The 114814-nt window shown below is 65.4% G+C and carries 105 protein-coding genes (2 of these 105 running past the window's edge); 57 read left to right on the forward strand and 48 right to left on the reverse strand.

The window, feature by feature from the left end; all coding sequences use genetic code 11:
• Positions 1-427, forward strand: the 3' portion of a protein-coding gene (locus IDT60_RS07340) for a MerR family transcriptional regulator (RefSeq protein ID WP_164200902.1). 170 nt of this gene lie to the left of the window's left edge; only the last 427 of its 597 coding nucleotides appear in the window; its start codon lies beyond the left edge, outside the window; its stop codon occupies positions 425-427.
• A gap of 94 nt (positions 428-521) precedes the next feature.
• Here IDT60_RS07340 and IDT60_RS07345 read toward each other — a convergent pair whose 3' ends face one another.
• Complete coding sequence (locus IDT60_RS07345; protein WP_164200900.1) at positions 522-1343, reverse strand: ParA family protein; 822 nt, start codon at positions 1341-1343, stop codon at positions 522-524.
• 302 nt (positions 1344-1645) lie between these two features.
• On the opposite strand from IDT60_RS07345, the gene IDT60_RS07350 reads away from it, so the two are divergent.
• On the forward strand, positions 1646-5047 hold the full coding sequence (locus tag IDT60_RS07350) for a pyruvate carboxylase (RefSeq protein ID WP_191081418.1): 3402 nt from the start codon (positions 1646-1648) through the stop codon (positions 5045-5047).
• An 83-nt stretch (positions 5048-5130) separates the two neighbouring features.
• On the opposite strand, the gene IDT60_RS07355 is transcribed toward IDT60_RS07350, so the two are convergent.
• Complete coding sequence (locus tag IDT60_RS07355) at positions 5131-6939, reverse strand: long-chain fatty acid--CoA ligase (protein ID WP_164200896.1); 1809 nt, start codon at positions 6937-6939, stop codon at positions 5131-5133.
• Positions 6940-7116: 177 nt separating this feature from the next.
• Here IDT60_RS07355 and IDT60_RS07360 point away from each other — a divergent pair, with 177 nt between their 5' ends.
• Positions 7117-8208: an ROK family glucokinase gene (locus IDT60_RS07360; protein WP_164200894.1), complete on the forward strand. Its 1092-nt coding sequence runs from the start codon at positions 7117-7119 to the stop codon at positions 8206-8208.
• A 60-nt stretch (positions 8209-8268) separates the two neighbouring features.
• Here the strand turns inward: IDT60_RS07360 and IDT60_RS07365 are convergent, their stop codons facing one another.
• The 3 genes from IDT60_RS07365 to IDT60_RS07375 are packed head-to-tail and all read right to left on the reverse strand — an operon-like array spanning position 8269 to position 10440.
• Entirely contained in the window at positions 8269-8838 is a 570-nt protein-coding gene (locus IDT60_RS07365) for a hypothetical protein (RefSeq protein ID WP_191081419.1), read from the reverse strand.
• On the reverse strand, positions 8825-9625 hold the full coding sequence (locus IDT60_RS07370; RefSeq protein WP_191081420.1) for a carboxylesterase: 801 nt from the start codon (positions 9623-9625) through the stop codon (positions 8825-8827). Before IDT60_RS07370 ends, IDT60_RS07365 begins: the two co-directional genes overlap by 14 nt.
• Positions 9622-10440: a carboxylesterase gene (locus tag IDT60_RS07375; protein WP_191081421.1), complete on the reverse strand. Its 819-nt coding sequence runs from the start codon at positions 10438-10440 to the stop codon at positions 9622-9624. Before IDT60_RS07375 ends, IDT60_RS07370 begins: the two co-directional genes overlap by 4 nt.
• 111 nt (positions 10441-10551) lie before the next feature.
• Here IDT60_RS07375 and IDT60_RS07380 point away from each other — a divergent pair, with 111 nt between their 5' ends.
• A complete protein-coding gene (locus IDT60_RS07380; RefSeq protein WP_191081422.1) occupies positions 10552-11274 on the forward strand; it encodes a 1-acyl-sn-glycerol-3-phosphate acyltransferase in 723 nt (240 codons plus the stop codon).
• Between the two features lie 71 nt (positions 11275-11345).
• Complete coding sequence (locus IDT60_RS07385; protein ID WP_191081423.1) at positions 11346-12737, forward strand: class II 3-deoxy-7-phosphoheptulonate synthase; 1392 nt, start codon at positions 11346-11348, stop codon at positions 12735-12737.
• A gap of 84 nt (positions 12738-12821) precedes the next feature.
• Here the strand turns inward: IDT60_RS07385 and pknB are convergent, their stop codons facing one another.
• On the reverse strand, positions 12822-14903 hold the full coding sequence (gene pknB, locus IDT60_RS07390; RefSeq protein ID WP_191081424.1) for a Stk1 family PASTA domain-containing Ser/Thr kinase: 2082 nt from the start codon (positions 14901-14903) through the stop codon (positions 12822-12824).
• A 115-nt stretch (positions 14904-15018) separates the two neighbouring features.
• The gene (locus IDT60_RS07395; protein ID WP_191081425.1) at positions 15019-16404 is read right to left on the reverse strand and encodes a lytic transglycosylase domain-containing protein; all 1386 of its coding nucleotides are present in this window, start codon (positions 16402-16404) and stop codon (positions 15019-15021) included.
• Positions 16405-16644: 240 nt separating this feature from the next.
• Between IDT60_RS07395 and IDT60_RS07400 the strand changes: the two genes are divergently transcribed.
• Entirely contained in the window at positions 16645-16998 is a 354-nt protein-coding gene (locus IDT60_RS07400; protein WP_164200880.1) for an Rv2175c family DNA-binding protein, read from the forward strand.
• Positions 16999-17022: 24 nt separating this feature from the next.
• On the opposite strand, the gene IDT60_RS07405 is transcribed toward IDT60_RS07400, so the two are convergent.
• Entirely contained in the window at positions 17023-18117 is a 1095-nt protein-coding gene (locus IDT60_RS07405) for a polyprenyl synthetase family protein (protein ID WP_191081426.1), read from the reverse strand.
• Positions 18114-18641, reverse strand: a complete 528-nt coding sequence (locus IDT60_RS07410) for a hypothetical protein (RefSeq protein WP_191081427.1) — start codon at positions 18639-18641, stop codon at positions 18114-18116. Before IDT60_RS07410 ends, IDT60_RS07405 begins: the two co-directional genes overlap by 4 nt.
• A 140-nt stretch (positions 18642-18781) precedes the next feature.
• Between IDT60_RS07410 and dinB the strand changes: the two genes are divergently transcribed.
• The 23 genes from dinB to dnaE all read left to right on the forward strand — a co-directional run bounded on the left by dinB (position 18782) and on the right by dnaE (position 45837).
• Positions 18782-19939: a DNA polymerase IV gene (dinB, locus tag IDT60_RS07415; RefSeq protein ID WP_191081866.1), complete on the forward strand. Its 1158-nt coding sequence runs from the start codon at positions 18782-18784 to the stop codon at positions 19937-19939.
• 266 nt (positions 19940-20205) lie between these two features.
• Positions 20206-20580, forward strand: coding sequence for a DUF3040 domain-containing protein (locus tag IDT60_RS07420; protein ID WP_164200876.1), 375 nt, complete (start codon positions 20206-20208; stop codon positions 20578-20580).
• Positions 20581-21059: 479 nt separating this feature from the next.
• Positions 21060-21488 carry a division/cell wall cluster transcriptional repressor MraZ gene (gene mraZ / locus IDT60_RS07425; RefSeq protein ID WP_164200874.1) on the forward strand — a complete coding sequence of 143 codons (429 nt, stop codon included), beginning with the start codon at positions 21060-21062 and terminating at the stop codon, positions 21486-21488.
• A gap of 164 nt (positions 21489-21652) precedes the next feature.
• Positions 21653-22645 carry a 16S rRNA (cytosine(1402)-N(4))-methyltransferase RsmH gene (rsmH, locus tag IDT60_RS07430; RefSeq protein ID WP_191081428.1) on the forward strand — a complete coding sequence of 331 codons (993 nt, stop codon included), beginning with the start codon at positions 21653-21655 and terminating at the stop codon, positions 22643-22645.
• On the forward strand, positions 22642-23313 hold the full coding sequence (locus IDT60_RS07435) for a hypothetical protein (protein WP_164200870.1): 672 nt from the start codon (positions 22642-22644) through the stop codon (positions 23311-23313). The genes rsmH and IDT60_RS07435 overlap by 4 nt, the downstream gene beginning before the upstream one ends.
• Before the next feature lie 95 nt (positions 23314-23408).
• Positions 23409-25211 carry a penicillin-binding protein 2 gene (locus IDT60_RS07440; RefSeq protein WP_191081429.1) on the forward strand — a complete coding sequence of 601 codons (1803 nt, stop codon included), beginning with the start codon at positions 23409-23411 and terminating at the stop codon, positions 25209-25211.
• A gap of 85 nt (positions 25212-25296) precedes the next feature.
• A complete protein-coding gene (locus IDT60_RS07445; RefSeq protein WP_191081430.1) occupies positions 25297-26937 on the forward strand; it encodes a UDP-N-acetylmuramoyl-L-alanyl-D-glutamate--2,6-diaminopimelate ligase in 1641 nt (546 codons plus the stop codon).
• 6 nt (positions 26938-26943) lie between these two features.
• Complete coding sequence (gene murF / locus IDT60_RS07450; RefSeq protein WP_191081431.1) at positions 26944-28410, forward strand: UDP-N-acetylmuramoyl-tripeptide--D-alanyl-D-alanine ligase; 1467 nt, start codon at positions 26944-26946, stop codon at positions 28408-28410.
• Positions 28407-29516: a phospho-N-acetylmuramoyl-pentapeptide-transferase gene (gene mraY / locus IDT60_RS07455; RefSeq protein WP_164200865.1), complete on the forward strand. Its 1110-nt coding sequence runs from the start codon at positions 28407-28409 to the stop codon at positions 29514-29516. The genes murF and mraY overlap by 4 nt, the downstream gene beginning before the upstream one ends.
• Positions 29498-31075, forward strand: a complete 1578-nt coding sequence (gene murD, locus IDT60_RS07460; RefSeq protein WP_191081432.1) for a UDP-N-acetylmuramoyl-L-alanine--D-glutamate ligase — start codon at positions 29498-29500, stop codon at positions 31073-31075. The genes mraY and murD overlap by 19 nt, the downstream gene beginning before the upstream one ends.
• 2 nt (positions 31076-31077) lie before the next feature.
• Positions 31078-32415: a putative lipid II flippase FtsW gene (ftsW, locus tag IDT60_RS07465; RefSeq protein WP_191081433.1), complete on the forward strand. Its 1338-nt coding sequence runs from the start codon at positions 31078-31080 to the stop codon at positions 32413-32415.
• Between the two features lie 6 nt (positions 32416-32421).
• On the forward strand, positions 32422-33522 hold the full coding sequence (gene murG, locus IDT60_RS07470) for an undecaprenyldiphospho-muramoylpentapeptide beta-N-acetylglucosaminyltransferase (RefSeq protein WP_191081434.1): 1101 nt from the start codon (positions 32422-32424) through the stop codon (positions 33520-33522).
• Positions 33519-34895 carry a UDP-N-acetylmuramate--L-alanine ligase gene (gene murC, locus IDT60_RS07475; protein ID WP_191081435.1) on the forward strand — a complete coding sequence of 459 codons (1377 nt, stop codon included), beginning with the start codon at positions 33519-33521 and terminating at the stop codon, positions 34893-34895. Before murG ends, murC begins: the two co-directional genes overlap by 4 nt.
• Positions 34888-35820, forward strand: a complete 933-nt coding sequence (locus IDT60_RS07480; protein ID WP_191081436.1) for a cell division protein FtsQ/DivIB — start codon at positions 34888-34890, stop codon at positions 35818-35820. Before murC ends, IDT60_RS07480 begins: the two co-directional genes overlap by 8 nt.
• Positions 35821-36023: 203 nt before the next feature.
• Positions 36024-37259, forward strand: a complete 1236-nt coding sequence (gene ftsZ, locus IDT60_RS07485; protein ID WP_164200852.1) for a cell division protein FtsZ — start codon at positions 36024-36026, stop codon at positions 37257-37259.
• A gap of 8 nt (positions 37260-37267) precedes the next feature.
• Positions 37268-37957, forward strand: coding sequence for a polyphenol oxidase family protein (locus tag IDT60_RS07490; protein WP_191081437.1), 690 nt, complete (start codon positions 37268-37270; stop codon positions 37955-37957).
• Positions 37950-38687: a YggS family pyridoxal phosphate-dependent enzyme gene (locus IDT60_RS07495; protein WP_191081438.1), complete on the forward strand. Its 738-nt coding sequence runs from the start codon at positions 37950-37952 to the stop codon at positions 38685-38687. Before IDT60_RS07490 ends, IDT60_RS07495 begins: the two co-directional genes overlap by 8 nt.
• A gap of 89 nt (positions 38688-38776) precedes the next feature.
• On the forward strand, positions 38777-39307 hold the full coding sequence (locus IDT60_RS07500; protein WP_164200846.1) for a cell division protein SepF: 531 nt from the start codon (positions 38777-38779) through the stop codon (positions 39305-39307).
• A gap of 120 nt (positions 39308-39427) precedes the next feature.
• A complete protein-coding gene (locus tag IDT60_RS07505) occupies positions 39428-39715 on the forward strand; it encodes a YggT family protein (protein ID WP_164200844.1) in 288 nt (95 codons plus the stop codon).
• A 178-nt stretch (positions 39716-39893) separates the two neighbouring features.
• Complete coding sequence (locus tag IDT60_RS07510) at positions 39894-40589, forward strand: DivIVA domain-containing protein (RefSeq protein WP_191081439.1); 696 nt, start codon at positions 39894-39896, stop codon at positions 40587-40589.
• Between the two features lie 91 nt (positions 40590-40680).
• Positions 40681-41253 carry a signal peptidase II gene (lspA, locus tag IDT60_RS07515; RefSeq protein WP_164200840.1) on the forward strand — a complete coding sequence of 191 codons (573 nt, stop codon included), beginning with the start codon at positions 40681-40683 and terminating at the stop codon, positions 41251-41253.
• Complete coding sequence (locus IDT60_RS07520; protein ID WP_164200838.1) at positions 41246-42172, forward strand: RluA family pseudouridine synthase; 927 nt, start codon at positions 41246-41248, stop codon at positions 42170-42172. Before lspA ends, IDT60_RS07520 begins: the two co-directional genes overlap by 8 nt.
• 107 nt (positions 42173-42279) lie before the next feature.
• Positions 42280-45837 (forward strand): DNA polymerase III subunit alpha, encoded by a 3558-nt coding sequence (gene dnaE / locus IDT60_RS07525; protein WP_191081440.1) that lies wholly within the window; start codon positions 42280-42282, stop codon positions 45835-45837.
• Here the strand turns inward: dnaE and IDT60_RS07530 are convergent.
• Positions 45834-46331 (reverse strand): flavin reductase family protein, encoded by a 498-nt coding sequence (locus tag IDT60_RS07530; protein ID WP_164200834.1) that lies wholly within the window; start codon positions 46329-46331, stop codon positions 45834-45836. The two genes, dnaE and IDT60_RS07530, sit on opposite strands and share 4 nt — an antisense overlap.
• Positions 46332-46464: 133 nt before the next feature.
• Between IDT60_RS07530 and IDT60_RS07535 the strand changes: the two genes are divergently transcribed.
• The 3 genes from IDT60_RS07535 to nrdR all read left to right on the forward strand — a co-directional run bounded on the left by IDT60_RS07535 (position 46465) and on the right by nrdR (position 49015).
• Positions 46465-46998 (forward strand): hypothetical protein, encoded by a 534-nt coding sequence (locus tag IDT60_RS07535; protein ID WP_191081441.1) that lies wholly within the window; start codon positions 46465-46467, stop codon positions 46996-46998.
• Positions 46999-47007: 9 nt separating this feature from the next.
• Positions 47008-48384, forward strand: a complete 1377-nt coding sequence (hisD, locus tag IDT60_RS07540) for a histidinol dehydrogenase (RefSeq protein ID WP_191081442.1) — start codon at positions 47008-47010, stop codon at positions 48382-48384.
• 124 nt (positions 48385-48508) lie between these two features.
• On the forward strand, positions 48509-49015 hold the full coding sequence (gene nrdR, locus IDT60_RS07545) for a transcriptional regulator NrdR (protein ID WP_164200828.1): 507 nt from the start codon (positions 48509-48511) through the stop codon (positions 49013-49015).
• Between the two features lie 110 nt (positions 49016-49125).
• Here the strand turns inward: nrdR and ppgK are convergent, their stop codons facing one another.
• Together ppgK and map are read right to left on the reverse strand one after the other, a co-directional pair.
• Complete coding sequence (ppgK, locus tag IDT60_RS07550; protein WP_164200825.1) at positions 49126-49929, reverse strand: polyphosphate--glucose phosphotransferase; 804 nt, start codon at positions 49927-49929, stop codon at positions 49126-49128.
• A gap of 68 nt (positions 49930-49997) precedes the next feature.
• Positions 49998-50876 carry a type I methionyl aminopeptidase gene (gene map, locus IDT60_RS07555; RefSeq protein WP_164200823.1) on the reverse strand — a complete coding sequence of 293 codons (879 nt, stop codon included), beginning with the start codon at positions 50874-50876 and terminating at the stop codon, positions 49998-50000.
• 123 nt (positions 50877-50999) lie between these two features.
• On the opposite strand from map, the gene IDT60_RS07560 reads away from it, so the two are divergent.
• Positions 51000-51164 carry an SPOR domain-containing protein gene (locus IDT60_RS07560; RefSeq protein ID WP_164200821.1) on the forward strand — a complete coding sequence of 55 codons (165 nt, stop codon included), beginning with the start codon at positions 51000-51002 and terminating at the stop codon, positions 51162-51164.
• A gap of 123 nt (positions 51165-51287) precedes the next feature.
• On the opposite strand, the gene panB is transcribed toward IDT60_RS07560, so the two are convergent.
• Entirely contained in the window at positions 51288-52193 is a 906-nt protein-coding gene (gene panB, locus IDT60_RS07565; protein WP_191081443.1) for a 3-methyl-2-oxobutanoate hydroxymethyltransferase, read from the reverse strand.
• Between the two features lie 230 nt (positions 52194-52423).
• Here panB and glnA (IDT60_RS07570) point away from each other — a divergent pair, with 230 nt between their 5' ends.
• The 5 genes from glnA (IDT60_RS07570) to IDT60_RS07590 all read left to right on the forward strand — a co-directional run bounded on the left by glnA (IDT60_RS07570) (position 52424) and on the right by IDT60_RS07590 (position 58592).
• A complete protein-coding gene (gene glnA / locus IDT60_RS07570) occupies positions 52424-53764 on the forward strand; it encodes a type I glutamate--ammonia ligase (RefSeq protein ID WP_164200817.1) in 1341 nt (446 codons plus the stop codon).
• Positions 53765-53773: 9 nt separating this feature from the next.
• Positions 53774-56785 (forward strand): bifunctional [glutamine synthetase] adenylyltransferase/[glutamine synthetase]-adenylyl-L-tyrosine phosphorylase, encoded by a 3012-nt coding sequence (locus tag IDT60_RS07575; RefSeq protein ID WP_191081444.1) that lies wholly within the window; start codon positions 53774-53776, stop codon positions 56783-56785.
• Positions 56786-56841: 56 nt separating this feature from the next.
• A complete protein-coding gene (locus tag IDT60_RS07580; RefSeq protein WP_191081445.1) occupies positions 56842-57285 on the forward strand; it encodes a VOC family protein in 444 nt (147 codons plus the stop codon).
• Positions 57270-57812, forward strand: coding sequence for a GNAT family N-acetyltransferase (locus IDT60_RS07585; RefSeq protein WP_370590738.1), 543 nt, complete (start codon positions 57270-57272; stop codon positions 57810-57812). The genes IDT60_RS07580 and IDT60_RS07585 overlap by 16 nt, the downstream gene beginning before the upstream one ends.
• Before the next feature lie 507 nt (positions 57813-58319).
• The gene (locus IDT60_RS07590) at positions 58320-58592 is read left to right on the forward strand and encodes a hypothetical protein (RefSeq protein WP_191081446.1); all 273 of its coding nucleotides are present in this window, start codon (positions 58320-58322) and stop codon (positions 58590-58592) included.
• Between the two features lie 122 nt (positions 58593-58714).
• On the opposite strand, the gene IDT60_RS07595 is transcribed toward IDT60_RS07590, so the two are convergent.
• A complete protein-coding gene (locus IDT60_RS07595; protein WP_191081447.1) occupies positions 58715-58954 on the reverse strand; it encodes a hypothetical protein in 240 nt (79 codons plus the stop codon).
• A 63-nt stretch (positions 58955-59017) separates the two neighbouring features.
• On the opposite strand from IDT60_RS07595, the gene IDT60_RS07600 reads away from it, so the two are divergent.
• Complete coding sequence (locus IDT60_RS07600) at positions 59018-59248, forward strand: hypothetical protein (RefSeq protein WP_191081448.1); 231 nt, start codon at positions 59018-59020, stop codon at positions 59246-59248.
• A 38-nt stretch (positions 59249-59286) separates the two neighbouring features.
• Positions 59287-59529, forward strand: a complete 243-nt coding sequence (locus tag IDT60_RS23515; protein ID WP_223883961.1) for a helix-turn-helix domain-containing protein — start codon at positions 59287-59289, stop codon at positions 59527-59529.
• Positions 59530-59878: 349 nt separating this feature from the next.
• On the opposite strand, the gene IDT60_RS07610 is transcribed toward IDT60_RS23515, so the two are convergent.
• The 17 genes from IDT60_RS07610 to IDT60_RS07685 all read right to left on the reverse strand — a co-directional run bounded on the left by IDT60_RS07610 (position 59879) and on the right by IDT60_RS07685 (position 68503).
• A complete protein-coding gene (locus tag IDT60_RS07610; protein ID WP_223883919.1) occupies positions 59879-60217 on the reverse strand; it encodes a terminase in 339 nt (112 codons plus the stop codon).
• 254 nt (positions 60218-60471) lie between these two features.
• Positions 60472-60816 (reverse strand): hypothetical protein, encoded by a 345-nt coding sequence (locus tag IDT60_RS07615; RefSeq protein ID WP_191081450.1) that lies wholly within the window; start codon positions 60814-60816, stop codon positions 60472-60474.
• A gap of 31 nt (positions 60817-60847) precedes the next feature.
• A complete protein-coding gene (locus IDT60_RS23520; protein ID WP_191081451.1) occupies positions 60848-61153 on the reverse strand; it encodes an HNH endonuclease in 306 nt (101 codons plus the stop codon).
• 6 nt (positions 61154-61159) lie between these two features.
• The gene (locus IDT60_RS07625) at positions 61160-61714 is read right to left on the reverse strand and encodes an NUDIX hydrolase (protein WP_223883920.1); all 555 of its coding nucleotides are present in this window, start codon (positions 61712-61714) and stop codon (positions 61160-61162) included.
• 636 nt (positions 61715-62350) lie between these two features.
• The gene (locus IDT60_RS07630) at positions 62351-64174 is read right to left on the reverse strand and encodes an SGNH/GDSL hydrolase family protein (protein WP_191081452.1); all 1824 of its coding nucleotides are present in this window, start codon (positions 64172-64174) and stop codon (positions 62351-62353) included.
• Complete coding sequence (locus IDT60_RS23380) at positions 64167-64292, reverse strand: hypothetical protein (RefSeq protein WP_255527078.1); 126 nt, start codon at positions 64290-64292, stop codon at positions 64167-64169. Before IDT60_RS23380 ends, IDT60_RS07630 begins: the two co-directional genes overlap by 8 nt.
• Complete coding sequence (locus tag IDT60_RS07635) at positions 64289-64453, reverse strand: hypothetical protein (RefSeq protein ID WP_191081453.1); 165 nt, start codon at positions 64451-64453, stop codon at positions 64289-64291. Before IDT60_RS07635 ends, IDT60_RS23380 begins: the two co-directional genes overlap by 4 nt.
• A gap of 34 nt (positions 64454-64487) precedes the next feature.
• A complete protein-coding gene (locus IDT60_RS07640; protein WP_191081454.1) occupies positions 64488-65237 on the reverse strand; it encodes a hypothetical protein in 750 nt (249 codons plus the stop codon).
• On the reverse strand, positions 65234-65479 hold the full coding sequence (locus tag IDT60_RS07645; protein WP_191081455.1) for a hypothetical protein: 246 nt from the start codon (positions 65477-65479) through the stop codon (positions 65234-65236). Before IDT60_RS07645 ends, IDT60_RS07640 begins: the two co-directional genes overlap by 4 nt.
• 245 nt (positions 65480-65724) lie before the next feature.
• The gene (locus tag IDT60_RS07650) at positions 65725-65892 is read right to left on the reverse strand and encodes a hypothetical protein (protein ID WP_191081456.1); all 168 of its coding nucleotides are present in this window, start codon (positions 65890-65892) and stop codon (positions 65725-65727) included.
• Positions 65892-66116 carry a hypothetical protein gene (locus tag IDT60_RS07655; RefSeq protein WP_191081457.1) on the reverse strand — a complete coding sequence of 75 codons (225 nt, stop codon included), beginning with the start codon at positions 66114-66116 and terminating at the stop codon, positions 65892-65894. The genes IDT60_RS07650 and IDT60_RS07655 overlap by 1 nt, the downstream gene beginning before the upstream one ends.
• Positions 66113-66289 carry a hypothetical protein gene (locus IDT60_RS07660; protein ID WP_191081458.1) on the reverse strand — a complete coding sequence of 59 codons (177 nt, stop codon included), beginning with the start codon at positions 66287-66289 and terminating at the stop codon, positions 66113-66115. The genes IDT60_RS07655 and IDT60_RS07660 overlap by 4 nt, the downstream gene beginning before the upstream one ends.
• A complete protein-coding gene (locus IDT60_RS07665) occupies positions 66286-66963 on the reverse strand; it encodes a hypothetical protein (protein WP_191081459.1) in 678 nt (225 codons plus the stop codon). Before IDT60_RS07665 ends, IDT60_RS07660 begins: the two co-directional genes overlap by 4 nt.
• A gap of 152 nt (positions 66964-67115) precedes the next feature.
• The gene (locus tag IDT60_RS07670; RefSeq protein ID WP_191081460.1) at positions 67116-67616 is read right to left on the reverse strand and encodes a hypothetical protein; all 501 of its coding nucleotides are present in this window, start codon (positions 67614-67616) and stop codon (positions 67116-67118) included.
• A gap of 172 nt (positions 67617-67788) precedes the next feature.
• Positions 67789-67929: a hypothetical protein gene (locus tag IDT60_RS07675; RefSeq protein ID WP_191081461.1), complete on the reverse strand. Its 141-nt coding sequence runs from the start codon at positions 67927-67929 to the stop codon at positions 67789-67791.
• Positions 67926-68156 (reverse strand): hypothetical protein, encoded by a 231-nt coding sequence (locus tag IDT60_RS07680; RefSeq protein WP_191081462.1) that lies wholly within the window; start codon positions 68154-68156, stop codon positions 67926-67928. Before IDT60_RS07680 ends, IDT60_RS07675 begins: the two co-directional genes overlap by 4 nt.
• 74 nt (positions 68157-68230) lie before the next feature.
• The gene (locus tag IDT60_RS07685; RefSeq protein ID WP_223883921.1) at positions 68231-68503 is read right to left on the reverse strand and encodes an AlpA family transcriptional regulator; all 273 of its coding nucleotides are present in this window, start codon (positions 68501-68503) and stop codon (positions 68231-68233) included.
• A 25-nt stretch (positions 68504-68528) separates the two neighbouring features.
• Here IDT60_RS07685 and IDT60_RS07690 point away from each other — a divergent pair, with 25 nt between their 5' ends.
• Both IDT60_RS07690 and IDT60_RS07695 read left to right on the forward strand, forming a co-directional pair.
• Positions 68529-69074, forward strand: coding sequence for a helix-turn-helix domain-containing protein (locus IDT60_RS07690; RefSeq protein WP_191081463.1), 546 nt, complete (start codon positions 68529-68531; stop codon positions 69072-69074).
• Positions 69075-69306: 232 nt separating this feature from the next.
• Complete coding sequence (locus IDT60_RS07695; protein WP_223883922.1) at positions 69307-70119, forward strand: site-specific integrase; 813 nt, start codon at positions 69307-69309, stop codon at positions 70117-70119.
• A 105-nt stretch (positions 70120-70224) separates the two neighbouring features.
• On the opposite strand, the gene glnA (IDT60_RS07700) is transcribed toward IDT60_RS07695, so the two are convergent.
• Positions 70225-71649, reverse strand: coding sequence for a type I glutamate--ammonia ligase (glnA, locus tag IDT60_RS07700; RefSeq protein ID WP_164200811.1), 1425 nt, complete (start codon positions 71647-71649; stop codon positions 70225-70227).
• Between the two features lie 262 nt (positions 71650-71911).
• Here glnA (IDT60_RS07700) and IDT60_RS07705 point away from each other — a divergent pair, with 262 nt between their 5' ends.
• Positions 71912-72349 (forward strand): RDD family protein, encoded by a 438-nt coding sequence (locus IDT60_RS07705; protein ID WP_191081465.1) that lies wholly within the window; start codon positions 71912-71914, stop codon positions 72347-72349.
• On the opposite strand, the gene IDT60_RS07710 is transcribed toward IDT60_RS07705, so the two are convergent.
• The 4 genes from IDT60_RS07710 to lipB form a co-directional block, all read right to left on the reverse strand.
• A complete protein-coding gene (locus IDT60_RS07710; protein ID WP_191081466.1) occupies positions 72346-72702 on the reverse strand; it encodes a DUF3817 domain-containing protein in 357 nt (118 codons plus the stop codon). The genes IDT60_RS07705 and IDT60_RS07710 overlap by 4 nt on opposite strands.
• Positions 72703-72803: 101 nt before the next feature.
• Positions 72804-73556: a DUF4191 domain-containing protein gene (locus IDT60_RS07715; RefSeq protein WP_164200805.1), complete on the reverse strand. Its 753-nt coding sequence runs from the start codon at positions 73554-73556 to the stop codon at positions 72804-72806.
• Positions 73557-73642: 86 nt separating this feature from the next.
• Positions 73643-74650 (reverse strand): lipoyl synthase, encoded by a 1008-nt coding sequence (gene lipA / locus IDT60_RS07720; RefSeq protein ID WP_191081467.1) that lies wholly within the window; start codon positions 74648-74650, stop codon positions 73643-73645.
• A complete protein-coding gene (gene lipB, locus IDT60_RS07725; RefSeq protein ID WP_191081468.1) occupies positions 74647-75315 on the reverse strand; it encodes a lipoyl(octanoyl) transferase LipB in 669 nt (222 codons plus the stop codon). Before lipB ends, lipA begins: the two co-directional genes overlap by 4 nt.
• A 139-nt stretch (positions 75316-75454) precedes the next feature.
• Between lipB and IDT60_RS07730 the strand changes: the two genes are divergently transcribed.
• Positions 75455-77248 carry a serine/threonine-protein kinase gene (locus tag IDT60_RS07730; protein ID WP_191081469.1) on the forward strand — a complete coding sequence of 598 codons (1794 nt, stop codon included), beginning with the start codon at positions 75455-75457 and terminating at the stop codon, positions 77246-77248.
• Between the two features lie 21 nt (positions 77249-77269).
• Here IDT60_RS07730 and IDT60_RS07735 read toward each other — a convergent pair whose 3' ends face one another.
• Positions 77270-78160, reverse strand: a complete 891-nt coding sequence (locus IDT60_RS07735; RefSeq protein ID WP_191081871.1) for a TIGR01777 family oxidoreductase — start codon at positions 78158-78160, stop codon at positions 77270-77272.
• 82 nt (positions 78161-78242) lie between these two features.
• On the opposite strand from IDT60_RS07735, the gene IDT60_RS07740 reads away from it, so the two are divergent.
• Positions 78243-81764, forward strand: coding sequence for a S41 family peptidase (locus IDT60_RS07740; protein ID WP_191081470.1), 3522 nt, complete (start codon positions 78243-78245; stop codon positions 81762-81764).
• 100 nt (positions 81765-81864) lie between these two features.
• Here the strand turns inward: IDT60_RS07740 and IDT60_RS07745 are convergent, their stop codons facing one another.
• From IDT60_RS07745 to IDT60_RS07765, 5 genes are all read right to left on the reverse strand, one after another.
• On the reverse strand, positions 81865-82293 hold the full coding sequence (locus IDT60_RS07745; RefSeq protein ID WP_191081471.1) for an OsmC family protein: 429 nt from the start codon (positions 82291-82293) through the stop codon (positions 81865-81867).
• A 194-nt stretch (positions 82294-82487) separates the two neighbouring features.
• Complete coding sequence (locus IDT60_RS07750) at positions 82488-82838, reverse strand: hypothetical protein (RefSeq protein ID WP_191081472.1); 351 nt, start codon at positions 82836-82838, stop codon at positions 82488-82490.
• 147 nt (positions 82839-82985) lie between these two features.
• Complete coding sequence (gene sucB, locus IDT60_RS07755; protein ID WP_191081473.1) at positions 82986-84740, reverse strand: 2-oxoglutarate dehydrogenase, E2 component, dihydrolipoamide succinyltransferase; 1755 nt, start codon at positions 84738-84740, stop codon at positions 82986-82988.
• A gap of 123 nt (positions 84741-84863) precedes the next feature.
• Entirely contained in the window at positions 84864-86246 is a 1383-nt protein-coding gene (gene lpdA, locus IDT60_RS07760) for a dihydrolipoyl dehydrogenase (protein ID WP_164200788.1), read from the reverse strand.
• Between the two features lie 251 nt (positions 86247-86497).
• Positions 86498-88021: a leucyl aminopeptidase gene (locus IDT60_RS07765; RefSeq protein ID WP_191081474.1), complete on the reverse strand. Its 1524-nt coding sequence runs from the start codon at positions 88019-88021 to the stop codon at positions 86498-86500.
• A 257-nt stretch (positions 88022-88278) separates the two neighbouring features.
• On the opposite strand from IDT60_RS07765, the gene IDT60_RS07770 reads away from it, so the two are divergent.
• From IDT60_RS07770 to IDT60_RS07785, 4 genes are all read left to right on the forward strand, one after another.
• Positions 88279-89217 carry a proteasome assembly chaperone family protein gene (locus IDT60_RS07770; protein WP_164200784.1) on the forward strand — a complete coding sequence of 313 codons (939 nt, stop codon included), beginning with the start codon at positions 88279-88281 and terminating at the stop codon, positions 89215-89217.
• A 91-nt stretch (positions 89218-89308) separates the two neighbouring features.
• Positions 89309-90658, forward strand: a complete 1350-nt coding sequence (locus IDT60_RS07775; protein WP_164200782.1) for a nitrate/nitrite transporter — start codon at positions 89309-89311, stop codon at positions 90656-90658.
• 93 nt (positions 90659-90751) lie between these two features.
• Positions 90752-92026 carry a DUF4192 domain-containing protein gene (locus IDT60_RS07780; protein ID WP_191081475.1) on the forward strand — a complete coding sequence of 425 codons (1275 nt, stop codon included), beginning with the start codon at positions 90752-90754 and terminating at the stop codon, positions 92024-92026.
• A 242-nt stretch (positions 92027-92268) separates the two neighbouring features.
• Positions 92269-93588: an RNA polymerase sigma factor gene (locus IDT60_RS07785; protein WP_164200778.1), complete on the forward strand. Its 1320-nt coding sequence runs from the start codon at positions 92269-92271 to the stop codon at positions 93586-93588.
• A 186-nt stretch (positions 93589-93774) separates the two neighbouring features.
• Here the strand turns inward: IDT60_RS07785 and IDT60_RS07790 are convergent, their stop codons facing one another.
• On the reverse strand, positions 93775-93996 hold the full coding sequence (locus IDT60_RS07790; protein ID WP_164200777.1) for a hypothetical protein: 222 nt from the start codon (positions 93994-93996) through the stop codon (positions 93775-93777).
• A gap of 257 nt (positions 93997-94253) precedes the next feature.
• Between IDT60_RS07790 and IDT60_RS07795 the strand changes: the two genes are divergently transcribed.
• Positions 94254-96362 (forward strand): type IIA DNA topoisomerase subunit B, encoded by a 2109-nt coding sequence (locus tag IDT60_RS07795; protein ID WP_191081476.1) that lies wholly within the window; start codon positions 94254-94256, stop codon positions 96360-96362.
• A gap of 117 nt (positions 96363-96479) precedes the next feature.
• Here IDT60_RS07795 and IDT60_RS07800 read toward each other — a convergent pair whose 3' ends face one another.
• A complete protein-coding gene (locus tag IDT60_RS07800; protein WP_191081477.1) occupies positions 96480-97463 on the reverse strand; it encodes a M56 family metallopeptidase in 984 nt (327 codons plus the stop codon).
• A 6-nt stretch (positions 97464-97469) separates the two neighbouring features.
• Positions 97470-97856 carry a BlaI/MecI/CopY family transcriptional regulator gene (locus IDT60_RS07805; protein WP_164200771.1) on the reverse strand — a complete coding sequence of 129 codons (387 nt, stop codon included), beginning with the start codon at positions 97854-97856 and terminating at the stop codon, positions 97470-97472.
• A gap of 262 nt (positions 97857-98118) precedes the next feature.
• Between IDT60_RS07805 and IDT60_RS07810 the strand changes: the two genes are divergently transcribed.
• From IDT60_RS07810 to IDT60_RS07825, 4 genes are all read left to right on the forward strand, one after another.
• A complete protein-coding gene (locus tag IDT60_RS07810; RefSeq protein WP_164200769.1) occupies positions 98119-99720 on the forward strand; it encodes a cytochrome ubiquinol oxidase subunit I in 1602 nt (533 codons plus the stop codon).
• A gap of 21 nt (positions 99721-99741) precedes the next feature.
• A complete protein-coding gene (gene cydB, locus IDT60_RS07815) occupies positions 99742-100791 on the forward strand; it encodes a cytochrome d ubiquinol oxidase subunit II (RefSeq protein WP_164200767.1) in 1050 nt (349 codons plus the stop codon).
• 6 nt (positions 100792-100797) lie between these two features.
• Positions 100798-104562: a thiol reductant ABC exporter subunit CydD gene (cydD, locus tag IDT60_RS07820; protein WP_191081478.1), complete on the forward strand. Its 3765-nt coding sequence runs from the start codon at positions 100798-100800 to the stop codon at positions 104560-104562.
• Between the two features lie 74 nt (positions 104563-104636).
• Complete coding sequence (locus IDT60_RS07825; RefSeq protein ID WP_191081479.1) at positions 104637-105629, forward strand: GNAT family N-acetyltransferase; 993 nt, start codon at positions 104637-104639, stop codon at positions 105627-105629.
• Between the two features lie 15 nt (positions 105630-105644).
• On the opposite strand, the gene IDT60_RS07830 is transcribed toward IDT60_RS07825, so the two are convergent.
• Together IDT60_RS07830 and IDT60_RS07835 are read right to left on the reverse strand one after the other, a co-directional pair.
• A complete protein-coding gene (locus tag IDT60_RS07830; protein ID WP_191081480.1) occupies positions 105645-106163 on the reverse strand; it encodes a DinB family protein in 519 nt (172 codons plus the stop codon).
• Positions 106164-106172: 9 nt separating this feature from the next.
• Entirely contained in the window at positions 106173-108680 is a 2508-nt protein-coding gene (locus tag IDT60_RS07835; RefSeq protein WP_191081481.1) for a DNA topoisomerase (ATP-hydrolyzing) subunit A, read from the reverse strand.
• Positions 108681-108803: 123 nt separating this feature from the next.
• On the opposite strand from IDT60_RS07835, the gene IDT60_RS07840 reads away from it, so the two are divergent.
• Genes IDT60_RS07840 through IDT60_RS07850 form a run of 3 tightly spaced genes read left to right on the forward strand, consistent with a single transcriptional unit; the run spans position 108804 to position 113508 of the window.
• Entirely contained in the window at positions 108804-111488 is a 2685-nt protein-coding gene (locus tag IDT60_RS07840) for a GNAT family N-acetyltransferase (protein ID WP_191081482.1), read from the forward strand.
• A gap of 42 nt (positions 111489-111530) precedes the next feature.
• On the forward strand, positions 111531-112274 hold the full coding sequence (locus tag IDT60_RS07845) for a DUF5998 family protein (protein ID WP_164200755.1): 744 nt from the start codon (positions 111531-111533) through the stop codon (positions 112272-112274).
• A 1-nt stretch (position 112275) separates the two neighbouring features.
• Positions 112276-113508, forward strand: a complete 1233-nt coding sequence (locus IDT60_RS07850) for an alkaline phosphatase family protein (RefSeq protein WP_191081483.1) — start codon at positions 112276-112278, stop codon at positions 113506-113508.
• A gap of 4 nt (positions 113509-113512) precedes the next feature.
• On the opposite strand, the gene sepH is transcribed toward IDT60_RS07850, so the two are convergent.
• A protein-coding gene (sepH, locus tag IDT60_RS07855) for a septation protein SepH (RefSeq protein WP_191081484.1) crosses the window boundary here: on the reverse strand, positions 113513-114814 show its 3' portion. It continues 90 nt past the right edge of the window; the window shows 1302 of its 1392 coding nt (coding positions 91-1392); the start codon falls outside the window, past its right edge; its stop codon occupies positions 113513-113515.

The following is a 114814-nucleotide window of genomic DNA, read 5'->3' on the forward strand; positions in this document are numbered from 1 at the left end:
CCAGTTGGACTACTGGGCGCGCACCGGGCTGGTAGAACCTGCCGTCCGTGGCGCTGCCGGCTCCGGGTCCCAGCGGCTCTATGGCTTCCGTGACATCCTCGTGCTCAAAGTGGTCAAACGGCTACTGGATACGGGTGTCTCCCTGCAGCAGATCCGTTCGGCCGTGGAACACCTGCGCGAACGCGGAGTCGAGGACCTCGCCCAGATCACGCTGATGAGCGACGGCGCCAGCGTCTACGAATGCACGTCCGCCGATGAGGTCATCGATCTGGTCCAAGGCGGACAGGGTGTTTTTGGCATCGCCGTTGGCCGGGTCTGGCGCGAGGTCGAGGGAAGCCTGGCTTCCCTGCCAAGCGAACATGCCGCCGTGCAGTCCTTCCCGGACGATGAATTAAGCAAACGCCGCGCCTCGCGCAAGATCAGCTGACTGACTCAAGACAAAGAAGAGGCCGCCCCCGCCTGATGAGATCAGCCGGGGGCGGCCTCTTTTTGCGCCGAGTGGGATTCCTTGCCCGGCAGGATCAGCGCTGCGTGCGGTTGCGCAATCCACTGCCGGCCGCGAGCAGATTGACCAGGAGGGCATCAAACAGGGCCGCCGAGGATTTGGCTGATTCCCCGGGCCAGTGGTGCACCGGGTGGGCTGCCCCCTGAATCTGCTGCCAGTTTGCCTGTTCCGGAATACGCGGGCTCAGCAGCAGGTCGCCAAACATCGATTCCATCTCAGCGAGCCGGTAGGTGTGTTCGGACGAACCGGTGCGCACCCGGTTGGCCACGATGCCCGCGGCGGAAAGGTTCGGGGCGAATTCCTGCTTGAAGAGCTGGATGGCACGCATGGTCCGTTCCGTGCCGGCCACTGAGAAAAGCCCTGGTTCTGCCACCAGCGCCACTTTGTCGCTTGCGGACCAGGCCATCCGGGTCAGGCCGTTAAGGGACGGCGGGCAGTCAATGAGCACAAGCCCGTAGCTGCCGGCGCCGGCCAGCACTGCCGAGAGCCGGCGAAGGTCGCGGCGGCCAAGGTCAGGGCGGTCATAGATGCCGGTGTAGGCCGAGCCGACGGCGACGTCCAGGACGGCCGGTCCGGATCCGTTCGAGGGCGCCCGCGCAGTCCACGAGCTTCCTGCTACGTTTTCCGCCAGCTTGGCCCGGCGAGGGCTCTTGAGCATCCGGCCGATGTCCAGCTGGTCCCCGGGCTGTACGCCAAGGGCGGTAGTTGCGTCTGCATGGGGATCAAGGTCCACCACCAGTGTGGGGATGCCGGCGGCAAGCGCCGCAGACGCCAATCCTGTGGTGACGGACGTCTTGCCGACTCCGCCCTTAAGGCTGCTGATGCTGACTACTTGCACTTGTGAGACCAAAACCTAACGCCGGCTGCCGTGTTGGGGGTAAAGTTTGCTCCAGCAGTGCCGAAGCCGGGCGGATCCTGCCGCCTTACCCATCATATGTGGCGATGCCGGCAATTGCGGTTTTATGGGGACGTGGCTTGGCAGGGCGGTACGGGCATGGCGGGAAACATCCCGGCTTTGTCCGGGCGTTCGGGACATGACAGAGGTTTCTGTGACTGTTGACACAATAATTTGTAATTGTGTGCACAGGTCTTGGACACTGTGACCACCTATCGATCCACCCGCGATGATGCAGGAGAAGCATGTTTTCCAAGATTCTGGTGGCCAACCGCGGCGAAATCGCGATCAGGGCCTTCCGCGCCAGCTACGAGCTGGGCGCCAAGACCGTTGCCGTGTTTCCCAACGAAGACCGCAACTCGATCCACCGCCAGAAAGCCGATGAGGCGTATCTGATTGGTGAAGAGGGGCACCCCGTACGCGCTTACCTCGACGTAGCCGAGGTTGTCCGTGTGGCCAAGGAGTCCGGCGCCGACGCCATCTACCCCGGCTACGGCTTCCTCTCCGAAAACCCGGACCTGGCCCGTGCGGCCCAGGAGGCAGGGATCACCTTCGTGGGCCCGCCGGCTGAGGTGCTTGAACTTGCAGGGAACAAGGTGGCGGCGCTGAAAGCCGCACGCGACGCCGGCGTCCCCGTCCTGAAGTCCAGCGAACCCTCCAAGGACCTGGACGAACTGATCGCGGCGGCGGACGAGATTGGCTTCCCCATCTTCGCCAAGGCTGTCGCCGGCGGCGGCGGACGCGGCATGCGCCGCGTGGACACCCGGGAGGCCCTTCCGGAGGCACTGCAGGCCGCCATGCGCGAGGCCGATGCGGCCTTCGGTGATCCCACCATGTTCCTGGAGCAGGCAGTCCTTCGCCCGCGCCACATCGAGGTGCAGATCCTGGCGGACGCCGAAGGTAACGTCATGCACCTGTTCGAGCGTGACTGCTCCATACAGCGCCGCCACCAGAAAGTCATCGAAATCGCCCCGGCGCCGAACTTGGACGAAGGAATCCGCCAGGCCCTCTACCGGGACGCGGTGAAGTTCGCCAAGGCCCTGAACTACGTCAACGCCGGAACCGTTGAATTCCTCGTGGACACCGTCGGCGAACGCGCCGGACAGCATGTCTTCATTGAGATGAACCCCCGCATCCAGGTGGAACACACCGTCACTGAAGAAGTGACCGACGTTGACCTGGTGCAGGCGCAGCTGCGGATCGCATCCGGCGAAACCCTGGCGGACCTTGGCCTGTCCCAGGAGACGGTGCAGCTCAAGGGCGCTGCGCTGCAGTGCCGCATCACCACCGAGGATCCGGCTAACGGGTTCCGCCCCGACGTCGGGAAGATCACCGGTTACCGTTCCGCCGGCGGCGCCGGTGTAAGGCTCGACGGCGGCACCGTGTACTCGGGTGCCGAAATCAGCCCGCACTTCGACTCCATGCTCGTAAAGCTCAGCTGCCGTGGCCGCGACTACCCCGCCGCTGTAGCCCGTGCACGCCGTGCCCTCGCGGAATTCCGCATCCGCGGCGTTTCCACCAACATCTCCTTCCTGCAGGCGGTGCTGGACGATGCAGACTTCATTGCCGGCAATGTGGCCACGAACTTCATCGATGAGCGTCCGCAGCTCCTGAAGGCCCGCGTCTCTGCTGACCGGGGAACCAAGCTCCTCACGTGGCTGGCCGAAGTGACGGTCAACAAGCCCAACGGCGAGCTCACCGTGCACTCGGATCCCGCGGACAAGCTGCCTGCCGTAACCGACCGGACGCCGGTGGCCGGCTCCCGCCAGCGTCTCCAGGAACTCGGTCCGGAAGGCTTTGCCAAGGCCCTGCGCGCTCAGACGGCTGTGGCCGTTACCGACACCACCTTCCGTGACGCCCACCAGTCGCTCCTGGCCACCCGCGTTCGTACCCGCGACCTCGTGGCGGCCGGCCCCGCAGTCACCGCGCTGCTGCCGGAACTCCTGTCGGTCGAAGCCTGGGGCGGCGCCACCTATGACGTGGCCCTGCGCTTCCTTGGCGAAGACCCGTGGGACCGCCTTGCGGCCCTCCGCAAGGCACTCCCGAATGTGTGCCTGCAGATGCTGCTCCGCGGCCGGAATACGGTTGGCTACACGCCATACCCTGAAGAGGTCACTGAGGCCTTTGTTAACGAGGCCGCAGCCACAGGCATCGACATCTTCCGCATCTTTGACGCCCTCAACGACGTAAACCAGATGGCTCCGGCCATCCGCGCGGTGCGGGCCACCGGAACGGCCGTGGCGGAAGTTGCCCTCTGCTACACGGGCGACATGCTGAACCCGGACGAGAACCTCTACACGCTGGACTACTACCTGGAACTGGCGCAGCGGATCGTGGACGCCGGCGCCCACATCCTGGCCATCAAGGACATGGCCGGGCTCCTCCGTCCGGCGGCGGCCGCCAAGCTGGTTGCCGCGTTGCGCGAACGCTTTGACCTCCCGGTCCACCTGCACACCCATGACACTGCAGGCGGCCAGCTGGCCACCCTGCTGGCGGCAGTAGACGTCGGTGTGGACGCTGTTGACGTCGCATCGGCGTCGCTGGCCGGCACCACAAGCCAGGTCTCGGCGTCCGCCCTCGTGGCGGCCCTGGCCCACACCCCGCGCGACACCGGCCTGGACCTGGACGCAGTCAGTTCACTGGAGCCGTACTGGGAGGCCGTGCGCCGCGTCTATGCGCCGTTCGAATCGGGCCTGCCGGGCCCCACCGGCCGGGTCTACAAGCACGAGATCCCGGGCGGCCAGCTGTCCAACCTGCGCCAGCAGGCCATGGCGCTGGGGCTGGGGGAGCGCTTCGAAGCCATCGAGGACATGTACACCGCGGCGGACCGTATCCTGGGCCGCCTGGTCAAGGTCACGCCGTCCTCGAAGGTGGTGGGCGATCTCGCCCTGCACCTCGTGGGCCTGAACGCCGATCCCGCAGATTTCAACGAGAACCCGCAGAACTACGACATCCCCGACTCCGTCATCGGGTTCCTGTCGGGCGAGCTCGGTGACCCGCCCGGAGGCTGGCCGGAACCGTTCCGCACCAAGGCACTCCAGGGCCGCAGCATCAAGGTCCGCGACGTTGAACTCAGCCCCGAGGACAGCGCCGCGCTCAAGGGCGATTCCAAGACCCGGCAGGGCACCCTCAACCGGCTGCTCTTCGACGGTCCCACCAAGGACTACCTCAAGAGCGTGGAAACCTACGGCAACATCTCGGTCCTGGACACCCGTGATTACCTTTACGGTCTGCAGCGTGGCGCCGAGCACGAGATCCAGCTCGAAAAGGGTGTCCGGCTGATCGCGTCGCTGGAAGCCGTCTCGGAGCCGGACGAAAAGGGCATGCGCACCGTTATGTGTACCTTGAACGGGCAGTCCCGGCCCGTCGTCGTCCGTGACCGTTCCGTGGTGAGCAACGTCAAGGCTGCCGAGAAGGCGGACCCGGCCCAGCCGGGCCACGTTGCTGCCCCGTTCGCCGGTGCTGTCACCGTGACCGTCAAGACCGGAGACACCGTCAATGCGGGTGACACCGTGGCCACCATCGAAGCGATGAAGATGGAAGCATCGATCACCACGCCGGTGGCAGGGAAGGTCTCCCGCCTGGCCATCTCAGCGGTGGAGCAGGTCCAGGGCGGGGACCTCCTCCTCGTGGTGGACCAGGGCTGAGAAGCCCGGGCTTAACAGGAAATGCCCCCCTCCCGGCTTCCGCCGGGAGGGGGGCATTTCCTTTGCCTGGTGTCCGTCTTCCGTCAGCTGCGCGGAGCGCCGTACATTTCTTCGATGACTGTCTCGAAGTCCTTCATCACCTGGGCGCGCTTTACCTTCATGGACGGCGTCAGGTGGCCTGACGCTTCGGTGAAGTCGGACGCGACGATACGGAAGGACTTGATGGCTTCAGCCTGGGACACCGAGGCGTTGGCCTGCGTGATGAGGTCCTGCACTGCCGCCTTGACCACCGGATTCTCCACCGCCTCCTCCAACGTGGTGGTGTTCGGCAGGCCGTGGCGCTGCAGCCACCCGGGGAGTGCCTCCTGGTCCAGCGTGACCAGGGCGCCGATGAACGGCCGGTTATCGCCCACCACCAGGACCTGGGAAACCAGCGCGTCGGCACGGATCTGGTCCTCAAGCAGGGCCGGAACCACGTTCTTGCCGCTGGCGGTGACGATGATTTCCTTCTTGCGTCCGGTGATCCAGAGGAAGCCGCTGTCATCAAGTTTTCCGATGTCGCCCGTGCGGAACCAGCCATCGTCAAACGTGTCGGCCATCAGGTCTTCGCGCTTGTAGTAGCCGCGCATGACGCAGACACCTTTGGCGAGGATCTCGCCGTCGTCGGCGATCTTCACGGAGTTGCCCGGCAGGGGTTTGCCCACCGAGCCGATCTTGATCAGGGCCGGGGTGTTCACGGAAATCGGGGCGGTGGTTTCTGTCAGGCCGTAGCCCTCCAGGATCTGCAGGCCGATGCCCTGGAAAAAGTGGCCGAGCCGTTCGCCGAGGGGACCGCCGCCGGACACTGCATGGGCCACGTTTCCTCCCATGGCTGCGCGCAGCTTGCCGTAGACCAGCTTGTCGAACAGGGTGTGCTTGAGTTTCAGGCCCAGGCCGATATGCCCGGCCTGGCGTGCCTTGGAGAACGCGATGGCGGTCTCGGTCGCCTTGTGGAAAATTGCGCCCTTGCCGCCATCCTCCGCCTTGGTCAGCGCAGAGTTGTAGACCTTCTCGAACACGCGGGGCACGGCGAGGATGAACGTGGGCTGGTAGCTCTGCAGGTCAGCCAGCAGGTTCTTGATGTCCGGTGTATGCGCCACGGTTGCGCCGGCGGCGACGGCCAGGACGGAGATGAAGCGCGCAAACACGTGGGCGAGCGGCAGGAACATAATGGTTTTGGCCTGCTCATTGACGACGTCGCCGAGGATTGCCAGTGCGTTGTCCGACAGCTCTACAAAGTTGCCGTGGGTCAGCTCGCAGCCCTTGGGCCGGCCGGTGGTTCCGGACGTGTAGATGATGGTGGCGACGTCACTCAGCCCGGCGGAGGCCCGGCGTGCTTCGAGGTCGGCATCGCTGACCTCCCGCCCGGCTTCGCGCACCGCGTCGAGCCCGGCGCCTTCGAGCTGCCAGACGTGCTGCAGGGCAGTGAGTCCCTCGGAGGTGGCGGCCTGCCTGATGATGTCCTCATGGTGGGCGGATTCGCCGAAGGCCGCGACCGCGCCGGAGTCGCCGAGGTTCCAGGCAACCTGGGACGGTGATGAGGTCTCATAGATGGGTACCGAAACGGCCCCGGCGAACCAGACTGCGAAATCGATGAGAGCCCATTCGTAGCGTGTGCGGGACATGATGCCCACGCGGTCACCGGCGCCCACGCCGCTGGCGATCAGGCCCTTGGCAAGCGCGGAGACGTCGGCCAGGAAGTCCTTTGCGGAAATGTCCTGCCAGGCGCCTGCGGAATTCAGCCGCGAAAACAGCGCCGGGTTGCTGGGCTTAGCGGCCTGCCGCAGAACAAGATCGGTGATGTTGGTTTCCGGTGGGACAACAACCAGCGGCGGAACACTGAATTCGCGCACTATAGCTCCTTTGATATCCATAGACCCGCACAGGGTATGCCTAAAGACTAATACGCCTGCAACGTGGCCGTGCTGCATTAAACCTACTGGTCAGTAACATGCGAGTCAACGGGCTGCTGTGACGCACGGCGCCAGGCTCCCGGTGGCGTCCGGGCCGCGCGCCTAGAATGAGGCACTATGTATGCAACGTCCCCCGGTGAGCCTGCCGGTCCGCCCCCGCCTTCGGCGCCTTGGCGGCGCCGGCCCCGGCCCGCACGCCCGCAGCCCCGGCGGAGAGAACGCTTCCGTGAACATCTTCGGCTCGGGCGGAAGGGGCTGGCGATCGGGATCGACATCGGCGGCACGAAGGTGGCCGCCGGGGTAGTCGATGCCGACGGCAGGATCCTCAGCGAATCGCGCCGGTCCACCCCCGGCAGCGACCCGCGGGCCGTGGAGCAGGTCATCGTTGAACTCGTGGAGGAGCTTGGCGCCAGCCACCGGATCCGCTCCGTAGGCATCGGGGCAGCCGGCTGGATGGACCTGGACGGCGGAACGGTGCTCTTCAGCCCCCACCTTGCGTGGCGCAACGAGCCCCTGCGGGCCAACCTGCAGCGCCTGCTGCGCAGGCCCATCCTCCTGGCGAACGACGCCGATGCCGCAGCCTGGGCGGAATGGCGCTTTGGCGCGGGGCAAGGTGAGGACCGGCTGGTGTGCATCACCCTCGGCACCGGCATCGGTGGCGCGATGGTGATGGACGGCCGGCTGGAGCGGGGCCGGTTTGGCGTGGCCGGCGAATTCGGCCACCAGATCATCATGCCGGGCGGACACCGGTGTGAATGCGGCAACCGCGGCTGCTGGGAGCAGTACGCCTCCGGCAACGCGCTGGGCCGCGAGGCGAGGATCCTGGCGGCGGCCAATTCCCCGGTGGCGCAGGAACTGCTGGCCAGCGTGGGCGGCAGGACGGACCGGATCACCGGGGCGGTTGTCACCGAGCTGGCACTGGCAGGCGACGCTGCGTGCCGCGAACTCCTCGACGAAGTGGGGGAATGGCTGGGCCTTGGACTGGCAAACCTGGCGGCCGCGCTGGACCCGGGCCTCTTTGTGATCGGCGGCGGACTCTGCTCTGCCGGAGATTTGCTGGTGGAACCCGCCCGCAAGGCCTTCGCCCGGAACCTGACCGGCCGTGGCTTTCGCCCGGCCGCCGGCATTGAACTGGCGGCGCTGGGACCCAACGCCGGGCTCATCGGAGCCGCGGACCTGTCCCGCGTGAGCAGCCGCATGCAGAGCTGAGCGGCGCCCGGCGCGGAAAGCCCCGGGCTAGCTCCCCGTCAGCGCGGTGCGGTCCCGCACCTAGACGCGGGCACCGTCGTCGTTCTCATCCTTTTCCTGGGGCAGCTTCATAATCAGGTAGACCACGGACAGCAGGAAAGCAGCCACCATTCCCAATATCGCCAGCAGCGGCGCTGACCGCCAGAACATCACGGACAGGAGCAGGGCCACGGGGGCGCCGACTGCCCCCAGCCACGCGAGCACGGTCAGCGGATCTGTTCCGGCCAGGCTTGGCGGTTCGTCCGGAACGAAGTCGCCGCCGTCGTCCTCCACGTCGTAGTCACGCGGGCCGGCGGCCTGGCTGTCCTGGGGGTACCGGCCCAGGCCCAGGGGATCGAAGTCGCGGAAAGTCGCGGACCGTCCGGGCACGTCAGCCGGACGGTCCGGTGTCGGGTCCTTTGCATCGGGGCGGGCAGCCTCCTTGGCGGGATTTCCGGCACCGGCATCGCCGTGATCCGAGGGAACGGAGTCGCCGTCCGCCGTGCTGCTGCCGCCGGGGGACTTCCCTTCCAGCCGGGCAACAAGGTCCAGCCAGACCGCATCGTCCTGGTTTGCACTCTGGTCCGGTGAGCCGGAATCAGGCCTGGTCATGGGCCGCACCCTCCTGGAAGCGGGACGATGCCGTGTCCGCCAGGACCGTCCGGATGAATTCCACGGACCCGCGGAAGATGTCCTCGGCGTCGTGATCCAGCGTTGCCACGTGGTAGCTGTTCTCGAGGGACGTCAAAGTTAGCGGGGCGTTGGTCAGGCCGCGCCGCAGCGCAACGATGCTGGAGTCTGAGATCACATGGTCCACTGTCGAACGGAACACGCGGACCGGTGCCGTGACGCGGGGGAGCAGCCGAATGGTGTCCTTGAACATTTTGTTCAGTTCGTGCGCAGCAGCCACGGGTGTCCGGGGATAGGCGCCCTCGTCCATGCCCGGTTTCAGGATGTCGTTGGCAATTGCCGGCGTACTCTTCAGCACGAGCTTCAGGATTCCGGCCAGCGGCGCGCGCGGATCATCGATCACCAGCCCGGGGTTCACCAGGATGACGCCACTGACCGGCCTCGTTGCGGCGATCCGCAGCGCCAGTGCGCCGCCCATGCTCAGCCCCGCGGCGAACACGTGGTCACACTCCTTCTCAAGCTCCAGGTAAGCGTTGTCCAGCGCTGCATGCCACTGTGTCCAACGGGTCCGGGCCAACTCCTGCCAGCTGGTGCCGTGACCGGGCAACAACGGCATACGCACGGCGAATCCGGCATCGGCCAGCGACCGGGCCCAGGTGCGGAGCCCGTGGGGGCTGCCCGTGAACCCGTGGGACAACACCACGCCGATCCGGGCGCCGTCGCCGGCGGCAGGGCTGCTGAACGGGCTGTGATCCGGAAGGCTGGTCATCGAGTCTCCGAGGAGTGTGAGGTGTCTGCGTTGCCGGCGTGGCTTGTCATGGGGGCGGAGTGGTCAAGGAAGAACTGGCGGGAACGCGCGAATATTTCCGGAGCGTCAACGTCCAGCGTGGCTACATGGCCGCTGTTGCGGAGTTCCACCACTTCGGCCAGCCGGGGACCGAGCCTGCGTTGCAGGGTCGAGAGCGAGGTGGGCGGCACCACGGCGTCCGCCCGGGATTTGAAGACCTGCACCGGGGCGTCCACTTTATGCAGCCCGCGAACGGCCGCACCGAACAGCCTCTTGAGCTCATGGACTGCCGCCAGCGGCGTGCGGGAGTAGTCACCGTCTTCGGTGGCTGCCGCCGTCGGCTGTTCCTCCTGGATGGGGATAGTGGTGCGCTGGAAATACTTGAGGACTCCGATGACGCGCACCCGGCGGTCGTAGAAGCTGAGCCCCGGATTCACCACCGAGACGCCTGCCACAGGATGACGGGAGGCCGTCAGCAGGGCGATGGCTCCGCCCATCGAGAGGCCCGCCACGAAACAGCGTTCGGTGCGTGCATCCAGGTCCTGATACGCCGTTTCGAAGGTCTCGTACCATTGGCGCCAGTTCGAGCGTGCCAGCTGCCGCCAGTCCGTGCCGTGGCCGGGAAGGAGGGGAACGGATACGGCGAACCCCTGGGCGGCCAGGTCTTCAGCCCAGGGCAGGACACTCAACGGACTTCCGGTGAATCCGTGGCAGATTGCGATCCCCGTGCCGGCATTGGGACCGTGGCCGGGGTAGCTGAAAGCGGCAGGCCTGGGCGGAGTGCTGCTTTCTGTCATGACACCATCGTGTCACTGTTCGGGACAAATCTCACTAGAGTAGGGTTGCATTGAAGTGCTGGCCCGGCCCACCAAAGGGCCGGCCGGCAGGCTTCCGGAGAGGTTCGAGACGTGTTCTATTGGGTCATGAAAAGGATCTTCCTGGGGCCGGTGCTGCGGCTGCTTTTCCGCCCCTGGGTCAAAGGCCTGGACAACATTCCCGCAGAGGGCGCGGCCATCATTGCCTCGAACCATCTGTCGTTCTCCGATTCGATCTTTATGCCGCTGATGGTTCCCAGGCCGGTTATATTCCTGGCCAAGTCCGAGTACTTCACAGGTACCGGTGTGAAAGGCCGCCTGACGGCCATGTTCTTCCGGCTCACCAACCAGCTGCCGATGGACAGGTCCGGCGGGGCGGCATCGGCGGTGTCGCTGAACGCCGGCATGGATGTCCTCACCAGCGGGGGGCTGCTGGGGATCTACCCGGAGGGGACGCGCAGCCCGGATTCACGCCTGTACCGCGGCAAAGTGGGCGTGGCCAAGCTGGCGCTGCAGGCGGGGGTCCCGGTGATCCCGGTGGCGATGATCGGAACGGACAAAGTCCAGCCCATCGGCAAACGCCTGCCGAATATCCGCCGGATCGGCATGATTTTTGGTGCTCCGCTGGACTTCAGCCAGTATGCCGCTCAGGCCGGGGACAGGGAGGTGCAGCGCAAGGTCACCGACGAGATTATGTTCGAGCTGATGCGCCTCTCCGGCCAGGAATATGTGGATGAGTACGCAGCAGTGGTCAAGCTCCGGCTCGCGGGGGCTGCGACCACCGACGCTGACGGCAAGGGCCCGGCCGCGGCCTGACTGTGACGCCGCTCTCGGGACGCGTGACGGCCGGGTATTCCGAAGCCTCCGGAGCGCATTAGTCTTAGATAGTGACTGAGCTATCTGCAAAACCTGCCTTTTCGCTGTCCAGCACCGCCCAGAGCGGAGCGGCCAATTATCCTGGCCTTGATGACTGGCGGGACCTTCCGATCTCCCAGCAGCCGAGCTGGCAGGACAAGGACGTTTTCGACGCCTCGGTCCGCGAACTCTCCATGCTCCCGCCGCTGGTTTTTGCCGGCGAGGTTGACGTCCTGCGTGAACGGCTGGCAGCTGCGGCCCAGGGCAAGGCGTTCCTGCTCCAGGGCGGTGATTGTGCCGAGACCTTCGAGGCGGCCACTGCGGACAAGATCAGCGCCCGCGTCAAGACCATCCTGCAGATGGCCGTGGTTCTCACTTACGGCGCAGCGATGCCTGTCATCAAAATGGGCCGCATGGCCGGGCAGTTCGCCAAGCCCCGCTCCTCCAATGACGAGACCCGCGACGGCGTCACTCTCCCGGCCTACCGCGGCGACATCGTCAACGGGTACGAATTCACCCCGGAATCCCGCGGCCACGACGCCTCCCGGATGCTCCGGGCGTACCACACGTCAGCCTCAACGTTGAACCTCATCAGGGCCTTCACGCAGGGCGGCTTCGCCGATTTGCGCTCCGTGCACCAGTGGAACAAGGGCTTTACGGAGAACCCCGCCCACGCACGTTACGAGTCCCTGGCCCGTGACATCGACCGCGCCATCAAGTTCATGGCCTCCTGCGGAGCCGACTTCGAAGCGCTCAAGCGCGTGGAGTTCTTCGCGAGCCACGAAGCCCTGCTGCTGGACTACGAGCGGGCACTGACGCGGATCGATTCCCGCACCGGCTTCCCCTACGACACCTCCGCGCACTTCCTGTGGATCGGTGAGCGCACGCGCGAACTCGACCATGCCCACATCGATTTCCTGTCCCGGGTCCGCAACCCGATCGGCGTGAAGCTGGGTCCTTCCACCACCGGCGACGACGCCCTGCGCCTCATCGACAAACTGGACCCGGAACGCGAACCGGGCCGCCTGACCTTCATCACGCGCATGGGTGCGGGAAACATCCGCGAGAAGCTCCCCGCCGTCGTCGAAAAGGTCACGGCCTCCGGCGCGCAGGTCCTTTGGGTCACGGATCCCATGCACGGGAACACGGTCACGTCCCCCAACGGCTACAAGACGCGAAATTTCGACGACGTCATTGACGAAGTGCGCGGGTTCTTCGAAGTGCACCACGCCCTGGGCACCGTCCCCGGCGGCCTGCACGTGGAGATGACCGGCGACGACGTCGCTGAATGCCTGGGCGGCGCCGATCCTGTTGACCAGGAAGCCTTCCTCGACCGGTACGAGTCCGTCTGCGACCCCCGCCTCAACCACATGCAGTCCCTTGAGATGGCGTTCTTGGTGGCCGGAGCACTGGCCAAGCACTGACCGTCAAAAGGGTGCCTCCCGGACTTCGTGTCTCGGGAGGCACCCTTTTTGTCTTTCCGGCAGTTGCAGGCCGTGGAAACCCGGTTACACCACCGTGATGGTGACGACGGAACCTTCCGGGACTTCTTCCCCAACGGGGTCCTGGTCCCGGACCGTGCCGAAGAAGCCGCCGAGGATGTTGTTGACCCGTACCTCGAAGCCCAAGGCTTCCAGGCCCTTGCGGGCTTCTGTGGCCTGCTTGCCGATGAAGCTGGGCACCTCGACCATTCGGGGGCCCTTCGAGATGGTCAGGGTCACGGTGCCGCCCCTGGTCAGGGTGCCGTTCGCCGGGGACTGGCTGACAACCGATCCTTCGGGGACTTTGCGGTCGAAGACCTCCTCGGGTGCGACGTCGGCCGTCAGCCCCGCAGCTTCGATGGCGGCGACGGCCGCGTCTTCCTCCTGTCCCACAACAGAGGGCACCGGAATCGGCTGCGGGCCTTTGGACACGGTCAGGTTGACCGGGGTGCCGTGCCGTGCCGGCGTGCCGGCGGCCGGATCCTGGGCGAGCACCGTGCCGGCGGCCGCGGCTTCATCAAACTGTTCCGTGACGTTTCCCAGAGCCATTTCGGCCTGGTTGAGTGCCACCTTGGCTTCCTCCAGTGTTCCGCCGGTCAGCGTGGGCAGCTCGTACAGCTGTGGCCCTTTGGAAACAAACAGCGCCACGGGCTGGAACTTCCGGATCTCTTGTCCGGCCGCAGGGTCGGAGCCCACCACCAGTCCCGAGGGGATATCGTCGTCAAAAACGTCGGTGGTCCGTGACTGGAAGCCCGCCTCGCTGAGGAGCTGCTGTGCCTGTGAGACTGACTTGTTGGCGACCGACGGAATGGTCGCCGACGCCCCGGGACCCATGCCGAAGAACCAGCCGGCCCCCGTGGCAAGCAGGGCGATAATGATCAGCACCACAACCCATAGGATTCCGCGGCGCCGGGGGTTTCCTTCGCGCAGGCTCCGGACCGGCGTGGCCGCAGCCCTCGACCGGGCCTTCTCGTCTTCCCTGTCCTGTTTGCGCTGCGCGCGTTTGCTGAGGGCCGCGGCGGGCTGGTTCCTGTCATCCTCTGCGTAGGGCAGGTGCTGTGTGTACGAACGGTCGGGCTCATCCGGTGGATACAGGGCATGCGGTGCATGGGGGGAGTGCGGCTGGCGCGGCGGTTGCGGCGGCTGGGCCCGGGGCCGGGGAAGGGACGACAGCGCGGCGGTTGGATTGCTGGTCCGTGCAATGACCTCGGTGGGACTCTGTTGCCCGGCAGGGACGGCGGCCGGGGGCCGGAGGTCCAGCTCGGCATTCGTGAGGTTGGTCCGGATGTGGCGGAGCTCCTGGAGCAGGGCATGGCCATCCACGGGGCGGTTTTCGGGATCGTTGGCGGTACACCACTGGACGAGTTCGTCCATCTCGGCGGCCAGCCCGGGCACCAGGGCCGACGGCGGTCCAACAGTTTCGTTGACGTGCTTGTAGGCGACCTGGATGGGGACCTCGCCGTCGTAAGGCTGCCGGCCGGTGAGCATCTCGTAGAGCATGATGCCCACCGAGTAGATGTCGCTTCGGGCGTCCGCCGGTTTCCCCAGGACAAGTTCGGGGGAGAGATAGCCGATGGTGCCGATCAGCGTTCCCGTGCTCGTGGATGTTGTCACGGCACGGGCCAGGCCAAAGTCGCCGATCTTGATGCGGCCGTCGTCGGCGATCAGGACGTTTTCCGGTTTGACATCACGGTGAATCAGTCCGGCAGCGTGGGCTTCGCCAAGTCCCTCCACCACGGGATCTATCAGGGCAAGGGCCAGCCGGGGAGGCAGGGCACCCTTGGACCTGATGACGTCACGGAGCGTGTGGCCCTTGATGTACTCCATCACCAGGTACGCGGTGAGGCCGTCGTTGCCTTGGTCTAGCACGCCCACCACATGCGGATGGGACAGTTTCGCGGCGGCTTTCGCTTCCCTTCCGAGCCGGTCCAGGAAGGTCTCATCCGTGGCCAGGTTCGGATGGAGGACCTTGAGGGCAACATCGCGCTCAAGCCGGAGGTCAGTGGCCAAGTACACCGTGGACATGCCTCCGCGCGCGAGTTTGGAGCGGACGGCGTAGCGGTTATCCACCAGCGTTCCCACAAGACGGTCAGACACGTGTTCCTGCACCCTACGATCCTAATCCCGCAACGAAAAGGGTCCGAACCGACCTGCGGTCCGGACCCTTTTCGTTATCCTTGGTGCCCGTGCCAGCAGGGTCCCGGGGTATTGCGGACGTACAGCATTAGCCGCCGAAGGTCGTCCGGTGCGCTTTGATGGCGGCCACGTAGACCTTGGTGTCGTCGTACATGCCGTACTTGCTGACAGAATACTGGCCCTGGTAGTACCCGGCGATTGCTGTGTCCAGATCCTTGCTGGTGGCAATAAGCCGCTTGATGATGGCAACGCCGGCAGTGGCATTGTCATAGGGGTCCAGGAGGTTCAGCTTCCTCCCCACGAGGTCAGAGGCCCACTCGCCGGACGTGGGAATGACCTGCATGGTTCCGATGGCGTTGGCGGGCGAAACAGCGCGCTGGTTGAAACCCGATTCCTGGTGCGCAAAGGCGAGGGCCAGGGACGGTTCCACTCCCATGGAGCGGGCTGTGTCGGCCACAATGGTGCGCATCTGGTCGCGGGACGGCACCGGGGCGGCGTTCAACAGCGCCTTGTTCTGGTTGGCGGAGCTGACCACGGCTTCGGGGTAGGTGAAGCCAAGGAAGGAGCTCGGCACAAGCGGTGTCACGCTGGCGGCAGGAGCGGACGAGGCCGGCTGGACCGATCCGCCCGGAATGACCAGCTTGTTGCCCGGGTAGATGACAGAGGTCATGCTGAGCTGATTGGCCGCCAGGATGTCCGAGAGCTTGACCCCATGCTTGGAAGCGATCGCCGACAGGGTATCCCCGGCCTTGACCGTGTAGGAGCCGCCAGGAGCGGGCGCGGGAGCCGCGGGCGCCGGGGCAGGAGCTGCCGGAGCGGCTGCCGGCTGAGGTGCCGCGGCGGCTGACTCGCCGGAGCCCACCTTGACCTTCTGGCCCGGGTAGATGACGGAACGCATGTTCAGGCCGTTCCAGCTGAAAATATCCGACAGGCTGACGTTGTGCCGCGCGGCGATGGCGCCGAGCGTATCGCCGGACTTCACGGTGTAGCTGCCGCCCGAACTGGCCAGCGGGGCAGGCGCTGCAGCCGGCGCTGCCGGCGCCGGGGCTGCGGGTGAGGCTGAACCGGACAGCTTGATCTTCTGGCCCGGGTAAATGATGGTGTTCGGCTGGAGATTGTTGAGCTTCAGGACGTCGTTGGTGTTGAGTCCGAACCTGCCGGCAATCGCACTGATGGTGTCACCACGGGCAATGGTGTACTCGGCGGGGGCAGAAGGCTGGGCCGGCTGGAAGGCTGCCGGAATCGTTGTGGACACCGAAGCCGCCGGGATCAGGCCGGCTTTGGCTTCGGCTGCCTGGGCCTTCATGGCAGCGGCCAATGTAGCGGGCAGGGGGCGCGCAGGCGCCGGAGCGGCAGCTGCGGGATGGGCTAGAGCCAAGGACGACAAGACAACCGCAGGAAGTGCCGCTGTAGTGGCAGCAATCATGGGCAGACTCGGCCGCGGGGTCTGCTTAGGCGAGCGGGACGTCGTCATGGATGGAATCCTCTTCTATAACTGCCGGGGACGAGTGGTGCAGGTGTGACTATTGATACTAGTGTGACTTAAGTTATCAACGTTACAAATGTGATCTATGTGAATCTCTCACGAATTTTGTCCTAGCACAAGAAGTTTGCATCGGCGGGATGTGCGACTTCGTGGAGTGTCGCCTGCTTTGGGGTGCCCCGGCGAAAAGCGGACTAGGCTACATGGCTCCGGCCATGGCAACCTTGATCCGTGAGTAACGTAGAAAGCCTTGTGGGCGAGTGGCTGCCCCTGCCGGATGTCGCGCAGTTGTTGGACGTTTCAATTACGAAGGTGCACAGCCTTCTTGACGAACGTTCCCTGGTAGCCCTTCGGGTCGGTGAGCGGCGGATCCGTTCAGTTCCTGCCGCCTTTATCCAGGACGGCCATGTTGTGGACAGCCTGAGGGGCACCATCATTGTCCTGTCCGACGCCGGGTATTCCGACGAAGACCTCATCGTCTGGCTGTTTACCGCTGACGATTCGCTGCGTGGCCGGCCGATTGACGCCCTGCGCGAAGGCCGCAAGACCGAAATCCGGCGCAGGGCCCAGACCCTCGCCTGGTAACGCTGACTCCGCCGGGGGCTGGAATCAGGCGGCGCGGCTGACGGTGGCCTCCGCCAGCCGCCGCAGTGCCGTTTTGGGCAGTTCGTCCAGAGTCAACATTTCCAAGGCGTCGTAGGCGGCCGTGCCGAATTCGCCGATCAGCAGTTCGGTTGCCTGCAGGGCCCCGGACTCTTCAATGATCCGGCGAATCTCGGCCACATCCCCGTCACCCAGGTCCGGGCTGCCGAGCTTTGCGTCAATAAACGCTGATTCTGCGGGGGAGGACTGTTCCAGTGCCAGAGCAATCAGGACAGTCCTCTTGCCTTCGCGGAGATCGTCACCTGCCGGTTTGCCTGTGGTGACGGGGTCGCCGAAGACACCCAGGACGTCATCGCGAAGCTGGAAGGCTTCGCCCAGGGGCAAGGCAAAGGCCGAGTAGCCTCTGAGGAGTTCGTCAGACGCGCCTGCGAGTGCGCCGCCAAGTGCCAGCGGATGCTCGGTGGAATATTTGGCAGACTTGAACCTGATAATCGATTGGGCGCGCGTCACTGCTCCGGCACGGTCCCGGACCGGGCCGGCGACTTCTTCCAGGATGTCCAGGTACTGCCCGGCCATCACCTCGGTGCGCATGAGGTTGAAGATCAGCCGCGCCCGGCTGCCGGCTGCCGCCTGCCCGCCGATGTCGGTGAACGCCTCTTCGCTGAAGGACAGGCAAAGGTCCCCGGTCAGGATGGCCGCCGCGTGTCCGAACCGCTCGCTGTCCAAGGCCCAGCCCTGGGCGTCGTGGAGCTGGCTGAACCGGCGGTGGACGCTTGGCCCGCCCCGCCGGGTATCGGAGCGGTCGATGATGTCGTCGTGGATCAGGGCTGCGGCCTGGAACAGCTCCAGGGCCGATCCTGCCGTGACAATCTGCGCCGCCGAGGGGTCGCCGCCGGCGCCGCGCCAGCCCCAGTAGCACATCAGGGCCCGGAGCCTTTTGCCGCCGGTCACCAGGTTGGAGATGGAACCCATAAGGGGTTCGACATCGGGGGAAATGGCCGCCACAAGGGCTTGCCGCGTGGTGAGGAACTCTGTGAGCTCCCCGGCAACTGCGGCTACAAAAGCGGTCTGTTCAAGCCTCAGCTGCTCCGAAACCGTCACTTGGCTGACTCAACTGCCACGTTGGCGCCGATGGTAAACGTGGAAACTCCGGCCGCTTCGACAACCGCGATGTTGACTGTCTCGTTGTCGTTCCGGACGAAGTCCTTGGACGCCACAGCTCCGACAGCGTCGCCCGGAACGGCCTTGAACCCCAGTCCCTCGAGGTGCTTTGCATAGAAGTCCACGACGGCGGCCGTAGGGGCCGGGAGGCTAGCCACCAATGCGACGGTGGCGGGCGCAGCGGTTTTGTCGAAACTGCTGGAAATTACAGTGGCGCCGGGCATCACGGGGATCAGGGCTTCCGGAAAACCTTCAACAATTTTCCCTACCGTCGCCGATGTTCCGGGCGACGCCGTCGGGCTCGGCGAAGCGGTGACGCTGGATGGGCTTGAGGTGGGCGATGCGGTTCCTACAGAAGACGGGGTCACTCCGGGCGCCGCGGGGCTGCAGGCAGCAAGCGCCAGCATTGCGCCGGCGGCGAGTGCCGCTAATCCTGTTGGCTTAAGACTTGTCGTGACCGTCACAGGGACTTTCCTCCTGGGGTTGATGCCGGACTCAGCCTCCAGTTTAGTCAGTACCAACCGATAGAATTTCCCGTGTGGGGCTTGAGCGGAACAACCAGTACACCGAAGCGGGTCTTCGGGAGCTCCGTCGCAACTGCATCATGCACGTGGATATGGACGCCTTTTTCGTTTCCGTGGAGCTTCGCACCCGCCCTGAGCTTCGCGGAAAGCCTGTGATTGTCGGGTTTCCGGCGGACCGTTCCGTGGTCCTTTCGGCATCGTATGAGGCCCGCGCCTTCGGCGTGAAGTCCGCCATGCCCATGGTGGTTGCGGCCAGGATGTGCCCCAAAGCCGTCATCATCGAACCCCGCCACAAGCTGTACTACGAGGTTTCTGCCCAGCTGATGGAAATCTTCGAGTCCATCACCGAACTCGTGGAACCGCTGAGTGTCGATGAGGCCTTCCTGGATGTCAGCGGCGCGATCCGGCGTTTGGGCACGCCACGCGAAATCGGTGAGCTGATCCGCCGCCGGGTTGCTGCTGAGCTGGGCATTACCGCGTCCGTGGGCATCGCAGCGAGCAAATTCGTTGCAAAGATCGCGTCCACGCGCTGTAAGCCGGATGGGCTTTTGCTGATTGGTCCCGACGAGACGGTCCCCTACCTTCACAGCCTCCCGGTTGGTGCATTGTGGGGAATCGGTGCCAAGACCGCTGACGTCCTGGCGCGGATGGGTATTCGGACGGTGGCTGATGTGGCGGCCACGCCTGTGACCTCGCTGAAAAAGGTCCTTGGCGCCACGGGGGAGCATGTCTACCGGCTTTCGTGGGGGATCGACCCGCGGCCGGTCACTCCGGTGCGGCTCGAGAAGAGCATCGGCGCCGAAGAGACTTTTGCGGTGGACACCGGTGACGCGTCGCTCATCAGCCGGGAACTGTTGAGGCTGTCCCATCGAACGGCCGGGCGGTTGCGCAGTTCAGGCATGGTGGCGCGCACCGTTGCGCTGAAGCTGCGCTACTCCGACTTTTCCACCATTACCCGGAGCCGTACCGTCCACACGCCGGTGGACAGTGCCCAGCTGATCCATGCCGTGGCACTTCAGCTACTGGATTCCGTTGGCCCGCGGCCCATGACCGTCCGGTTGGTGGGCATCCGGGCAGAGCAGCTTGAAGAGGCCGCCCAGACCTCCCTGCAGTTGAGCCTTGACCGCAGGGATGACAACTGGCGGGCGGCGGAGCAGGTACTGGATCAGGTCAGCCGGAAGTTCGGCAACAAATCGGTCCTTCCGGCGAGCCTGCTGGGTCCGGGAGACGGGCATTGACAAGGTGGTCCGCGTCGACGATGGGCGGCTTAGGGCGGGGGCTGGCCGTCTTTCAGAACGGCCTCCGACAAACTATCCTTATATGTACATAGTTTTCAGTTACTGCCGGACTTTCTTGGACTTACTGCCGTTCCAAAACATGCCCGTGCCGGTGTTCGCGTTCCGCCAGTTGACGGGGCGGGAACCTCCCGGGCACGCCGGTCGTTATCGGAGCAGGAGTACGGGATGGGACCAGCCCGGACGTTGGCCTACTTAAGGAGGTCGTGATGCCGCTCTCGGAGCACGAACAGAAGCTGCTGGAGCAGTTGGAGAAGCAGCTGCACGAGGACGATCCGAAGTTCGCGAATTCCATGGGGTCGGACCCGGGACGTACGTGGTCCACGCGCCACGTGGTCATCGGTGTCCTGTGCGCCCTGGCGGGCATCGCGTTGCTCCTGGTCGGCGTCACCACCCAGATCATCATCGTCGGCGTTCTCGGGTTCGTGGTCATGGGCGGCGGTGTTTACTTCGCCACAATGCGCAGTGGTTCCGGCTCAAAGGCAGGCTCCGCTTCCGGTACAGGCAAGTCCGGAAAGCCCCGGAGTTCGTTTATGTCCAGCCTGGAGGAACGCTGGGACGAGCGTCGCCGCGACGAATCATGAGGCAGTGCCTCCGCTGATTGCACGGTTCGCCGAGTTGAACAGCCCGCCGCGGTAAGCGTCGGCCGTTTTTCCCTGTATTGTCCCCGCCACTTCGATTTACCCTCCACTTTGCTCCCCGTCTGGCTCCCCACCGCTGAGTGGGACCGCGCAGAAGACCCGCCGAGGCGGGTCTTCTGCATTTAACGGCAGTTCTCCGGGGGATTCGCGCTGCGGCCGGACGCCGCAGGAGGGGAGCCCGCGACGGCGGCGGTGCCGGCGTCGTGATCTCCCGCCCCCGGGATGCCGGGACGCCCCACCCGGCCTCCACTTTCATCCACCCCGCGGATCCCCGCCATTTGGCGCGCCAATCGCTAAAAGGGGGAGCAGTGGGCCGCTTTTGCGTTGACTGTGGGGGAAAGTGGAGTAATGTGGAGGACATAAGAGGGTAGTTGCAACATTAGGGGATGTGCAGTTCCTGACGGCAGACGGGCGGTGGGCCAGTGTTTCTGGGCACACACTCGCCACGTTTGGACGAAAAGGGCCGAATTATCCTCCCCGCAAAGTTCCGCGAGGAGCTTGCCGCCGGGCTGGTTCTTACAAGGGGCCAGGAGCGTTGTATCTACGTCTTCAGTGAGCAGGAATTTGCGAAGGTTCACGAGCAAATGCGGGAGGCGCCCATCTCCTCCAAGCAGGCCCGTGACTACATTCGTGTCTTTCTCTCTGGAGCCTCGGACGAGGTACCTGACAAGCAGGGGCGCGTGACCATTCCGTTGGCGCTCCGGGAGTACGCAGGCCTCGGCAGGGAACTGGCCGTCATCGGCGCAGGAACCCGCGCCGAGATCTGGGATGCCCAAGCCTGGAACGAGTACCTGGCGGAGAAGGAAACTGCCTTCTCCGAGACTGACGACGCTATTCCGGGGATTCTGTGATCACCTGAACGGCGCAGAACACCGTTTCTTGAACCTGATCTCCAGCCGCCCATCGGACCGCCAACCTGACTCACTTCCCCGGAGTCAGGCAGGCAGCATGATAGGCGCGGATGGGGATCTGGCTTAAGAAGCACCCCACACCCGGCGAATGAAAGGACGAAGGCATGAATGACCACCCGAAGCCGACGTCCGAACGCCATGTGCCGGTCCTGAAGGACCGGTGCATCAATTTGTTGGCGCCCGGTTTTGAAGCCGCGCGGAGCCGGGGCGAGACGCCCATCGCCATTGACGCGACGCTCGGCATGGGCGGCCACTCGGAGGCCCTGCTGGAACGCTTCCCGGACCTGCACCTGATCGGCATCGACCGCGACGAGGAAGCGCTGGCCCTGGCAGGGGAGCGGCTGGCCCGTTTCGCTGACCGGACCGACCTTGTGCACGCCGTCTACGACGAAATCGCCGACGTCCTGGCGGACCTGGGTGTCGGGGAAGTCCACGGCATCCTGATGGACCTTGGTGTCTCATCCCTTCAGCTGGACGAGCGGGAACGCGGCTTCGCCTACTCCTTTGATGCACCGCTGGATATGAGGATGGACACGAGCCGCGGGCAGACCGCGGCCGATGTGGTCAATAACTACAGCGAAGAAGACCTGGTCAGGATCATCCGGAAGTGGGGCGAAGAGAAGTTCGCCGGCCGGATCGCCAACAGGATCGTCGCAGCAAGGGCCGTGAAGCCCTTCACCACCACCGGGGAACTCGTGGAGCAGATCCGCTCGGTAGTGCCGGCGGCTGCTGCGAAATCCGGCGGGCACCCCGCGAAGCGGACTTTCCAGGCCCTGAGGATCGAAGTCAACGAGGAACTGGAGGTGCTGGAACGGGCCGTTCCGGCAGCCGTGGACGCCCTCGCCCTGGGCGGACGCATTGTGGTGATGTCGTACCACTCCTTGGAGGACAAAATCGTCAAGTCAGTATTCCAGGCCGGCTCCAAATCCTCAGCTCCACTCGGTTTCCCCGTGGAACTGGAGGAACATAAGGCCCCCCTCAAGACCCTGACCAAGGGCACAGAGGTTCCCACCGCCGTCGAGATCGCCGAAAACCCCCGCGCTGCTTCCGCCAGGCTGCGCGCCGTGGAACGCATCAGAGCCAGGAGAGAAGCATGAGCACCGCCGCCGTCAAGAACTTCCCAGTCCTCTCCGGCAGCTCTGCCCCGGCGATCCGGACCAGCCCTTCCGGTCCGGGCCGGAAGGAACGGACACCCCTGTCCGTGGTGCGCTCCGCGCCCAAAAAACGCCGCGCTCCTTTTGTGGTGATGTGCTTCGCGCTGCTCGCCGTCGCGCTGGTGGCGGTCCTGGTCCTCAACATCTCGGTGTCAACCTCCCAGTACCAGCTCGTGGAGCTGAGGGGTAAGCAGAGCACGCTGACCAAGGAGAACCAGGATCTGACGCAGCAGCTCCAGAACTTCGAAGCTCCCCAGAACCTGGCGGCCAAGGCAGCGGACCTGGGAATGGTGGCGTCCACAGTCAAGGGCCAGATCGACCTCTCCACCCTGACCGTTACCGGCAAGGCAACGCCGGCCGTCAAGGGCGGCTCAGCCGGCGCCGTCATCCCGGCTCCGGCCGTAGCCGGCGTGCTGACAGTCGTCCCGCCGCCCTCGGCGTCGGAGCCCCTGGTGAACCGCAAGCCGGCAGCAGAGGAACCGGCAGCGGCAGTGCCTGCACCGGCTGCCGCGCCGACAGCACCAGCCGCAGTACCCGCACCGCCGGTCCCCGCCGTCGAACTCCACGGCGGCTCTGTGCCGGCACCGGAACAAAAGGTGCCCGGGCAGTAACTGACAGCCGCTGAAAAGCAGCCGGTCAGGCACCATCGCCAGGCGACCAGCCAGGCATAACACCAGGCAACAAGGCGAGCAGCAAGGAAGTTACGGTGGCGCAGAAGACCGGCAAGGCAAAAGGCGGCAGCGTGCCCAACGCCACCAAGCGGCTGCGCCTCGGCCTGGGCATCATGCTGACGCTGCTCCTGGTGGTGGGCGGCAAGCTCTTTATGGTCCAGGGCCTTGACGTCGGCGGCATGGCTGCGGCTGCCCTCGACTACCGAATGCGCGAGACCACCCTGCCCGCCGAACGCGGCAGCATCGTGGACGCCAACGGCACCGTACTGGCCAACAGCGTGATCCGGTACAACGTGGTGGTGGACCAGACCGTCAACACCAAGACCGGGACATTCAAGCGGCTGGCCAAAGTCGACGGCAAGGACAAGCTCGTGGACGTCAGCCGGGAGCAGGGCCTCAAAGAACTGGCCCTGGTCCTCGGAATGAGCCAGGACGCCATCCGCGAAGCTGTTACGGGTGAATCGCGCTACTACATCGTTGCGAAGGACCTGAAGCCGGACGTCGAGGACAGGGTCTCGAAACTCAGCATCCCCGGCGTAGATACGGTGGGCGTCAGCAAACGCGTTTACCCGAACGGTTCAGTAGCAGGCGGAATCATCGGCTTCCTGCAGGACGGCAATACGGGGCAGGCCGGCATCGAGCAGACCCAGGACGGGCTGCTGCGGGGCAAAGACGGCAGGCGGCTCTTCGAAATTGGCGCAGACGGCCTACGAATCCCGGTCGGTGTGGATGAACTGACACCGCCTGAGGACGGCAAGGACGTCAAGCTCACGCTGAACTCGGACCTCCAGTACTTTGCCCAGCAGGCCATCCAGAGTTCCACCGACGCCCAGGGCGCCGAATGGGGCGTCATCATTGTGATGGACGCCAAAACGGGGAACCTCGTGGCCATGGCAGACTCCAATGCCCCGGATCCGAATGATCCCGGCAGGGTGGCAGCCAAGGACAGGGGCGTCCGCTCTGTGACCGCTGCCTACGAACCTGGCTCCGTTCAGAAGATGATGACGGCCGCGGCACTCATTGAGGAGGGCAAGTCCAGCCCGCTGGATACTTTCACCCTGGGGCCCAGCTACACCGTTGACGGCCAGACCTTCACCGACGCCTTTACGCACGGCACCGAAGAGCGGACGCTCGCCGGCATCCTGGGGTGGTCCATGAACACGGGCACGGTGGCCGCGGGCTCCCGGCTGACTCCGCAGCAGCGCTATGACTGGCTGCGGAAGTTCGGCATCGGCGAGGCACCGGACATCGGACTTCCCGCAACTGCCTCCGGGATCCTCGCGCCGGCGGACCAGTGGGACAGCCGCCAGCAGTACACGGTGCTGTTCGGCCAGGGTGTGTCCCAGTCCACCCTGCAAACGGTCCGCGCTTTCCAATCGATCGCCAATAACGGCGTGATGCTCCAGCCCCGCCTGATTGACTCCTACATCGCGGCGGACGGGACCGAAGAGAAGGTGGCGCCGCAGCCGTCCCGGCAGGTAGTGTCCGACAACACCGCGCAGCAGGTCCAGGACATCCTCGAGAGCGCGGTGACCGAGGGACAGATCAAGGACGCGGCGATCGACGGATACCGTGTGGGGGCCAAGACCGGAACCTCTGAATCCCCGTGTGATGACGGGAAGTCAGGATTCTGCGGCTATACCGCTTCCATTGTGGGAATGGCACCGATGGACGATCCCCGGTTTATTGTTGAGGTGGTGCTGCAGCGTCCCAAGGGCAATATCTACGGCATCACCCAGGGGCCTGTGTTCCGCTCGGTCATGAGCCAGGCACTGCGCACCTACAACGTCCAGCCGTCCACGGGCGAACCGGCCCGGCTGCCGCAGTACGCCAAGTAGCACCAAGCCAGGCAGCAGCATTTTCACCGCCCGCACCGGGATACATTTCGCGCGGGCATGACCACCAGCACCATCGGAGATCCTTTTGTCAGAGCAGAACGCACCAGGCAGTCATAGCGGGCCGGCGGGGGCGCCTCCCGCATCGGGGTTCAGGCCCGCCTCAGTCGCCGCGGTCCGGCTGGACAGCATCGGGGAAGCCATTGGCATCCCGGTTCCTGGAAGCTCCGCGGAGATCGGTGTGACGGGGATTTCGCTGAATTCGCGGACTGTGGAACGCGGCGACCTGTATGTTGCCCTGCCGGGCGCTGCCCGCCATGGCGCTGACTTCGTCGCCCAGGCAGTCGACAGGGGAGCCGTTGCTGTCCTGACCGACGACGCCGGGGCGCGGCTCCTGGCGCTGTCAGCGGACACCGCGGTCCCCGTCCTGGTAGTGGACGGGCCACGCAACGTGGTGGGGCCCCTGTCCGCCATGATCTACCGCAGCCAGCCGGCTCCCGGCCAGCCGCCGCGCCTTTTCGGCGTGACAGGGACGAACGGCAAGACCACCACCACCTACTTCATCAACTCCCTGCTCCGGGCCCTGGGGCAACGGACCGGCCTGATCGGCACCATCGAAATCCTCGCCGGCGGTGAGCCCATCCCCAGTCTCCTGACCACGCCCGAATCAACGGACGTCCACGCCCTGCTCGCACTTATGCGGGAGCGGGGACTGGACGCAGCGTCCATGGAAGTGTCCTCCCACGCAGTTTCCTTCCAGCGTGTTGACGGGGTGGTCTTCGACGTCGCCGGGTTCACCAACCTGACCCAGGACCACCTTGACCTGCACGGGACCATGGAAGAGTACTTCGCCACCAAGGCCGACCTGTTCACGTCCCGCCGCGCCCGGGCGGCCGCCATAACGGTCGACGACGAATGGGGCCGCAGGCTCGCGGCCACGGCAGGGATACCGGTCACCACCCTCGCGACGTCATTGGCAGCAGGTGCGGCGGACTGGACCGTCACCGCTACCGCGCCGCGCGGCCTGGGGACGGAGTTCACCCTGGCCGGGCCCGATGGCGCCGCCCTGCACGCGCACACCGGCCTGCCCGGTGCCTTCAACGTGGCCAACGCGGCGCTGGCCATCGTGATGGTCCTGGCCGGCGGAGCGGACGCCGCGGCCGTGCAGGCCGCCCTGACAGAGCATGACCCCTTTACGGTGGCCGTCCCCGGCCGCATGCAGCTCGTCGCGGAGGAACCGGCCGCCGTCGTCGATTTCGCCCACAACACCGACGCCCTGGCGCGGGCGATTGAGGCCGTCCGGTCTCCAGCCGAAGGGTCCCGCGTGATTGTTGTTTTCGGTGCCACCGGGCAGCGTGACCAGGGCAAACGCCCGGCCATGGGAGCAATCGCCGCCCGACTCGCCGATGTTGTCATTGTCACCGATGACGACCCCCATGATGAGGACGCGGCAGCCATCCGGGCGGATGTGCTGACGGGCGCCCGGGCCGCGCAGGAACAGGACGCGCTTGACTGCGTTATCGAGGAAATTTATCCCAGGGACGCCGCCATCCAGCGGGCTGCTGAGCTGGCCCGCCCGCAGGACACCATCCTGGTTGCCGGCCGCGGGCACGAAGTGTGGCAGGAGGTCAAGGGAGTCAACCTTGCCCTGGACGACCGGGTGGAACTCCGGAACGCCTTGACAGCCAGGGGATTCAACGTTCTCCAAGACGACCGGATAGAGTCCTAGACCGAGATGATTGCACTTACTGCGGCGGAAATCGCCGAAATCACAGACGGCCGCCTGGACGCCGATCCGGGGATCACCCCGGGCTCGGTGGTCACGGATTCACGCGAAGCCGCTCCCGGCTCCCTTTACGTTGCGAAACCGGGCGAGCTGGCGGACGGCCACGACTTTGTCGACGCCGCCTTCCGCCAGGGTGCAGTCCTTGTCCTGGCGGAGCGCCCCGTCACCGGCCCGGACGGTGCCAACTATCCCGCCGTCGTGGTCGAGGACGCAGTGCTGGCCATGGGTGCGCTGGCCGCCGAATCAGTCCGCCGGATCCGGGCGGCCCGCGAAGCTGCCGGCGAATCCCTGACGGTCATCGGCATCACGGGTTCGGCCGGAAAGACCACCACCAAGGACCTCCTCGCGGGGATCCTTACAGCGCAGGGCACAACAGTTGCCCCGCAAGGTTCCTACAACGGCGAGGTGGGCGTGCCCCTCACCGTCTTCCGGGCCGACACCGGGACCCGGTACCTTGTCATCGAAATGGGTGCCACGGGCGTCGGGCATATCCGCTACCTCGCCGACATGGTCCAGCCCGACGTCGGCGTTGTCCTTGGCGTGGGCACAGCGCACGCGGGAGAGTTCGGCGGCGTCGAAAACATTGTCCAGGCCAAGGGCGAGCTGGTGGAGGCCCTTGCTCCGGGCGGCACCGCCATCCTGAACCTCGACGACGACCGCGTTGCCGGCATGCGCGCCCGCACCCGCGCCGCCGTGCTCGGGTTCTCAGCCGAAGACCGCCATGACGCCGCCGTGCGGGCTGACAAGCCGGACACTAATCCTGCCGGCAATCCGGAATTCGATCTCGTCCTTCCCGGCACTGACGCCGGGCTGCACGTCACCAGCCGGCTCATTGGCGCCCACCACACGGTAAACCTCCTGGCAGCGGCAGCGGCCGCGCACGCGGCCGGCGTGCCGGCGGCAGAGATCGCGGAGTCCCTCAGCAACCAGTCGGCGGCCAGCCGATGGCGCATGGAACGCACGGAACGCGCCGACGGCGTCACGGTCATCAATGACGCCTACAACGCCAATCCTGAGTCCATGCGCGCTGCCCTGCGCACGCTAGCCGACCTCGGCCGCGGCCGCCGCACGTGGGCAGTCCTGGGCGCCATGCTGGAACTGGGACCTGATTCGATCCGGGAACACACTGCGGTGGGCTCCCAAGTGGTGCGCCTGAACATTTCACGGCTGGTGGTTGTCGGCCGTGAGGCGCGGTCCCTGTATGTTTCTGCCGTCCAGGAGGGCTCCTGGGGCGATGAATGTGTCTTTGCCGAAACACTGGAGGATGCCTACGCCTTCCTCGACGCGGAGCTTGAACCCGGTGACCTGGTGCTCTTCAAGTCCTCCAACAGCGTGGGGCTGCGCCATTTGGGCGATCGGATAGCATTACCCCCACAATCCCCGGAACCTGCCAATGAAAGGAGCGGACTGCTGTGATTGCACTCCTTATCGGCGCCGGACTTGCCCTGCTGTTCGCCTTGGTGGGAACCCCGCTGTTTATCCGCCTGCTCGTCCGCAAGAGCTACGGACAGTTCATCCGCGACGACGGACCCACCTCACACCACACCAAACGCGGCACCCCCACCATGGGCGGAACCGTTGTGGTGGGCGCAGTCCTGCTCAGCTACGGACTGACCCACCTCATCATGTGGATGATGAATCCGGCCTCGGCGGGACCCTCGGCGTCGGCCCTGATCCTGCTCTTCCTCATGGTCGGCATGGGGCTGGTCGGCTTCCTCGACGACTTCATCAAGATCTCCCGCCAACGGAGCCTGGGACTGGACGCGAAAGCCAAACTCATCCTCCAGGCCGCTGTCGGCATCGGCTTCGCCGTCCTGGCACTGAACTTTCCCGACCCCGACGGGCTCACTCCGGCCTCAACCAAAATCTCCCTGGTCCGTGACATTCCCTGGCTGGACCTGGCCTTTGGCGGCACCATAGTTGGCGCCATTCTGTTTGTCCTGTGGTCCAACCTGATTGTCACAGCGGCAACCAACGGCGTGAACCTGACGGACGGTCTCGACGGGCTCGCGGCCGGTGCCTCGGTAATGGTCTTCGGCGCCTACACGCTCATGGGAATCTGGCAGAACAACCAGGCCTGTGGCTCTCCCCGGCAGGCCGGCAGCGGCTGTTACAGCGTCCGTGACCCCCTGGACCTGGCGCTCCTGGCCGCCATCCTGAGCGCGGCACTGGTGGGCTTCCTCTGGTGGAACACCTCGCCGGCCAAGATCTTTATGGGTGACACCGGCTCCCTTGCCATCGGCGGCGCCATTGCCGGCTTCGCCATCCTGTCCCGCACCGAACTCCTCCTGGGCATCATCGGCGGCCTGTTTGTCCTGATTACCCTGTCTGTCATCATCCAGGTGGGTTACTTCAAGATCACCGGCGGCAAACGCGTTTTCAAGATGGCGCCGCTGCAGCACCACTTCGAACTCAAGGGCTGGGCCGAAGTCACAGTCGTTGTCCGCTTCTGGATCCTGGGCGGGCTCTTCGTAGCCGTTGGCCTCGGTGTCTTCTACGCTGAATGGGTTGTGCTCTTGTGACCGTTTCCCCCCGCCTGCAGAACCTTGTTACCTGGGACTCCGACTGGGCCGGCCTGCGTGTTGTGGTCACCGGGATCGGCGTGTCCGGCTTCGCCGCGGCCGACACCCTGATCGAACTCGGCGCCCGGGTGGTGGTGGTGGATGCCGCCACCACCGACACCGCCCGGGCCCAGGCCGACACCCTGAAGATTGTCGGCGCCGCGGACGTCCTCCTTGGCGAAGAAGCCGTCAGCCGGATCCCCAAAGTGGACGGCAGCTACCCCGACGTGATCGTGACCTCGCCGGGCTGGCGCCCGGACCAGGCGCTCCTCGCCGCTGCAGCACGCGCACACATTCCGGTGTGGGGCGACGTCGAACTCGCCTGGCGCGTGCGCGTCAGGGAAGGCCACAAGACGGCTGACTGGCTGACCATCACCGGCACCAACGGCAAGACCACCACGGTGGGCCTGACAGCGTCGATGCTTCAGGCAGCCGGCCTGAAGGCCATTGCCGTCGGCAATGTGGGCACCCCCATCCTTGACGCCCTCCGCGATCCCGTTGAGTACGACGTCTTTGCTGTCGAGCTCTCCAGCTTCCAGCTGCACTGGGCTGAATCGTTGTCTCCGGTGGCCAGTGTCTGCCTCAACGTCGCCGAGGACCATGTTGACTGGCACGGCTCCTACAACTCCTACCTGGCCGACAAGGCGAAGGTCTACGCGCGGACCCAAAAGGCCTGCATCTTCAACGCCGAGCAGATCGAAACCGAACGGATGGTGGAAGACGCCGACGTCGTGGAGGGCTGCCGGGCCGTCGGTTTCACCACGGTCACCCCGGCCATCAGCATGCTGGGCGTGGTGGAAGGCCTCCTGGTGGACCGTGCCTTCATCGAACAGCGCAAGGACAGTGCTGCCGAGCTGGCCTCGTTGACTGACCTGGGGCAGTTTGCGCCCCGCCACATGGTTGCCAACGCCCTCGCAGCGGCAGCCCTGGTCCGCGCCTACGGTGTGGACGCCCAGGCCGTGCGCCGCGGCATCCAGGACTACGTGCCGGGCAACCACCGCATCCAGACGGTCGCCCATCACAACGGTATTCTCTGGATCAACGATTCCAAGGCCACCAACCCGCACGCCGCAGCAGCATCCCTGGCCGCCTTCAAGAACGTCATCTGGATCGCCGGGGGACTCTCCAAAGGCGTCAGCTATGACGACCTGGTCCGGGACCAGGCTGCCCGGCTGAAGGCCGTGGTACTCATCGGCGTCGACACCGCTCCGCTGGCCGAGGCCCTGCAGCGACACGCACCGGATGTCCCCGTGATCACCACCCCGGCGGGCGACACTGAAAATATGCAGACTGCCGCAACGGGCGGAGACATCGCGGCCAAATCTCCGGTTTCCGGGACAGGCGTGATGTCCAGGGCCGTTGCGTCAGCGGCGCAGCTGGCCGCATCAGGTGACACCGTCCTGATGGCACCGGCAGCTGCTTCCATGGATCAGTTCTCTTCCTACGCTCACCGCGGCAACGCCTTTATCGAAGCTGTCCGCGAGCTGGTGGAAGGGCAGGCCCAGACCGGCGAGGAGTAACAATGGTCAGCACGCCCACCCGGCCCACGGCCTCACAGCCGCGCGCCGGGAAACCAGCTTCGCCACCAGGATCCGGGAACCCCGTAGCCAAAACGCTGCCCCGGCGGATTCGGGACTCGTACCGCGCCTTCTGGTCCGCCCTCGAGGGTACGGGCACGTCCCGGAACGGCTCCACGTACTACCTCATCCTGGGCTCTACGCTGGCCCTGACAGCCATCGGCATCATGATGGTGCTCTCAGCCTCCAGCGTCGAATCCATCGCCGCCGGCAAGTCGCCCTATGGTGACGCCCTCAAACAGGGCATGTTCGCCGGCATCGGCATTTTCACCATGTTCGTCCTCTCGCGCATCAACGTCATCTGGCTGAAGCGTCTCGCCTGGCCCGTGCTCGGCGCGGCCCTTGTCCTCCTGGTCCTGGTGCAGCTGATCGGTGACGAGGTCAACGGCAACAAGAACTGGATTGACCTCGGCGGCATCACGTTCCAGCCGTCCGAGGCTTCCAAGCTGGCGCTGGCGCTGTGGATGGCCACGGTCATGGCCATGAAGGGGAAGCTGCTCCGTCTCTGGCAGCATGTGCTTATTCCCGCCGTGCCGCTGGCAGGGGCCGTGATCGGCCTGGTGCTGTGGGGCAATGACCTCGGCACGGCGATGATCATCATGATGATCACTGCCGCCGCACTGTTTTTTGCCGGCGTGCCGCTCTACATGTTCGGCTTCGCCGCCGTGCTGGGCGCGGCAGGGGCGGCCTTTATGGCCATCACGAGTTCAAACCGCATGTGCCGCATTACGTCATGGTGGACCGGCCAGTCCTGTGCGGATGGCATCGACGCCAACTACCAGGCCACCAACGGCCTCTATGGCCTCGCCTCCGGCGGCTGGTTCGGCGTCGGCCTTGGCCAGAGCCGGCAGAAGTACAGCTGGATTCCGGAAGCCCACAACGACTTCATTTTCGCCATCATCGGCGAGGAACTCGGCCTGGTGGGCACCGTCGTCGTCCTGGTGCTCTTCGCCATCCTCGGCGCCGCCATTTACCGCGTGGTGGTGGCACAGGAGGATATGTTCCACCGCGTCCTGGCCGGCACCATCATGGTGTGGCTGCTGGGGCAGGCCACGGTCAACATGGCCGTAGTAACGGGCCTGATGCCCGTCATTGGCGTACCGCTGCCGTTCATTTCCTACGGCGGTTCGGCCCTGCTGATGTCCCTCTGTGCGGTGGGAGTGGTGCTGTCTCTCGCCCGCGAACAGATGGCACCCGCCATCCGCCCGAAGAGAATGCTGAAGTTCGGGGCCAAGAAGGCTGGGAAATCCAGCCGCACGAAGACCGCAAGAAAGCGTACCTAGCACTTTATGACTTCCCAGAACCTGTCCATTGTCCTCGCGGGCGGCGGAACTGCCGGCCACATCAGCCCGCTCCTGGCCATCGCGGCTGCCCTCCGGACCGCAGCCCCCGGGTCCCGGCTGCTTGCCGTGGGCACGCCGGCCGGCATGGAAACCCGGCTGGTGCCCGCCGCCGGCGTGGAACTGGCCACCATCGACAGGGTTCCCTTCCCCCGGAAACCATCCCTCGACCTGCTGAAGCTGCCGGCCCGGCTGGCCGGGGCAGTGCGGCAGTCAGGCCGCATCCTGGACGACGCGTCGGCTGACGTCCTGGTTGGCGTAGGCGGCTATGTCTGCACCCCGCTGTACCTCGCCGCCCGCCGTCGGGGGATTCCCATCGTGATCCATGAAGCCAACACCCGGCCGGGCCTGGCTAACCGGGTGGGATCCTTTTTGACCCGTCACGTCGCCACCGCCTTTGACACCACCCGCCTGCGGCACGCCCGCCATGTCGGCATGCCCATGCGGACCGAAATCTCCAGCCTGGACAGGGACTCCGCCCGTGCCGCGGCACGGGAAGCTCTGGGCCTGGACGCCGGCAAGCCCACGCTGATTGTGACGGGCGGATCTTCCGGCGCCCAGAGCATCAACCGTGCCGTGGCCGCTGCCGCGCAGGACCTTGGCGCCGCCGGCATTCAGACGCTGCACATCACCGGGCGCGGCAAAACGGTCATGGGGCCCGACGGCGGCCCGCTCGCCACGGCGGGGTACCGGCAGGTTGAGTACGTGGACGGCATGGAAAACGTCTACGCCGCAGCCGACCTCCTCCTGGCCCGCTCCGGCGCGGCCACTGTTTGTGAAGTGGCGGCCGTGGGCGTACCCGCGGTGTTTGTCCCTCTGCCCATCGGCAACGGCGAGCAGGCGCTCAACGCGGCGGGGCTCGTAAACGCCGGCGGCGCCCTCCTGGTTCCGGACAAGGACTTCACCGCACAGTGGATCACGCGGGAGCTGATCCCGCTGGCCACAGATGCCGCCCGGCTGGCAACCATGGCCGCGAACTCCCGCCGGCTTGGCATCAGAAACGCCGATCAGCGCATGGCTGGTCTTGTCCTGGAAGCGGTATCCGCATGACCCCCGCAAGCATCCGCAGCCAGGAGTCCCTGGGCCGCGTCCATTTCATCGGCATCGGCGGCGTGGGGATGTCCGCCGTCGCCCGCATCATGGTGGCGCGGGGCGTCAGCGTCAGCGGGTCCGACGCCAAGGATTTGCCGGTCATGGCGGAGCTGGCCGCCGCCGGGGCCCGGATCGCGGTGGGCTACGCCGCCGCCAACCTGGGCGATGCCCAAACCGTAGTCGCAGGCTCGGCGATCCGCACGGACAACCCGGAACTGGTGGCGGCACGGGAGGTAGGCCTGCCTGTGCTGCACCGCTCTGAGGCGCTGGCCGCCACCATGGGCAATGACGTGGTGGTGACCGTCGCCGGAACGCACGGCAAATCCACCACCACCTCCATGATCACGGTCCTGCTCCAGGGCGCCGGGCTTGACCCCTCGTTCGCCATCGGCGCCAACGTGCCCGCGCTCGGGGTTAACGCAGCGCACGGCACCGCCGGCATTTTTGTGGCCGAAGCCGATGAATCCGACGGTTCCTTCCTGAACTACCGGCCGAGAATCGCCGTGGTCACCAACGTTGAACCGGACCACCTGGACCATTACGGCACCGCCGAGGCGGTCTACGAATCCTTTGACCGTTTTACGGAACTGCTGCCTGCCGACGGTGTCCTGATCGCCTGCGCGGACGACGACGGCGCCCTGGCACTCGCAGGACGCACCAGGGCTCGCGGGAATACCAGGGTGGTCCTGTACGGCACTTCAGAACGGGCGGACCTCGTCCTGCACGACGACGGTCCCGGGCGTGTTGAGATTTCCTTAACTGCCGGACGGTTCGCGCTGCCGCTGCAGGTCCCGGGGCGCCATAACGCACTCAACGCGGCTGCCGCCGTCGCCGTTGCCCTGGAACTTGGGGTCGACGCCGAAACTGCGGCGCATGCCTTGGGGCAATTCTCAGGAACGTCCCGGCGTTTTGAACTGAAGGGCGAGGCGCGCGGCGTGCGCGTTTTTGACGACTACGCCCACCACCCCACGGAAGTCCGGGCAGCCCTGACGGCGGCGCGGTCCGTAGCGGCCGGACACAGCGTGCATGTCCTGTTCCAGCCGCACCTGTTCTCCCGGACCAGGGAGTTCGCAGGCGAGTTCGCGAACGCCCTAAACCTGGCCGATACGGCGCTGGTGCTGGACATTTACCCTGCCCGCGAGGATCCCATTCCCGGTGTCACCAGCCAGCTCATCACAGAGCACCTGGCCCCTGGCGGCCGCCTGGTGGCCGCGGACGACGCCGTGGCGGCCCTGGTGGCCGCAGCGAGGCCGGGCGATATCATCCTGACTGTCGGCGCCGGGGACGTGACCGGGTTCGGGCCACACATTGTGCAGGCCCTCGATGGGTAGTCCACGCCGCCCCACCTACGCTTCCCCTTCGAAGCGCCAGCCGCCGGCCAGGAAGGCAGCGGCGGAACCTGACGTCATCTCCGCCTCCAAAAGCGCCCCGATCCCTGAGACGCCATCTACGCCGGAGACCCCGTCAAGGGACGGACGGAAGAAACGGAAACCCGCGGACACGGTTCCGGCCCCGGACAAGGCGCCTGGCAGCGGTAATGTGCTGGTATTTCCTGAGCCGCCGGGAAAGCGCCGGAAGCGGCGCATCCTCGTTGTCCTGTCCACGCTCCTCGCGTTTGTCGCGGCGCTGCTTGCCGCTGCCGTCTTTTCTCCCATCCTTGCCGTGGGCACCATCTCAGTGACCGGTACCAGGCTTGTCACCACGGAGCAGGTCCGGTCCGCGCTCGAGCCGCTCAAGGGCAGACCGCTCCCACAGGTCAGCGAGGACGAGGTGGGGCGGCTGCTCGAGCCGCTGGTACAGGTCAAGTCCGTCACCACCCAGGCGCGGCCGCCCTCGGAACTGGTCGTTGAGGTGCACGAACGCGTTCCGGTGGCTTTGGTCAAGCAGGAGGAGCAGTACCAGTTGGTGGATGTGGAAGGCGTGGTGCTTGCCGGCATCACGGATCCCGCATCCGTGTCGCTGCCTGTCATCGATGGCGGCGCCGGTGCCATCGGCAAGGACCTCTTCCAGGCCACTGCCGGGGTCCTGGGGGCCCTTCCGCCGGACGTGCTCGCCAGGCTTTCGAACGCGTCCGCGCAATCCGTGGACGCCGTGGAACTCAAACTGGTTGACGGGCAAACCATCATTTGGGGAAATGCGGGGGAGAAGGAACTCAAGGCCAAAGTGCTTGAGGCCCTGCTCAAGGTACCCGCGGATCCAAAGAACCCGGTTCGCGTGTACGATGTGAGCGCGCCCCGGCACCCGGTGACGCGTTGAACGCCGCTTACCCGGACGTAGCAATCTTTGCCGTATTACCGCGACACGCGGCGCCGGTTATTGAATGTCCGAACCATAGGAAATAGCGTTCCAGACATGAGTTACTTGACATAACTATAACCTTCAACTCGAAGGTTAGGGTTGAAAGCTTCAAGCCCGACTCCACAGTTTTCGCAATAGGACACGAACAAGGGACACGTAACGTGGCAGCTCCGCAGAATTACTTGGCCGTCATCAAGGTCGTCGGCATCGGCGGCGGTGGCGTGAACGCAGTCAACCGCATGATCGAGGTCGGCCTCCGTGGTGTCGAGTTCATCGCTATCAACACGGATGCACAGGCACTGTTGATGAGCGACGCCGACGTCAAACTCGATGTCGGCCGCGAGCTGACCCGCGGTCTCGGCGCCGGCGCCAATCCTGAGGTCGGCAAGCAGGCTGCGGAGGACCACGCTGACGAGATCGAAGAAGTCATTCGTGGCGCAGACATGGTCTTTGTGACCGCCGGCGAAGGTGGCGGCACCGGCACCGGCGGCGCGCCGGTTGTAGCACGCATCGCCCGTTCCCTTGGGGCGCTGACCATCGGCGTGGTTACCAGGCCGTTCACCTTTGAAGGCCGCCGGCGCGCGGGCTCGGCAGAGGCCGGCATTGATGCGCTGCGCGACGAAGTCGACACCCTGATCGTGATCCCCAACGACAGGCTCCTGTCCATCAGCGACCGCAACGTCTCCGTTCTGGACGCTTTCCGCTCGGCCGACCAGGTCCTGCTCTCCGGTGTCCAGGGCATCACAGACCTCATCACCACCCCCGGCCTGATCAACCTTGACTTCGCCGACGTCAAGTCAGTCATGCAGGGTGCAGGCTCGGCCCTCATGGGCATCGGCTCCGCCCGTGGCGAGGACCGTGCCGTGAAGGCGGCCGAACTGGCCATTGCCTCCCCGCTGCTTGAAGCCTCCATCGACGGCGCGCACGGTGTCCTGCTGTCCATTCAGGGCGGATCGGACCTCGGCCTGTTCGAAATCAACGAAGCCGCCCGCCTGGTCCAGGAAGTTGCTCACCCAGAAGCCAACATCATCTTCGGCGCCGTGATCGATGACGCCCTCGGCGACGAGGCCCGTGTCACTGTCATCGCTGCAGGCTTCGACGACGTCAAGGCCACCTCGCCGTCCATGGACCAGTCCCAGCCCCAGGTGGCCCCGCAGCGGCCCGCCGCGGCTCCCGCCCCGGCCCAGGCGCCTACCTCGGGCGGCGGCAGCCACCAGCTGAACGCTCAGCCCGTCCACGCCGGCGTGGGTTCGTCCGGACTGAGCAACTGGGGCCAGCAGCGTCCGTCAGCGGTCCCGGCCGACTCAGGTTTCGACGTCGACCTCCCCTCAGTGGTGGAGCCGGATCTCTCGGGGAACCGCTCGGACGATCTGGATGTCCCCGACTTCCTGAAGTAGGGCACGGCTTGTTCCTTTGGCGGGCTGAAGTCTCACCCGGTGTGAGTGTGGCGTTCACGGACACCCGCGCCGGCAACCTGGCCCTTCACGTCGGTGACAATGCCGGCGACGTGCTCCGGCGCCGGAGGGAGCTGGAGCACGCTGCAGGCCTTGCAACCGGATCCCTCAGGTTCATGGAGCAGGTTCACGGCACGGCGGTGGAAGTGATGGAGTCCGGGACGCCCGCACCTACCGCGGACGCCATGGTGTCACGGGGACTTCCCCTTGCCGTTATGGTGGCCGACTGCATCCCCGTGGTCCTGGTGGGGGAGGGCCCTGAAGGTCCTGTTTTAGCGGCCGTCCATGCGGGCCGTCCGGGGATCGCCAACGGCATCCTGCCCGCAGCCGTCCGGCGGATGCAGGCGGAAGGCGCCACGGCCATCCGCGCCTGGCTGGGGCCCTCAATCTGCGGAAGCTGCTATGAGGTACCGGCCGAACTGCGCGCCCAAGTGGCCCGGCAGGTTCCGTCAACGTCCGCCACGACATCGTGGGGAACCCCTGCACTCGATCTTCCGGCCGGGGCACGTACCCAGCTGGAGCGGGCCGGCGTCGTCATCGAGTATGCGGGTCCGTGCACGCTGGAAAATGACTCGCTGTATTCGTACCGTCGCTCCAGCACCACCGGGCGCTTCGCGGGACTCGTGTGGTCCCATGACTGAGCGATTGTTGGATCCCGCGGATCGGATGTCCGAACTCGCGGAGCGGCTCGCAGCCGTTCAGCGGCGCATTGACGCTGCCGCCGCGGCCGCCGGGCGGGCCGGTGGGCCGCCCACGCTGATTGTGGTCACCAAGTTCCATCCGGCCGCAGACATCGCGCGGCTCGCTGCCCTGGGCGTGCGTGACGTCGGCGAGAACAGGGACCAGGAAGCCTCAGCCAAGGCAGCGGAACTGGCAGACCTTGGACTCAACTGGCATTTCGTCGGCCAGCTGCAAAGCAAAAAAGCCAAGTCGGTTGCGAAATATGCTCACGCCCTCCATTCCGTGGACAGGCCGGGACTGGTTGACGGCCTCCAGCGGGCCGTGGCGGCGGAACAGGACAGGACCGGCCGGGAAGCCCTGCGGTGCTTCATCCAGGTCAGTCTTGACGCCGACGCCGGTGCCCACCGCGGCGGTGCCGCGCCGGATGACGTGCCGCATTTGGCCGACCTGCTGGCCTCGGCCGGAGCACTGGAACTCGCCGGCGTCATGGCGGTGGCGCCGTTGGGTGGCAGCCCGGAGGCAGCGTTCGAAAAGCTTGCTGCCATCTCAGCGTCCCTGGTGGCCCGGCACCCGGGTGCCACGGCCATCTCGGCAGGCATGAGCCAGGACCTCGAAGCGGCAATCCGGTTCGGGGCGACACACCTGCGAATCGGTTCCGATATTCTCGGATCGCGTCCCGCCGTGGGGTAGCGTCGAGCACATAGGAAGTGAGTGGCGGGGGATTCCAGTGCTGTCAAGTTATTGGGCGGCCCGCCTACGGATACGATTAGGAGTCGACCATGGCCGGCGCTCTGCGCAAGACAATGATCTATCTTGGGCTCGCCGACGGCGATGAACACTACGAGTCCGAGCACACCACAACACGTAAGGACGAGGACGAATCCATGGAAGCTGACCGCGAGGAACGCCGGGCCCCGGCACCGGTACGCGAAGTCAGCCGTGAATCGTCGGACGCCCCTGAAGAGGAATACCGCGCACCTGTGACCCCCATCAAGCGTGCGGCCTCGAGCCGCGAAGAGACCTCCGGGCTGCGGCAGATCACCACGATCCACCCGCGGTCCTACAATGACGCCAAGCTCATCGGTGAAAGCTTCCGTGACGGAATTCCCGTCATCATGAACGTCACTGATATGGGCGAAGCGGACGCTAAGCGCCTCGTAGACTTCTCCGCGGGACTCGTATTCGGTCTCCGCGGCAGCATCGAACGGGTTACGAACAAGGTCTTCCTGCTCTCCCCCTCGTACATTGAGGTCATCGGCGACGACAAGAAGGTCAGTGAGACCCAGGCCAGCTTTTTCAATCAAAGTTAGCCTTAAAGCTTAAAGCGGATGCCAGGCAGGTCACCTGCCTGGCATCTGTGCTGAAATAGACAAGAAACGTTGGCAGTGCACTGCGGTATCCGGAATGGACATGGAGATTTGAGTTAAGTCATGGGAATTGTTTTCGGACTTGTCTATATCGTCCTCCTGCTGTTCTTCGTGGCGCTGATCATCCGTCTGGTCTTCGACTGGGTCCAGATGTTCGCCAGGGAGTGGCGTCCCCGCGGCGTTGCCCTCGTGGCCGCCCACACCGTGTATTCCATGACCGATCCGCCGCTCAAGGGGCTCCGCAGGGTCATTCCTCCGCTGCGGCTCGGCGGCGTGACCCTGGACCTCGGTTTCCTGGTCCTTTTCATCGCGGTGAGCATCGCAATGGCCGTGACCAGGGGTTTCGCGTAATCTTCGACAAGACCTAGCGGACACGAGCGAAGTTCCTGGAACGAACTTACTCATGTGACGCGAAAGAAATCTCCGGTTTGACACCCAGTGTTGAATTAGAGGAACCAGACAAATTTTAGGTACCGTAGTTTTGACGGCCGGAAGGCCTACTGACTAACTAGACCAATGAGGTGACCAGATGGCTTTGACGCCAGAAGACGTTGTCAACAAGCGCTTTCAGCCGACCAAGTTCCGCGAAGGCTACGATCAGGATGAAGTTGACGACTTCCTGGACGAAATCGTTGTGGAACTTCGGCGCCTGAACCAGGAGAACGACGAACTCCGCAAGAAGCTTGCCGAGTCCGGTTCCGCCGTGCCGGCCAGCTCCGCTGCTGCCGCCCCTGTGGTTGAGAAGGTCCCCGCGCCCGTCAAGGAAGAAAAGGCTGAAGCTCCGGCGAAGGCCGAGGTCGTGGCGAAGGCGCCCGAGGCTGCCAAGAAGAAGGAAGCCGAGCCTGTGGCCGCCGCTGCAGCCGTTCCGGCTGCAGCCCCCGCCCCGGCCGCCGGAAGCAGCGTCTCCGCCGAGTCCGCTGCCGGCCTGCTCGCCATGGCGCAGCAGATGCACGACCGCCACGTCGCCGATGGCCAGTCCCAGAAGGACAAGATCATTGCTGAGGCCCAGATCGAGGCCAGCAGCCTCGTCAACGATGCCCAGGAGAAGTCCCGCAAGATCCTCGGCGCCCTGGAGCAGCAGCGCTCCGTCCTGGAGCGCAAGGTCGAGCAGCTCCGCGGCTTCGAACGCGATTACCGTTCACGCCTGAAGGCCTACATTGAAGGCCAGCTGCGCGATCTGGACGCCCGCGGTTCGGTCGCGGCCCCTGAGGTCGAAGCGAACTAGTCCGTCAAGCACGTATTCTGAAAGCCGGTGGCTGAGGATTCCTCGGCCGCCGGCTTTTGTGATTAACATCGGTTTTACAAATGAAAGCACCATGACTGACGATCTTGCCGCCGACGCCGCGCACCCGGTTCCCTCTACGCCCCGCCCAGGGAAGACGCTCCTCCTGTCCCTTTTCGCTGGCTTCGCAGTGTTCGCTTACGTCTTTGACCAGCTGACCAAAGTCTGGGTGACGTCCACCATGGTGGAGGGGGAGCGCATCGCCGTGCTGCCGCCGCTCCTGCACTGGTACTTCATTCGGAATTCCGGCGCGGCCTTCTCCATCGGCGAGAACGTGACCTGGGTGTTTTCCATCATCATGGCCGGGGTTTCCATCGCCATCCTGTTCCAGGTGCGCAAGCTGGGCTCGGCCTGGTGGGCCCTGGCGTTGGGCCTTCTGCTGGGTGGTGCCCTGGGCAACCTGACAGACCGGCTTTTCCGGGAACCCTCGTTTGGCATGGGCCATGTGGTGGACTTCATCCAGCTGCCTAATTTCGCGATCTTCAACATCGCCGATTCCGCGGTGGTCTCCGCCGTATCCATCATTTGTATCCTGACGTTGAGGGGCATCTCGCTGGACGGTACACGGCACGTGGCCGCCCCCAAGGAAAAGGCTGACGATGCCTGAGCGCGTGGTGGTGGCGGAGGAATTCGGCGGAACACGGGCCGACGCCGGGCTCGCCGGGCTGATGGGGATTTCCCGTTCCCTGGCGGCGACCCTCATTGCCGAAGGCAATGTGGTCAGCCGCGGCAAGAAGCTGGGCAAGTCCGCGCGCCTTGCCGCGGGTGATGTCCTGGAAGTGACGGTGCCTGAACGACGGGACCCGCTCGAAGTGGTGGAGGAAGTTGTGGAAGGCCTGAAGATCCTGCTCGACGACGACGACTTTGTTGTGGTGGACAAGCCCGTAGGGGTCGCCGCGCACCCTTCGCCCGGCTGGGTGGGACCCACGGTAGTGGGCGGGCTCGCCGGGGCGGGATACCGCATCTCGACGTCGGGGGCACCTGAGCGCGTGGGCATCGTCCACAGGCTCGACGTCGGGACGTCCGGTGTGATGGTGGTGGCCAAGACCGAGCGCGCCTATACGGCACTGAAGCGGGCCTTCAAGGAACGCACCGTGGACAAGGTCTACCACGCGGTGGTCCAGGGGCTGCCGGACCCCCTGGAAGGCACCATCGACGCGCCGATCGGCCGCCACCCCGGCCACGACTGGCGCTTCGCGGTGATCGAGGACGGCCGGCCGTCCATTACGCACTACGAAGTCCTGGAAGCCTTCGGCAAGGCAACCCTGGTGGAAGTGCACCTCGAGACAGGCCGCACGCATCAGATCCGCGTGCACTTTGCCGCCCTGCGCCACCCCTGCGCCGGCGACCTGACCTACGGGGCTGATCCCCGCCTGGCCGCAACCCTGGGCCTGACCCGCCAATGGCTGCATGCACGCCAGCTCGGCTTTGACCACCCTGTCACCGGCGAACGCGTGACCGTCACCAGCGAGTACCCGCAGGACCTTGCCTTCGCCCTGGAAGTCCTGGAGTCGGGCGAAGCCTAGCCGCATGCCTGTGGCCCTGAGGCAGGGCTCACAAAGGCATGGCCACTGCGTCCAGTGTCACTGCGTCGCTGGGCCGGCAGTCCGCAGCCAGCGCTTAGAATGGTCCGGTGACTTCCAGCAATGCCTCGTTCGTCCATCTCCACAACCACACCGAATACTCCATGCTGGACGGCGCCGCCCGTCTGGGGGAGCTCTTCGATGAGACCGAACGCCTCGGCATGCCGGCCCTCGCCACCACTGACCACGGCTACCTGTTCGGCGCCTTCGATTTCTGGAAACGCGCAACCGACCAGGGCATCAAACCGATCATCGGCGTCGAAGCCTATGTCACCCCGGGCACCGCGCGGACCGACAAAAGCCGTGTCCGCTGGGGCGAGGAACACCAGCGCAAGGACGATATCTCCGGTGGCGGTTCGTACACCCACATGACGCTGCTGAGTTACAACAACGCCGGCATGAGGAACCTCTTCCGGGCGTCCTCCATCGCCTCCCTGGATGCCGTGTTCGGGAAGTGGCCACGCCTGGACCGTGAGCTCCTCAACACGTACTCGGAAGGCCTGATCGCCACCACAGGCTGCCCGTCCGGTGAAGTCCAGACCCGCCTGCGCCTCGGCCAGTACAAGGAGGCAGTGGAAGCCGCCGCAGAGTTCCGTGACATTTTTGGCGCAGAAAACTATTTCTGCGAACTCATGGACCACGGGCTGGATATCGAACGCCGGGTCACCGGGGACCTGCTGCGGCTGGCCAAGGACCTTAACCTCCCGCTGGTAGCCACCAACGACCTCCACTACACCCACGAGCACGATGCCAAGGCCCACGAGGCCCTGCTCGCCATCCAGTCCGGGTCCACCCTGCTGGAGCCCACGTACGACAACGGCGGATCCCGCTTCGCCTTCTCCGGCAGCGGCTACTACCTCAAGTCGCCCCAGGAGATGCGCGAGCTGTTCCGGGACCACCCGGACGCCTGCGACAACACACTGCTGATCGCCGAGCGCTGCGAAGTCTCATTCAACACCGGCGCCAACTACATGCCCCGCTTCCCCTGCCCGCCGGGCGAGGACGAAACGTCCTGGCTGGTCAAGGAGGTGGCCACGGGGCTGGAGTACCGCTACCCGGGAGGCGTCCCGGACAAGGTCCGCACCCAGGCCGACTACGAGCTCGAAGTCATCACCTCCATGGGGTTCCCCGGGTACTTCCTGGTGGTGGCTGACTTCATCAACTGGGCGAAGAACAACGGCATCCGCGTTGGACCCGGCCGTGGTTCGGGTGCCGGCTCCATGGTGGCCTACGCCATGCGCATTACCGACCTGGACCCGTTGCATCACGGCCTGATCTTCGAGCGCTTCCTCAACCCGGACCGCGTTTCGATGCCCGACTTCGACGTCGACTTCGATGATCGCCGCCGGTCCGAGGTGATCGACTACGTCACCCGCAAGTACGGTGACGAGCGTGTGGCCATGATCGTCACCTACGGCACCATCAAGACCAAGCAGGCCCTCAAGGACTCTTCCCGCGTGCTGGGCTACCCGTTCAGCATGGGGGAGCAGCTGACCAAGGCCCTGCCTCCGGCCGTGATGGCCAAGGACATTCCGCTGGCCGACATCCAAAACAAGGATTCCAAGCGGTACAGCGAGGCCGGCGACTTCCGCCAGCTGATCGGGACAGATCCCGAAGCAGCCAAGGTCTTCGAGACTGCCCTCGGCATCGAGGGCCTGAAACGCCAGTGGGGCGTTCACGCCGCCGGTGTGATCATGTCCTCGGACCCCATCATCGATGTCATCCCCATCATGCGGCGCATCCAGGACGGCCAGGTGATCACCCAGTTCGATTACCCCACCTGCGAAGGCCTGGGCCTGATCAAGATGGACTTCCTGGGGCTGCGGAACCTGACGATCATTTCCGACGCCCTGGAGAACATCAAGCTCAACCGCGGCCACGACCTGGACCTGGACAGCCTGGCCCTTGACGACGTCCCCTCCTACGAACTGATGGCCAGGGGCGACACGCTAGGCGTGTTCCAGCTCGACGGCGGCCCCATGCGCGCGCTGCTGAAGCTGATGAAGCCTGACAACTTCGAAGACATCTCGGCCGTCCTGGCGCTCTACCGTCCCGGTCCCATGGGCGCCAACGCGCATACCGACTATGCGCTGCGCAAGAACGGGATCCAGGAAGTCATCCCGATCCATCCCGAGCTCAAGGAGCCCCTGGCCGAAATCCTCGGCGGCACCTACGGCCTGATCGTGTATCAGGAACAGGTCATGGCGGTGGCGCAGAAACTGGCCGGCTACTCCCTCGGCCAGGCCGATATTCTCCGGCGCGCCATGGGCAAAAAGAAGAAATCCGAGCTGGACAAGCAGTTCGCCGGGTTCTCCCAGGGCATGCAGGACAACGGCTACTCCATGGAAGCCGTCAAAACGCTGTGGGACATCCTCCTGCCGTTCTCCGACTATGCCTTCAACAAGGCGCACTCAGCCGCCTACGGCGTGATTTCGTACTGGACCGCCTACCTTAAGGCGCACTACGCGCCGGAGTACATGGCAGCCCTCCTGACCTCCGTGGGCGATGACAAGGACAAATCGGCGATCTACCTCAATGAATGCCGGCGCATGGGAATCACCGTGCTGCCGCCGGACGTCAACGAGTCGGCGCTGAACTTCACCCCTGTTGGCAATGACATCCGCTTCGGCATGGGGGCGATCCGCAACGTGGGCGTCAACGCCGTCGAAGCCATGGTGGCCGCCCGCGAAAAGGAAGGCGCCTACACGTCCTTCAAGGACTACCTGGTCAAGGTTCCCGCCGTGGTGTGCAACAAACGCACCATCGAGTCCCTGATCAAGGCCGGCGCCTTCGACTCCCTCAACCACCATCGGCGCGCACTGGCGATGATCCATGAGGAAGCCATCGACTCGGTCATCACCCTCAAGCGCAATGAGGCGATCGGCCAGTTCGACCTCTTCGCCGGCTTCGAGGAAGCCGAGTCCGAAGCTTCCCTCAGCATCGAGATCCCGGACCTTCCTGAATGGGAGAAGAAGGACAAGCTGTCCTTCGAACGGGACATGCTGGGACTCTACGTCTCGGACCACCCCCTCCAGGGCCTCGAAGGGCTCCTGAGCCAGCACGCGGACCAAAGCATCACGTCGATCATCGCCGAGGACGGGCCGCACGACGGCGCGATCGTCACCATCGCGGGCATGATCACCTCGCTCAGCCGCAGGATCGCGAAGGCCAGCGGCAATGCGTATGCCCGCGCCGAAATCGAAGACCTTGGCGGCTCGATGGAAGTGATGTTCTTCGGCCAGGTCTACGGCCCCATCGCGTCGGTGCTCGCCGAGGACCTGATCGTGGTGGTGAAGGGCCGCCTGCAGCGGCGCGACGACGGCGCCGTGACGCTGAACTGCATGGAACTGAGTGTTCCGGACCTCAGCGAGGGGACAAACGGACCCCTGCAGATTTCGATGCCCACGCACAAGGCCACGGAGGCGGTGGTCACCGAGCTCGGGGACGTCCTGCGGAACCACCGCGGAAACTCTGAAGTCAGGCTGCACCTGCAAGGGGATACGCGCACCGAAGTCATGGCCCTGCCCGTTCACCTCAGGGTCAACCCAAGCCCGTCACTTTTTGGAGACCTGAAGGTCCTCCTGGGGCCGACCTGCCTGGACTACTAAATTTCGTAGTCCAGGGGGACGGGCTGGCCGTAGCTGCCCGAGTGGTAAAGGAGCGGCGAGCCGTCCTCACCCACGGCGCCCTCCACCACCTCGACAACCACCACGGCGTTGTTCTCGAACGAGAGCCGCATCTGGATCTTGCCGATCAGCCAGCCTGCAACGTCCTTGAGGACCGGGACATCGTGCGGGCCCAGTTCCCAGTGGTCCCCGCCGAAGCGGTCCTTTGTCCGTGCGAACCGATCGGCCAGCGCCTGGTTTTCCAGGCCCAGCATGTGGACGCCGAGGTGGGTGGCGTTGGCCACAGCCGGCCAGGAACTTGAGCTGCGGGCCATATTGAAGGTGAACCGCGGCGGCTGGGCTGACAAAGACGCGACGGAGGTGGCGGTAAACCCGTACGGCTCACCGTTGTAGTTCACCGTGATGATGGCGACGCCCGCCGCGTGGCGCCGGAACATTTCCTTGAACGTGCCCTCGAACGGCGTGGTGTCTGACATCGTGTGGTGCTCCCTGGAAACATGCTGAATTGGACTCTCCCTTAAGGGTATGGGTCCGGGCGGGCACGGCGGAATCGGCTGACAATCCACGTCATGTGACCCCGGGCAGCCAACCTTTGTTAAGGTTTGTTGCATGAAAGAACACAGCAGTCACCGGGTTGCCCGGTTGCCTTGGACGTGGTTTGCCGCGGCTGCGGCCGGTGGAATTCCCGTAGGACTGTTATGGTGGCTGCTCGCTCCGGGCGGGCTGAACCTGATCACCCGCGACCCTGCCCTCGGCGACGGGACCAATCCGGTGGTGTGGCTGCCGCGTGACCTGACCCTTGGCGGCCTCCTGGTTTTCGCCGGCTGCCTGATGGCCGTTTTCCTTACGGACAAAGGGGGCCGGGCGGCACAGGCAGCATTCCTGCTCAGCCTGGCCGGTGGACTCGCAGGCGCTGCCGTTGCCTGGCAGACCGGAGTGCTGGCGGGCCGGCTGTGGGGTGCCCCGGCGGATACGGCATTAAATGCCAGCGTGGCGTTCTCGCTCCGCTCGCTGTCCGTGCTGCTGCTGTGGCCGGCGGCCACAGCCACCTCCGTCTTTGCGCTGAATCTGCTGAACCTCCTCAGGAAGGGGCCCGACGCCGGTATGGCACCCCACGCCGAAGGCACCGCGCCCGGCGCGTAAAATAGTCCGGTGACCATTTCTTCTGAATCTCCAGCCATCCCGCCGTCCGCAACCGTCAGCTTCCGGACGGTCGATTTGCGGGGACGCGGCCTGACCCTGGCCGGCTTGCGTGGCGCTGTGCCCCGCGCCCGGCAGAACACGGTGGCGGATGCAGAAGAAAAAGTACTCGGCATCATCACAGCCGTCCGCCAGCAGGGTTTCGCCGCCCTCAGCGACCTTGCCCTCCGGTTCGATGGAGTTGACCAGGTGCATCCCCGGGTCCCGGCCGAATCGCTGGCCAAGGCGCTGGCGGAGCTGGATCCGGCCGTGCGCCGCGCACTGGAGGAGTCCATCAGGCGCGCCCGGCAGTTCGCCGACGGACAGCGGCCGCGCAATATCGACGTCGAACTGGGCGACGGTGCGCTGGTGAGCCAAAACTGGGTCCCCGTTTCGCGTGTGGGACTCTACGTTCCGGGGGGTCTGGCCGTCTACCCGTCCTCGGTCATCATGAATGTTGTCCCCGCGCTGGCCGCCGGAGTGGAATCGATCGCCCTCGCCTCGCCGCCGCAGAAGGACTTCGGCGGGCTCCCGCACCCCACCATCCTGGCCGCCGCGGCCCTGCTCGGCATCGGCGAGGTGTACGCCATCGGAGGCGCGCAGGCCATCGCTGCCTTCGCTTACGGTGTGGAAGCAACCGACGCCGGACCCGCCCTTGATCCCGTTGATGTGGTGACAGGTCCCGGCAATATTTTTGTGGCCACCGCAAAGCGGCTGGTCAAGGGGGTGGTGGGCATCGACTCCGAGGCCGGAACCACAGAGATTGCCATCCTGGCCGATTCCTCCGCCCAGCCCGGCCTGGTGGCAGCAGACCTGATCAGCCAGGCCGAGCACGATCCCCACGCTGCCTCGGTACTGATCACCGATTCCGAGGATCTTGCCGCGGCGGTCCGTCTCGAACTGGACCGCCAGGCTGCCGCCACGAAGCACTCCGGCCGGGTGCGTGAGGCCCTCTCCGGCCCCCAGTCGGGCGTTGTGCTGGTGGAGGACCTCGAGCACGGCATCGCCGCCTGCGATGCCTATGCCGCGGAACACCTTGAAATCATGACAGCGGACGCGGCATCGGTGGCGGCAAGGATCCGCAACGCCGGCGCGATTTTCGTGGGGGACTACAGTCCCGTCAGCCTCGGGGACTACTGTGCCGGGTCCAACCACGTATTGCCCACAAGCGGCACAGCGGCGTTTTCCTCGGGCTTGAACGTCACCACGTTCCTGCGTGCCATCCAGGTGGTCAACTACAGCCGGGCCGCCCTTGAGGAAGTCAGCAGCCACATCGTGAGCCTGTCCGCTGCGGAGGACCTCCCTGCCCACGGCGAAGCTGTGACGGCGCGCTTCGGCGCAACGTCCTGATCCGGGGGAGCGGAACCAAAACAACTACATATAGTGGCTGCACCACTACATGTAGTGTTACAGGCTTGTTGTTCGCCGAGCTGCAACCGTAGACTGGAAGCTGACGATCGAGGGAAGGGACACCATGTATTGTCCGTTCTGCCGCAATCCGGACTCCCGCGTTGTGGACAGCCGTATGGCCGACGACGGCTCAGCCATCCGCCGTCGCCGCCAATGCCCCGAGTGCGGCCGCCGGTTCACCACCGTCGAAACAACCAGCCTTTCCGTGATCAAGCGTTCCGGCGTGGGTGAGCCGTTCAGCCGGAGCAAGGTCATCAACGGCGTCCGCAAGGCCTGCCAGGGCCGGCCGGTCAGCGAGGATGACCTCGCGCTCCTTGCCCAGGAGGTGGAGGAGCAGATCCGTGCCTCCGGTGCTGCCGAGATCGATGCGCACGAAGTAGGGCTGGTCATCCTTGGACCCCTGCAGAAGCTCGACCAGGTAGCCTATCTGCGTTTCGCCAGCGTGTACCAGGCTTTCGATTCCCTTGAGGACTTCGAGACCGCCATTGCGCTGCTCCGCCACGAGTCCGTTGATGAACCCGCCGGACCGCCGGCGAAGACTGTCAGGAATTCCGAGAAGAGCCCGCTGTAAGTTCCGTTACGACTGGTGGCCGCCGCAAACAACCGGCGCCGCACGCGTAAGCCACTGAACCCTGCCCGGCATGCCGGGCAGGGTTCAGTGGCTTCACGTCCGGGTTGCGGCTACTTGGTGAGCTTGTGCTTCACGGCGATTTCGACGGCGGCGCCCACGATTCCAGCCTCGTTCTTCAACTCGGCGGGCACGATGGGGGTGCGCAGCTTCATGTGGGGCAGGTATTCGTCCGCGCGCTTGGAGATGCCCCCACCCACAATGAACAGCTCCGGGGAGAAGAGGAACTCAACGTGGGAGAAATAGCGCTGCAGCAGGACGCTGTACTCTTCCCAGCTCAGTCCGTCCCGCTCGCGGGCAACGGCGGATGCCTTGGACTCGGCGTCGAAACCATCAATCTCCAGGTGGCCCAGCTCAGCATTTGGGACCAGATTGCCGTTGAAGATAAAGGCGGACCCGATACCGGTTCCCAGGGTGATGACCAGGACCGTACCGTCAATCCCTGCGCCGGCACCGTAGCGCGCTTCCGCCAGGCCGGCGGCGTCGGCGTCGTTGATGACCTCTACCGGCCGGCCCAGGCGCGCGGTGAGCAGGGCGTCGATGTCCGTGTTGAGCCAGCTCTTGTCCACGTTGGCTGCAGAATGCACCACACCGTGCTGGATGATGCCGGGGAACGTGACTCCCACAGGCGAATCCGGGGCCGGTGCCTCCGGGCGGCTGGAGAGTTCGGCCACCACCTGCGCCACAACGTCGGCCACGGCCTCGGGGGTGGCGGGCTGGGGAGTGGGCACCCGGAACCGGTCACCCAGCAGCTTGCCCTTCTTCAGGTCGACGATGCCGCCCTTGATTCCGGTACCTCCGATGTCGATGCCGATCAGCGGGGCTTTTTTGTGCGACTTCTCGTCCTTCTTGGCCAATGTATTTTCCGTTCGTGGCAGGCGGGCAGGGCGGGCAGGCGGGCAGACCGGGAGGCTGACCGGGTGATTCAGGGGAGCGTAAGAACCTCAGCGCCGGATTCGGTGACCAGCAGCGTGTGTTCAAACTGCGCGGTCCTCTTGTGGTCGCGGGTGACAACCGTCCAGTCGTCTTCCCACATGTCCCATTCAACAGTGCCCAGCGTCAGCATGGGTTCGATGGTGAACACCATTCCGGCTTCGATCACGGTGTTGTAGGCAGGGGCGGCATCGTAGTGCGGGATGATCAGGCCGGTATGGAAGGCCTCGCCCACGCCGTGGCCCGTAAAGTCGCGCACCACGCCGTAGCCGAACCGCTTGGCATAGGACTGGATGGCGCGGCCGATGACGTTGATTTCCCGGCCGGGCGCCACGGCCTTGATGGCCCGGTTCAGGGACTCCCGGGTGCGCTCCACCAGCAGGCGCGATTCGTCGTCGACGTCGCCCGCCAGGAAGGTGTAGTTCGTGTCGCCGTGGACGCCGTTGATAAATGCCGTGATATCGATGTTGAGGATATCTCCGTCCTGGACCACCGTGCTGTCCGGGATGCCATGGCAGATGACTTCATTCAGTGAGGAACACAGGGACTTCGGGAACCCCCGGTATCCCAGGGTGGAGGGGTAGGCCTTGTGGTCCAGCAGGAACTCATGGCCCACCTTGTCCAGCTGGTCCGTGGTGACTCCGGGCCTGATGTGTTTCCCCACCTCAACGATGGCCTGCGCGGCGATCCTGCTGGCGATCCGGATCTTCTCGATGGTCTCTGCTGACTTAACCTCTGAGCCGGTGAACTTGGCCGGCCCGGGCTTGCCCACATACTCGGGGCGCGGGATGGACGCCGGAACGGGCAGCGGGGGGCTGACCGTTCCCCGGGTAAGCGTGCCGGTGGGTGCAGTCGAGGCTAGGGAAGGCATAGATTGATCATATAAGGCACCGCAGAACGCCAAGTAACGCGAGGGCATAACGCGCCCCTGCGTGCACCTACGTTACGCGGGTCACACCCGGGGCTTCGGGCCCGCCGGATCGAAGGAGTGCTGATGACCGAGTTCTGGTACAACGTGAAAACGCATGAGGTCGAGGAAGACGCCATGTCGGACTGGACCCAGCTGATCGGGCCATATAAGACACGGGAGGAAGCCGAGCACGCCCTCGAAAAGGTCCGGGCCCGCAACGAGGCCTGGGACAAGGATGAGGAAGACTGACCGGTACAGCAAGGAGGCACACGGGACCCACGAAGACAGTGCGCCAGAGAGCGGCGAGCGGGATGCGGGGCCTGGGGAGCGGCGGGCCGGGCCGGCACCTACGCTAGCGGGCCGGCACCTCCGCTAGAAGGAGTGCTCCGGGCCCGGGAACCGGCCCGACCGGACGTCCTCGTTGTAGGCCTTCGCTGCGTCGCTGAGGCTGCTGCGAAGATCGGCGTATTGCTTCACGAACTTCGCCATCCGGCCGCCGCGGAGCCCTGCCATGTCCTGCCATACGAGCACCTGCCCGGTGGTGGCATTGCCCGCTCCGATCCCCACCGTCGGCACGCTGACCGCCGCGTCAACAGCGGCCGCCGTGTCCGCGGGAACCATTTCCATCAGGACGGCGAACGCACCCGCATCAGCCAGCGCCACGGCGTCGTCGATCAGGCGCTGCGCATCATCGCCGCGGCCCTGGACCCTGTAGCCGCCCAGCGAGTGTTCACTCTGCGGCGTGAAGCCGATGTGCGCGATCACCGGAACGCCGGCCTGGACCATGGCCCGGACGGTTTCCGCGTAGTACTTTCCGCCCTCGATTTTGACGGCGTGGGCGAGACCCTCCTTGAGGAAGCGGACCCCCGTTTCCACACCCTGCTGCGGTGAGACTTCATAACTGCCAAACGGCAGGTCTGCCACCACCATGGCGCGCTTGGCGGACCTCGCCACAGCGCGGCACAGCGGGAGGAGTTCATCCACGGTGACGGGAAGGCTGGTCTCGTTGCCGAAAACATTGTTGGAGGCCGAATCGCCCACCAGGAGGACATCGATGCCCGCCTGGTCGAAGATCTCCGCACTGTACTGCTCGTACGCGGTCAGCATGGCGAAGCGGGTGCCGTCCCTTTTGGCCTGCTGCAGGTGGTGGATGCGCACCCGCGCCGCGGGCTTTGCCGGCGCTTCCGACGACGGCGGCTGCACAGGTGCGGGTCCGTTGCCGTAAGGAGCGGGTACTTCAGCGGACGCGGCTGACTCAGAGCTATTGGTTGAGGCCATGGCAAGAGCGTAATGCGGGCGGGGCAGTCCGGGCCACCGCTGCCTGGCCCGCGGACGGTGATCCGTGTCATATCAGGGGCGGTCCGATGCAGGCTCGGCGTGTTAACGCTGTGTTACGTCCGGTGCCGGCTCCCGCATCAGCGGCAATTGCTTAGTAAAGTGATTGTGAACTGCTGCCGGCCCCCGTTTCCGCGGGCCCGGGGCACCGTTAGACCGGAGAAGAGGCCTTCATGGACCGCCAGCAAGAGTTTGTCCTGCGCACAATCGAGGAGCGCGACGTACGGTTCGTACGTCTGTGGTTCACCGACGTCGTGGGTTCACTCAAGTCGGTGGCACTCGCCCCCGCCGAGGTTGAGGGTGCTTTCGAAGAAGGGCTCGGTTTTGACGGTTCGGCCATCGAAGGCCTTGCCCGTGTGTTCGAATCGGACATGCTGGCCCAACCGGATCCGTCCACGTTCCAGATACTGCCGTGGCGCGGAGAGACTGAGCAGACCTCGCGGATGTTCTGCGACATCCTCACCCCGGACGGCGAACCGTCGGCTGCGGATCCGCGGAACGTCCTCAAGCGCAACCTGGCCAAGGCCGCGGACATGGGATTCACGTGCTACACGCACCCGGAAATCGAGTTCTACCTTCTGAAGTCCCAGCAGCCGGGGCCGGACGGCGCGCCGGTCCCCGTGGACGAAGGAGGCTACTTTGACCATGTTCCCGGCGGCGTGGCGCAGGACTTCCGGCGCACGGCCGTGACCATGCTGGAATCGGTAGGCATCTCCGTGGAGTTCAGCCACCACGAAGCCGGGCCCGGCCAGAATGAAATTGACCTCCGGTACGCGGACGCACTGCAGACGGCGGACAACATCATGACGTTCCGCACCGTGATCAAGGAGGTGGCACTCCAGCAGGGCACGTACGCAACATTTATGCCCAAGCCGTTCACGGACCACCCCGGCTCCGGCATGCACACGCACTTCTCGCTGTTCGAGGGCGACGCCAACGCCTTCTATGAGGCCGGCGCCGAGTTCCAGCTCTCCAAGACGGCCCGGCAGTTCATCGCCGGCGTCCTCAAGCACGCTCCCGAGTTCACGGCGGTCACCAACCAGTTCGTCAACTCCTACAAGCGGCTGTGGGGCGGCGGCGAAGCGCCCAGCTACCTCAGCTGGGGCCATAACAACCGTTCGGCCCTGGTCCGGGTCCCGCTGTACAAGCCCGGTAAGGGCCAGTCCGCCCGCATCGAATACCGCGGCATTGATTCTGCGGCGAACCCCTACCTGGCCTACGCCGTCCTGCTGGGTGCCGGGCTGAAAGGCATCGAAGAGGGCTATGACCTTCCGGCGGCAGCCGAGGACGACGTCTGGTCACTGAGCTCGGCCGAGCGCCGGGCAATGGGCCACGACCCCCTGCCCGCCAGCCTCCACGATGCCATCCGCTCCATGGAAGACTCTGAACTGATGCCCCAGATCCTGGGTGAGCAGGTTTTCGAGCACTTCCTCCGGAACAAGCGTGCCGAATGGCAGGATTACCGGCTCCAGGTGACGCCGTACGAACTGCAGCGCAACCTCGGCATTCTCTAGGCTGTGGCGGTGAGCCTGGCCCGCCGCCTGATCTCAGCCGGCTTCAGCGACCTGGAGAAGGGTGAGCGCTTTCTGGCTGCCCCGGAACTGGACGGATTGGACGAGGACAGGATCTTCGCCGGCCTGCAGATGGCCGCCAACCCCGACACCGCGCTCCAGTCCCTGGTCCGGCTGATTGAAAAGCACCCTCCCCTGCGGGAGTTGGCGGCGGCCGATCCTGAGACCAGCGAGCCGCTCTACCGGGTCCTTGGGGCTTCCGAAGCGCTTGGGGAATTCCTCATCCGTCATCCGGAACACCTTGTGGCGTTTGAGGTTACCGCCAGCCCTGAACCGGTGCAGGCGGACCCGGAACAGCTGCGTTCCGCGCTCCTGGCGTCCGTCCGGGCGGACCCGCGTTCTGCCCGTCCCGTCGCGGGGATTTCCGGCACGGAGGCGTATGCGGCCCTGCGCACCGCCTACCGGCGGGGAGTAGTGGACCTTGCCGTCAAGGACCTGTGCGCTGCCGACCCCCTGGACTTTATGCCCGCCGTCGGAGCCGAACTCGCGGACCTGGCCGGGGCTGCCGTCGAGGCCGCCCTGGCAGTTTCCCGGGCAGAAGCTGCTGAGCAGTTCAGCGCCGGCGAGGTGGCCGCCGTTGGCCTGGCCGTGATCGGCATGGGCAAATGCGGAGCACGGGAACTTAACTACATTTCCGACGTCGACGTCATCTACGTGATCGATGCAGGCGACGTCGATGACGCCCGGGCCAACACCATCGGCACGGCCCTGGCATCCGGCATCTCCCGTGCCATTTCCTCAGTGGCCCGCGAACCCGGCCTCTGGGAAGTGGACGCCAACCTGCGGCCGGAGGGCAAGTCCGGCCCGCTGGTGCGTACCCTGGCCTCGCACGAAAGCTACTACGCGCGATGGGCAGAGAGCTGGGAATTCCAGGCACTGCTAAAGGCACGCACCATTGCCGGGGACAAGGACCTGGGGGAGCGCTACGAAAAAGCGGTAGCGCCGCTGATCTGGAGTTCCGCCGGCCGTGAGGGCTTTGTGGAATCCGTCCAGGCGATGCGCCGCCGGGTGACCGAACACATCCCCGCAACCGAGGAACAGCGCCAGATCAAGCTGGGCCGCGGCGGCCTGCGGGATGTCGAGTTCACGGTGCAGCTGCTCCAGCTGGTCCACGGGAAGTCCGATGAATCACTCCGGTGCAGGGATACGACCTCGGCCATCACGGCACTTTCCTCGGGTGGCTACATTGGCAGGTCCGATGCCGCAGCCTTTGACCACGCCTACCGGTACCTGCGCCTCCTGGAACACCGCATCCAGCTGTTCCAGCTACGCCGCACCCACCTGATGCCGGTCAGCGAAGCAGCCCTGCGCGCCCTCGCGAAGGCAGTGCTGAGCCCCTTCTCCAATGACCGGCCGCCGCCGGCCTCGCTGATGGCGACCTGGCAAAAGACCAAACGTTCCGTCCGCGAACTGCACGAGCGCATCTTCTACCGGCCCCTCCTGAACACTGCGGCGAAACTCAGCAGCGAGGACGCCAGGCTGACACCGGAGGCTGCCCAGGGCCGGCTCGCCGCATTGGGCTACCTTGATCCAAAGGGCGCGATGCGGCATATCGAGGCCCTGACCGCCGGAGTGAGCCGGCGCGCGGCCCTGCAGCGCCAGCTGCTGCCCATCCTGCTGGACTGGCTTGCCGAGGGTGTTGATCCCGACGCCGGACTCCTCGCCTTCCGGCGCGTCAGCGAGGCCCTGGGCACCACCCACTGGTACCTGGGCATGCTCCGGGATTCCACCGCGGCCGCTGAACGGCTGTGCCATGTGCTCTCCAACTCCCGGCTGATTGCGGACCTGTTGGAGGTTTCGCCTGAATCTGTTGCCTGGCTGGGCAACGACAAGGACCTCGCGCCGCTCGCTTTTGAAGCACAGTGGCAGGAGATCACCTCCAAAATGTCACGCCATGCCGATCCGGAAAGCGCCATGCGGCTGATCCGGCTGATCCGGCGGAGGGAAATCCTCCGGATCGCCATCGCCGATTCTGCCGGGCTGCTCAAGCAGGACCAGGTGGGCGCCGCCCTGGCTGACACGGACCGTGCCGCGGTACTCGGCGCGCTCCGCGTGGCCGAGGGCATCGTGTCCGCGAAGGGACCGCTCAAGACTGCCATCCTGATCGTTGCCATGGGCCGGCAGGGCGGACGCGAGATCGGCTACGGTTCGGATGCCGACGTGATGTACGTGCACCGCGCACTGCCCGGCTATACCGAGGAAGAGGCGCAGGAGCAGGCCGCCCGGATCGTGTCCAAAGTGTCCAGCCTCCTGACACAGCCGCTCAAGCCTGCCATCATGGCCGAACGGGTCCTGCAGATGGACGCTGACCTCCGCCCGGAGGGAAAGAACGGCGCCATGGTGCGTTCCCTCGATTCCTTCGCCGAATACTACCGCCGGTGGTCCCTGGTCTGGGAGGCGCAGGCGCTGCTCCGGGCGCGGCCCATGGCCGGCGATGATGCCCTTGCCGATGACTTCCTCGCCCTCATCGATCCGATCAGGTATCCCGAGAGTATTTCGGACCATGACGTCCGGGAAGTGCGCAGGGTCAAAGCGCGGGTGGAAGCCGAGCGGCTGCCACGCGGGGCGGATCCTGCACGTCACCTGAAACTGGGGCGCGGAGGACTGAGCGACGTCGAGTGGCTGGTGCAGCTCCTTCAACTCCAGCACGCGGGGAAACACCATGAACTGCGGACAACCTCAACCGTGGAGGCCCTGGATGCGGCCGCGTCCCTGGGCCTGCTTTCCGTGGCTGACGCGAAGCTCCTGGCGGATGCGTGGCGGCTGGCCAGCCGGATCCGTTCGGCCAACGTCATTTGGACCGGCCGGGCTTCGGATCTGCTGCCGTCCTCCCGCCGGGACCTCGAAGCCGTGGCCCGCTGGTGTGGTTATGAACCCGGCCACGCCGCCACCCTGGAAGAGGACTACCTGCGCCTGAGCCGCCGGGCCCGGGCGGTCTTCGAGCGGGTGTTCTACGGCCACTGATTGCCGTCCCACGGGTCTGCAGACAGCCGCGGCGGTCCGGTGCTACCTTGGGGCGCATGGCTACGCAAATCTACCTGAACCTGCCCGTGAAGGATCTGAAGAGGTCGGTCGAGTTCTTCACCGCCCTTGGCTTCTCCTTCAACCCGGACTACACCGATGAAAACGCCACCTGCATGATCATCAACGACAACGCGTTTGTCATGCTGCTTGTGGAAGGCTTCTTTAAGACCTTTACGCACAAGGACGTGGCCGATGCCGCCGGCGCCACCGAGGCCATCATGGCCTATTCCGTGGACAGCAAGGAAGCGGTGGACCAGACCGTCAGGAAAGCCCTCGCGGCCGGCGGCACGCCGTCCCAGGAAGTGCAGGACTACGGCTTTATGTACAGCCACAGTTTCCAGGACCCCGACGGTCACCTGTGGGAAGTCATGTGGATGGACCCTGCCGGACCGCCGGCCGGGGAGACGCCGGCCGGGAGCACCGAATCACCAGCCAACTGACTGCCGCAGTCCCGTCCGTCTGGCTCATTTCCCTGGACGACCTGGAACCGGATGCGTGCGCCATCCAGCTGGGAGCCGTCGCCCTCCTGGAGCTGGCACCCGGGCAGCTCGCATTTGCCGGCGATCCGCTGCGGATGGCCCTGTCCGGCCTGGCGGAGGAGTCGCGCCGGCCGTATGTGATCGAAGCGGCAGGGGAAGCCGTCGGGGTGTTGACGCTGCAGGCAGGGGCGGCCAGCCTGGCCGGCTGGCCGGATGACCATTCCGCCTGGCTGCTGCGTGGGTTCCTCATCGACCGGCGGCGGCAGGGCAGGGGACTGGGAACGCTTGCGGCCGCAGCGGCGGTGGCAACCGCCGCGAAACTGACCGCGCGGCACACAAGCGCTGAGGCCGGCGTCGTACTTTCCGTCAATGAAGCGAACCCCGCAGGCCTGGCAGCCTACCGGAAAGCCGGATTCCTGGACCACGGACAATACCTCGGCGGAAGCGCGGGCCCGCAGCGCACCATGTTCTGCAGCTTTACGGGATAATTCCGTCAGACACGGCGGCCGGGGCATTGCCTCCAGCCCCACATTGACCCATCATGTGAAATGGCGGTGTTCTTCAATCCTTGTTGGGGGGAAGGCTTGAAAAGTCTTCGTCTCGGGGAGCACATGTCAGGGGGCTGGCTCTTGGTCTCAGCACGTCGGAGCCAGCCCCCGCCCTTTTAAACCCTGGACGCCGCACTAAAAAAGTCCGCCCGGGCTGCACAGCATGGATGCTGGCAGCCCGGGCGGACTTCGTGGGGTTGAACGTGTTCAGCCCCGCGATTTTCTAGACGCCGTAGTAGAGCTCGAACTTATCAAGGGGTAACGACCACAAACGGCAGCAGCCGTAAACCGCTAGATTCCGCGGTTTTGGGTGATGAGCTTTGATGGCGCGAGACTCCACAAAATGAACCTCTTGCGGACTTTCTGCGGACTAGGACGGATCCAGGACGCATTCAACCGTTAGACTCACGGCCGTTAACAAACGCTCCCAGTAGAACGGCTGTCACCATGAGCAACTCAACAAACCCTCCCGCCGGATTCGCCCCGGTCCCGGATGTGATGCTGGACTCGATGCCGGGTCTCCCGCCCACCCACTTCCAAGGGCCAACCGAGACCGGCGACGGATGGATGATCGAAGCCACGTTCACCTTCGAGGACGGAATCGAATTAGAGATCCAGCCAGCCGTCGGAGACTATTCACAGGGCGGGCTCACGCCGTCCCAGGCGATCGAGGCAGGGAATGCGTTGGCAGCGCTCGGCGCGAAGTACGCCGGCGCCTGACTTGGCATCCGCCTAACGGATCATTCGAAGAATCTTTTCTCTCGGGTATGAAGATGCCCGCCGTCAATGGGGGACTGACGGCGGGCGATCCTCAAGCATACGGTCCGCGGCCAGACTCTTGGTCACGCGAAGGGGTCGAGCTCTGGTGTTTTGTCCCACACGCTAGCCTTGCTCTTCCGCGCCCTGATCCACTCCACCAAGAGCTTGATGTCATCCGCATGCAGCATGATGCGGTTTTTGCTGAGTCTGGTGCAGATCCCGGATTCACGGACGTAGCGGCGAAGCTCCGTGGGCCGCATGCCCAGCTCTGGGGCTACTTGCTCCGGCGTACGAAAGACTGGAACACAGGATTCATTGGTCATGCCGCCGATGGTAACGCGGCCCGAGGATCAGATCGCCCCCCCGACTGTGCCAGACTTTGACTCATGGCCGAATGGACGGACTATCAGCACGCGAACTGCTGCCCATGTCACACGACTCGGAAAATCGCCTACACCCTGGACGAAGCCGCGGCGCGGGTGGGTGTCAGCGCGCGGCTGCTACGGGCCCAGATCGATAACAGCTACCTGTTGGCGCGCTACGTCAACTCGAAACCAATCATCGCGCACGAAGACTTGGTCTCATGGCTCAGCAGCTTGCCCACCGAGGCAAGGTAAGAGCAGTAGGGGCCAAGCCGATGGATGAGGCCCCGCTGATGACGGCGGCAGGACTGGCAGCGCGGCTAAGCGTGTCAACTGCCACCGTCTACAAAATGTGCAAGTCCGGCAAATGGCCACACAGCAAGGTAGGCCGGCTATACCGGTTCACCGAAGAGCACTACCAATCCATCATCGCAACGCCGGAACCGCCGGAGCTAACACCTCGCAACCAGCGGGAGAACGTGGCCAGGCTGCTGCGCGCTGCTGGTCCGATAGGCTCGCCGCATGACAATTCCTGAAGCAGTTCCTGATCAGTGCCCCAAGTGCGCCGGCGCCGTTCGCCTCCGCCCCCAGATAGACGGGTCATCTCTCGGCAGCAGCAGGAAGGAATGGCGCTGTGCTAAAGGTTGCGTGAGCTGGACCATGCGCTAGTCCAGTCAGACTTTCGGGTGCTCGTATCCCTTGGCGTCGCTGTGCAGCTTCACAGTCTCCAGAAAGAACGCCAGGAAGCCGATCTTTCCCGGCGGCCACTGATGCTGCTTCGACCACGCGAACCTTTCCCGTCGCCAGCGGTCAGGATCCGTCCACACTGCCCCTGGCAGCAGATGGGGTGGCAAGGGCAGCCCGGGCCCCGCTTCACGCTTTCGCCTAACCACGGCGAGCACCAGAAGCGGGACGGACACGTCCGGCCGGCGGAAGGTCATCGTCCAAGCCAGGGATCTGCAGCGTCACAAGCATCCGGGCCAGTGCCAGACGCTGTTGCCGGGATTCCGCGATTGCCGGGTGCAGCCGGCTGCCCTGCGAAGAGGGAATCATGACCCCGTCATCACGCACTGCCTTGTCCAGATCCCGGATGTAATCGCGCGTCCGGCATGCCTCCTCGAGCAGTGCCAACTCGTGCTGGGCCAGCTCGAACTCGGCCGTCGAAGACTGCCACAACTTCTTGCCCGCGGCCCTTAGCCCGGTCGGGGTTTTCGGTTCATTCACGTTGTCACACTTTCTCCGCGTCATCCCGCGGAACTTGGAATTTGGGGGCAAACTGGGGATCTGTAGGAGGCCTTCTAACGGCCTCAAAAAGCCACAAGCGACCGCGATTCTGAGGAGCCGATATAGGCGCCAGCGCCCTGCACTGCGGGGTTGTGAGGCCCACAAGGGGCCCATCGCTTCGTGCACCACGGGGGGATTTTTACCTATGCCAGGGGGGGCGAGCGCGGGAGGTGCCCCAGGGGACTCCCCCCTGGTCAGAACAGGGTGGCAGAGGCCTTGACAACGGGCTGATCGCGCCGCACTTCCCAGTCCCTCTCCTGCATCGTCCGTCGAGCGTGGCAGTTGGCGCAGCGCACTTCGCAGTACCGGTCGACGTGGTCGAGGTACCGTTTGAGCTTGGCCTTGCTGGTGAGCTTCGATCGGTCCCTGAACCATCCGAGGTCTTGCTGCTTGGTGTGAGGATCGATGTGATCGAACTGCAGAGCCTCTGGCCATGAGTTGAATCCACAGTCGATGCAGCCTGCTAGGAGCTTGAGCTCGTTGAGCAGCGTGGCTGCCGCACGTACGTTGGCGAGGTGCTTCTCATATGTTGCTGGCATTGCGAGTCACACCTCCTCATCTCGTGTTTGGTCACCATCGGCGGCTCGTCTTGAGTGGTTTGGCCGCGAGGATAGTGGTTGTCTTCGGCGAGGGTTTGTCCCCTTTGGATTGGTTGCACTTGCGGCAGATGACTTGGGTTTGGTCGAGCCTGTCTTGTCCACCTCGTGAATGAGCGATGATGTGGTCGACTTCGGCGCTGGCCGGTGTCAGGCTCACATCGTAGTTGAGCCACACCTTGCAGTATGGGCAGTGCGTCAGGCCTTGTGCCTGGGCAAGGTGGAGTGCCCGCTTCCTTACCTTCTTCCATACGCTGGTGCCTGTCCTGCTAGTGGCCATGGATGCTCACTGCCTTTCGAATAGCGCAAGGATGGCCGGGATATTCTCGGCCAGCTCTGGAACCATCTGAATGGATTGGGCAATGCTCAGGACCTCTTCTGCGGTGTACCAACTGGCCCGGACGATTTCGTGTCCATCGACGCGATGCTCTGGGACCTCTTCCAACTCCACCGCATAGTTGGTGTACTTCCATCCGGACGGGTGGCTGTAGACAACCTCTCCTACCACGGTGCCGCCTCCGAGCTCGGGTATGGCAAGCTCTTCCATCGTCTCCCGCTGAGCTGCTTCGAGCGGCGTTTCCCCTGGTTCCATGGCCCCGCCAGGTAGTTGCATCTGTCCGGGCCAAAGGGCGTTTTTTGTTGTGCGCTTCACCAGCATGAACTGTCTTTCACCGTCCACGATTGTGGAGAACATGACGCCGGCCGCACCGTGGAGTCCGTAGAAACCCGACTCATGCCATGGTGTTGGCAACGCGCACTCCGGCCAGCCATTTGGCGCTACAGTGTCGGGGGTGCCGGGGAACGAGTACAGCCCTTCTCCTGGCATGACGTGCACGCTCACGCCGTAACGGTTCCTGACTTTGCGCGCCAGTGCCTTTACTTCGGTCAGGCTGCTTCCCACAGAGCGGGGTAACCAGACTTCCCGGAGCGTCGTTTTTGCTGCCCGGACTGTTCCTGGCGGGTCGTCCCAAGCTCCCACCGTCGTCCATCCTTCGCCCGTGGCACGAGTCAGGACCAAGCCCAAGTCGGAGCGCCCTCGGTGGCCCCTACCAAGGCTCGGGTTAGTTCGAGGCTGAATGTGGGCGAGCTGTAGCACTGTGTACACGTCGCGCACCAGCCGGTACCCGCACTCGCAATCGGGGTCGTGGCGCACGGCGTCGGCAAACCTGCTGCGTCGGCAGCGGGCTGATCTGGTGCCGTTCTCGGAGTAGTCCCCAATTTCTCCGTTGTCATACAGCCGGTCAACGCGCCATCCCGGGACGGGCCGGTCCGGCCTGCATATCCCGCTGATCGTGTCGTAAGCGCGCCAAACCGGGCCCGTTATGTAAGCGTCGGTGGTGGTGGTCAAGATGCTTTCCGTTCTGTGCTGTTTGGGGTGCTGACTGTGCCCGCCTGGTGATGTGGCGGGCACAGTCAGTTAGGGAACTATTCCGGTCTTATTTAGCCCGTAGAATGGCCGTGCCGCCCTCCCGGTCACCTAAACGGGTTCGGACGGGTAGGTGCCGAGGACGAAGCTCATGCGGTCCACGGTTACGGAGGCGGCGCCGGCTGCGGTGGACGGGTCAACGTAGATGCGGGCCGACGCGCTCGTGATCCCGTCAGGGAAGAGCTTGTGGATGATCCGCCACATGAACTGATCCTTGGTGTCCCAGATCGCGGAGCCGTCCAGTGCCTGCCCGGATGCCAAGAGCGCTACCTGCGCGGCGTTGGTGGTGACCCCTGCCGGGACGCGGACGCGGGCCGCGAACATGCCCTTCTGTCCGGCGATGAAAGCATGTGGCAACGGGATTTGTACCCATGCCGCCGCGCCGTCTGCCGTCTTGGTCATTTTCATGCCCCAAGTGCCGGTCTCATAGTTCACCGTGTCCTTGGATAGGGTGACGTTGGTGACCGTCCAGCCCGCCGGGGTGGTTGTACCGTCCCACGCTGCGAACATCGGATCGGCCAGCAGGTTGCGGGCCAGCGTGTTGTACGAGGAAGGCAGGATGGTCACAGGCTGCGCGTTGGCTTGCGGGGTGAGGTGCTCCATGACCTTGTCGGCCCAGATTTCGTATCCGGCATCGGATGGGTGCGTCCCGTCGCGGACGAGTTCAGCCATGGGCCTGCCGTCGTCGTAGAACGCCTGGCAGACGTTGATGAACTCCATGCCCCGTTCGGTTGCCATGCGCCGGTACATGGTGGCACGGCGTTCGGACGAGTTCGGGAACGTCGTGTTCGGATTCTGCGCGATCATGGCCACGGGTACGCCGGGGTTGAGTGCTTTGATCTGCTCAACGTGGGCCACGGCCTTGTCCCTGACCTGCTTCAGGATCGCTTCCGTACCCACGGATACGCCGCTGGCGTTGTCGTTGTGGCCGTTGTTGATGATGATTGCGTTGGCGTTCACCGTGCCGCCGAAGCCTACGGAACGGCGCACGGCATCAGTGAAGAACTGCCACGTCTCACCAGCGCGGGCGAATATCCAGACATGCAGGGTGCGGGTGCCAGTGCCGGTGATGACCGTGGCCGCGTCAAACGTGCTGGACGGCAGTGTGGACGCCAGGATTCGGGTGCTGATGTTCAGGTGCGGGTATAGTGCCGCGAGCTTAGCCGGAATCCTGCGCGCCCACGACGGGGCCGGGGTGTTCTCAACGGTCGTAGAGTCGCCCACGATCAGGAGCGACAGATCGTCCACGCCCGTAGCCATGTCCGCAACGAAGCCTTGCAGGACTGACGCGCCGCCGCCCAGGTCCGAAGTGAGGTCAAGAATCGTGACAGAAAGTGCCGTCTTCGCGGGCCCGTCAGTGGTGACTGCCTGGGCGATCGCTTCGGCTGTGGGGAGGACGTTCGCGCCGTCCAAACCCTTCGCGCCCGGGTCGCCCTTATCGCCCTTCGCGCCCCGGACGTTGCCGGCGTTCACGGTCGTCCCGTTTGCCTTGGTGAGCACGAGCGCGCCTGCCCCGTCCACGGCCGCGGTAGCGATCCGGTCGGCGACGGCAACCACTGCGGTGTTCGCTGCGTCCTGTGCTGCTGCGGCTGCAGCTTCGGCGGCGTCCCGCATGCCTTGAGTCGATGACACAAACACTGACAGCCCCGCTCCCACGTATTTGATGTCCGGTGATGGCGCGTAGATCGGCTTCACGAACGCGTCCGAGCTGGAGGTCAGGGGGTTGGCGGTGGGCACGCCGGATGCGTCCTTGAGTGCCAGCGGGGTGCTGTTGGTGGCGTCGTTGGCGTCGTAGACCGTGATCTGTGCGCTCACGGCACGCTGAAACGAAACAGGGTCAGCGAGCAGCTGCCCTTCGAAGGGGTAGTCAGGCATTGTCGCCATCCTTTTCTGAGGTGGTCCGCGTTGTGTCGGGCTGTTGTTCGGCCGCGACTGAGTCGGCGGCCGGGGTGGTTGGTTCTTCCTGCGAGGTTCCGTAGACGATGCGGCTCATGATGTGGCTTTCTGGTCGTTTCTGGTCTGGTAGAGCTTGGCGCCGGCGGCAAGGGTGCCGGGTGCGGGCGCGGGCGGCGGCTTCGGAGGCTCGGCCGCTTTCTTGCCATGCTTGGCTTCGTAGATTTCGCGGCCGTCGGCCACGCTCTTTCGTTCGGTCATCGCTGCCTACTCATCTCTTCAGTCGGTGGTGTGCTTACGGCGTCCACGGGTCCTCTTCTGTCGCCTGTGCTTCCCTGTATTCGACATGAGCTGCGCTGTTGTGGATCGCGTCGTATTCGCCCAGCGTGGGGTAATGGAGGGTCGCGCCGGCATCGATGAGCTGCATCCACCAAGTGAGGCTGCCCATCTCTGTGCCCTTCGCCATGTCGAAGGCGTTTGCCTCGGTGGCAAAAGCCGCGGGGCCATCGAATGCTCCCGGGTGGAGTTTGCGGCGGAGGTTGTCCACTTGCTTGAGCTTGACGATGAGCTCGGTTGCTTCTTTGATGGCGGCGGCGCGGGCGAAGTCCTGGGCGCTGATTGCGGCGTTCATGTCCCATCCCCAGCCGTGTTCTTGGGCCAGTTCTTCGAGTCGGCTGACCGTCGGTTCGAACACCTGTGCGCGGAGGGTTTGAATGATTGTGTCTGCAGCCGCGTTTACTGCTTCTGCCTGATGAATTTTGGCCCGTTTACGGACTGCCTCCACTAGCGGCTGGATGTGGAAGTCAGCCGCGTGCCGGGCCATGGCGGCAGAGGGATCCTGTCCGTTGAGGACGAGGTCCGCCGCTTCTGCAAGGAAGTCCGCGCTGGGGTATACGGCTTGGATGAGTTCGTTGGCGTTGGTGATGGCGCGCAGGGTCAATTCCGTCGGAAGGACTTCCTGAAGGGGGATGGCGGCGGTGGTGAACTGTCCGAGCTGGTCGTCCATGAGTTCGGCGTTGATGGCGTGGGTTGCATAGATGGTCATAGTGACTCCTGTTTTTCGGTTGGGAAGAGATTCAGTAGGTCGGCGAGGATGTGCGCCTTGTCCTCTATGCCTTGGGCGGTGTCGCCGTTGACGTGGTGGTGGTGTTCGTAGGGGATTCCCCAGAAGGCGATGACCCGCCATTTGGCTACTTCGAGGCGAAGTTCGGTGAGGTCGGTCATCTGCTCTTCGGGCCGGTAGGACGGGGGCTCTGGGGCGACCGCTTCAGGGCTGGCCTCGGTCATGATTTGGGCTTTCTGGTTGGGAACTGGATGTAGTAGGCGCCTGGATGGGACATCCAGTAGCGGGCGTTGGCGTCAAGGGTTCGGGAGCAGGAGGACGCGAAGAGGACTTTGTCGCCGGGCTGGATTGGATCGCGACCTTCGCGTTGCATCTGCTGGTGTTCTTCGTCGCCGCAGTGGGGGCAGATTACGATGACGGCCAGTTGATTGACCGATACGGGCTGGATAGTCGGGTAAAGGGCCATCGGTCAGCTGCCGGAGAACCGGCTGGTCATGCCGTCGAGAATGCCGGGGCTCGCGAGGCCGCGCCGGACCAGGTCAATTGCGAGCTTCCCGGGTTTTGGTGGTTTCGTCGCAACGACCACGGCTGCAGCTTTCCGTCGTTTCTGGTGCCCGATGTCGTGTTTCTGAGGCATTACCCCTCCTGGGCGCGCGGCCGGCGCGATTCGATGACGTCAAGGATTTGGTTGGCCATGTCCACCGCTTGGCCCTCTGGCATGACCATCCACAGGTGACTGCTCTCCTGCTTGATATAAACGCCAGGGTGCCTCTGGCCGTCCGGGCTTTCGAGGACGGCGCGGGTGGCCTTAATCGGGCCGGTGTTCCTCTGCCACTTTTCTGCTGGTGTCCTGAAAGTCATGTTGCTTCTTTCTGTTTCGGCGATTCGTCGTTCGGTTCGTAAATGGCCAGTCGGCTTTCGGCTTCGAGTGCCCTGTCCCGCCATACGCGGAACAGCTCGTGTTCTTCGAGGGCCTTGGTCTTGAAGACTTCGCAGAGGTCGATGAGGTCCTGGCGGGAGAGCTTCGCAGTCATGAGGCTTTCCGCTCCGCTTTGTCCATGCGTTCCTGAAGGCCGGCCATCTGTTTGGCGCGTTCATCTTCGAGGGGCAAATTTCCAGTCCAGTCGTCGGCTTTTCCCCCGCGCGCGTTGGTGAGACTAGAAGCTTGGGCGATTTGTGTTTCTCCCTGTTTTTCCTCTAGTACTCCTCCCAGTGGTTCCTGAGTACTCATAGGGGTGTCTTTTTGGCTCACCCTGTTTTGCACTTTTGGTACACCCTGATGGGTGTCTTTTTCGTGTAGAGGTGGGTGTCTTTTTGGTTCACCCTCTTGGGTGTCTTTTTGGCTCACCCTGACGGCTTGGCGAGGAACCTGTACCCAAGAGACGTTCCGGCCGGAGCCCCGGGGTTCGTAGGTGAATTCAGGATCCAGGGCGAGCGCGTATTCAGCCCTGACATTCATACGTGCCTGCCCACTGGAGACTGTTGCCCCGGCCGCTCGTAAGGCTGCGAATACCTGCATGGTCATCCGCTTAGCGCTCGCGGCATCGGCAAGCCCGAGGGCATCAGCCATGGCGCTCCAACCGCCGAAATACACCGGGGGCTTGTCCGCGTCCAGAGCCATGTTCGCCATAAACAACAGGGCGCGCGCCTCCCGGTGGCTGAGGTGCCTCCAGTTGGTGAATACCTTGGCGACGTTCGTGGCTCCCATTTAGGCGGTTCCGTTCGTGTTTTCCGTGGCTCAGACCGGCGAGCCGAATATGAGCTTGGCTAGGGTTGTCGGCATCGCGTAGGCCAGGTAGAGGAGGCAAGTGACCAGCGCCCAGAACACTCCCCGTACTGTCCGCTGTATCCCGCGGCGCACTAGACCGTTCTCCCGGCCGTCTGCGCTGCCTTGGCGGCGGCTATAAGTTCAGCGGCGACGTCGTAAGCGTCTGCCAGCGACAGGTTTGCCAGCGACTCATCCTCAGTGCACTTGCCCGTCCACAGCTCGAGGTAGTGCTCTTGCGTCCGGTAGTTCCACGCCGGGACGATGACCATGCCCGCGACTTCAATCTCCGGGGCCGTCCAGAGCCCATCTACGCATTCCGACATGGTGTACCCGGCGGGCGGCTCGGGGAAGGAGCCGAGGACCTCCAGCAGCCTCGGCGCCGTCATGCCGCGTTCTTCAGCCATTGCAAAGAGCTCGCGCACGGTGGCGGGGTAAAACGTGGCGGAGTAAGTTGTCACCTCTTCGTCAGAGTTCCACCATTCATCGCCTATCACGTCGCGGAGGAGGTCCAGAAGCTCCGGCAGCGTGAGGCGCATTTCTTCGGCCATAGCTCCGAGCTGTGCCACCGTCGTGGGGGCCTTGATAGTCTGCATAGTGAATCGCCTTCTTATGGGTTGGTGGGTTCTACGGCCGTGACGGACTTTGGCGAGGCGTCACGGTCTTTTTCTGTTTTGAGGCGGATCTTGCACGCCTTCGCCGGGGTGGTTACCGGGACTTCCCGGACTTCGCAGGCGCAATCTCCGAGCCACTCGCAACCGCAACCGCTCACTGCTCGGACTCCGAGCCGGCGGTTTCCTTGTACGGGTTCCGGGCGTCTACGGTGGTGCTGTTCAGCGGGCCAGTGTGCGAGGTCCCATGCCAGTAGCCGGACTCCCACGCGGCTGCAAGGTCGGCCTCGGTAATCATGCGGGCACCGGCCCGACGTAGTGCTTGAACTCCACCCAGCGCCTGGCCACGCCTTCCCCTACGGGATCGCTGTAAATCAGGCGTTTATAGGCTTCAGGGTCGTTCCGGTCCAGGTAATCGCCGGCCATTTTCTTGGCGCGGCGGACGCTCATGACTGTCCCGGACTCCGCGGCTGCTTCGAGGATCCACCGCTTGACGGTGGTGAAGTTCGGGGCATTTTCTGGCATGTCCGTAAGCCCTTTCTCAGCTTGTGTGCTTGCCGTCAGACAACGGTCTTGGTTCTGGTGCGATGACTGAGGCCTCACGCTGATTTCCCGGTCTCGAATGCCCTTTGAATCCAGCCATCGACGTCTTCCCGCCGCGCCATAAGCCGGCCGCCGAGCTTGGCGAACTTCGGACCCTTGCCGTTCTGGCGGTAGAACCTCAGTGTGTTCACCGGGATTCGTGTCTCCTCGGCAACTTCGTCCATCGTCATGAGACGGTGCGAGCTAACTTCCATTGTTTTCTCCTCCAACAAATTGTGTTTCTGTTCCAACACAAATGACGATAGCACACGTTTTGTGTTGTCAGTCAAGGCTGGTTTGTGGGAGGGTGTGACCATGACTGAGAACATCGAGCAGAAACCTCAGGGCGTTCTGGACGAGGCGCACTTCGTGACCAATATGCAGCGCTTACGCGAGCAGAACGGATGGTCGCAGGGCGAACTGGCGCGCCGCGTAACCGAGCTTGGGTTCACGAACTTTCATCAGACGACGATCAGCCGTATAGAAAAGGCGGAAAGGCCTGTCCGTCTGTCAGAGGCAAGAGGCATAGCTGACGCGCTGGGAAAGCCGGTCGATGAACTACTCTCAACGCCAGAGAGCGCGGCCATTCTTGAAGAAGTCCGCACCGCAGTTGCTGACGTGCATAGGACCGAAAAACGGATCTGGGAAGCGGCCGACGCATATGAGTCGGCACTCGCCTCGGCGGAATTTGTCAGCTCGCAACTAGGGGAGCGGTCATCTGAGGTCTCTCCCGGTTCCGTGGATGCCGGGCGCCTGCGGTATTGGCTTGAAGAACTACAGAAGTCGATCGGTCGGCTACCTGATGCTGTCATCCGCGAGTACATGGAGGTACGTTATGGCAAGCATTCAGAAGAGACCTGACGGCCGTTGGCGCGCCAGGTACCGCGATGAAGCTGGTAAGGAGCATGCCAAGCATTTCCCGCGGAAGTTAGACGCTCAGCGATGGCTCGATGAAGTCACGGCGTCAGTGGTGGCCGGAACGTATGTGGATCCGAAGACAGCGCTCACCACTGTGGCCGAGTGGTCAGTAATTTGGCTGAAGGGCTACGAGAATAACCGGCCGTCCACTGTTCGCCAGGCGAAGACTCATCTGGTGCGAATCAATGCAGCGTTTGGTCACCGCGCCCTCAAGAGCGTGCGGCCGTCGGAGGTCAAGGCGTGGACGGCGAAGCTCAGTGATGAGGGCTTGGCTGATTCCACGGTCTACGCGCTGCACTCCCGGATGGGGCAGCTCTTCAGTGACGCCGTGCATGACGGGCTGTTGCCGAAGTCTCCGCTGAGCCGTAGGACGGCGCCGAAGGCGGGGGAGCAGCGGCCCTACGTGGCGACGACGAAACAGGTCTGGGCCCTGCATGACGCGATGCCGGACGGGCTGCAGCCGGCGGTGCTGCTGGCGGCCTTCGCCGGTCTGCGTGTCGCGGAAGCCGTGGCTCTGCGGGTGTCTGACGTGGACTTCATGCGGGGCATCGTTGCGCCGGCCATCCAGTATCCCGGCGTCGAACTCAAAACCAAGGAATCCAAGACGCCTATCCCGATTCCCCAGAATCTCTGCCTTGAGCTGTCGGTGAATCACACAAAGTGGGGCAGTGAAACGCTGGTCACGAACGCGTGGGGCCGGGCGATATCGCCGCACCGGCTCGAACACTACTTCCGGGAAGCGCGGGCAACGGTCAAGGGACTGCCGGAGGGGTTCCGATTCCATGACCTGCGGCACTACTTCGCGTCGCTGCTGATTGCTCAGGGGCTTGACGTGAAGGTGGTGCAGAAGAGCCTCAGGCACTCGTCAGCGAAGACCACACTGGACACCTACGGACACATGTGGCCTGACAAGGAAGAGTCAGCGAGGGCGGCCGTGGCTGGCGTGCTGCGGGAGCGGCTGAACTCGCGGACTGAGCAACACGGCTGACCGGAAAAGGCCGGTCCCGGGCGTGAAACCTGGGACCGGCCTTTGCTGTATCCGGATTCTTGCGGACTGTCTGCGGACTATGCCCGATTCTGCCGCGTGATCTAGCTAGACGCCGTAGTAGAGCTCGAACTCGTACGGGTTCGGGCGCAGGGACAGCGGGCGGATCTCGTATTCGTACTTGTACTCGATCCAGGTGTCGATCAGGTCCTGGGTGAACACGCCACCGGCCTGCAGGAACTCGTTGTCCTCGCGGAGGGCCTCAAGGGCTTCTTCCAGCGTTCCCGGAGCCTTGGGGATGTCCTTGGCTTCCTCGGCGGGGAGCTCGTAGAGGTCCTTGTCGATGGGGGCCGGCGGTTCGATGCGGTTGCGGATGCCGTCAATGCCGGCCATCAGCTGGGCAGCGAAGGCCAGGTACGGGTTGGAGGAGGGGTCCGGAGCGCGGAACTCGATGCGCTTGGCCTTGGGGTTGGAGCCCGTGATCGGGATACGGATACCGGCGGAGCGGTTGCCCTGCGAGTACACCATGTTGACCGGAGCTTCGAAGCCCTTGACCAGGCGGCGGTAAGAGTTCACCGTCGGGTTGGTGAAGGCAAGCACGGCGTCGGCGTGCTTCAGCAGGCCGCCGATGTACCAGCGGGCGGTGTCGGACAGGCCGGCGTAGCCCTTTTCGTCGTAGAACAGCGGTTCGCCGTTGGTCCACAGCGACTGGTGGCAGTGCATGCCCGAGCCGTTGTCACCGAAGACCGGCTTCGGCATGAAGGTCACGGACTTGCCCCAAGCGTCGGCCGTGTTCTTGATGACGTACTTGAACTTCTGCAGGTCATCGGCGGCGTGGGTCAGGGTGGTGAACTTGTAGTTGATCTCAGCCTGGCCGGCGGAGCCTACTTCGTGGTGGCTGCGCTCGACCTCAAGGCCGGCCTCGTCCAGGGCGATGCACATGGCGTCGCGGAGGTCGGCCTGCTTGTCGGTGGGGGAAACCGGGAAGTAACCGCCCTTGACGGGGGTCTTGTAGCCGAGGTTTCCGCCTTCTTCTTCGCGGCCGGAGTTCCAGTGGGCCTCTTCGGAGTCGATCTTGTAGAAGCTGCCCTCGGGGGAGGACTGGTACTGGACATTGTCGAAGACAAAGAACTCAGCCTCAGGGGCGAAGAACGCGGTGTCGGCGATGCCGGTGGAGGCGAGGTAGGCTTCGGCCTTCTCAGCCACGCCGCGGGGGTCGCGGTGGTACGGGTCTCCGGTGCGCGGGTTCACGATGGAGAAGTTCAGCGCCAGCGTCTTTTCCATGCGGAAGGTGTCCACAAATGCGGTGGTCACATCCGGGATCAGCTGCATGTCGGACTCGGCGATGCCCTGGAAGCCACGGATTGAGGAACCGTCGAAGAGCTGGCCGTTGACGAAGAAGTCTGCATCCACGCTCTTTGCCGGCACGTTGAAGTGCTGCTGGACCCCGGGGAGGTCGGTGAAGCGGATATCAACGAATTTAATATCCTCGTCCTTGATGAACTGGAGGACTTCGTCCGCATTCTTGAACATCTATGCTCCTAACGCATATGTAAATATCGGCTGGCAAGCCATCTGGTCCGGCGCAATCCGAAAGGCAGGGAAACTCAGTTTCCCTGCTTGGGCAATTGCTTGAAACTGGTACCAACCTTATGGACACGTCATTTCCCGACGGTGTCCACATTGTTTCGGGCAGGTTACAGAAATGCCCTGATCAGGCAACGCTATAGGGTGTCCCCTCTACGGTCCAGCGGCTTTCGCGATGTGAACGGTGCGAAGTCGGTAAGCTTGGACAGTGGTAAATCGTGACGACATCGGCTCCTGGCTCACCGGACCGGACACTTCCGGCATCTCAAAATACCCGGGGGAGCGCCTTGGGCTGCCGGAATCCGGCTCCGGCTCCATTGCCCGGGCCGGACGGCGCATTGTGGCCATCATGCTGGACTGGGGCCTCGCCACACTGATCAGTAATTTCGCGTTCGGCGGAGACGCCTGGGCAACCCTCGCCGTTTTCGCTGCTGAGCAGATTCTGCTCGTGGGGACGCTCGGCTACAGCATTGGCCACAGGATCGTGGGCATCCAGGTATTACGCCTCGGCGGAGGGCCGGCAGGGCCTCTGGCTGCCGTGGTCCGGGCCCTGCTCCTGTGCCTTGTGATCCCGGCAGTGATTTTCGACCCCGACCACCGCGGCCTGCACGACAAGGCGATGAATACGGTCCTGGTCCGCCGCTAGACCCCGGCTGGTTCCTTGACTTCTGCGGAGCGTGGTGCGTCGTCGGTGAGGTAACCGCGCTTCCCGGCCCAGCGCTCGAACGCGATGGTCGCGAAGGGGAAGACAGCGGAGATCCCGGCGAACAGTGCCACGGTGAACGGCCAGCGCTGAAGCCGCCACAGGGCGAGGGCAGCCACGCCGTAGCCCACAAAGAGCGCGCCGTGTATCGGGCCGGCAATCTCTACGCCCAGCTCAGTGGTCTTGGCGATCCATTTGAAGTACATGCCAGTCAGCAGGGCTGCCCAGCTGAACGCCTCGGCGACCGCCAGGATCCGGAAGGCACGGATTGCAACAGTTTTCAGCGGTACTCTCATGGGTTTCTCCGATCACAGGATGATTCCGGCGCCTGCGGTGCGCCACAAAAAAGACCGCCCCGGTGCCCGGCTTGGGCCGGAACCGGGGCGGTTCACACGTTCTAGCGTCCGCGGTTGGGACGTGCCTTATAGGGATCTATGCCCTTGGGGATGGGGAGGCGGTTGCCCAGCGACGAGATGCGCTTGGAGACGGCATTGACCTCAAGTTTGGTCAGTTCCTTCTTCATCTTGCCCATCTTCTTGGCCACCTGGCTGATGGGGACCTGGCCCTCGCCCCGACCGCTCTCGATCACGTGGACCGTAACGTTCGGGAGGATGCGTGCCAGGCGTTTGCGCTCGGCGTCCAGCAGCGGCTTGACCCGGGCGCTGGGTCCTTCGCTGACCAGGACAACGCCGGGACGGCCGATGGCGCGGAAGACGGCATCCTGCGTGCGGGGGTTGACCGAGACAGGCTGGTCTTCGGTGATCCAGCCGCGCTTGAGTGTGCCCAGGGCAGCGCCCGAGGCGCCGGGCTGGTTTTCGATCTGGGCGAATGCCGCACGTTCGGCCCGCCGGGACAGGATCAGCGTGGCGCCGAGCAGGCCCAGGGGAATACCGATCAGCAGGCCCGTGATCCAGTTTTCAAGCAGCAGGCCAACCACAAGGCCGACAGCCACAACGCCCAGGAACACCAGCAGCATCAGCCACGGGACCATGGGGTCATGGCGGCGGGTCATGTTGAAGACTTCGCCGATCTGCTTGAGCCGGCTTGGCTTTTTGACCTTTGCTTCCTTTGGCTTGCGCGAGAAGAGGCCACGCTTCGGGGCGCCGTCGGCCGCCGGAGTAGTGTTACTGGAATCAGGGGATTTCGCCATAGTGCCTCAATTCTACGTGATTTATGGCTGAGGGCCGGACGGCGGACATTGTCCGGTGCCGGCCCTCAGGCACAACGCGCTGCAGCTCAGGAACGTGCGGCCAGCAGGGAGCTGGCTTCCTGGCGGGTGCTGCCGGAGGACTCGATGTGGGCGAGTTCGGCGGGGATTTCCCAGCCCTTCTTGCGCATCGCGGTGGCCCAGAGCCGGCCGGCACGGTAGGAGGACCGGACTAAGGGCCCGGACATGACGCCGAGGAAGCCGATCTCGTTGGCCTCGTCCTGGAGGTCCACGAACTCCTGGGGCTTGACCCAGCGGTCCACCGGCAGGTGCCGCTCGGACGGGCGCAGGTACTGGGTGATGGTGATCAGGTCACAGCCGGCCTCGTGCAGGTCCCGCAGGGCTTCGGAGATTTCCTCGCGGGTCTCGCCCATGCCCAGGATCAGGTTGGACTTGGTCACCATGCCCAGGGCCCGGCCCTGGGTGATGACATCCAGGGACCGCTCGTACCGGAACGCGGGCCGGATCCGCTTGAAAATCCGCGGCACGGTCTCGACGTTGTGCGCGAACACCTCGGGCTTGGAATCGCAGATCGCCGCGATGTGCTCGGGCTTGCCGGAGAAGTCCGGGATCAGCAGCTCCACGCCGGTGCCCGGGTTCAGCTCGTGGATCTTCCGGACCGTCTCGGCGTACAGCCACACACCCTCATCGGCGAGGTCATCGCGGGCCACACCGGTCACGGTGGCGTAGCGCAGCTGCATGGCCTGGACACTCCGGGCCACCTTGGTGGGCTCGAACATGTCCACCGGGGAGGGCTTGCCGGTATCGATCTGGCAGAAATCACAGCGCCGGGTGCACTCGGACCCGCCGATCAGGAACGTGGCTTCCTTGTCTTCCCAGCACTCAAAAATGTTCGGGCAGCCGGCCTCTTCACAGACCGTGTGCAGGCCTTCCTTTTTGACCAGGTTCTTGAGCTGGACATACTCAGGACCCATCTGGACCTTGGCCTTGATCCACTCCGGCTTCCGCTCCACGGGTACAGCGGAGTTACGCTGCTCAACGCGCAGCAGCTTCCGGCCTTCTGGTGCCAATGTCACAGGAGCGCTCCTTCGGGGTTTGAAACGAGCGCTTCTTCGTGTTTGCGGAACTCGTCCATAAACCGTTCGGCGATATCGCTCGGGTTGATGTTTTTGCCGGCTTCGATGGACATCGTGGTAACGCCGGCGTCCGTGATGCCACAGGCGATGATCTGGCCATAGGGTGCCAGGTCATTGTTGCAGTTGATGGCGACCCCGTGCATGGTGACGCCGTCCAGGACACGGATGCCGATGGCGGCAATCTTCCGGTCCGGACCCTTGGTGTCCGCGGGGATCCACACTCCGGCGCGTCCCTGGATGCGCCCGGCGTTAATGCCATAGTCCGCCATGACGGCAATCATGACGGCCTCGAGCCGCTCAACATAGTCGCGGATGCCCGAGCGGTTCTTCAGTTTGAGGATGGGGTAGGCGATCAGCTGGCCGGGGCCATGCCAGGTCAGCTTTCCGCCGCGGTCCACTGGCACCACGGGGGTGCCGTCCAACGGGCGCTCGTGCTCTTCTGTGAGCTTGCCGGCCGTGTACACAGCCGCATGTTCGAGGACGAGAACTGTGCTGGGCGCTTGGCCCGCGACGACTTTGGCGTGGATTTCGCGCTGTAGGTCCCAGCCGCGGACGTAGTCAACGAAGTCCGGGGCGAGACCCACCTGTGAAAACTCAAGAGTCATGGCATCCAGCTTAGACCCCGGTTTGTAAGGGGTCCGATATAAGTGGCGGACCTCTCATACACTGCCGGCCACTGCACTGGACGGGGCAGCCCTGTGGATAACTTCTGCAGGCTTCCGCGGAATCCGCTAGACATGACCCATGGATGATTTCACTGCTCCGGACGTGCCCGGCTTTATGGTGGGACGGGTGCTGGGCAGAGGCGGAAGTTCAACCGTTTGGCTGGTCACCGAGGAAAGGTCCGGCCGCGACTTTGCGTTGAAATGCCTTGGCGTCAAACACGGCCGGCGGGCCGCCGATCCCTGGCCAGCGGGTGCAGCAGCAGATGAGGGCCTCCGCCGGGAAATCCGGATCCTGTCCGTACTCGACCATCAGCATCTTATTAAGGCCCATGACGCCGTCAGGTTCACGCCGAAACCGGGGCCGGCAGGGACCGCGGAAACGGGCGCCGGCGGAATCGGCCTGCTGCTGGACTATGCGCCCGGCGGCTCGCTTGCAGAGCTTGTGGGAGGCCGGCGCAAACTTCCCGTGGGGGAGACGGTGACGGTGCTGACCCCTATCGCCCAGGTACTGGGCTACCTGCACGCCAAGGGTTTCACTCACGGCGATGTCTCGCCGGGAAATGTCCTGTTTACCGGGCACGGCAAACCGATGCTGTCCGACGTCGGCATTGCCAGGATGGTAGGCGACGCCGCGGCAGTGCCGGACTGCGGCACGGCTGGCTTTATGGACCCGGCCCCGGTGGACGCCATCCGGGCCGGACTCCAGCCGGAACGCGACGTGTACTCGCTGGCGGCGCTGGGGTGGTACTGCCTTACGGGTGAGCCGCCGCGCCGGACCGCGGAGCGGCCGCCCCTGTCCCTCCTCCTCCCGGATGTGCCGCCGGAGCTGGCCGCCGCCCTGGAGGCAGGCCTTAACGAGGACCGGCGGCTGCGGCCCGGTGCCGTGGAGCTGGCGACGGCGATCTACCGCAGCGCGCCACCCTTGCCCATAGATCTCGCGTCCTCCGTCCATGCCACCGTTATCCCGCAGCTTCTGACCCGGCGTCGTGTCCCGGAACATCCCGAGGGGGCCGTCCGGAGCGGCCTGCGGGCCTGGGGACGCAGGCTGTCGACGTCGCGCTGGTCCGGGCTGGTCGGGGCGCGCCAGAAGCTGCCGTTCCCGGAAAGCGATAAGCCCGTGCCGCGGGGAAAGCACGCAGTGGTTCCGGGTGAAACGCGGCGGGCGAAGAACCTGGGACCCATGAAGCCCGGCGCTGAACCATCCGGGCCCGATCGCAGGAGCAATGTGGTGCCGAAGGCAGGGCAAAGGCGCGGGACGCTTCTGCTGGCGGCAGGCGCTGTGGCCGTGGCGGCCGGCACCATCTGGACGGCCGGCGCGTTTGGCCCGGGCGGACCGCTGGAAGGCCCGGCCGGGGCAGGACCACAGATAGTCGGCACTGAGCTGGCGGACAGCACGCAGAGTGGTCCGGGCGGGAACACTGACGGGCCGGCGGCACCTGGCAATGCTGACACGGGGATTCCGGCAGCCGTCGCGGCGCAGCTCGGTTCGACTGACCCGGCCGAGGCAGTCCGCGCGCTGGCTGCCGTGCGGTCGCTGGCGTTCAGCTCCGGCAGGCTGGAGCTCCTGGACCTTGTTAACGCGCCGGGCTCCACGGCGGCCGCCGCCGATGCGCGGCTCAAAGACGAGCTGCAGGCATCCGGGCGGCTCCTGGCCGGTTTCTCCAGCACGGTCTCCAACATCGAGGTCGAGCAGGGACGTTCAGCCAGCCAGGCGGTAGTCGGCGTGACGTCGGCAACCTCGTCCTATGTGGAACAGGACAGTGCGGGCCAGGTGCTGGCCGCCGGCGCCCCTGGCACGGAACAGGTCCTTCGGCTCGTGCTCGTTTTCCTGGACGGGCAGTGGCGGATTACGGATGTTCTGCCAGGCTCCTGACGGTCCGGCCCCGGGCTTCGCTCAGCGGGCGGCCACCCACGCCGCAGCTTGGGTGAGGGACGGATGCTGCCACTGGAATCCGGCGGCTTCCAGCACTGCCGGCTCCATCCGTTTGCCGGACAGGAGGAGTTCGTTGGCCATTTTGCCCATGACCAGCCGGAGTGCCGGTGCCGGCACCCGAAAGAAGGCCGGACGGTGCAGCGCCGAGGCCAGCGCTCCGATCAATGAGTTCACGTCCGCTTCCTGGGGGGCGCACACGTTCACCGGGCCGTGAATGTCCGAGCGTGCCAGGAACTCAAAGACGGCGCAGATGTCCGGCAAAGTAATCCAGGGCCAATACTGCCTGCCATTGCCCAGGGGACCGCCTACGCCGAGCCGAAGCAGCGGCAACAGCCGCCCCATGGAGCCCCCCGAGCGGCTGAGGACAATCCCGGAACGGGTGGTGACCACGCGGACGCCGGCCGGCGCCTCGTGCGCGGCGGCCTCCCACTCCACGCAGATCCGGGCGAGGATGCCGGAACCCGGCGAGGCATCTTCGCGAAGCTGCGCGGACCCCGAATCGCCGTAGAAATCGGCCCCGGACTGGCTGATGAATGTCCGCGGCGGGTTTTCGAGCTTACCCATGGCCTCAACCAGGGTGCCCGTTGCCCTGAGCCGTGAACTGAGCAGCTCCCTGATCCGGGAACTGGTCCAGGGACGGTCGCCTATCCCAGCTCCTGACAGGTTGATCACGGCGTCAGCGCCGGCCAGCGCCGCCGGGTCGAGGCGGTGAGCTTCGGGATCCCACTGTATTTCAGCGGGAGAGGCGGGCTTGCGGCGAACCAGGGTGACTACCTCGTGGCCGGCCTGCCGCAGCGAAGCTGACAACGGGGTCCCGATCAGGCCGGAGGCGCCGGAGATGACGATGTGCATGGTCCATCTCACCACGGCGGACACCCTGACGGAACCGTACTACCTCCCGTCGACGTCAGCGCAGGTTGACTATGATCGAACGATGACTTCTTCGAGCTACTTCCGATTTCCGCATGTCCACGGCGATCTGGTCACGTTTGTGGCGGAGGACGACGTCTGGATTGCGCCCCTCAGCGGTGGCCGGGCGTGGCGTGTTTCTTCCCTGCAGCTGCCCGCCCGCAACCCGCGCTTCACGCCTGACGGCAAGCGTCTCGTCTGGACTGTCATCCAGGGCACCGCGCCGGAAGTCGTATCGGCGGAAGTGGATGGCGGCGGCTACCGGCAGCTGACCTATTTCGGCCACAGCAGCACCAGGGTCAAGGGCTTCACCGCCGGCGGCGACGTGGTGGTGACCAGTGCCTTCCGCCAGGCCGAGAGCCGGCACACGTATGCCTACACCGTCCCCGTTGACGGCGGCTGGGCTGAGGAACTCCCGTTCGGGCCTGTCGAATCAGTGGCATTCGGCCCCGAAGTCGGCGACGAGCGCCCGGTTGTCCTGGCCAGTGTTCTCTCGCGCGAACCTGCCTGGTGGAAGCGGTACCGCGGCGGGACAGCCGGCAAGCTCTGGATTGATGCCGACGGAAACGGCGAGTTCGAACGGCTTGTTCCTGAGCTGGAGGGAAACCTTACCGATCCCCTTTGGGTTGGCGGCCGGATCGCGTTCCTGTCAGACCACGAAGGGTACGGAAATCTTTACTCCGTGCTTCCCGGCGGCAGCGACCTGCGCCGCCACACGGACCACGAGGACTTCTACGTCAGGCACGCCGCCAGCGACGGCGAGCGGGTCATCTTCGAATCCGCGGGTGAGCTCTGGGTCCTGAACGATCTGTCGTCGGATGCGGTGCGGCTGGACATCACCCTGGGCTCGGCCTCGCAATCACGGCGCCCGGCCCTTCTGAAAGCAGCCAGGCATCTGGGCGAGGCCGTTCCCGACGCCGGCGGTTCCGCCAGTGCCGTCGAGGCCCACGGCACCGTGCACTGGATCCGGCACAAGGACGGCCCCTCCCGCATTGTGGAGGCCACACCCGGCGTCCGGGCACGGCTGCCCCGGCCGGTCGACGGCGGCCGGCTCGCCTATGTGGCCGACCACGACGGCGTAGAGGCCATCTACATCAAGGAAATCGCGGCCGAGGTTACCGCCCCGACAACTACTGCTGCACACGCTCCTGCCGGCACAGCATCTCCGAACGCAGCCCCCGGTACGGCCCGGACCGAGGCTCCGGCCGGACACCAGGCGGCGGCACTGCCCCGGCCGGTGCCTGCCGCGGGCAAGGCAGCTGTGGCGACTGCCGACGTCGTGGTCCCGGTGGCCGACGACGCGGGCTCAGACGATGCCGCTGCTGAGTCCGGTGCGGTGGCTGTTCGCCAGGCCACGGGCGCCGCCGCTGCCGACGTACAGCGACCTGAAACCACCCGCATCGCCTTCCCCAAGCCGACACGGGCCAGCGCACTGGAAGCAAGCCCGGACGGCAAGTGGCTGGCCGTGGGAACCTCCTTCGGCGATGTGTATGTGGCGAACACGTCAACGGGCGTGCTGTCGCTGGTCACCAGCATCGGCGAGGGAACCATTGAGGAACTGGCATGGTCGCCGGACTCGCAGTGGCTGGCCTGGTCTGAGCCGGTCACGTCGTTCGGTTCCAGAAGCCGGCTGCGGCTTGCCAGCGTCACGGAACCAGGCGGCAGCCCGGTGGAGGTCACCGACGGCCGCTTCTGCGACCAGTCGCCAAGCTTCACGCCCGACGGAAAATTCCTGGCCTTCCTGTCCAACCGCAGCTTCGACCCTGTTTATGACGGCCACTCGTTCGACCTGTCTTTCCCGAGCCCCATCAAGCCGTACCTCGTGGCACTTGCAGCCACCACGCCTTCGCCCTTTGGCCCGGCAGTGGACATGGCGCCCGCCGCAGGCATCGACGAAGAAACCGGCGGGGCAGACGTTGCCCCGGTCCGGGTGGACTCCGAAGGACTGGCCCACCGTGTCATCGGTGTCCCGGTGCCGCAGGGCAACTACACCGCGCTGAGGGCCACGGACGGTGCCCTGCTGTGGCTGGACTGGGCCCTCGCGGGCGTCACCGGTGACGGCAAGGCCAGCAAGGAAGACAAGGACGCCCGCCCCAGCCTGGTCCGGTTTGACCTCGCCCGGCGCAAGCCGGCCACACTGGTTGAAGCCCTGGACAGCTACCGGCTCTCCGGGGACGGCAAGAAGGTGGTGCTGATCAGCGACAAGCAGGTCAGTGTTGTTCCTGCGGATGCCAAGGCCGATGAAGAATCAGGCCAGCTGGTCAAGGTTGACCTGGGCAGGATCCGCGTGATGATGGACCCGCTCAGCGTCTGGGGCCAGGCCTTTGACGAGGCATGGCGCCTGCAGCGCGACTTCTTCTGGGCGGAGGACATGGCCGGCCAGGACTGGGAGTCGGTCCACAAGCGTTACCGCCCGCTGGTGGACAGGCTGGGTTCGCATGACGACCTGGTGGACCTGCTCTGGGAACTCCACGGCGAACTGGGCACGTCGCATGCGTACGTCAAGCCGGCCATGGTGACGGAAAACGGCAGCAACGGCCAGGGCCGTCTGGGCGCGGACCTGGCTTTGACCCCCGAGGGCTGGGAAATCACCCGCATCCTGGCGGGGGAGTCCTCCGATCCGTTGGCCACCTCTCCGCTCACCCGGCCGGGCGCTGCCGCCATGGCCGGGGACGTTCTCCTGGCCATTGACGGCGTGCCCCTGTCCGATTCCGTGTCGCCGGCCATGCAGCTGGTGGGCGCCGCCGGGCGGGCCGTGGAGCTGACCCTCCGGAACGGGGCAGGACACGGAGCCGAGGCAGGCAAACAGCGGCGCATCGCGGTTGTCCCCGTCAGGGACGAGGAGCGCCTCCGCTACCAGGAGTGGGTCGCGGCAAACCGCAGGACCGTCCGGGAGGCCTCCGGCGGGCGCTACGGGTACCTGCACATTCCGGACATGATGGCGAACGGCTGGGCCCAGCTGCACCGGGACCTGGACACCGAAACAGCGCTGGACGGGCTGATCGTGGATGTCCGCCGGAACCGTGGCGGGCACACGTCCCAGCTTGTTGCCGAGCTGATCGGCCGCAAGGTTACCGGCTGGAGCATGCCGCGCGGCGAACGCCCCCGGACCTACCCGCACCACGCCCCGCGCGGCCCGGTGATCATCCTCGCCGATGAGTTCGCAGGGTCCGACGGCGACATCATCACCCAGGTGTCCAAGCTGCGGGGAATCGGCCCCGTGATCGGCACCCGCACCTGGGGCGGCGTGGTGGGCATCGACAACAGGTTCGCCCTTGCCGACGGCACGGGCGTGACGCAGCCCCGGTATGCCAACTGGTTTGCCGGCGGCGTGGGATGGTCCGTGGAGAACTACGGCGTTGACCCGGATATCGAGGTCACCTTCCCCCCGCACGCCTACGCCGCGGGCACGGATCCGCAGCTCGAATACGGCATCGGGGCACTCAAGGAAATGATTCAGGAGCTGCCCACGGACAAGCCCCCGGCACGGGAAGGCTACCGCCTCCTGCGGCCGGCCCCGCTCCCGGCCCGCCGGAACGGCGCCTAACCAGCGTTCCGAACCCACAGCAAAGGCCCTGCCCCGTCCGGTCATCCGGGCGGGGCAGGGCCTTTTCCATGACCAACGGCGGTTTACACCGCCTGCCGGATCAGGACTGCAGGGAAGCGTCCAGGGTGATCTTGATGCTGGCGAGGGCACCGGAGACCGGGCAGCCGGTCTTGGCCTCGCCGGCGATCCGCTGGAACTCCTCTTCGGAGAGGCCAGGGACCCTCGCGGACACCGTCAGGTGGCTTCCGGTGATGCCGGTGCCCGGCACGAAAGTGACGTCCGCTTTGGTGTTGATTTCCTCGGGGGCGTGACCGGCCTGGGCAAGCATGTTGCTGAACGCCATCGAGAAGCAGCTGGCGTGGGCTGCGGCGATCAGCTCTTCGGGGCTGGTCTTGCCCTCGGCCGCTTCGGTGCGCGCCTTCCAGGTGACGTCGAAGGTGCCCAGGCCGGAGCTGTCCAGGGTCGTCTGACCCGATCCTGACATCAGGTCGCCGTTCCATACTGTGTGCGCGCTGCGTGTTGCTGCCATGTCCACTCCTCAAAGTCGATTCGAACCGGGGCGGCCATTGCCGTGCCCCGCCGGTTCCCATCCTAGGGATTCCGGTGCACGCGTGCACCGGGTGTCCGCTCTCAGTGGATTATGACTGCAGAAGGTGCTTAAAGCGCGACGGCGGCGCTCCCGGATGAGGGGAGCGCCGCCGTCGTTCGTGGTGCTGCGGGCAGTCAGTTCCAGATGGTGGCGATGGCGATGTTGAGCAGGGCAAGTCCGCCAACGCCGTGGGCGAGGCCCTTGCTGATGTCCTCACCGTTCTTGTACTTGCGCCGGCCGATGAAGGCGAGCACGCCGACAGCCAGGGCGATGGCGAACTTCACGCCGAGCTTGAAGTAGTTCGCGTCCATATCCAGCGCCGGGATCAGGCCCATCAGCACGATGCCCGTCAGGAGCTGAAGCATGGCACCATCAAACTGCCGCGGGTGGACGGTGGGCTTCTTCATGTTCCCGATCCAGATGCCCACGATCATGGCGGCGCCGACGATGTGCAAAAAGACCACGATGTTGTAGACGATAATCATGGGTTCAGTCTAGCCAGACCCTTCTACGGCATGTAGCAAAGCCACGCAGGCGGGTGCCGCGAAAACCGGACGGGACAACAAAGCGGGGCAGGAGCCGGTGGTTTCCCACCGGCGCCTGCCCCGCCGTCGTTCGCTGAAGCCTGCGGGTTACAGCCCCAGGTCGGCTTCGAAGGCGCCTTCTTCAAGGCGGGCCTTCAGGGTCTGCAGGAACCGGCCGGCGTCCGCGCCGTCCACCAGGCGGTGATCGTACGTGAGCGACAGGTACATCATGGAGCGGATAGCGAGTGAGTCGTCACCGTTCTCGTCAGCAACAACCACGGCACGCTTGACGATTGCGCCGGTGCCGAGGATTCCCACCTGCGGCTGGTTGATGATCGGGGTGTCGAACAGCGCACCAACGGACCCGATGTTGGTGATGCTGAAGGTACCGCCGGACAGCTCGTCCGGGCCGATCTTGCCGTCGCGGGTGCGTCCGGCGACATCGGCGATCTTGCCGGCGAGGCCGGCCAGGTTGAGGTTGCCCGCATCGTTGATGACGGGAACCAGCAGGCCCTTGTCCGTGTCAACGGCAATCGCGAGGTGCTCGGCGTTGTGGTACGTGATTTCCTGCTTGTCCTCGTCGTACGCAGCGTTGAGCTTCGGGTGCTGCTTGAGGGCCTCGGCAACGGCCTTGGCGATGAACGGCAGGAAGGTGAGCTTGACGCCGTTCTGGGCCTGGAACGAATTCTTGGCCTTCAGGCGGAGCTTGGCCACCTTGGTCATGTCCACTTCGTGCACCTGCGTGAGCTGGGTGGAGACCTCAAGGGACTCGCGCATCCGGCGGGCGATGACCTGGCGGATGCGGGGAGCCTTCTGCGTGGTGCCGCGCAGCGAGGAAGCAGCCGGGCCGGACGCTGCCGGGGCAGAAGCTGCAGCTGACGGCGCTGCCGCGGGAGCGGCCTTGGCCTCAGCCGCCGCGAGTACGTCCTGCTTACGGATGCGGCCACCGACCCCGGTGCCGGACAGCGAGGAGACGTCCACGCCGTGCTGGTTGGCCAGCTTGCGGACCAGCGGGGTCACGTAGCCGGATTCGCCGCCGGCGGCGGGCTCTGCAGCGGGTGCCGGTGCTGCCGGCGGAGCAGCAGGGGCGGGTGCAGCAGCAGGAGCCGGTGCAGCAGGAGCGGCAGCCGGAGCTGCCTCTTCCTTGGGTGCGGCAGGTGCAGCCGGTGCGGGAGCCGCAGCAGGCTCAGCGGCAGGCGCCGGGGCGGGAGCAGCAGCTGCGGGGGCGGCCGCGCCGGAGCCGATGACGGCCAGGACTGCGCCTACCTCGGCGGTCTCGTCTTCGTTCACGCGGATTTCCTGGAGCGTGCCGGCAACGGGGGAGGGAATCTCGGTGTCAACCTTGTCGGTGGAAACCTCAAGGAGCGGCTCATCCACGGCAACGGTGTCGCCCACGGCCTTCAGCCAGCGGGTTACGGTGCCTTCGGTCACGCTCTCGCCCAGGGCGGGCAGGGTGACATCGTGGCTTTCGCCACCGGACGCGGCAGGGGCAGCGGGGGCTTCCGCAGCGGGTGCTTCTTCAGCCGGCGCGGCGGGGGCTTCGGCTGCGGGTGCGGGTGCTTCCTCGGCCGGAGCCGCCGGCGCTTCTGCTGCCGGGGCTGCTTCGGGGGCGGAGCCGCCGCCGGAGCCGTCACCGATGCGGACCAGGGGAGCGCCGACTTCGGCGGTCTCGTCTTCGGCCACGAGGATTTCCTCGATGATGCCGGCTACGGGAGAGGGGATTTCGGTGTCTACTTTGTCGGTGGAAACCTCGAGCAGCGGTTCGTCCACCTCTACCCGGTCACCTACCTGCTTGAGCCAGCGGGTGACGGTTCCTTCGGTGACGCTCTCACCGAGGGCGGGCAAGTTAACGGATTCAGACATGTCGTCCCCGTTCTCCTTATTGTTCTTTAGTGCGGATGATTGCTGCCTTGTCGAGCTTAGTGCACCCGGCAGATTGTGCCGGGTGCACCAAACCCTGATGTCTTGCGGTAAAACGGGGGGCTGTTAGCCGTGCAGGGCCTTGCCCGCCAGGGCGAGGTGGGCTTCGCCCAGGGACTCGTTCTGGGTGGGGTGGGCGTGCACGAGCTGTGCAACATCCTCCGGGTAGGCTTCCCAGTTCACGATGAGCTGGGCTTCACCGATCTGCTCGCCCATGCGGGCGCCGATCATGTGCACGCCCACCACGGGGCCGTCCTTCTGGCGGACCAGCTTCACGATGCCGCTGGTGCCCAGGATGGAGCTCTTGCCGTTTCCGGCCAGGTTGTACTCCTGGGTTTCCACCTGGTCGTCGCCGAACTTTTCCTTGGCGCCCTTTTCGGTGTAGCCGACGGTCGCGATTTCCGGTTCGGAGTACGTGACCTTGGGGATGTTGACATCCTCCACAACGACGGGCTTCAGGCCGGCGATTTCCTCAGCCACGAAGATGCCCTGCTGGTAGCCGCGGTGGGCCAGCTGAACGCCCGGGACGATGTCGCCCACGGCGTAAACGTTGCCGACGCCGGTGTGCAGGCGCTCGTTGGTGATGACGAAGCCGCGGTCAATGGTCACGCCGGCTTCCTCGTAGCCGAGGTTGGCGGTGACGGGGCCACGGCCCACGGCCACGAGGAGAAGATCGGCCTCGAACGTCTTGCCGTCCACCAGGGTGACCTTGACGCCGTCGTCGTTCTGTTCCACACCCTGGAAGAAGACTCCGGTGGAGAACTTGATGCCGCGCTTCTTGAAGGCGCGTTCGAAGTTCTTGACGATGGTCGCGTCTTCGTTCGGGACAAGCGAGGGCAGTCCTTCAACGATGGTGACGTCCACGCCGAAGGACTTCCAGACCGAAGCGAACTCGACGCCGATCACGCCGCCGCCGAGGATGATGGCGCTCTTGGGGATGTAGTCCATGGTGAGGGCTTCGTCGGAGGTGATGACCTTGCCGCCGATTTCCAGGCCCGGCAGTGTGCGGGAGTAGGAGCCGGTGGCGAGCACGATGTTCTTGCCCTTGTAGGCCGTGCCGTTGACCGTGACGGTATCCGGGGCGGTCAGCTTGCCTTCGCCTTCGATGACAGTGATGCCCTTGGACTTGATCAGTCCCTGCAGGCCCTTGAACTTGCCGGCGATGATGCCGTCCTTGTAAGCGTTGACAGCGGTGATGTCGATGCTGTCCAGGGTGACGTTCACGCCGTACTTTGCGGAGTCACGGGCGTGGTCGGCCAGTTCTGCGGAGTGCAGCAGCGCCTTGGTGGGGATACAGCCGTTGTGCAGGCAGGTACCACCCAGTTTGCCTTTCTCAACCAGACCAACGGTGAAGCCAAGCTGAACGGCACGGAGGGCGGTGGCGTAGCCGCCACTTCCACCACCGAGTACCAGGATGTCGAATTCTTGCGCAGTTGCCTGATCGGCCACTTAGACGCTCCCTCGCGTGAACGATGACGCGAGCTTTGCGCATCATCTGGTCTTGGAACTTGTACTGCCGTGATTATGCCAGCAGGCAGGTTCGCTTTCATTTGTCACTACCGTGGTTCACCTTAGCGAACCACTTAACCATGCTCCACCTCGCCGCCGCGTTTGTGGCGCGCTTGTGGTGAGTGTCACGCGGCTTTGTGGCCAAGGGATCAGCCCGGTGTCACAAAGCCGCGTGTGCATGCATTGATGGCTCAGGCCGCCGCGGCAACATCTTCCACGTAGGCCAGCAGGGTCCGGACGGTGCAGCCTGTGGCCTGCTTATGCGTGTAGCCGTACGGGCTGCCGTTGTTGAAGGACGGGCCGGCAATATCAATGTGGGCCCACGGGATCTGCTCGCCGTCCTTGCCCTTGCCCACGAACTCGCGCAGGAAGACCGCGGCGGTCATCATGCCGCCGTGCCGCTCGCCGATGTTCGCAAGGTCCGCCACCTGGGAGTCGATGCTGGCGCGCAGTTCCTCGGGCAGCGGCATGGGCCACACCAGTTCGCCGGCGCGGTCGGCGGCTGCCTTGAGCGGACCGGTGACGCTGTCGGAACCCATAACCCCGGCTGTCCGGTTGCCAAGGGCAATAAGCTGCGCGCCGGTGAGCGTGGCGACATCGATGATGGCGTCAGGGTACTCGCGGCTTGCGGCGACGATCCCGTCCGCCATGACCAGGCGGCCCTCGGCGTCGGTGTTCAGCACCTCAACAGTCTTGCCGCCAAACATGGTGAGGACGTCGGCGGGGCGGGATGCAGCGCCGCCGGGCATGTTTTCGGCGATGCACAGCCACGCGGTGGCTTTCACGGGCAGGCCAAGCCGTGCGATCGCGAGCACCGTGTTAAGGACGACGGCGGCACCTGCCATGTCGCTTTTCATGTCGCCCATGCCGAGGGCCGGCTTAAGCGAAATGCCGCCGGTGTCGAAGGTGATGCCCTTGCCGACCAGCGCGATCTTCTTCGTTGCCTTGGCGGGGGAGTACTCCACCTTCACCAGGCGCGGCTGGCGGGTGGAGCCCTTGCCCACGCCCATGATGCCGCCGAAGCCTTCCTTTTCCAGGCGCTTTTCATCCCAGACCGTCACCTTGACGGGAAGGCCCTTGGACAGCTCCTTCGCCGCCTCGGCGAACGACTCAGGGAAGAGGTGGCTGGGCGGCTGGTTGACCAGCGACCGGGTGGCGTTAACTGCCTGGCCGAGCAGGCCGGCGCGCTTCAGGGCCGCATTGAGCTTGTCAGTGGCGGCCACGTCCGTATAAATAACGGCATTGCGGACCGGGTCCTTGAGTCCGTCGCTGCTGGACCGGTGCTCAGTGAAGGAGTACGCACCCAGCGCGGCACCCTCGGCGACTGCTGCGACGTCGGCGGGTCCCGCCGTCGGGAATGCCAGCACCACGGTAGGCAGGCCGGACAGCTGGCGCACGGCGGACCCGGCAGCGCGGCGGAGCGCCTCCTCGGAAAGGGGCTTGCCGGCGGCTATTTTGCCAACACCGGCGAGCACCAGCACCCCGGCCCCCGTTTCGGGCAGCCCCGGAAGCCGGACCACCTGGTCCGCAGCGCCGGTTACGCCCAGGGCTTTGAGGGAAGCGGCCAGGGCTTCGGCCGACTTGGCGGTCAGCGGGTTCTCCAGCAGCACGGGGCCGTCCGGTCCCTGGCCCACACCGATGACAATGGCATCGCCAGCGGCCTTCTTCAGGTCCTTGGCGAGGGTACTAAGGTTGATTTCAGTATTCTTGACCACAGGGTAAGTCCTCAATTCTCGAAAGGCTGTTCGCGCAGGAATGGATGTCTGGCGCTCGGCCACATCCGGCGGCCGTCCGATCGGGACGTAGCCGGGGTACCGGCGAAGGTCGTCCGGCAGGCCATTTGTCGATCGTAGCCGCTGGGGGCCGGGGGAGCGGAATCCCGTGAGACCTGCACCACACCGGCCGCTGGAATGCCGGACGGCCGAACAGCGTTGTACACCGTATCCATCCAAATTCTCGAAAGGAAGACGCCGTGCTTGAACGGATTTCCGGCTCACTGCTGGACCCCGATGCGCTCTATGCGAGCAACATCGAGCTGTTCCACAGCCCGGCGCTCCGCGGGCTGAACCTGGTGATGGGGTTCACCGGTTTCGCCGATGCCGGCCATGTGGTGAAGCAGATCAATGCGGAGCTGCTGGACACACTCGACACTGAAACGGTGGCAGTTTTCGATGCCGACCAGCTCATCGATTACCGGTCGCGAAGGCCGCACATCTCCTTTGTGGAGGATCACCTCCAGGACTACCAGGCGCCCAAGCTGGCCCTCTACAAGCTGAAGGACGGGCTCGGGAATCCCTTCCTCCTGCTGGCAGGCTTCGAACCTGACCTTCAGTGGGAGCGCTTCGCACGCGCCGTCGTCGGCATCGTGGAAAAGCTTGACGTCAACCTGGTGACCTGGATCCACTCGATTCCCATGCCGGTGCCGCACACGCGCCCGGTGGGCGTGACGGTCCACGGCAACAGGCCTGAACTCATCGAGGGCATCTCCGTGTGGAAGCCCACCGTTGATGTTCCGGCCGCTGTGGGCCACATCCTGGAACTGCGGCTGACGGACGCCGGGCGCAACGTCGCCGGCTACGTGATCCACGTTCCGCATTACCTTGCCGAAGCGGAGTACCCCACGGCCGCCGTTGCCGGGCTCGAATTCCTGGGCGCGGCTACCTCCCTCATGCTGCCCACCGACAGGCTTCGTGAAGCCGGCAGGGAAGTGGGCCGCCAGATCGCCGAACAGGTGGAAGCCTCGGATGACGTTCGCCAAGTGGTAGCCCGGCTGGAGGAACGGTACGACGAGAAGGCCGACGGCACCGTCCGGCGCTCACTCCTGGCCGACGAAAATGACGAACTTCCGAACGGGGATGAACTGGGCGCCGCCGTGGAGGCGTACCTGGCCCGCGAGAACCCCGGCGCTTAGCCGCCCTGGCCGGGGCGGGCGGGCCCCGGCTGTGTGTCCGTTGGGCAGACGGGTGCCCGGGTCAGAGCTGAGGCCCGGGCATAATGAGGGAGTGACTTCCCCCCGAGCCTGGCTGATCTGGACCATCGGTATTTTTGCGTATCTGGTGGCCGTCTCCCAGCGCACCTCGTTCGGCGTGGTGGGGCTTGAAGCGACCGAACGGTTCAACGCCAGTGCCTCCGCCATCTCCTTCTTCACTGTGCTGCAACTGCTCGTCTATGCCGGCCTGCAGATTCCGGTGGGTGTCCTGGTGGACCGCTTCGGCTCGCGGGCCATGATCGCCGGCGGTGCCATCCTGATGGGTCTCGGGCAGCTTCAGCTGGCCTTCGCGGACAGCATCCCCGGGGGCGTGGCGGGGCGGGTGCTGGTGGGCGCCGGCGATGCCATGACCTTCATTTCCGTGATCCGGCTGATCCCCTTGTGGTTCGCGCCGGGGCGGGTCCCCCTGGTGACCCAGCTGACCGGCATGTCCGGCCAGCTGGGCCAGCTGTTCAGTGTCCTGCCGTTCGCGTTCGTCCTGCATTCCTTCGGCTGGACGCCCGGTTTCCTGATGCTGGCCGGGATGTCAGGGGTGGCGGTGGTCCTGGTGGCAGTGCTCCTGAAAGACCACCCGCCCGGAACCGAGACCCCGGACGTCCAGCGCGGCCTGCGGGCCACCGGCGTTTCCCTCGCCAGCGCCTGGCGCCAGCCGGGGACACGGCTGGGCATGTGGAGCCACTTCACCATCCAGTTCAGCGGGACGGTGTTCGCCATGACCTGGGGTTATCCGTTCCTCATCTCTGGTCAAGGGCTGGAGGCCGGAACCGTGGCCGGACTCATGACGCTCTACGTGGCCGCCGGACTCGCCGCCGGACCTTTCATCGGCAGCTTTGTGGCCCGGCATCCACTCCGCCGGTCCACCATGGTGCTGCTGATCTCCGCCGCCACGGCTGCGGCCTGGGCCGCAGTCCTGCTGATGCCGGGCCGGTCCCCGCTGTGGCTGCTGGCCATCCTGGTGGTGGTGCTGGCCATTGGCGGACCGGGGTCCATGATCGGCTTCGATTTCGCCCGGACGTTCAACCCGGCACACAGGATCGGCACCGCCACGGGGATTGTTAATGTGGGCGGATTCATTGCCGCCCTGGTGGCGATCTTTATGATCGGCCTTGTGCTGGACCTCCTGCTGGCCAGCGGCTATTCCCAAGGGGTCCTCTACGGGCTCGAGCCGTTCCGGATTGCCCTGAGCGTCCATTTCCTGCTGTTGGGGTTCGGGGCCATCATGATGCTGGCCTGCCGGCGCAAGGTCCGGCGCCAGATGGCTACCGAAGGTGTGGTGGTTCCGCCGCTGCTCCAGGCCATGGCCCGGCAGCGCAAGGCGAACCTGGCCCGCCGGCGGCAACGGGACCGCGCAGACAAAGACTGACACTTCTCCTCAACACCGCTCTTCCCGGCGCGGTTGTTCACATAGTGGATGTTGGCGCTTCAGCCCCGACGCGGATGCGCGAAAGCTGGAGTCATGAAACCTCCAGAACACCTGACCGTCCGGAGCCCTGAAGACATCCTCGGGTTCATTCCACATTCCCTGGGCTATTGGCCGGCAGACAGCCTGGTGGCCATGACCATGCACGGTAAACGGCTGGGGGCCACGCTCCGGCTTGACCTCCCCGGCCCGGCAACCCTTGCTGACCCGCGCGCCTACGCCCGGACTGTGCGCGACTACCTTGCGGCGGACATAGATGCCGACGGCGCCCTGCTGGCCATCTTCACCAACGACGGCTGGTCCGAACAGCCCGGCACCTACCAGGGGCTGATTGACGCCTTGGAAGCCCGCCTCGGTGCCTCGGGGATGACCGTGCGGGACGCCTGGTACGTGGGAGACACCTACTGGCGCGATGCCCACTGCACTGACCTGGCGTGCTGCCCGGCCCGGGGCAAGTCCGTTCAGGCCATCCGGGACAGCATGCTGAATGCCGAAATGGTCTACCGCGGCAGCAGTGTGGGGCCGTCGCCGGAGAACGGAACCCGTCCGGTGGCTGCGGTGTCCGACGAGGAACGCGCCGCGGTGCTGGCGTCGGAGGCGGCATGGGCGGCGCAACTGGACCGGCGCCGGGGGAGCCGTGAACAGTTCGGCATCCTCCTGGACCTGTGGGAGTCCGTGCTGACCAACGATGCCGGGCACCTGCTGCCGGCAAACGATGTAGCGTTCCTCCGGGCCTCACTCAGTGTGCCGGCCTGGCGCGACGCAGTCCTGGTCATGGCTGCGGCCGGGACACCTGCGGCCTTGGCGGGAGCCGAAGCCTTCGGCATCTTCGAACCCGGCAGTGCCCTTGCGCCGGTGGGACCTGTCCGCCCGGGCCACGGGACCGCTGGTGAAGCCGACGGCACCAGCAGGGCAGAAGCTGCCGTCGCCGGCCGCTGCCCGGGCAGCGGGGACGCCGCCCGGATAGAAACCTCTGCCGGGCGGGACGTTCCCGGGTATGGCGAGGTCCTGCTGGGGCTCGAGCCGTATATTCCCGCGTGGGACAGACTGAACAGCCTGGATGCCGTCATGGCACAACTCTCGGCCTACGGCGGGCTGCCGGGTGCTGCTGCGCTGACCGGAAGGGGCTGGATTGCCTGGTGCCGGGGCCGTGGATCCTACGCTGCCGCCTATCTCGGGCAGGCGCTCGAGGACGTTCCGGGCTACCGGTTGGCGGAACTCATGCTGGAACTGGTGCGGCGTGGAACCATCTGCGGCTGGGCTGCACGGAAGGAGGCCGCGTGGCGGCGCTTCGAACCTGACGCGGCCTAGGTCCTGCTGCGTCTTGAGCCCGGTCAGGGAAAACCGTGAGACAATGGTTGCCGAGACCCGGTTGGGTCCGTGTATCAAGTGCGTGTAATAGTGCCCTTTCGGGAACATTACAGCCTCCCCGGCAGTTCTACTTGTAGACTCTGCCGGCCGTGGTCGCACCTGATGTTGATCACGGACTTGACAGGGTCATAGTGGTGTTGCCCGTATGGTGATTCCACAGACCGCCGCTAGAAAGGTTTTCTGTGACCCCGTCTTCCGCGAAGAAGGATCCCGCCGCCCAGGACTTGTCCCCTGAGGAGAAGCAGGCTGCAACGAACGCTAAGCGAGCAGCAACGCGGGCAGCCAATAAAGCCGTCAAGGACGCCACCGGTGACAGCGCCGTGGACGGCAAGCCTGAGCCCAAGAAGCGCGGGCCTAAGCCCGGCGCCAAAGCTGCTGCCGAAGCTGCCGGTAAAGCCGCGCGTGGCGCATCGGATTCCGATGAGGATGATATCGAAGATCCCGATGACATCATCCTCGAAGGCGCCGACGCCGTCGATGACGGCGAAATCGACGTCGCCAAGGCCGCTTCAGCAGCCACAGGCAAGGGTTTTGTCTACTCGGATGCCGATGACGACGATGCACCTGTCCAGCAGGTAATGTCCGCCGGCGCCACGGCAGACCCTGTTAAGGACTACCTCAAGCAGATTGGTAAGGTCGCGCTGCTCAACGCCGAGCAGGAAGTCGATCTCGCACTCCGTATCGAGGCCGGCCTTTTTGCCGAAGAGAAGATCAACGCCGACGACGGTTCGATGGACCCCAAGTTCAAGCGTGAGCTTGAGTTTGTCATCCACGACGGCAAGCGTGCCAAGAACCACCTGCTCGAAGCCAACCTCCGCCTCGTGGTTTCGCTGGCGAAGCGCTACACGGGCCGCGGCATGCTCTTCCTGGACCTGATCCAGGAAGGCAACCTTGGCCTGATCCGTGCAGTGGAGAAGTTCGACTACACCAAGGGCTTCAAGTTCTCCACGTACGCCACGTGGTGGATCCGCCAGGCCATCACCCGCGCCATGGCCGACCAGGCGCGCACCATCCGTATCCCGGTGCACATGGTGGAAGTCATCAACAAGCTGGCCCGTGTCCAGCGCCAGATGCTGCAGGACCTCGGCCGCGAACCCACGCCCGAGGAGCTTGCCCTCGAACTGGACATGACCCCGGAAAAGGTCGTCGAAGTCCAGAAGTACGGCCGCGAGCCGATCTCCCTCCACACCCCCCTTGGCGAGGACGGCGACTCCGAGTTCGGTGACCTCATTGAGGACTCCGAGGCCGTGGTTCCCGCCGACGCCGTGAGCTTCACCCTGCTGCAGGAACAGCTGCACTCGGTGCTTGACACGCTCTCCGAACGCGAAGCCGGTGTGGTGGCCATGCGGTTCGGCCTGACTGACGGCCAGCCGAAGACTTTAGACGAAATCGGCAAGGTATACGGCGTCACGCGTGAGCGTATCCGCCAGATAGAGTCCAAGACCATGTCCAAGCTCCGCCACCCCTCGCGGTCGCAGGTGCTCCGGGACTACCTGGACTAGATCAGGGCCCACGCAACGCGGGGTCAGCTCCCGCCCGGCATTTTCGGATGCACGGGCCGGAACTGACTCCGCGTTTCTTTTGTGTACTACGGTCAGGGCCCCCACCGGGCCTGCCCCGTCTTGGGGCTGAACGCAGAACAGGACCCCCTCCCGAAGGGAGGAGGTCCTGTTCTTGTGCTTGTCAGGTCAGTCGACGGCTACGGGAGCCTTCTCGTGAAGCCTGCCTGTCTCATCGTGCCAATCGGAGCTCAACGGCCTGAGCGTCGCCTCGATTGCACGGGCATGGTGGCCGCAGAAGAGCAGCTCACCGCCGGAGGTCTCGAGTACAACGCGGACGTATGCTTGAGCCCCGCAACGATCGCACCGGTCCAGTGCGTTGAGTGTGCGGTCTGCCACTGCTGTAGTCATGTCGGCCTCCTTAGTAGATCTGTATGTCTATATAACCAGCATTCGTATCAAACCCATTGCAAGGACGGGTCAAGTTCGCTGTCCGCGTAGCCACAAGAACGTCTCAAGACGCAGGTTCGTGTCACGGAACCATTACGAGTGGCCCTGCCCACAGCCTCGGTGAGGTGTGGCTAGGAGGCTCCCCGCTGCCGCTCCGACTAGGCTTGAACGTGCGTCCGCAGCGCCAGATGTTCCGTCACTGAAGGAGTTCACAACCCGTGGCACCAAGTTCTGATTACACCGCCCGGCACCTTTCTGTCCTGGAAGGCCTCGAAGCCGTCCGCAAGCGCCCCGGCATGTACATCGGCTCCACCGACTCCCGCGGCCTGATGCACTGCCTGTGGGAGATCATCGACAACTCTGTGGATGAAGCGCTGGCGGGCTTCGGTCACGACATCAAAATCATCCTGCACGCGGACAACTCGGTGGAAATCCACGACGACGGCCGCGGCATTCCCGTGGACGTGGAACCCAAGACGGGCCTTACCGGCGTCGAGGTGGTCTTCACGAAGCTGCACGCCGGCGGCAAGTTTGGGGGCGGCTCCTACACCGCCTCCGGCGGCCTGCACGGCGTGGGTGCCTCCGTGGTTAACGCGCTGTCCGCCCGCCTGGACGTCGAGGTGGACCGCGGCAGCAAGACCTACAAGATGTCCTTCCGGCGCGGTGAACCCGGACGCTTCCAGGACCAGGGCAGCAAGATTGACCCGGCAGCGGTGTTTGCCCCGTTCGTGGACGGCTCCGTGCTCGACGTGGTGGGCAAGGCCAAACGGGGTGTGACCGGAACGCGGATCCGCTACTGGGCAGACCGCCAGATCTTCACCCCTGACGCGAAGTTCTCGTATGACGAACTTGCTGCCCGGGCACGGCAGACGTCCTTCCTGGTGCCGGGCCTCAAGCTGACTGTCCGCGATGCGCGCCGGCTCGCCGGCACCCCCGGCGAAGCGGGTCCCCACGAGGAGGTTTTCCACCACGACGGCGGCATCTCCGAGTTTGTCGAATTCCTCGCCGCCGATCCCGCCGTCACCGACGTCTGGCGGCTCCACGGTTCAGGGAAGTTCAAGGAAACCGTCCCGGTCCTCGATGAGCGCGGCCACAGCCAGCTCGCCGAAGTGGAGCGCGACTGCGAAGTGGATGTGGCCCTGCGTTGGGGCATCGGCTATGACAGCACGGTCCGCACCTTTGTGAACATCATTTCCACCCCCAAGGGCGGAACCCACCAGTCGGGCTTCGAGCAGGCCCTGGTCAAGACCTTCCGTAAAGCGGTGGAGGCCAACGCCCGCAAGCTCAAGGCGGGCAACGACAAAATCGAGAAGGATGACATCTTCGCGGGGCTGACGGCAGTCCTGACCGTCCGCCTGGCCGAGCCGCAGTTTGAAGGTCAAACCAAGGAAATCCTCGGCACCTCCGCTGTGCGGGCCATCGTGTCGAAGGTGGTGGAGCGGGAGATCACGGCGAAGCTGAATTCCGCCAACCGCAACGACAAGGCCCACTCGGCGCTGCTGCTCGAAAAGATCGTCAGCGAGATGAAGTCCCGCATTTCCGCGCGCGTCCACAAGGAGACCCAACGGCGCAAGAATGCACTGGAAACGTCCTCCATGCCCACCAAGCTCGCTGACTGCCGGACGGACGACGTCGAACGCTCCGAGCTGTTCATCGTCGAAGGTGACTCAGCGCTGGGTACGGCCAAGCTGGCCCGGTCCTCGGACTTCCAGGCCTTGCTGCCCATCCGCGGCAAGATCCTGAATGTCCAGAAGGCTTCCGTGGGGGACATGCTCTCCAACGCGGAATGCGCGGCCCTGATCCAGGTGGTGGGTGCTGGTTCGGGCCGCAGTTTCGACATCAGCGCCGCACGGTACGGCAAGGTCATTCTGATGACCGACGCCGACGTCGACGGCGCCCACATCCGGACGCTGCTGCTGACCCTGTTCTTCCGGTACATGCGGCCGATGATCGACGAGGGCCGCGTTTTCGCCGCCGTCCCGCCGCTGCACCGGGTTGAAGTGATCAACGCGGGCCAGAAAGCCAACGAAATGATCTACACCTACTCCGAGGCCGAACTTCATGTGCTGCTGGCCCGGCTCGCCAAGGAAGGCAAGCGCTACAAGGAACCGATCCAGCGGTACAAGGGCCTGGGTGAAATGGATGCGGAACAGCTCGCGGAGACCACCATGGATCCGCGCCACCGGACCCTGCGCAAGGTGGGAATCGAGAACGCCAAGCACGCAGAGGACACGTTTGACCTGCTGATGGGCTCGGACGTCGCCCCGCGCAAGGACTTCATCATCGCCGGTGCCTCCAGCCTGGACCGGGAACGCATCGACGCCTGACCGGCGGCAGGGTCAGCCTGATCCATCGACTGCTCCGCAAACGCCCTTTTGAGCGCTCAAAAGGGCGCTTGCGGAGCAATCGATGAGCCTCTGTGTCAGCCCAGCGGCCCGGCTGTGTCAGCCCAGCAGGCCGGGCACGATCAGTAGCGCCGTGGGCACGGCAAGGAGCAGGACGCAGCACGCCAGCACTGCCCCGCGGGCAATCGCAGACAGCGGGGGCCGGGGCGAGAGCAGCCGGCTGACGCGCGAAGCCGTGGTGCGGAACGAGTCCGAGCCGGTGACACCGGCCGCCGTTTCCAGTCCCTCCAGTGCAAGGCCGGCCTGGCCGCCGGGCGGAAAACCTCCGCCGGCTGAACCGCTGGCCACAATCGCGATTGCCTTGATGAGCGTTGCCTTGCTCTCAGTCTTCAGCGCTACGTCGTCGGCCAGCATCTCGATCAGTGAGTTGACTGATTCCTGGGCCAGCCGGGTGGTGGGAAGCCAGGGGAGTGCCTGACGCCAGGCCGCGAAGGCCCACAGCAGGAGGTGGTGGCGCTGGTTGAGGTGGGCATTCTCATGGCTGAGCACGGCCCGCAGTTCGGCCGGTTCAAGGGCGGCCATCAGGCCGTCCGAAAGCACAGTCACGGACCGTGCGCCGCCGGGCAGGCAATAGGCCACCGGTGAGTCGTGGCTGATCACCACGGTGCCCGTCCCTTCCGCGGAAGGTGAGGCCAGGAGCGCCAGCAGTTCACGGTGCCGCCGCCGCTGCCGCTGGATCTTGTAATACGTCAGCAGCAGGGTGAAGACGAGGTGTGCGGTCAGCAGGGCTGCTGCGGAGAGGGCAAACAGGTGCCAGAAACCAAGGGCCGTGGTGGGCGCGTTAAAGAGCACCATTCCCGCGAGTGCCCGCAAGCCGGCGATGAGGTTGTCGCCCACCGGCTCGAGGCCGTAAACCAGCATGGCCCCGATCATGGACAGCCCGCCGGCGAGGGCAATGGCCTGCCAGAGGAGCATCGCGGTAAACGGCGACCGGGCAGGCCACTGGGCACGGGAAAGAAAGACAGGCACTGGCCACGCCAGGACTATCGCAAGGACCGCCAGCAGGTATGAGGTCCAGAACATGGCCCGCTAGACGTGGCCGAGCAGTTTGCGCAGTGTTTCGGCTTCACTTTCCGTAACGGACCCGATGAACCGTGCCAGGACCGCCTCACGGTCCGGGGCGGAGCCCAGGACTTCGTGCATCAGCTCGGCAGTGTGTTCTTCCCGGCTGGAAACAGCCTGGTAGCGGTGCGGCCTGGTACCGCGCTCCCGCTCAACGAGGCCCTTCTTCTCCAGCCGTGAGAGGACGGTGAGCACCGTGGTGACGGCAAGTTCCTTGCCTTCATGGCCTGCGGCGTCCCCTTTTGCCTCGGTGGTTGTTGCCAGTTTGTCACGCAGGGTATTTGCGGTGGCTGCTTCGTGGCCCGCCCAGAGCAGATCCATCACTGCCCGTTCCAGTTCCCCAAGACTTGCCATTGCCTACATCCTTCTTATTTCCGCATCCGGCGGCTGGTCGCCGCGGTGCCTGCACATGATCGCTACAGATACATAACCAAATTTACCTGTTTTTTTGCTGAGTTTCTACGTACGGTAGAACACCTGGCGCGCCGCCGCCTTGTGGAAGCCGTTGTGAGCTGGAACTCTTGGTTTAACACTGCCCCCGGCGGTGTTCTACACTCTGTAGAAGTTATTGTTCTACAAACCGTAGAAGAGTTGAACGCCAACCCGAGGGACTGCTGTGGAAGCTCTGGAAATCGCACGCTGGCAATTCGGCATCACCACCGTCTACCACTTCATGATGGTGCCCCTCACCATCGGCCTTGGCCTGGTGGTGGCCGTGATGCAGACAATCTGGCATCGCACCGGCAAGGACGAATACCTCAGGATGACCAAGTTCTGGGGCAAGCTGTTCCTGATCAACTTCATCATGGGCGTAGCCACCGGCATCGTCCAGGAGTTCCAGTTCGGCATGGCCTGGAGCGAATACAGCCGGTTCGTGGGTGATGTCTTCGGGGCTCCGCTCGCCCTCGAATCGCTGTTGGCGTTCTTCGTTGAGTCCACCTTCCTGGGACTGTGGATCTTCGGCTGGAAGCAGCTGAAGCCCGCCATCCACCTCGCCTGCCTGTGGATCGCGGTCATCGGCTCGGTCTTTTCCGCCTACTTCATCATCGTGGCCAACAGTTGGATGCAGCACCCCGTCGGCGCAGAAATCATCGACGGGCGGCCCGTCATGACGGACGCCTGGGCCGTCTTCACCAACAACACCGCATTGGTGGCCTTCCCGCACACGCTGATGGGAGCGCTGGCCGTAGCCGGCGGCTTCCTCCTGGGCATCGCCTGGTACCACCTCTGGCGCCGGCGCAAGGACGGCATCGACACCATCGGGCCCGACGGCAAGGTTGTTCCCGGGGAAGCGGCCATTCCCGGCCGCGACCGGACCGACTACAACGTCTGGATCCGCTCACTGCGGATCGGTGCGGTCGTCGCCATGATCTCCTTCGCCGGAACCTCCCTCACGGGTGACCTGCAGGGAAAGCTCATGTTCGAGCAGCAGCCCATGAAGATGGCCGCGGCCGAGGGCGCCTGCCATGACGGCACCGGTTTCTCGGTCCTCAGCGTCGGAAACCTGGGGTCCAAGAACTGCGATGACATCGTTGCCGTGATCGAGATCCCCGGCATCCTGTCCTTCCTCGCCAACGGCGACTTCACCACCGAGGTCAGGGGCGTCAACGGTCTCCTGGACCAGTACAAGGCCGATTACGGAACGCACCTGCCGGACAGCCCGATCTACGGCGAGCGGGCCGGCCAGGAAATCGAGTACGTCCCGGTCATGGAAGTTACGTACTGGGGCTTCCGGATGATGATCGGCTTCGGCGGCCTGGCCGCGCTGGCCGCCCTGGTGGCGCTCTGGCTGACGAGGAAGGGCACCGTCCCCGCATCGCCGTGGCTGATGCGCCTGGCAGTGTTCGGCATCCTGGCCCCCTTCGGCGCCAACGCCGCGGGCTGGATCTTTACCGAAATGGGCCGGCAGCCCTTCGTGGTGGCACCGAACCCGGACCTGAACGGCATTGACCAGGTGTTTATGTTCACCGCGGCCGCAGTGTCGCCCGGAGTGTCGGCCGGTGAACTGCTGACCTCCCTGATCGTGCTGACCCTCGTTTATGCCGCTCTGCTGGTGGTGGAGGTCAAACTCCTCGTCACGTACGTCCGCGGCGGCGTGGTGTCCGCCATGCCGGAACTGGCGCATGCCCCCGTGGACGAAAACGAGGACGCCACGCCGGGACCCGATGGCACCGGCACCACAAAGTCCGCGGACGACGTCCTGGCATTCGCCTACTAAGAAGAGCAGAGGATATTCGAGATGGAACTGCTGCCCACTATCTGGTTCATCGTCATCGCGGTGCTCTGGACCGGCTACCTCTTCCTTGAAGGCTTTGACCTCGGCGTAGGAATGCTGATGAAGCTGTTCGCCCGGAACAATACCGAGCGCAGGGTACTGCTGAACACTGTTGGTCCGGTCTGGGACGGCAACGAGGTCTGGTTGATCACGGCCGGGGCCGCCACTTTCGCGGCATTCCCGCTCTGGTACGCATCGCTGTTTTCCGCCCTCTACCTCCCGCTTCTGGTGGTGCTGGTGGCCCTCATTTTCCGTGCGGTGGCTTTCGAATACCGCGGGAAGGTAGACAGCGCCAGCTGGCGCACCCGCTGGGACTGGGCCATTGCGCTGGGTTCCTTCTTCGCCGCGTTCGGTGTGGGCGCTGCCCTTGCACTGACCACCACCGGCCTGCCGCTGAACGCCAACGGCGACCGTGAAGGCGGTGCCATGGCCTGGTTCAGCGGATACGCCGTCCTGGGCGGGCTTGCCGTGGTGGGGTTCTCCCTGCTGCATGCCCTGGCATTCCTGGCCCTGAAGACCGACGGCGACGTGCGGCACCGTGCCCGCGCCTGGTTTGTCCGGCTCCTGCCGGTCCTGTTGCTTCCCATCGCGGCCTGGGCACTGACCATCCAGTTCCTGGAAGGCAAGCCGTGGACGTGGGCGGCGGTGCTTGTTGCGGTCGTGGCGGCCGTGGCCTCCTGGTTCCTGGCACGCCGTGGAGCTGAAGGCAGGGCATTCATCGCGATGGGGGCCTTCCTCCTCCTGGGCAGCGCGTCCATCTTCGGCGCGGTGTTCCCGGTGGTGCTGCCCTCGACGCTTGACCCGGCGTTCGACCTGACCATCGCCAACGCCTCGTCCTCCGACTACACGCTCGGACTGATGAGCGTGGTGGCCGCCGTGGGCCTGCCCCTGGTGATCGTCTACCAGGCATGGACGTACTGGGTGTTCCGCCGCCGTGTCAGCGCCGCCCACATTCCCGCCGCCCACAGTTTCCTGCCGGCCATCGCCGTCAGGGCCTTCACCACAAAGGGCTGACCCGGTTTGCGCCCGGATTTTCCTGCCGGACCGGCCACCCGTTCCGCCATCTACTGGCTCGGCCTGCTCGCAGCACTGAAGGCCCTCTCCCTGGTCCTGATGGGGCAGGCGGTGGCTGCGATGCTCGCCGGCCTGGCCACCGGCAACGGCTCGTGGCAGGACCAGCTGACCTGGGGGCTGGCCGGCGTTGTCCTGAGGTCCGCCACGGTGTGGGCGCAGGGCATCGCCGCGCGCCGCGCAGCCCTGGGCATCAAGGAGGAACTCCGGTCAGAGCTGCTGGCACGCGCCCTGCGGAACGGTGCCCGCAGCACCGGTCCTGCCGACGGCGGCCTGGCGGTCCTGGCCACAAGGGGACTTGATGCGCTGGACAGCTATTACACGCAGTTCCTTCCGGCCCTCGTGAACTGTGCCACGATCCCGCTGCTGCTCGGGGCGCGTATCCTCTTCGCTGACTGGGTCAGCGCCGTGGTGGTTGTGCTGACGGTTCCGCTCGTCCCGCTGTTTATGGTGCTGATCGGCCGGTACACCGAGGACCACGTCCGCGAAGCCCAGGAAACACTCACCCGCCTGTCCGCCCACATGCTGGAGCTGGCCAAGGGACTGCCCGTCCTGGTGGGCCTGGGCCGTGCCACATCGCAGCGCAAGGCCCTTGAGGAGATTTCCGAGGAATACCGTTCCCGGACCATGGGGACGCTGCGCACCGCGTTCCTGTCCGCGCTCGCCCTGGAACTCATAGCCACCATCTCGGTGGCTGTGGTGGCCGTTTTCATCGGCGTCCGCCTGGTGCACGGTGACATGGCCCTCGAAGCAGGCCTGCTGGCCCTCATCCTGGCCCCGGACTGCTACCTTCCGCTCCGTGAGCTGGGCACCGCGCACCACGCCAGCGATGACGGCCGGGCTGCGCTCGCCGCCACGCGGGCGGTCACCGATGCGCCCGAACCGCAGCCGCTGCCTGCCGATGGTGTGGAACCGGCCGCGGATGCCGCGGCTGCCGTTGCAGCGCACGACGACGGCGGCAGCCTCTCCGCTCCCGCCCCGCCGGGAGTGGTGGTCACCGGCCTCACGGTCACGTATGCAGGACGGTCCGCTGCCGCCGTCGGGCCCCTGAGCTTTACCGCCCCGCTGGGTCAGATCACGGCGCTGGACGGGCCCAGCGGTGCGGGCAAGAGCACTGTCCTTGGTGTGTTGGCCGGAACCGTGGGCGACGGCGGCGGAACCGCTGTGGCCGGGCGTCTTGCCGGACTGGACCGTGAGTCCGTTGCATGGGTTCCGCAGCACCCGGTCATGGTCGCGGAATCCGTCCTCGACGAGATCATCCTGTACGTGGGTGGCGGAACAGGCAACCGCCGGGCAGGAGCTGCTGCGGCCGGCGCGGACGAGCGGCTGGTTGAGGAAACCGCCCGGGAATGCCTGGCCGCGGCTGCTGCTGGCCACCTTGCCCGCCACCATCCGGCTGAACTGAGCCCGGGGGAGCTGCGCCGCGTGGCGCTGGCGCGTGGGCTGGCGCGGCTGCGTGCGGGGGCCACCGTCCTGCTGCTTGACGAGCCGACCGCCCACCTGGACGGCGCGTCGGCGGCGCTGGTGCAGGACTCAATCCGTGCGCTCCGGGGACAGGTCACTGTCATCCTGGTGGCCCACGATCAACAGACCCGCGAACTGGCTGACCATGTGGTGCCCGTCTCTGCCCGCGGCGTCACGGCACCGTCCGGCGTCACCGGAATGCCGGGCCCCGCCGGGCAGCACCCGGGCCATGACAGTGCAGCGGAGGATGGCTCCGGGAACCATCACAGCCCCGCGGCTGCCCCGCACGCACTCCAGCCGGTGGCCGGTACACGGGCTGTGCGTACAAACCGGCTTCTGGCCGGGCTCCTGGCACCCGTCGCGGGCCGGTTCACCGCCGCAGCGGTCGTCGGGACCTTTGCCGCCATCTTCGCCGTGGCCCTGTCCGGGCTCTCCGGCTGGCTCATCATCAGGGCCAGCGAGCAGCCACCCATCCTGTACCTGCTCACGGCCATCGTCGGCGTGCGGTTCTTCGGCATCGGCCGGGCCGTCCTGCGCTACTGGGAACGGCTCCTGCTCCATGACGCAGTCTTTGGGGCCCTCACCCGGCTCCGGGGCCGGCTGTGGGAATCCCTGAGCCGGAAGGCGTTGTCGCTGCGGCGGCTCCTGCAGGGCGGCAACGTCCTCGGCACGGTGATTGACGACGTCGATACCGTCCGGGACCTGCTTCCGCGCGTTGTGCTGCCGCCCGTCACGGCGCTCGCCGTGGGCGGCTCTGCGCTCCTGGCCACAACGCTGGTGGCCCCGGCCGCACTGCCGGCCGTTGCCATCGCGGCCGGACTGAGCCTGATAGGGGCGCCCCTGGCGGCGCTGTGGGGCGACCGCCGCTCGGCCACCGCTGAACAGCGGCTGCGGGCCGGCGTCCTTCGCCGCACCTCCGCCGCCCTGGACGCGAGGGCTGAACTGCACGCCAACGGCATCGCCGCGGCAGTGCTTGCCGCGCTCCGTGCGGAGGACCGTGCGGCCACCAAAGCCTCGCAGCGCTCTGCCTGGGCCGAAGGCCTCGGCCAGGCCATCACGGTGGCGGCCTGCGGAACGGCGGCCCTGGCCGCGGCCGTACTGACCGCGCCCCAGGTCATCGCCGGCACCATGGAGCCCGCCACGGCTGCGGTCATCGTGCTCCTGCAGCTGGCCCTGGTGGAACCCTACGCCGCCATGACGACGGCGGTCCGCCAGTACCCCGCGCTGCGTGCAGTCATGCGGAGGGTGGCCGAGTCCGGCGTGCTGGATGCCGGCGCTGCGGATTCCAGAACCTCGGATTCCCGAACTTCGGGTTCGGGTACAGGGGATTCGGGGACAGCTGCCTCCGGCGCAGCGGACGCCGCGGAAGTCGACGGTATCCATGCGGTTCCGTCCCGCCCGGGTGCGGTTCCCGGCGTGGAGCTGACACAGCTCAGTGCGGCGTGGCCGGGCGGTGCGCCGGTGTTCGCCGGTGTGTCGGCCACGGCCGGGCCAGGCAGCTGGCTGGCAGTCACCGGACCGTCCGGCTCCGGCAAGTCCACCCTGCTCGCCGTATTGCTCGGCTTCCTTCCGGCCTCGACCGGCCGGGCCGCGGTGACCGGCACGGCAGCCTGGTGCCCGCAGGAGGCACACCTGTTCGATTCGACCCTTCGCGGCAACCTGCTGCTGGGCCTCCCGGCGGGCAGGAAGGACACTTCGTCCGGTGGCGCCACCGCCGGCGGAGGCTCCGGCACAGCGGGCACCGGCACGCGAGGCTCCGGCACAGCGGGCACCGGCACGCGAGGCTCCGGCACAGCGGGCACCGGCACGCGAGGCTCCGGCACAGCGGGCACCGGCACGCCGGGCTCCGGGACTCCCGGCAGCGGTGACGCCGAGCTGGCAGCTGCGTTGACCGCCGTCGGCCTCGATGCCCTGGTGTCGCGGCTGCCGGACGGGCTGGACACCCGGATCGGTCCGGGCGGCTCGTTCCTCAGCGGCGGCGAACGGCAGCGGCTTGCCGTGGCCCGGACCATCCTGACAGGCGCCGAGGTGATCCTGCTGGACGAGCCCACGGCCCACCTGGACGCGGAAGCAGGCCGGGACATGCTGGCTGACCTGCGCGCCGGCCTCAAGGACCGGACGGTGGTTATGGTCACCCACAACCCGGCCGACATCAACCCGGCCGACACGCTCCTGGACTTATCCGCAGCCTCACTGACCGGTGCCGCGGGCAAGGCGCGGCTTCTGCAACCGGAAGAGAGCGTGCGCTAGGCCGGTTCGAAGGCCGGGTGTCTTCGCCGGAGGCCTTCGCCGGATGTCACCGCCTCATGGCATAGCCTGTTGCCATGAACCAGGAGCCAAGGGTGGACTTTCCGCAACTGCAGTGGCGGCCGGCGGCAGCGTCCGACGTCCCGGGGTGGGCGGCCCTGATCGCCCGGACCGCCGCCGTCGAGACCCCCGTCTGGTACGAGCGGGAAGCGGACCTGCAGCAGCACGTTGCCTCCCGGAAGAACCCCGTGGCCAGCCACACGGTCCTCGGCGTGGACGGCGACGGCGTCATCCGCGCTTATGCCAGGATCTCGAAAAACCCGGGCGGGGACAAAGCACACGGCTTTGGGTGCGTTGACCCGGCTTGGCAGCGCCGCGGCGTGGGAACGGCACTGCTTGGCTGGCTGGAGGAACGGACCCGGGAGCGGTTCGCCGACGACGCTGCCGGCAGCCCGGCGCAGGGACCGCCCCGCCTCAGGATCGGGACCGAGCAGCAGCACGGTCACCAGGCCCGGCTGCTGGAAACAGGCGGCTATACGGTGGTCCGGTATTTCAATGAAATGCACAGGCCACTGGACCAGCCGCTGCCCGCTGCCGTCCTGGACCGCGGACTGGAGCTGGCCGCCATGGCGCCGGAGCTGCACGAACAGGTCCGGCTGGCACACAATGCGTCCTTCCTCGACCATTGGGGCAGCGAACCGCGCGACGAGGAATCCTGGTCCTTCACCGTAAGCAACCCGCAGGCGCGTCCGGACCTCAGCGCCGTCGTCTTGGACAGCGCTACCGGTGAGGTGGCCGGTTACCAGCTCGCAAGCCACGATCCGGACATCGCGGTCCAGCGCGGATACCGCGAAGGCTACACCGAGCTGCTCGGGGTACGGCGGGAATACCGGGGACGCGGCATCGCCCAGGCGCTGCTGGCCGATGCCATGCGCCGTTTCACGGCTGCCGGAATGCACGTTGCATCACTGGATGTCGATTCGGAGAATCCCACCGGAGCCCTGGCCCTGTACACCAAGATGGGCTACCGCGCGGTCAACCAAAGCATGGCCTGGGACAAGGCTCTGTAGTCAGCCGTCCACGACTCAGCCGTCCACATCGTGGAGGTGATGGACCACGTCGTGCAGGAAGTACTGTGCCAGCGTCAGGACGGTGAACTCCGAGCCGTTGCTGCGCAGGCCCTTCCTGCCCCATTCCGACTCGCGGACGCCCGCGAACGACGCAGCGATCTGCTCGCCCTCGGCCGTCAGTTCGGCGCTGACCACCGCAGGATCGGCATTGGCGTAGTCCTGCTCGACGGCGGTGAGGTCCTGGTCCCAGTCCGCGAACCGCGCGTCCTCGGATTCGAGCATCAGGTTCAGCCGCTGGTCGAACAGGGCAAAAACGTCGCGGACATGGCAGGCGTACTCCAGGGCCGACCACGTGTCCTCGTCCGGGCGTTCCGTCACCTCGGGCCGGCGGAGGAGGGCCCGCCAGCGTGGCAGCATGCTTTCCACGGTGCCCGGCACGGTGGACGGGGTGACCGTGGAAGCGTCGAAGGAGCACTCCGGGCACGGCCGCGAGAGCACCCAGGTCCAGTCCTTCTGATCAGGAATGATAGGCATGGCAGCAGTCTAGGACGGATCCGTCCGCGCCATGCCAGGGCCCACCACGTCCACGGCCTGGGACAGGGGAATCCCCGACCCGTCACGCCTGCCGTGTTCCTGCGGCAGCGACCTGGCAACACCGGCCAGTGAAGATGCCTTGGCCGGTCCATGCCCCGCCCAGCCGAGCAGCAGTGTGTCTTCACCCTTGAGGAACCGGTGGGCGCGGACACCGGCTGTGGCGCGGCCCTTGGCAGGGTATTCGGCGAAGGCCGTCACCTTGGCTGCACCGGGCGCGGTCCCCGGCAGGGCGCCGTCGGTACCGGCGATGGTGACCACGACGGCGGCGTCATCGTCGGGCGCCACGGCACCGAAGAAGATCACATGGTCTCCCGTGCCGAGTTTGATGCCGGCCATGCCGCCTGCTGTCCTGCCCTGCGGGCGGACGTTGGCGGCGCTGAACCGGAGCAGCTGCGCTTCCCGCGTCAAAAACACGAGGTCGGTGTCCTCGGACCCGGCCGGGGCCACGCCTACCACCACGTCTTTGTCCTTGAGCGCAATCACTTCCCAGTCTTCACGGTTCAGGGGGTAGTCCGGCTGGACGCGTTTGACCACACCCTGGGCGGTGCCGATGGCCAGGACTTCATCCAGCGGCGCGAACGCCACCAGCGCTTCACCTTTGAGCAGGGTGATGAAGTCCTTCGCCGGGACACCGCCGGCAAGGTTGGGCAGGCCGGACATCGGCGGCAGGACCGGCATGTCCATGACCTGGAGCCGCAGCATCCGCCCCTGCGAAGTGACAGCGGCGATCTCACTGCGGGCGGAAGTTTTGACCACCGAGCGGAAGACGTCGTGCCGGGTACGGGGACCCGCTTCAGCGAGCGGTTCCTGGTTGGAGGTCCGCGCGATCTGCCCGGAGGCTGTCAGGATCGCCCAGCAGGGATCGTCTGCGATCTCCAGGGCCAGCGGGGCTGCTTTGCCGTTCCGGCCGGGGGCCGCGGCCAGGGCGGCGACGGTCGGGGAGACGGCCTCCGATTCAAGCAGGACGGTCCGGCGGGGTGTGCCGTACTTTTCGGCGATGTCGCCGAGTTCGGCGGACACGAGTTCGCGCAGCCGCTGCTCCGAGCCGAGGATGGCTTCGAGTTCGGCAATCTCGCGGCGCAGCTCGTCCTGTTCCTTCTCCAGCTCAATCCGTGAGTACTTGGTCAGCTGGCGGAGCCGCAGTTCCAGGATGTAGTTGGCCTGGATTTCGGTGAGGTCGTAGATGGACATCAGCCGTTCGCGTGCTGCCGGGACCTCATCCGAGGAGCGGATGATCTGGATGACCTCGTCGATGTCCACGATGGCGATGAGGAGGCCCTCGACCAAATGGAGGCGGTCCTTCTTCTTCCCCAGCCGGTAGGACGTGCGGCGGCGCACCACGTCGATGCGGTGGCCGACGTAGACGGACAGCAGAGCCACGAGCCCGAGGGTCTGCGGCTGGCCGTCCACCAGCGTCACGTTATTGATGCCGAAGGAGTCTTCCATGGGGGAGTAGCGGTACAGCTGCTGGAGAACGGCGTTCGGGTTGAACCCGTTCTTCAGTTCGATGACCAGGCGCAGGCCGTGCTTGCGGTCCGTGAGGTCAACGATGTCGCTGATGCCGGTCAGTTTTTTGCTGTTGACCGCATCCTTGATCTTCTCGATCACCTTCTCCGGGCCCACCATGTACGGCAGTTCCGTGACCACCAGGCCGGTGCGCCGCGCGGAAAGCTGCTCGACCTCCACCTTGGCCCGGGTCTTGAAGGAACCCCGGCCTGTGGCGTAGGCGTCACGGATCCCGTCAAGGCCCACGATGCGGCCGCCCGTGGGCAGGTCCGGACCGGGAACAAACCGCATGAGGTCATCCAGCGTGGCGTCCGGGTGCGCGATCAGATGCCGCGCGGCGGAGATGACCTCCACCAGGTTGTGCGGGGCCATGTTGGTGGCCATGCCGACGGCGATGCCCGTGGCGCCGTTGACCAGCAGGTTGGGAAACGCTGCCGGCAGCACGTCCGGCTGGGTCAGCTGGTTGTCGTAGTTGGGGACAAAATCCACCACGTCTTCGTCGAGGTGGTCCGTCAGCGTCAAAGCCGCCGCGGCGAGGCGGGCTTCGGTGTACCGGGGAGCCGCCGGCCCGTCGTCGAGCGAGCCGAAGTTGCCGTGGCCGTCAATGAGCGGCAGCCGCAGCGAGAAATCCTGGGCCATGCGCACCATGGCGTCGTAGATGGCGGTATCGCCGTGGGGGTGGAGCTTACCCATCACCTCGCCCACCACGCGCGCACTCTTGACGTGGCCGCGGTCCGGGCGGAGGCCCATCTCGCTCATCATGTACAGGATCCGGCGCTGCACCGGCTTGAGTCCGTCCCTGGCGTCCGGCAAGGCCCGGGAGTAGATCACCGAATAGGCGTACTCCAGGAAGGAACCTTCCATCTCGGACGTGACATCGATGTCCACGATGTTTTCGACGAAGTCCTGGGTGGCTTCCCCCGCAGGGGCTGGGCTTTGGCGGCGGGCCATGGGGCTGGTGGATCCTTCTGGGTAACTGGTGGTGCTCTGGATGAGCGCAGGTTTTTGGGCAGTTTCCTGCCCCGAGGCTAAACGGCTGGGCCTGCGCCGTCAGTTTGTGGTTAGGCTAAGCCTATGGTGGATCAGCCCGGGGACGGCGAATATCCGGAACATTGGGAAGCCGATGTCGTGCTCCGTGACGGCGGCACCGCGCACCTGAGGCCCATTCACCCCAGCGATGCGGACGCCGTCCAGGCCTTCCACGCCGGACAGTCGCAGAACTCAATCTACATGCGGTTCTTCACCTTCAAAGCCCGGCTGTCCAGCAAGGAGCTCAAACGCTTCACGGAAGTGGACTACAAGGACCGGGTGGCGCTGGTCATCACCTTCGGCGGCGAAATCCTGGGAATCGGCCGCTACGACAGGCTCGATGACCCCACTGAGGCCGAGGTCGCCTTCAACATCTCCGACGCCCACCAGGGCAGGGGACTCGGCTCCATCCTCCTGGAGCACCTCGCCGCCGCCGCGCACGAAAACGGCATCCGCCGGTTCACCGCCGAAGTGTTGCCGGAGAACCGCAAAATGCTCATGGTTTTCGCTGACGCCGGCTACGACGTCACACGCCATTTCGATGACGGTGTGGTGAGCCTGGAGTTCAACATCGGCCCCACCGAAAAATCGCGGGCCGTCATGGAGTCACGCGAGCACCGCGCGGAGGCGAGGAGCGTCCGGGACCTGCTGACGCCGTCGTCCGTTGCGGTCATCGGCGCCAGCCGCAAATGGGGGACCGTGGGGCACCAGCTGCTCGAACATGTCATCGAGGGCGGCTTTGCCGGGCCGGTCTACGCCATCAACCCCGAGGCCCTGGAACTGGCCGGCATGATGTCCTACGGCCGCCTGTCCGAGGTCCCGGATCCGGTGCAGCTAGCCGTCATTGCCGTTCCGTATGAGGAAGTACCGGGGGTGGTGGATGACTGCGCCGCGGCAGGAGTCAAGGGGCTGGTGATCGCATCGTCCGGTTTCGCGGACGACGGCGAACGCGGTCTGGCACGGCAGCGGGACCTCGTCCGGAAAGCGCGGGCCAACGGCATGCGCGTGATCGGGCCGGCGTCGCTGGGAATCGTCAACACCCACCCGGCCGTGATGCTCAACGCGTCAATGGCGCCCGCCATGCCGCGGCGCGGCGGACTGGGGCTGTTCAGCCAGTCGGCCGCTATCGGAGTTTCCCTCTACGCGGCGTCAAGCCGGCGGCGGCTGGGACTCTCCACCTTCCTCTCGTCCGGCAACAGGGCTGACGTTTCCGGCAACGACATGATGCAGTTCTGGGAGGACGACGCCGACACCACCGCAGTGGGCCTGTACCTGGAGTCGATCGGAAACCCCCGCAAATTCTCCCGGATCGCCCGGCGGCTCGCCCGCACCAAGCCGGTGGTGGTCGCCAAGTCCGAGACCATGGGACTGCGGCTGCCGCCCGGCCACGCCGTCCGGACCACGCAGGCGCCCGCCGGGGCACTGGACGCGATGATGCGCCAGTCCGGCGTCATCAGGGTCCAGACCATCGAAGAGCTGATGGACGTCACCCAGATCGTGGCGGGCCAGCCCCTGCCCGGAGGGCCCCGCCTGACGATCTTCAGCAACTCCCAGGCGCTGGGCAAAGTGGTGGCCGACGCCGCCGAAGCGCATGGCCTGACCGTGGACGGCATCGTCACGGGCGTGAATCTTGAGGCCGGGATGTCCCTCGCCCTGCCGGCCCTTCGCCGCAGCCTCCAGGAGACGCTCGCTTCGGAGTCCGTGCATGCCGTGGTGGCCGCGCTGCTGCCCGTCCGGGGCCTGACCGTTGACCACATTGCCGAGGTCCTGGCCGAGTGCTCCGCGGCCGCCGGCAAGCCGGTGATTGCCGCGTTTACCGGCATCCTGGACGCCTCCATCTACGTCGAAGGGATGGTGGGGTCCGAAGGGCGCGCTGTCCCGTGCTTCTCCAACCCTGGCGCGGCAGTGGCGGCGCTCGCCGCCGTGGTGCGGTATTCCGAATGGCTGGCACGGGACCCGGGCCACTTCGTGGAACCCGCAGGCTGCGATCCGGAAAGCGCGGACGCCCTCCTGGACGATCTGCTCCGCGATGTCCATGGCGCTGAACTGAAGGCCCTGGACCCGGCGTCTACGGCGTCACTTCTGGCACACTATGGAATTCCCGTGCTGCCATCCGCACGGTTTGATTCCGCGGACGAGGCAGTTGAGGCTGCAGAGCGGCTGGGCTGGCCGGTTGCGCTGAAAACGACGGACCCCTCACTTCGCCACCGCCTGGACCTGGGCGGGGTGCGCCTGGACATCGAGGATGCCGACTCGCTGCGGCGGAACATCGCTCAGATGCGGCGTGCGCTGGCACCCTACGGTTCGTCCTCCCTGGAGGTGCAGTCCATGGCCCCGGTGGGGCAGGCCTGCACATTCCGTGCCATTGAGGATCCTTTGCTTGGACCAGTGATCTCCTTCGGGCTGGCAGGTGACGCCGTCAACCTGCTGGACGACTGGGCGCACCGCGTGCCGCCGCTGTCCGCCGCGGATGTCAGGGACTTCGTCCGTGCACCGCGGGCCGCCCGCAAGCTCCTGGGCTACCAGGGCCTGCCGGCCGTCGACATGGAGGCCCTGGAGGATCTGGCCGGCCGGCTGGCCTGGCTGAAGGACAACCATCCGGAAGTAGCCTTGGTCGAATTCAACCCTGTCCTCTGCGGCGCCCGGGGCCTGTCCATCCTGGCCGCGGAGATCCGGATCGGCAACGCTGCCCGCCGCACGGACAGCGCCCGCCGCGCCATGCTGGGCTGACCGCGGTTAGCATGTCCCCGGCTGATCTGTGAAAATGGGGGAATGAGCTCACAGCCTTCCCAGTCGACGCCATCCACGCCCGGCAATGACAACCAGGCACCCCGACCCCACAGCTCACACAGCCACACGCCCCAGGCCCAGACCCTGGACGGCGCCCTCCAAAAGGCCGGCTTCTACCCGCGCCTGGTGGCCGACGTCGTAGACGACGCCCTGGACGGCCGCGAATGCGTGGCCCACCTGGTGCACCTCGAAACCCACTTTGACCGGGCCGAGGTCCGCCGCCACATCACCGTGCTGGTCCTCACGTCCGACATGCTGGTCATCACCCATGTGGACGATCAGCAGCTCGATGAAGCCGGCGAACAGATCGTCGCCCAGATCTCCACCGAGTCCGTACCCGTGGCCCAGATCCGCTCCGTGGTTCTCAGCTACATGTACTCCCAGCCGCAGGACTACAAGCCCTCGGACCCGGTCCGGGAGGTTACCCTCGCCATCGCCTGGTCCGGCGGCCAGCGGCTGGACATGGGACCCGCGAGTTGCGGCGATCCCCAGTGCGAGGCCGACCACGGCTACAGCGGCACCATTGCCCAGGAAGACATCGTCCTGCGCATCAGCGCCGAAGCGGACGGCCCCCAGGCAGTACAGGACGCCAAACTCTTCGCCCGCGCCCTGCGGGCCGTGAACACCGGCTCCACAACGCCGGCCCCGCACTCCGGCCAGACACTCCCGCCCCGCCCGCGCACAGGCGTGTTCGGCAACCGGCTCAGCCGCGGGCACCAGCGCTGAGATGCCGGTTTCAGGAAAAACAAGCGCTTCCGCAGCCCCCTTCGAAGGAATCACTCGGCCACAGAACCTGCCGTCCGCTCCCGCGTTCGGGCAACGTTCCGTCGCTGAGGTCCTGACCAGCGCCGCGGCAAGCCTCGGCGTCCCGGGATTCACCAACACCCTTGGCCTGCCGCCGGCGTCGCGCGTCTGCGTGGTCCTGGCCGACGGCCTCGGCCGGAACCTGCTGAAGCAGAAGTCCGCCCACACACCCTTCCTGCGCGGCGTGATGCAGGCGGGGCAGGGTGAAATCCCCGTGTGGCTGGACTCCACGTTCCCGTCCACCACGGCCGCGGCCCTGGCCAGTTTCGGCACCGGGCTCCCGCCCGGCCAGCACGGCATGGTGGGCTACGACGTCCTGGACCCGGACCAGGACAAAGTGGTCAACATGCTGGGCAACTGGGACGCCAAAGTCGACCCCGGTACCTGGCAGCCCTTCCCCACAGTGTTCGAGCGCGCCGCTGAGACCGTCAGCGTGACCACCGTCAGCCTGCCGCAGTTCGGCAACTCGCCCATGACCCAGGCGGCCCTCCGGGGCGGGGAATTTGTGTCCGCCGTGACGTCCCACGCCCGCACCGCGGCCGCCGCCGAAGCCATGGCTGCGGCCGGTCCGGCGCTGATGTACTTCTACGTCAACGAACTGGACAAGGCAGGACACCGCCACGGCTGCCAGTCCGAACAGTGGGAACACCAGCTCGAAGAGCTCGACGCCACGGTCAAACGGCTCAGCACGTCGCTTCCTGCCGGCACCACCATCCTGCTCACCGCGGACCACGGCATGCTGGACGTACCGGAACAGCAACGGATCGACTACGCGGCTGACACCTCACTCATCGAAGGCGTGCGGCATACCGCTGGGGAACCGCGGATGGTGCACCTCTACCTGGAGGACCCTGCCGATGCTGCGGGCCGTGAACGGCTCCTGCAGGCCTGGCGGGCGCGCTTCGGCGACAGGATCTGGGCCTTCACCCGGGATGAAGCCATCGCCGGCGGACTGTTTGGGCCGCTGCGCCCGGCCGTCGGCCCCCGGATTGGTGACGTGATGATCGCCGCCCGGGACGCCCTGGCCCTTTACGACACGCGCCGGGTCCGGCCTGCCGCCATGGAAGTGGTGGGCCAGCACGGCTCGCTGACCAAAGCCGAACGCGAAGTTCCGTTCCTGTGCTTCACCGCCGAAGGCAAGGCCCGGGGACGCTAAAGCCCTACTCCCGCTTGGTCCCGAAGACGATCTCATCCCAGCTGGGCACTGTTGACCGCTTCGGCTTGGCCGGCTGCCTCTCCGGCTGGTCCGAATCGGCGCTGTAGTGGTCGCCGGACCCGGACTCGTCGGGGCCGGCCGCATAGGCTGCCCGGCGGGGGCTTCCGCCGCCCAGCAGTTCGTCCAGGCCCACGCTCGGACCGGCCTGCCCGGATTCCACGGGCGGTTCAGCCGGGGCACCCGGCGGAAGCGGACGAGCCGGGGACGCCACAATGGTGACTTCCCGTGTGTCGGTACTGACGCCGTCGTGCAGTTTCAGGTTGTCGTGATCGTCATCATGTCCGCGGTGCGGCGGAATCATGCTCAGGCGGGACAGCATGGACGGCCGGCCGTCTCGCTTGCGTGTGTGGGGATCCAGGGCGGCAGCCGGGGCCGCGTTGTCCGATTCGGTGCCGTCACCGGCAGCCGGGTCCCGGGTGTCCCGTGCAGCGTCCTCCACCGGAGTGTGTGGACGTTCGGCTACAACCTCAGACGGGCGGGGATGCGCGGCGGGGACACCATGGGTCAGCAGCAGCGCCAAGGCATCGTCCGCATCCTCGTCCACACCCAGGCGCTGGCCACGGCGGGAGCGCAGCATGTCCAGGAGCCCATCGGATTCCTTGGCGGCCTGGAGAACGGGCTGCGGGCCGGTGGCATTGCGGGCCGCCGCTTCGGCATCGGCTTCGAAGTCAAAAGGCCGGTCCGAGACGGCCGTCAGCCTGCGGGCGGGGACAGGACCGTCCAACGGTTCCAGTTCGCTGAGCTGCTGGGCCCACCGGTTGGCGTTCTGCAGGGCCCTGCGGGCGGGGCTAAACGTCCAGAGTGCCGGGGGTTCCTCGCCGATGCCTGCCGTGCCCGTTTTCTTGGGCTCAAAGCTGGCCGCGACAGTCCAGCTGCCGTCCTGCCGCCGCCACGAGTCCCACTGCACCGTGGACGGTTCAATCCCGTGGGCTGCGAGGCGGTGGTTGACCATGTCATTCAGCGTGGCAGGGTTCTCACCAAAGACGGAGCGGTACGTGTCATGACCCGGCGAGGGCGATGCCACTTCAACCTTCCGCGCCTGCTGGGCCACGTACTCCCGTTCGGCCTGGACCGGACCCTCGTACCTCTCCACCTTGGCGAGCGGAAGCCCCGAAAGCTCTGCCACCTCCGCAGCGGTGGCACCGCTGCGGATCCGCGCCTGGATGTCCCGCGGGGACATGGCAATGGGCGCAGCCGTGCTTACGGCTTTCGCCGTCGACCGGCTGGCCGCCCGCAGTGCTTCATC

It is taken from the genome of Pseudarthrobacter sp. BIM B-2242, assembly GCF_014764445.1.
Taxonomy (GTDB): domain Bacteria; phylum Actinomycetota; class Actinomycetes; order Actinomycetales; family Micrococcaceae; genus Arthrobacter; species Arthrobacter luteus_A.

Bases quoted from the DNA above. Each gene is read 5' to 3' on its own strand.
- IDT60_RS07350 (WP_191081418.1), top strand. From the start codon at position 1,646: ATGTTTTCCAAGATTCTGGTGGCCAACCGCGGCGAAATCGCGATCAGG.
- IDT60_RS07360 (WP_164200894.1), top strand. From the start codon at position 7,117: ATGTATGCAACGTCCCCCGGTGAGCCTGCCGGTCCGCCCCCGCCTTCG.
- IDT60_RS07365 (WP_191081419.1), bottom strand. From the start codon at position 8,838: ATGACCAGGCCTGATTCCGGCTCACCGGACCAGAGTGCAAACCAGGAC.
- IDT60_RS07370 (WP_191081420.1), bottom strand. From the start codon at position 9,625: ATGACCAGCCTTCCGGATCACAGCCCGTTCAGCAGCCCTGCCGCCGGC.
- IDT60_RS07375 (WP_191081421.1), bottom strand. From the start codon at position 10,440: ATGACAGAAAGCAGCACTCCGCCCAGGCCTGCCGCTTTCAGCTACCCC.
- IDT60_RS07395 (WP_191081425.1), bottom strand. From the start codon at position 16,404: ATGACGACGTCCCGCTCGCCTAAGCAGACCCCGCGGCCGAGTCTGCCC.
- dinB (WP_191081866.1), top strand. From the start codon at position 18,782: ATGCACGTGGATATGGACGCCTTTTTCGTTTCCGTGGAGCTTCGCACC.
- IDT60_RS07420 (WP_164200876.1), top strand. From the start codon at position 20,206: ATGCCGCTCTCGGAGCACGAACAGAAGCTGCTGGAGCAGTTGGAGAAG.
- rsmH (WP_191081428.1), top strand. From the start codon at position 21,653: ATGAATGACCACCCGAAGCCGACGTCCGAACGCCATGTGCCGGTCCTG.
- IDT60_RS07435 (WP_164200870.1), top strand. From the start codon at position 22,642: ATGAGCACCGCCGCCGTCAAGAACTTCCCAGTCCTCTCCGGCAGCTCT.
- murF (WP_191081431.1), top strand. From the start codon at position 26,944: ATGATTGCACTTACTGCGGCGGAAATCGCCGAAATCACAGACGGCCGC.
- murD (WP_191081432.1), top strand. From the start codon at position 29,498: ATGGGTTGTGCTCTTGTGACCGTTTCCCCCCGCCTGCAGAACCTTGTT.
- ftsW (WP_191081433.1), top strand. From the start codon at position 31,078: ATGGTCAGCACGCCCACCCGGCCCACGGCCTCACAGCCGCGCGCCGGG.
- murG (WP_191081434.1), top strand. From the start codon at position 32,422: ATGACTTCCCAGAACCTGTCCATTGTCCTCGCGGGCGGCGGAACTGCC.
- murC (WP_191081435.1), top strand. From the start codon at position 33,519: ATGACCCCCGCAAGCATCCGCAGCCAGGAGTCCCTGGGCCGCGTCCAT.
- IDT60_RS07480 (WP_191081436.1), top strand. From the start codon at position 34,888: ATGGGTAGTCCACGCCGCCCCACCTACGCTTCCCCTTCGAAGCGCCAG.
- IDT60_RS07495 (WP_191081438.1), top strand. From the start codon at position 37,950: ATGACTGAGCGATTGTTGGATCCCGCGGATCGGATGTCCGAACTCGCG.
- IDT60_RS07500 (WP_164200846.1), top strand. From the start codon at position 38,777: ATGGCCGGCGCTCTGCGCAAGACAATGATCTATCTTGGGCTCGCCGAC.
- IDT60_RS07505 (WP_164200844.1), top strand. From the start codon at position 39,428: ATGGGAATTGTTTTCGGACTTGTCTATATCGTCCTCCTGCTGTTCTTC.
- IDT60_RS07510 (WP_191081439.1), top strand. From the start codon at position 39,894: ATGGCTTTGACGCCAGAAGACGTTGTCAACAAGCGCTTTCAGCCGACC.
- lspA (WP_164200840.1), top strand. From the start codon at position 40,681: ATGACTGACGATCTTGCCGCCGACGCCGCGCACCCGGTTCCCTCTACG.
- IDT60_RS07520 (WP_164200838.1), top strand. From the start codon at position 41,246: ATGCCTGAGCGCGTGGTGGTGGCGGAGGAATTCGGCGGAACACGGGCC.
- IDT60_RS07530 (WP_164200834.1), bottom strand. From the start codon at position 46,331: ATGTCAGACACCACGCCGTTCGAGGGCACGTTCAAGGAAATGTTCCGG.
- IDT60_RS07535 (WP_191081441.1), top strand. From the start codon at position 46,465: ATGAAAGAACACAGCAGTCACCGGGTTGCCCGGTTGCCTTGGACGTGG.
- nrdR (WP_164200828.1), top strand. From the start codon at position 48,509: ATGTATTGTCCGTTCTGCCGCAATCCGGACTCCCGCGTTGTGGACAGC.
- map (WP_164200823.1), bottom strand. From the start codon at position 50,876: ATGCCTTCCCTAGCCTCGACTGCACCCACCGGCACGCTTACCCGGGGA.
- IDT60_RS07560 (WP_164200821.1), top strand. From the start codon at position 51,000: ATGACCGAGTTCTGGTACAACGTGAAAACGCATGAGGTCGAGGAAGAC.
- panB (WP_191081443.1), bottom strand. From the start codon at position 52,193: ATGGCCTCAACCAATAGCTCTGAGTCAGCCGCGTCCGCTGAAGTACCC.
- glnA (WP_164200817.1), top strand. From the start codon at position 52,424: ATGGACCGCCAGCAAGAGTTTGTCCTGCGCACAATCGAGGAGCGCGAC.
- IDT60_RS07580 (WP_191081445.1), top strand. From the start codon at position 56,842: ATGGCTACGCAAATCTACCTGAACCTGCCCGTGAAGGATCTGAAGAGG.
- IDT60_RS07590 (WP_191081446.1), top strand. From the start codon at position 58,320: ATGAGCAACTCAACAAACCCTCCCGCCGGATTCGCCCCGGTCCCGGAT.
- IDT60_RS07595 (WP_191081447.1), bottom strand. From the start codon at position 58,954: ATGACCAATGAATCCTGTGTTCCAGTCTTTCGTACGCCGGAGCAAGTA.
- IDT60_RS07600 (WP_191081448.1), top strand. From the start codon at position 59,018: ATGGCCGAATGGACGGACTATCAGCACGCGAACTGCTGCCCATGTCAC.
- IDT60_RS23515 (WP_223883961.1), top strand. From the start codon at position 59,287: ATGACGGCGGCAGGACTGGCAGCGCGGCTAAGCGTGTCAACTGCCACC.
- IDT60_RS07615 (WP_191081450.1), bottom strand. From the start codon at position 60,816: ATGCCAGCAACATATGAGAAGCACCTCGCCAACGTACGTGCGGCAGCC.
- IDT60_RS23520 (WP_191081451.1), bottom strand. From the start codon at position 61,153: ATGGCCACTAGCAGGACAGGCACCAGCGTATGGAAGAAGGTAAGGAAG.
- IDT60_RS07630 (WP_191081452.1), bottom strand. From the start codon at position 64,174: ATGCCTGACTACCCCTTCGAAGGGCAGCTGCTCGCTGACCCTGTTTCG.
- IDT60_RS23380 (WP_255527078.1), bottom strand. From the start codon at position 64,292: ATGAGCCGCATCGTCTACGGAACCTCGCAGGAAGAACCAACCACCCCG.
- IDT60_RS07635 (WP_191081453.1), bottom strand. From the start codon at position 64,453: ATGACCGAACGAAAGAGCGTGGCCGACGGCCGCGAAATCTACGAAGCC.
- IDT60_RS07640 (WP_191081454.1), bottom strand. From the start codon at position 65,237: ATGACCATCTATGCAACCCACGCCATCAACGCCGAACTCATGGACGAC.
- IDT60_RS07645 (WP_191081455.1), bottom strand. From the start codon at position 65,479: ATGACCGAGGCCAGCCCTGAAGCGGTCGCCCCAGAGCCCCCGTCCTAC.
- IDT60_RS07650 (WP_191081456.1), bottom strand. From the start codon at position 65,892: ATGCCTCAGAAACACGACATCGGGCACCAGAAACGACGGAAAGCTGCA.
- IDT60_RS07655 (WP_191081457.1), bottom strand. From the start codon at position 66,116: ATGACTTTCAGGACACCAGCAGAAAAGTGGCAGAGGAACACCGGCCCG.
- IDT60_RS07660 (WP_191081458.1), bottom strand. From the start codon at position 66,289: ATGACTGCGAAGCTCTCCCGCCAGGACCTCATCGACCTCTGCGAAGTC.
- IDT60_RS07665 (WP_191081459.1), bottom strand. From the start codon at position 66,963: ATGGGAGCCACGAACGTCGCCAAGGTATTCACCAACTGGAGGCACCTC.
- IDT60_RS07670 (WP_191081460.1), bottom strand. From the start codon at position 67,616: ATGCAGACTATCAAGGCCCCCACGACGGTGGCACAGCTCGGAGCTATG.
- IDT60_RS07675 (WP_191081461.1), bottom strand. From the start codon at position 67,929: ATGATTACCGAGGCCGACCTTGCAGCCGCGTGGGAGTCCGGCTACTGG.
- IDT60_RS07680 (WP_191081462.1), bottom strand. From the start codon at position 68,156: ATGCCAGAAAATGCCCCGAACTTCACCACCGTCAAGCGGTGGATCCTC.
- IDT60_RS07690 (WP_191081463.1), top strand. From the start codon at position 68,529: ATGACTGAGAACATCGAGCAGAAACCTCAGGGCGTTCTGGACGAGGCG.
- glnA (WP_164200811.1), bottom strand. From the start codon at position 71,649: ATGTTCAAGAATGCGGACGAAGTCCTCCAGTTCATCAAGGACGAGGAT.
- IDT60_RS07710 (WP_191081466.1), bottom strand. From the start codon at position 72,702: ATGAGAGTACCGCTGAAAACTGTTGCAATCCGTGCCTTCCGGATCCTG.
- IDT60_RS07715 (WP_164200805.1), bottom strand. From the start codon at position 73,556: ATGGCGAAATCCCCTGATTCCAGTAACACTACTCCGGCGGCCGACGGC.
- lipB (WP_191081468.1), bottom strand. From the start codon at position 75,315: ATGACTCTTGAGTTTTCACAGGTGGGTCTCGCCCCGGACTTCGTTGAC.
- IDT60_RS07730 (WP_191081469.1), top strand. From the start codon at position 75,455: ATGGATGATTTCACTGCTCCGGACGTGCCCGGCTTTATGGTGGGACGG.
- IDT60_RS07735 (WP_191081871.1), bottom strand. From the start codon at position 78,160: ATGCACATCGTCATCTCCGGCGCCTCCGGCCTGATCGGGACCCCGTTG.
- IDT60_RS07740 (WP_191081470.1), top strand. From the start codon at position 78,243: ATGACTTCTTCGAGCTACTTCCGATTTCCGCATGTCCACGGCGATCTG.
- IDT60_RS07745 (WP_191081471.1), bottom strand. From the start codon at position 82,293: ATGGCAGCAACACGCAGCGCGCACACAGTATGGAACGGCGACCTGATG.
- IDT60_RS07750 (WP_191081472.1), bottom strand. From the start codon at position 82,838: ATGATTATCGTCTACAACATCGTGGTCTTTTTGCACATCGTCGGCGCC.
- sucB (WP_191081473.1), bottom strand. From the start codon at position 84,740: ATGTCTGAATCCGTTAACTTGCCCGCCCTCGGTGAGAGCGTCACCGAA.
- IDT60_RS07780 (WP_191081475.1), top strand. From the start codon at position 90,752: ATGAAACCTCCAGAACACCTGACCGTCCGGAGCCCTGAAGACATCCTC.
- IDT60_RS07790 (WP_164200777.1), bottom strand. From the start codon at position 93,996: ATGACTACAGCAGTGGCAGACCGCACACTCAACGCACTGGACCGGTGC.
- IDT60_RS07800 (WP_191081477.1), bottom strand. From the start codon at position 97,463: ATGTTCTGGACCTCATACCTGCTGGCGGTCCTTGCGATAGTCCTGGCG.
- IDT60_RS07805 (WP_164200771.1), bottom strand. From the start codon at position 97,856: ATGGCAAGTCTTGGGGAACTGGAACGGGCAGTGATGGATCTGCTCTGG.
- cydB (WP_164200767.1), top strand. From the start codon at position 99,742: ATGGAACTGCTGCCCACTATCTGGTTCATCGTCATCGCGGTGCTCTGG.
- IDT60_RS07825 (WP_191081479.1), top strand. From the start codon at position 104,637: ATGAACCAGGAGCCAAGGGTGGACTTTCCGCAACTGCAGTGGCGGCCG.
- IDT60_RS07830 (WP_191081480.1), bottom strand. From the start codon at position 106,163: ATGCCTATCATTCCTGATCAGAAGGACTGGACCTGGGTGCTCTCGCGG.
- IDT60_RS07835 (WP_191081481.1), bottom strand. From the start codon at position 108,680: ATGGCCCGCCGCCAAAGCCCAGCCCCTGCGGGGGAAGCCACCCAGGAC.
- IDT60_RS07840 (WP_191081482.1), top strand. From the start codon at position 108,804: ATGGTGGATCAGCCCGGGGACGGCGAATATCCGGAACATTGGGAAGCC.
- IDT60_RS07845 (WP_164200755.1), top strand. From the start codon at position 111,531: ATGAGCTCACAGCCTTCCCAGTCGACGCCATCCACGCCCGGCAATGAC.
- IDT60_RS07850 (WP_191081483.1), top strand. From the start codon at position 112,276: ATGCCGGTTTCAGGAAAAACAAGCGCTTCCGCAGCCCCCTTCGAAGGA.